This is a genomic window from Rhizobium sp. 01N424 (genome assembly GCF_056399485.1).
Map to the genome: position 1 here is coordinate 54943 of NZ_JBFTRK010000011.1, position 115343 is coordinate 170285.

The following is a 115343-nucleotide window of genomic DNA, read 5'->3' on the forward strand; positions in this document are numbered from 1 at the left end:
CCGTCGCAAATGAATGAACGCCAGAAAGTCAGCATTCAAGACGTCGGCATTGATGGTGAGCATGCCGTGCGAAAAACCCGGATAGGTCTTGATGATGCCATTCCTCAGCGGCTTGAATGACTTGCGCGCAGCATCGGCGATTGAGACTACCTTATCCTCGTCACCCTGCAGTACCAGGGTCGGGACCGATATCGACTTGAGATCTTCGGTCTGGTCCGTTTCAGAAAAGGCCTTGATGCCGTCATAGTGTGTGTAATCGCGGCGCCCACCATGCCCTGCCGCCACCAGTTCTGGATGACCCCCTCTTGCACTGTCGCGCCTTCACGGTTGAACCCACAATCGGGGCGGCCGGAAGACCACGGAAGAACTACGCTGGCAGCGAATGCGGATCGCAGACCATCGAACAATGTCGTCGACCGTGCATCTGTAACGACGCAGCCGCAAGCATTGCTCATGACAAATCAAACGAAAAGTGCTGTCTGCGCCGACATTTTCTCGGGTATGTTCTGTGGATATCCATGATGTGTTCACGTTAATTCTCAGCGCCAATTAATAACTGGACAAAGTCGTATTCCTGTTCTGTTCATGCTTACTAAGGATTTGCTATCGGCTTCCGTAAATGTCCGCTATCGTGCGTTTCAGGCGATAGGCATCAGTTCCCTTAACAGCTCTGTAGTACCTATCGAGATCGTGTCAACGACGTCGCCCAAGTTTGTGCGGTGGTTGAGTTAAGCGCTGCCGCTTGAGATCGTCCGCCGCCGTCCTGACGCAATCTAAGCTCAGCGGATGGTCCTTTCGGTCAACTGAACAAAACATTTTACCCGTATGTGATCTAACAAACAGATGAGGCGGCGCGGATGGGTATCTAACTAATCCTTCAGTTCTACCGGGTTCGCGCGCCCTCGCTGGATTGGATGAGCTTTGGTTAGGCGCATCAGCCAGTGCACGCCGGAAGGACACTTCTGGAGCGTGGCCGAGCAGTCATTGCGCGATGGACCAAATGTGAGCCAATGCGCCGCCGCCTTCATCCACAGCTCAATAGCGCAAATCAGCGGGATGCTCCAAGGACGCAGTCTCGCCTGGTTCCAAGCCGTCCGGGTTAGGCAACATCTTGAGATAGGTCGACGCAACATCTCCGCCTTGGTCGCCGCAAAACTCTTCGATCCTCTTGGGACGACAACGTGGTGAAGGGGCGGCGGATTACGTCAGTCCTTAATCTGGAAACCTCCAATGTTAGTCTCGTAGTCGCGCTCCGGACGACCATAGGTGTCGCCGGCCAGCGTCCTTAGCCCGGCTCGATTTCGAATGGTAATGAAAGCTCTTGAGGCAGAGATTAGGTGTTTGCCTTCCAGCACATGCAAGGTGGTCGTCACGCTTTGGCGGCGCACGGCCAGCATGACGCCGATGAATTCGTGCGTCAGCGCAATATCATCTGTTTCAGACCGGTCGTGACACATAAGCAACCATCGCGCCAAACGGGCTTCTATCTGCTGGGTGGCGTTTGAGAAGGCCGTATAGGCAACCTGCACGGAGGCGGAATGAAGATAGCGGGCCAATAGATTGCGCAATGGTACGCTTTCTGCCATCGCTGCCTGAAGGTACACGTTCGCGATGCGGTGTCCGGATCCCGACACTTGCATGAAGACGTGGTACGGACTGGACGGCACTCCCGAAACAGCCGAGGTCGGTATCAGCCCCTCCCGCCCAAAGAGACCAATTTCTGCTCTCGGTTCGGACGTCGACGCAACAACGACGGAGCCGATTCCGTTTTCGAGAAAATAGGTGAAGTCTACAGCCATCCCGGGTTCAGCAAGGCTCAAGCCTCGGGGCAACGTTACGAATTCCAAGTGCAACGCCATCCGCCCACGGTCGTGGGGGCTCATGCGGAGCAGGAGGTTGTTTCTGAATTGGGATTGGGATGCAGTTTCCAATTTCGCTCTTCCGATTGAGGCAAGAGCAAAGACGGATCTCCCAGCCGGTCGCGCCAGACGTCAGCAACCGATTGTTGAGCCTGCGCGCCAAAGATGTCTTCTTTACGTTCTTCCACACACGTGGCGCTTCGTAGGCGAACATCATTGCAAATCGGCGCGATTTGAAGCCGAGAGCAAGCTACCCGGTGGAATCTCGGCTATGCGTGCAAACGGATCACCACTGTAGCGAAGGCCGTGGCATTCCACCAATCATCTGGAAGACCCCTGCCAAAGGCGGAAAGGTTGATTAGTTGTCTGGTCACGCAGCTGTCGCAGTGATTGCTTCCCGGCGTCGGTTGCCGAAGCTCGATAATGGCCAGCGATCACGCGATAGCGTGAAAACGTGCCGGAAATTTTATCCATTAGAGGAAGCCGAAATATAAGTGACAAACATAGAAATGTCCGGTACCGTGCACTTCTAGTGAAAGGAGCCCGATAGGGTTTCATCGCTTGATTGCGATTGCATTTCCCGCAAAAAAGGGCTCGGCCCCGCTAAGGTAACCTTTGTCAGTCAACCAGCTCCATGCGACGCCGAACGACGATGCAAGGCAAAATCTCTGGCGCGCTTGTCGAAGCGGCAGCAGCGCGCGGAACGCGCAAATTCGGCCAGGTATTTCGGCAATAAAACCTACAACGCACTGGATATTCCGACATTGCTCCTGGCACCCTAAGCAATCTACTGGGACACAGTCCGTCGGCGACTCACACTTTCGCGAGCGGCCAGCGATGTTCCTCTTTGCGCGCATGCGGAAGCACGATCAACAAAGACCGTATGCCCGGCGCGCAGGTGTAGCGTGGCCATCGTCACACCTGATCCCGGTCTGCACCATCGCAGCAACTCTACTTCGAAGGCGAGTAGGCGTTGATAGATAACAAAAAACTCGTGATGGCAAGAATTCGAGCTGAGATGGCGAAGGGAACGTCAACATCAGATGTTGTAGAGATTGTCGCTGAAATATTCGCCCGGCAAACGGCAGCAGACGAAACGCAAGCGATACGAAACGCCCCAAGGTCTAAAAAGACCTGAATTGCAATAAAGCTAGGCTGTCGGGTCCAGACCGCCGATATTTGCAAAGTATTCTCGTTCCGGCACCCCATAGGCGTCGCCCGCCACCGCGAGGAGCCCCGCTCGGTCCCGTATGGTTACATAAGTTCTCGACGCTGCGATGAGGTGCTTTCCCTCAAGAATATGCAGCATTTCTGTAACGCTTTGGCGGCGAACCGCCAGCATGATGCTGATAAGTTTGTGGGTGAGATGGATCTGGTCCCCGTTGGAACGATCGTGACACATCAGGAGCCAGCGCGCTAAACGTGCTTCGAGCTGATGAGCTGCATTTGTGTACGCTGTATAAGCAATTTGGACCGACGCTGCCTGAAGGTATCTTGTCAGAAAATTCCGAAGGGAGACGCTCTCGGCCATCGCTGCCTGGAGATGAACATTCGGAATTCGGAAGCCCCAACCGTCAACTTGCATAAAGACATGATATGGTAAAGACGAAGTCCCCGCGATTCCGGAGGTGGGCGCCAAGCCTTCTCGTCCGAACAGCGCGATTTCCGATTTGCGCCCAGTTGGAGAACCCACAACGATTGAGCCTATACCCGTTTCTGGAAAATAGGTGTAGTCGCTGATAGTACCAGGCTCGGCTAGACTTGTATTGCGCGGGAGATCAACCTTCTCCAAGAATGGGCGTACTCGCTCGAGATCGCTCTTCGCCAACTTGGCTAATAGATTGTTTTTGAAAAATAATTTTGAAATCGCCGACATTGCTCGTCCTCGTGAGGCAAGAGCAATCGGGTCTCAAAGTCGGTGCGTCCACATTGCAGCCGATGATCAGAGCCTAGTCTCCGACAACTCGTTTATGTCGGTTTATCTCGACCGACAATTGGCCGGCAGCAATGTGCACTTTATCGGACGTTGGAAACTTTGCGTGTAGGCCTGACACTGCGCAAAAATGCTCGATAGTCTGTCCGGTATCGTCCATTCCTATTGGGCCATAGCGCAGCTACCCGCATTCAGAATGCATTGAAATAAGAGGTTTAGAGCCAACAGAAGAACGAAACGCGAGAGCTACGGTCGTTCGAGGCCGAAGTGAATCGAGAAACCACGGTCTGTCAGTTGCCGGATTGATCTGAGGAGTCCAACGGACTCTCGCCGCCCTTCCACCTTCAATTCAAGCTCGCGAGCAAGATCGATTGGGTCGGCCATACCTCCCTGGACGAGTCTGATCAGCAATCTTGCAGCGACATTGGGAGGCGCATTGCCCATACATTTGTGCTGTGGCCGGCATCCCCCAGAAGTTCTGCGATCAAGCTCAACAACTGTTCGGTGGTGACGTAGCGCACGTTTCCGGAATACATGACAGCACACACTCACCGTGACGTCAGCACATCTCGCTCTGCGCTCAACTTTCGATAGAGGGCATTAAGCTCCGCATGTCTCGATTCCTTGATATTGGGAGACGCCATCTCGGCATCCAGTTTTTTCAGCTCTACTGCGATTTCCATTGATCTCGCTTCATTGCCGTCTGACGATCTGAACCTGATCATGATGTTCTCCGTGAAAGGGCTGCTGTTAAAATTCTGCGAATACCGGCGGTTGCGCTATCAGGCAGTTCAAGCCATATCCCGGAGACTTAGTGTCAGGTTATTACTTCGGCGTCGCTCATAGAGCTTTGCTGCTGCCTCCAGCACGGATGCCCGCTCGCTGTCGAATGCGCTGAGGCACCGCGCCGCCGTCGTCTGCTTCAACGCTGACGCCTCAACTAGGAATTTGACTTCAAACATGCCGTCATATCCGGTGAAGCGGACGCCGTTCTTAATTTCGTCGAAACTTCGGCTTCGGTTGGGAAACACTAGCGACATCTTGGTACGACCTTTAACTTTCGCAGGTTTATGGCGCAAACCAACGACGCCTATCACGCGATCGACTGACTTCCGCAGTTTGCTGGCGCGCGGCGTTGTGACGTGGCAGCCGTGTCGCGGTGCGGTAAGCCTCGGATTGCGAACGGATGTAGCGCTTTACTCGATACCCGGGTTTTCGTTTCGTAACGACCAAAGTGATTTTCGAGCTCGGTTTGCAGAGCCACCGGATGTTCCATCCCAGCCTGAAACGATTTGATCAGTAGTTTCGCTGCAGGTGTTACGCGCGTGCCTGTCAGCTCGTGGCTTGAGTAGCCCGCATCTTTCAGGACATTTTGAAGAAAGTTGATATCGGCGACTGTTAGAAGGTGAGGCGAAAGTGCGGAAGACATTGTGTCCTCCTTTCAGTCGGGGCTAGGGCGTGATGACCCTAAAGCAGCAGCGCCCTGAACATGGCTTACTGAAGGAAGAACCCTGCGCTTCCAGCGCGAAGAAAGCAAACGAATACGAGCCTTCGTCGACACCGGAGGAATAAACGCTGTCCGTAAAGCGAAGTTGATGGTCGTGGAGCTCATCCTGCAGCCCTAACGAACAGGCCCTGGACAGAACCGGTGGCGGAAACACAGAAGCACCATCCGGCGTTTCGCGGGCGATGACGAGGAGTGATATCGAACGATCGTGTATTGTGACTTGTCCTGGCGCTCAATGCGGAAGGAACGCATCCCTCCAGGAGCGAGAGGGCAGCTGGCAGATTTCGCTTCGACCAAGAGCAAAAGAAAACCGCAACACGCCGCATATTGACCCGCGCTATCTCACCGCCCTTGCCGGCCTCATTCCGGCAGGCCGCGTTGGTCAACCCGAAGAGATCGCCAAGGCCGTGCTGCGGGACGCTTGCGCTGGGTGTCGGGGGTGCCGGATGAACCGCCTGCCTATGCGGGCACCGACTTCATCGTCGTCAGAGATGGGCGGATCGCCGCCGTTTACCTGTTCTTTGATGGTGCGCCTGATCCGACCAGTCCGGCTGTGAACGATGATCAATGACCGGCGGATCTCCAAGACAAGTTCTCGCCTAGTAAACGGGCCTGATACGCCTGCCGTCCGTCACTTCTTGATAATCAAAAAACAGGTCGCGGCGTAATCGATATGCGACGGTCGGGGATCGGGCAGAAGAGCTCGACCGTCGTATGGCCCACGATCTGTGGCCAACACGTTGGCTCCTTGACGCGTCGCCTCCGGCGACGCGATCAACCCTTGGTCTTGCTTGTTTTCGTTGAAGCCGGAAAACCTCCCGTCTGCTTCAAGAACACAATGGTTTCAGCGCAGACCTCGCGCCTGCGAGCTTCTCGAAGCGCCAACAGCCGCCTCTTGTCACCAGGCGTCACATCTGGGCCGCCGGCCCGGGATGCGAGCTCATCGGTTTCAACAAGATCGATCAGGAGGTTGCGCATGACGCCATTCATTTCGTGGAGATTGCGCATTTCCAACATCGCCGGTGAAGTCCGCATTCTTCGCGAAATCGCATCGTCGATAGACTTTTCCGTCAGTTTCGTTGCGACGACGAGGTAGCGAGCGGCCAGCACACCGAGTACTGTAAAAATAAAGATAGAGACGGTGACAAGCATGACGACGGGCTCCTAGTGTCGAATAAATCGTGCTCGGCAACGGGTTGGTCAATGCCCTCCCGCAGAAAGTCGCAAACAGAGTGCCATATGACCTTCAGTGTGTCTCAGGCTGGAGGCAAACACGGGCGCAGTGGTCCGGCCGCTTGTGCGCATCTCCCCTTTGAGCTTTGTGCCGCAACGATCGCGGCGCACGATGGGCAGACTGGAGACGATTCGATTTTGGATCTCTGCCGCTAAGCTCCTTGAGTAACGAGGTGATCATCGCAGCAATTTTCGAGACTTCACAGGGCCTGCTGGCAATGGGAGCGATCCTTGGGGCAGGTTGCGTCACACTTGGGGCGCAGAATCCCGCTTTTACGTCCGTCCTTTCCCGCCGGAGGTCAGCCTCTGATGAGCGAAGCGCGGCATGCAGGCGGTTCTGGCTTTGGACGACTTCGTGGGGTCGAGCTATGCAGCCGTTCACGACACCCCGGAATTCAATCCGATGAACGAGGGCGAGTTCGTCTTCCAAACTCCTGATCCGGTCCTGGCGTTGGCGTCGCCGGATCGCTTGGAGCTACTTGATGAGGATATTGCCGAAGAACTCATGTGGCTTGGCAATCGCGTCCTTAACCTGGGAACTGCCCTTGATGCGCTCGATCTTTCGGCTCGAAATTTCGATGGCTTCTTCGAGCGCAGGCGGGAAGGCTACGCAGTGCTTGCGGCGCAAGCAATGGACCTGATCGACCGTCTGGTCAGCGAGTACGCGCTTCGTATGCCCGACAAGCCTGATTATTATCTGCAGAGGGAGGGCTTTGTCCGCGTCCTGCGAAGCTCGGGGGAAGGCCGGCAAAGCACACGGACGGCGCGTCAGGTCAACAAGACCCCGGTTCCAACGTGACGCAGCTGTTTCCGAAGGCAACCGACGACGCTAACTGACGGCCCCCAAAATAGACCCGGCGACCTTTTGGCACCTCGCGGCCGAGGCAACGGCATCGTATCTATTCCTGCTATCGCTGCCCTCAGGAGCCGACTTTGCTGAAAATCTATCGCGACATTGACGGAGCCGTCAGAGCAGGCGCAGCCGATGACTCGTTGCCTGGTCACGTCATCTGGATGGACCTCCTCGATCCCGACGAAGAGGAGATCGCATTCGTCGAGCGGCGTGCAAGAGTAAGAGTTCCAACACGAGAAGCCCTAAGCGAAATCGAGGTGTCGAGCAGGCTTTCCAAAGAGGGAGACCGGCTTTACCTCAGCGCACCAGTCGTTGGTCATGCCAAAACCGAGCACGCCGAGCTCTCGCAGGCAGGCTTTATCGTCGGCCCTGACTTTCTGGTGACGATCCGCTTCGACGACTTGCCGGCTTTCGATGCTGTTGCGGAACGGATAAAACACGATGAAACGCTTGCCAGCGGCATGGGTGTTTTCGTGGCGCTGCTGGAGGCCATCGTCGACCGTGGTGCTGATGTTCTTGAGCATCTGGCCGCCGCAGTAGATCAGGTTTCCCGGACGGTCTTCAAAGGAAACCTCAAAGGTTCGGCCTCTCCCCGCAGTGCCAACTTTACGCTGCGACGCGCGCTTTCTAAAGTCGGCGCGCTCGGCGATCGATCCTCGAAGGCCCGCGATGTTCTCCTCGGCGTTGGCAGTATGGCCTCATTTACCTTGGATGTGTGTCACGAGATGCTGTCGGACGAATTCCGTGACCAGCTCCACGCGGTGACCAAGGACGTCTCCTCGTTGAGCGACTACGAAACGCATCTTTCGGACAAGACCCAATTTCTCCTGGACGCAGTTCTCGGCTTCATCACCATCGAGCAGAACGACATCTTCAAAGTGCTAACGATCGCCTCGGTGGTCGGCGTGCCGCCGACTTTGATGGCGGGCATATGGGGCATGAATTTCAAATTCATGCCGGAGTTGGGCTGGGAGTGGGGTTACCCGTTTGCCTGGACGGCCATCATCCTGAGCGCCATCGCGCCTCTGGTCTGGTTCTGGCGGCGGGGATGGTTTTGAGAATCCCCAGTTTGCGGAATCGGAGGCTGTGAATTGTCGACCGGGATGCTCGGCTCTGCCGGCGGCCGCGGGTGAGACTTTAGAAAGCGGGTGCCAGCGAGACGAGCTCGTGTCCTGCTTCCAACAACAGACCTCGTGACCGCTCAACGTCGTACTGCTTCAGCAATAGGTAGTCGCCATTGAAGGTGGATACCAAGAATATACCGACACCATTTTCCGAAAGTGGACGTATGACCGACAGGACGATGCCCGTCTCCCCGAACGCGAACGGGCCAATGAACTTGAAAGCCGTCCACCCGCCGTCTTTGGAAACGCCACCAGGCACACGGTCAGCCAGGCATACGATCGATAGTTCGTCGTCCCCGCGGCTTACAGATCCAAAGCCTGGTCCGGACCACCATCCGGGCAACTCTGCGGTGGCGTCCAATTGAACTATCGCGTATTCGCCATCGAGTTCAGCAATCTTGATTGTAGGCATGCAGGTTTTCCGGGGAGATCTGTTTTCACACGTCAATGTCGTCGGCCTTAGCACACGCATAAGCCAATTCGGCAACCATTTTTCGACGCCCTTTGCCATCAGCGGTGTCCGCTTCTGCATTGGAGACTCGACTGGCAACCATGAATGTGTCCTTCTAGAAGTGAGGAAAGACTGGGGCGAAGCGCAAGCCAAGACAGTGCTCGTCTGCGCCACCAGAGAGTTGAGGCAACGGACACGGAGGAGCCCCCCCCATCAGTTCATAGGCGCTGGTTCCGTCATTAGCGTTTTTCAGAAGGCTTTCGCAAACCGTGTCACAGACATTCTAAACCTGGCCGTCATCAACGCGCCGGAGAGGAAGCAAGGCGGGCGCCGGGCCGCCATCGTGTCAGTCATGGCTCGGGCATCGTCTTGAGTGATCTTTAGTCCAACTCGCGACGTCGCCGTCTTCGTCGCGCATGGACTCGAGATCCGAAGTCGGGACGGCAACGGGCTTGGCGCCGATACCGAGAAAACCGCTGACGTCGATAACCGCTGTGCCGCCAGCATTGCAGCCGTGAATGTGGTCAATCTTGCCAACCTTATAGCCGTCAGCACCATAGATCGTGGCGCCTGGAGCGCCGCCGTCGTCAGTTCAGACGATGGCAGACGAATGTGGTCTATGGACAGTTCCTCCGTTGTTGGAGGATGGAATAATCTGCAGGTCCGCCAACTGTTCTGAAACTGACAACCGCATTGCAGCACTTACTGTCGGTCTCGATCGTCAACGATTATCCCTCCCGATAGTGAACGATTTTCAGTGTCTCGCGTTCTCTGATCCGACAAGTTTATTTTGCCTCGGGGACGTCATGAAGACCATCGCATTGTTGGGTTCTGGAATCACCTGCGCAGTCGGCTCCTGCATTGCGGCAGCTTCGATCGCGTCCATCATTTTGGCAGCGCCCGAACGCCATACATTCGCAAGCGAAACCGCATCGGACCTGTGGACTACAGCGCCAGTCAGGATTGATCGGTCGGCTCAGTCGTTCGAAAGGGTTCCGGCTCAGTTTTCGACATACGCCCTCGCGCAACCATCTGCGAAGACGGGTCTTGCCAAAGGCCCGGCCACAGTCGCCGCACCAGTCTTGAACACGGCAATGTCGAGCGAGCATTTGAGCTGGTGCATTGACCGCTATCGCTCCTTCGATGCGAAGACCAATACTTACCGCTCGTTCAGCGGCCAGACTCGTACCTGCTACTCGCCTTATGAAAGCGGTCCTTCGACCACCGTTACGGCTGCTGAAAGTGTCCAGCCTACGTCCGTGACGGCCGCGGCCGCCTCATGGTGCTCTGCCCGTTACCAGTCATACCGTGTCGAGGACAACACCTACCAGCCCTATGACGGCCCGCGAAGGGCTTGCGAGGGTCCGCGTGCGTCTAGCGAGGTGGCATCAAGATAGCCCGAGCACACCGGATACCTTGCGAAACGTTAGCGGCTGACCGCGAATGAAACGGCATGGTCCGATTGGCTTTTCTCCGAGGCACGTACGCGTTCTTATTCACATCTCGTGAGATACCGCCGTCCAAGCAAAGGCACTATTTGCCTGGCAACATTGTCTGAAGAACCCCGTCGCGGCGAACCAAACCGTGAAACAGTGCGGCCGCGAGATGCATCACGACGAGTGCGAAAAACGCGAAGGCCAGATAGAAATGTGCGCTCCAGAGCATAGCGTGCAAGCTCGCGCTCTGCGGCAGGATCGGGGGAAGACGGACACCGCCATAGAGCACAATCGGATAGGCCGCTGCCGACATCATCGCCCAACCAATGAGCGGCATGGCGACCATCAGCAGGTATAATGCAAGATGCGACAGATGGGCAGCGAGTTTCATCGGCAGCGGTAGATCTGGTGGCAGAGCCGGGGCACCCGATATGAAACGGACCACAAGACGAACCAGGGCGAGAACGAGGATGAGGATTCCCAGAGTCTTGTGTGTCACCAGCAGCGCAACGTACCGCTGACCGATCGTCGAGACCATCCCGACGCCGATGAATAGCATGGCCAGAATTCCGACAGCCATCAGCCAGTGCAACAGACGCTGGGTGGCAGAGAAACGTGTTGTGATGCCGGTCATGGTTTCGCGCTCGCTGCTGTTCGGGGATACTGGCTCGCTTCACTGGTTCGAAGATCATAGGATCTGGCATAGGCAGCCGATCGTGCTGCAGGAAATGGATCATCGGAAACTTCGATGCCGTCCGGCAGAACTGTCGGGTCGAAATTGATATCCCGGCACGGGCCGTCCGCCTCTTGCTCGATTTTTTCCACCACAAGCGTTCCAGCTTCCACCGTCCTTCGTTCAGGCGGCCAGGCCTTTGTCGGATCGGATGTTGGATCTGAAGGGTCGGCGACTGTCAGAACAAGGGTCCAGCGCTGGGGCGACTTGGATACACGGTCGATGATGTCCTCTTCAAGATGATTGGGGCCCAACTTTGCGAAATCCTCAACTGCGATCGTCACAGGCTGAGTTTCGGGCCGCAGTGACCAACGCACCGCGTTCTTGGCCCCGTCACCATTCGTAAAGATGAATGCATTCAGGCTATTGAAGGTCACCTCGGCATAGCTGGCTGTCCAAGGGGCCTTGCTTGCCCACTCGCCGAATGCGGCAAATTCTGGATGTGCTGCCACAAAGCCCTTCATGGCATCAGGGTTCTTGCTCTTTGAAGCCTCGAGCAGGTCATAAAATCCCTGCGGCGTCGAAACCGCGAAGACGGGCGGGTCAATCAGCGCCATGCGCCAGACGTTACCGTCCGGAGCTGAAATTTGCACACCGATGCCGCGCACGCGCACGGTAGGATCTGCTGCGTTGGGATCAGGCGTTGCGAGGTTGAAACGTCCGAGAACCGGATATCGTCCCGCGATGAACAACGGTGCCTTCGAAAGCGCGACAGCGTTGCCATTGGCTTCGAAGTTGCCCGTGAAGCACACCCCCTTTGCATGATTTCTCCGATGCCCCAGCGCGGGTCCGCCAGGAGGCGCCAGAGCGGCGACAAGCTCCATGGGTGTTAGGCGTCCGGGTGTGAGCCATCCGGCAGTGTATGCAAAGGCGCCGACGCTGAAGCCCACGACGGCACTGATCAGCACGAGGGATCCGAGGGCGGAATGCTGCGAGCCCGGCATGAAAAACTCTCCGTCGTTTCAGTTTTTCTGTGATGCTGGAAATCGATTGCGATGCGACGACAAGTGGTGCTGGGGATGCTTCACCTGCTTTCAGGTTTTGAAGAATGGCATTGTTGTCCATCGCGGTCAAATCGGAGGTCGCGGTGGAGGCGGCCTCAATGCCCCGAATGCGGAACCTGAAAAAGATGACGGATTCTTGCTGTAATCGAGGTCGGGTGCTGATCTGCTGATTGCCTCAAGTCGTTTGAAAGGTGAATCTCGCTTTCGACGCGTCGCGTCAATAGCAGTCCGAGCTCTTCTGCAAGTCCAGGACGGTCTCGCATGACGCCAGCCAGGACCTCTTTAGAGATTTCGTAGACGACGACAAAAGTGAGCGCACGCATTCTGGCCGGTTCGACCGCACCCATGAGGACCCCACGTTCGCCAAACAGGTCGCCAGGCGCCAATCTCGTGATCTCGCTCATGACCCCTTCAATCTCACGCTCGACGACGACCACCCCGCTTCGCACGATCATCAGGGACGTCAAAGCAGCGTCCTGGGCAGCGATGACGACATCCTGTTTGAAGGTCAGCCGCTTCATCTCCTGCGCAAGGTTCTCCCTTTCGTCCTCTGTCAGAGTGGAGAACAACCCTATCGAGCTCAGGAGCCTCCAGGGAGTTCCCGGGTGTTTGGATGTCGCGTCCTGAACCTGAATTATGCCGGCCGATGCGTTGGCCGGTGGACCGAGCTGTATTCCAGCCGCTTTGGCATGCCTGTAGGCAAGGTCGTAGATCTCATTTCGTGCCGCTGCGATCTTCGAAATCCCCGACACGCGGAAGGAGAGCTCGACATCAACGCCTGATGCATCCATGCCGACAATCGAAACGGATGGAGGCGGAGATTTGAGAATGGAATTGGCGCTGAGCAAGACCGCCTGCATTGCCTGTTCAATCGTTGCCGGGCTGCGGGTTGGAAGCATTCGAACCGTCACGGTAGCGCCATGGACCTCGTCGGGAGCGGTGAGGTTCGTCAGACGAGCCTTCGCAAGCGCGCTGTTCGGCACGATGATCAGATCGTTGGTGCCGCTCAGCAGGTGAGTGGAGCGCCAGTTCGTCTCCACCACCCGGCCCTGAACATTGTCGTCAAGCACAATCCAATCGCCGACATTATAGGGCCGGCCGAGATTCAGTGCGATGCCGGAAAAAACGTCGTTGAGGGTACTTTGCAGTGCCAGACCAAGGACGATTGCGAAAACGCCGGATGTGGCGATCAGGGTGCCGACCGGCAGACTGAACACGAAGGCAATAATCGAGAGAGCCGCGCCGACGTAGATGATGCCCACAAGCAGATCCTGTATCAGCCGGCCCTCTCTCGGATTTCGCTCGAAAATCAGAAACAGCCGAACCGAAGCGACAAGGACCATTGCAGTGCCGATCCACCACGTCGTTTTCGCAAGGCCGAGAAACAAACGATGTGTCAGATCCTCGGCTGTCATATCGGTCGACCATGGCGCGACACCGTTGGCGATCAGCAAGACCGTCAGCATCACGAAAAACACGACGTGAGCGGAAAACCGCAGCGCGGGCCGTCCTCTTGCAAAGACTCTCGCTATCAGAATCAAGACCACAAGGGTCACGAACTGAGAGATCGGGTCTCCGAGAACACGGCCTATCAGCGTGTAGGATAGGTCTGACATGGTGTCTCCTGGATGATGTCCGAGCCAACCTTATCCCAGCGCCGCATGGTAGCAATCGACGGGCAACAGGAATCTTTTCACCAGTCTGCCCATTCTGAACGAGTCAGGACCCACCTTCGCGCAGCGATAGTTCTTACCGCGCCACCCGATCGGCCTTGCGGAGCAAGGCTCGGCGACCGATGTCGCGATATCTATGACGAGCGCAAAGTCGTGTTCGTCAATCGGGTCAGCCAGTGTCCTGCAGCGGTATGAGGTACCGTGCCTTACGGCGCGTCATGGCAAGGTCCTGATCAAGCGAAGCCTGTTGCCGGGTGCTATGGAGACGATGTGATCCTATTCGAATGTCATGACTACAGCGGCGATCTCGTCCTGCGTGTAGCCGGACTCGCTTAAGGTAATGCTGAGCTCTACCTCAAATCGCCCCATCCAACGCTCCGCCGCCCCTGATCCCTATCGAACCCAGACACCGACTATACCCTGCTGCGAACGAACCACGGCGCTATCGCGGCTTTACCTCACACGGTGAAGAATTCCATTCGACCGCCAGATGATCGGCCGGCACGGCTTGCGTGCTAATGATCGGCATAGCGCCGAAGGGAGATATGGGTTTCCCGGCACTTGCCAAGTCCGTAGATTTGTTACGCCGGCTGGCAGGCACCCGTGTTGCCACCAACTATACGGAATCTCGGCGATCTGCTAGTCGCTGACGTCTATCCTTGCCACACTCGGTTCGATGCCAGGCGTTGCAGGATAGCGCCGTCGATGTCTCTCCTTTGATGAAGCCTGCGAAATGACCGAAGTCCGAAAATCTGTCCTTGCTGTCCCCGGCATGCTGCCCTTGCTTGCCACCGTGGCTTTCACACTCGCGGGCTTCAGTCTTCTGCTTCCCGTTTCGCCATTCTGGGTGGTTTCAGGTGGCGCGAGTGAATTTGGCGCCGGAAGTGTGACGACCACGCTCATGCTGTTCACCATATTCGCGCAGCTCGGCGTAAACCGCGCGCTTAGGCGCTTCGGTTGGACGAGAATTATCGCTGTTGGGCTCGCATGCCTTGCGGTTCCCGCTCCTTTTCAAGCGATCGCACCTGACCTCGCGCTCGTCCTGATCTGCAACGCGTTCCGTGGCCTCGGGTTCGGGATATTGACGGTCTGCGGCGCGACTGCGCTCAACCTCCTTGTTCCCGCATCCGAACGTGGCCGATCGGTCGCAGCTTATGGTCTCGCATCATCACTTCCACAGTTGCTGTTTGGTTCGTCCGCACCGGTCTTTGCGGGATATTTTGGCAGTGAACTTGTCATTGCCGCCGGCGCGCTACCGATCGTCGCTATGTTGTGGGTCGCCCCCCTGGGGGCGCGCTTGAAAAGACTGGAGGAAGAGAACGACCAGGAGGAGGTCGTGCTTCCTGGCAGCCCGCGGCAGGTGTTCGGATTGATCTTTCCGGCACTCCTGGCCCTGCTCATCGTGACCAGCACGGGCGGCGCCCTGTTGACATTCGCAAATCAAATTGCGCCGGGCCCAAAAGCCGCAACAGCCGCGCTTCTTTCGCTCACCGGTGTCGCCGTGATCGCCAGGTGGATCGCGGGCACCATGAGCGACAGGCTTGGCACCAACAGGTTGATTCCTGCGCTTGTAGCCGCAACCGGGCTCGGAGCCTTGATATTAAGTTGTTCACTTTCCTTATCGCCTGCCATGAATGTGATACTGCTTGTCCTTGGTGCGGCAGTCCTCGGTGTCGCGTACGGCGGACTTCAAAGCGCAACTCTCGTTCGGGCCTTCGAGGACAGCGGCCGATCCAACGCCCCAACGGCTTCCGTCCTCTGGAACGTAACCTACGACTTCGGCACGGGCGCTGGCGCGCTGTTCTTCGGCGCGATCGCTCAACAAAGCAGCTTTATGGTCGCTCTCTCATGCATGGCTGGTCTGAGCATGGTTGGAGCGCTCGCTACAACGATCAAAGGCAAAACGTCTGGAGTCCGGCCTTAGCGACCATCGTTGGTGATCTGAACCCTTCAAACTGGACCGTTTTTGGTTAGAGTTTTCCGGTGCATTTTCCAAGCTGGGAAAGGAACGGAAGACGATGAAAGCATCGCAGTTTTCGGACGCACAGAAGGCGTTCATTTTGAAGCAGGGTGATGAAGGAGTGTCGGTGGCGGAGATCTGCCGCAAGGCGGGAATTAGCCAGGCGACCTATTTCAACTGGAAGAAAAAATACGCGGGCATGCTGCCGCCGGAGATGAAGAAGCTGAAGCAGCTCGAGGACGAGAATGCACGGTTGAAGAAGATCGTCGCGGACCTGACGCTGGACCGTGAGATGTTGCAGGACGTCATCCGGCGAAAGCTCTAAGGCCTGCTCGGAAACGCGAGATGGTGAAAGGCATGTGCCGGGATTGGATGATCTCGATCCGGCGTGCCTGTGGGGCACTGAACTTCGATCGGTCGACCCACCATTACACCTCTCGCCGTGCCGATCAGGCCGGTCTAGAACGTCGAATTCGTGAGATCTGCGAGAGCCGTGTGCGCTATGGTTATCGTCGTGTACATGTACTCCTGGAACGCGAGGGTTGGGGGACCAACATCAAGCGAACCTATCGCATTTACAGGGACTTGGGCCTGCAACTGCGCAACAAGACGCCGAAGCGACGGGTCAAAGCCAAGCTGCGGGAAGATCGGCAAATGGCCGTCGGACCGAACGATGTCTGGGCGATGGACTTCGTGCACGACCAACTCGCGACCGGCAAGAAGCTGCGGGTGCTCACGGTGGTCGACACCTTCTCGCGCTATGTGCCGGTGCTTGATCCACGTCACAGCTATCGAGGTGAAGATGTCGTGCAAACCTTGGAACGGGTATGCCGGAAAGTTGGCTATCCGAAGACGATCCGTGTCGATCAGGGGACTGAGTTCGTGTCTCGCGATCTTGACCTTTGGGCCTATGCCAAAGGCGTCACCTTGGACTTCTCACGCCCCGGCAAACCGACCGACAATGCGTTCATTGAAGCGTTCAATGGCCGCTTCCGCGCCGAATGTCTGAACCAGCACTGGTTCCTGACCCTTGCGGATGCCCGCGAAAAGATGGAGGATTGGCGTAGAGAGTATAATGAGTTTCGGCCACATGGTGCGATCGGCAATAAGGTGCCGATCTCGCTGATGAAATCAGGAGGCGCAACCAGCCCGCCTCCCTGAATGAAGCCGGAAAACTCTAGCCTCAGCTGGTCCAGAGTTTGGGGGCGGTTCATTGGTATAGCCCTTGGCGGGAGACAATGCTCAAGTAGAGGTGGCTATCGTTGATACCAGACCTGCAGGATTCCTGCCCCCCGCGCTGCAGTGCGTTAACGCCGTCACTTAGCAGGTCGTAATCAAAGGGAATGTCAACTTCGCAGAAGGCGGAGCCAAAGGCCTTGTCGTTGGAATTTCGAAGGATATGTTAGATCCTTCGCAAGAGCATCGATGACACGAGACCCGATATGCGATCACGCCCTGGTGCCTGCCTTTGACTGCTTCCGCCAAGGCACGCTTTGCGCAGCTCGTCTTACCACGAATTGACGAGGGTTTTCGTCTGGCACGCTGGCTGACGGGAAGTGCGACCGATGCTGAGGACGTGATGCAGGAGGCATGCCTGCGAGCTTACCGTTCGATAGAGAACTATGTCGATGGCAATACGCGTGCGTGGTTTCTGACAATAGTGCGCAACTCTGCCTATTCGTGGATTGAAAAGAACAAGCCAGATCGGCTAACCTCGATCGAGGACCTTACTGAAGAGGCGAGACAGGCAATTGACAACAGTCTGTCCGTTGTCGGAGCTATGTCTACACCGGAAGAGGCGCTGATCATCAAGATACAGGCCGTCCGGCTGCAACATGCCATCAACGCCCTGCCGGTACATCTTAAAGAGACCTTCGTGCTGAGAGAATATCATGGCCTGAGCTATCGCGAGATTGCCGAGGTCAGCAGTCTCCCGATCGGTACGGTAATGTCTCGTCTTTCCAAAGCGCGCCAGTCGCTGCTTTCCCAGATCGAGGAGGACAGCCGTTGACCATCGGCAACGACAGCTGGATCCTTCTAAATGCCTATCTTGACGGCGAACTCTCGCCTTTTGAAGCGCTTGCCATGGAAAAGCGGCTTCGGCAAGAGCCCGAGCTCGCTTCGTCCCTTGCAGTTCTGCGACGCCTCTCAACGGAGGCAAAAGGCAGCTTCCTGGAAGATGCGGCGCCTGACACACTGCGAGCATCCGTGCTCGCGGCGATTGGTGGTCCGGAGCTTGGGGAAAGCTCGCTAAACGCTCGCAGCACAACACGGAGCGCTGCGTGGCTCGCGATCGCCGCATCGCTGATTGCCGGCATCGTGGGAGGTACAGCCGGCGGATTTTTCGGGGCGACGTATATGACGCCGTCACAGACACCGTTCGCTGCCGATGGAGAAATATTGTCGGCACATCTTCGCGCTCTAGTCGCGCCGCAGCCCTTCGATATCGCCTCGTCCGACAGCCATCTGGTTAAGCCGTGGTTTAACGGAAAGACCACCATCGCGCCGATGACGCCGGATTTCGCCGCACAGGGATTCCCGTTGATTGGCGGGCGGATCGATATCATTGCCGGCAAGGCTGTCCCGGTGATGGTCTATAAGCGTAATCGGCACATCATCAGCGTCACAGCAACGGAGACCGGGCGGTCACCGCGGCCTGAGGCGCAAGTGATCGAAGGAACGAATATCCTAGCTTTTACGGGAGAGGGGCTTCGATACTGGGCCGCATCGGACCTTAATCTAACCGAACTCAGAATGTTTGCCGGGCTCTACGAACAGCAACTTGCCGCTGTAAAATAGATTTCCGAAAAATTCGCGCATTTCGAGAATAAAAGACCGTGTTCTCCGGTTACTTCATCAGTACTAACCGGTGAGGGAACGATGACTGTAGTTACAGCAGCTGTCATGGCGGGCGCGGCGGCGGGATTATCGATTGCGATACCGTTCGGTCCGACGAGTTTTTATCTCATAGAACGAACGCTCGCCGACGGCGTGCGAACTGGCATGGTGACTGGCCTCGGCGTTGCAACCGTCCATGTCGCCTACAGTGCCATTGCCTTGACATTTGGCCTCATCAGCTACGGCGGCGCCCATGGGACGGCGCTGATGACGGTGTTCTCTGGGCTGATTATGGCGTTCTTTGCCTTTCGTGTCTGGAAGCGACACCTCGTATCGACGGGAGTTCGATCGCGACTGCCCGGCTTGAAGCGGGCCTATTTCGATGCAGTCGCTTTTGGTTTGCTTAACCCGGTAACTCCCGCCTTATGTGCAGCCGCGGTCACCGCCATGGCGGGGGCAGCTTCGCCGGGCAGTCTCGTTGTTCTCGGTGTTTTCGTTGGCTCCCTGATGTGGTGGTCCGGACTGAGCCTAGCAGTATCCGCCATGCGCCAGAACATCAGCGCGCGCATCCTTCGGCACGCGAACAGGGCAGCAGGCATCCTTCTGGCCTTTCTAGCGATGTCCATGCTTTTTCGCGGGGCTCAAGAGCTCGCGACAGGCCTCCTTTAAGCCGGAGATCGGCCGACAGCTGTTGGAGCAAATTTATGAGTTTCGAGATCGTCGAAGAAATCCGGCTCGTGAGAAATCGCCTGGTGGATTTATCCCAACATGATCGTCGCACCCTTCTGCGAAAGATTGTCGAGGCACTTGACACCATTCAGGATCACTCCGCGGCGAGCAGTCTGATTAGCGATCCCATTGGCATCGATCGGGTGATCATCAGCACAAGCCAATCCATCAGCCAAATCGCGAGGCTGCCCGACCGCGAGTTCGAGATCGTTATCGAGGAGTTCAACACCCTGTTCGAAAAATTAGCACAGGCCGTGTTGGACGAGGCACCCCCTATCTCGGGCGAGTTCCACTAGACCTGAAGGCGCGCGCCGCGGCGAAGACCGGAGAGCATGGCGCCAGAGTAGCAGCGTCGGTGGCAGGGCCGATCATCAAGGCGAGTGTCGAACGCTCAGCCCCCCGTGCTCGGCGTCGCGCCTAAATTTGGAAGCCGGGAGCCGGAATCTCTTCTCGCGACCGTCTAGAAAACGGCCGGCAACAGGCTTCGTCTCATAGGCTCCTTCAACTGAAGGCGGTGTCTTCCCATGCCCGTCCTGGCGCAAGAGGCTGTCCGGCGCTGCCATCACATGAGAAAAATGGAACGCATCGCGTCATTCGATCATTCCAAGAGTGAATGGATTGGAACGGAGCTAGGCAGATGCAAATCCAAGGGGTCTACGCCGCACTCGCGACCACCGACATCAGGAAGTCGGAAGAATTCTACAGCTATCTTTTCGGCAAGGCGCCCGACGATCGCCCGATGGTGCGATTGATCCAATGGCGCGATGTTGCCGGCGCGAACATACAGATATTCGAGGACGCAGATACCGCCGGTTCGGGCCGATTGACGATAGTCGTCCCTGATATGGCCGATGCCAGAAATGCCCTTCGGAAGATCGGTGTGCAGCTTGTGGGTGAAGCCCAGGGTGACTATGGCCGGATTGCACAGATTTCCGATCCAGACGGCAACCGCATCACGCTTGCTGAACCGCCCTCAAGAGCGTTCACTCGTTAGGCTCGCGTCGCCGGCACGGCTTTCACACGGCCAACCGGATCAAGGTAATCCGGACAGCCAACAGCAATTGAGCGCCAACCGGGCAAGAGGTGCGGGAAACCTGGCGATCCATGTGCAGATCAACTGCGATGGTCGCGCACCCGTCGTTATGTAAGCCGTTTCATGCACGCCCTGACAGCCCCCTGGTGTTACGCCCCAAGGTTCTTGCAGGCAAAGTCGCCAGCACTATCTCTTATGTAACAAAGGTGCATGGCGGGATACTCATGGCGAACCCCTACGAAACACTGGGTGTGGCAAAAGGCGCATCGCAGAAGGAAATTCAGACCGCGTACCGCAAGCTTGCCAAGAAACTGCATCCAGACCTCAATCCTGGAGACGCTGCATCGGAGGAGAAATTCAAGGCAGCTTCAGCCGCCTACGCCATCCTGGGCGACGAAGACAAGCGCGCCAAATTTGACAGGGGTGAGATCGATGAGACGGGCGCTGAGCAGCAACAGCGGAGCTACTATCGTGACTACGCTGCGGATCAAGGCAGCGGCGCCCGTTATCATAATGCAGGCGGTTTTGCCGATTTCGGTGACAGAGACGACATCTTTTCCAGCTTCTTTTCCGGAGCAAGGAGCAGGGGCAATGCGTCTTACCAAGGTAGCGACCTGCAGTATCGACTGGAGGTCAGTCTTCGCGAGGCGGCGAACGGTGGCAAGAGGACGGTTTCGCTTCCCGAAGGCGGGACCCTGGAGCTCAAGATCCCGGCTGGGGTCCGGGACGGCCAGATCCTGCGCCTTCGTGGAAAAGGCGCACCTGGCCATAATGACGGATCGGCCGGCGACGCCCTCATCGAAATCCACGTTCTGCCTGACAGACAGTTCTCCCTTGAGGGCGATGACGTCAGGACCGAAGTCCCTATTTCAATCCGCGAGGCGGTTCTCGGCGCAAAGGTGGAGGTCCCGACCCTGTCGGGCGCGGTGTTCCTTTCGGTTCCACCAAATTCCAGCACCGGCAAGACGCTTCGTCTCAAGGGCAAGGGTTTTCCAAACAAGCATGGTGGCCATGGCGATCAATACGTCGTCCTGAAGATCGTGTTGCAGGGCACGCCGGACGCAGAGTTGAACGAATTCATGACCAACTGGGAAGCGGGCAAGTCACATGATCCGCGGCGTACATAGGAGGAGGCGATGGACGAGCTTGAATATTGCCGTACCCTGAGGATTGAAACGTCAACCCTTCAGATGTGGGTCGAGGAGCGATGGATCATCCCGGTTGGATCTCCCGACGCTTTTTCCTACGAGGATGCAGATGTGGCAAGGGGTCGTTTGATTCTGGACCTGATCGGAAGCATGGGGGTCAATGATGCAGGCATCGACGTGGTCATTGATCTTGTCGACCAGCTCCACAGTCTGCGCGAACGGATGCGTTTGTTGATGGATGCCATTGCGACGCAGGACATCGCGGTCCAGAATGCACTCGGCCGCGCACTCAATCGGGGCTGATGCCCGCAGAGAACGCCTGCCAGGTCATTCATTCTTGCTCATCGTGCTCTTGTATTCGAACTCGGCGTTGGCTGGGTGGTCGACATATTTGTGCTTGAAGACCTCCGCGTCGTCGGCCTTTTCGAAACCGACCGCCACCCAGCGAGACGCGGCCATATTTGAATCGGCCCAGATGACGAAAATCTCGGCTTCGGGAAATTCGCTTCCCCAGTCATTTGCCCGATCTTGGAACGCCTCGTCGGTTTCGAAGGAAAAGGTGAACAGTGCCTTCAGCCGTTCTTCATGGGCATGGAAGTAATCCAACACCGACTTCTCGTTGATAGGGAAGGGAGCGCTTTCGAAATTGTCGTCTGTGCCGAACTGCAGCGTCTCCAGATTCTTGCCGCCCTTGTTCCGGCGTAGCGAGAACTCGAAATTGTGGTGTTCCAGGCTGTAGGCAGTCGCTGTCTTCGGATGGCTCCATTCAACGCGGTTCAATTCCATCTGCAAACTCCGGTCTGGCATTTGGTGGCGCGAAAGTGGTCGTGCAATCAAGAACTAGGGCAGTCACAGATTTGGAGGAGGTCCCAACGCCGATGAGCCGTTGTCAAAGGTGTGATCTGCCGTCTGGTCCCTGCTCGTCCGCAAGTTCAGTGATACCTACCAGGATGAGATCGAGCCCGGTCAGGAAGTCTGCCCTGTCATCGTGTGCCGGCAGATGAGCGGCCATACTGCGGGTGAACGGAAACGCAGCGGCACCGAGGTTAGACCAGTCCTTTGCCATTGCCCGGAGGAATAATTCTCGATCGAGGCCGAGGTCGCGGGCCATCTCGGCATTGGCAGCATTCTGCCCCCCAACACCCAGAACATAGTTCAACAGGGTGGCCACGACCGACCACTCGACCGCCGGATCAATCCCCATCTTGCGGACCTGCTGCCCGAACCGTTCGAGGATCCGGATCGATGGCATCGACCCCGGTGCCTGGGCAAGAGCCGTAGCAATCCAGGGCCTTTTATCGACCGCCTCGAAGAGAGCGAGCGAAACTTCACGGATTTCCAAAAACGGCGATGCTCCCCAGGTCGGCGCCAGAACGGCTTCGACAGCTGCGTCGCAGGCCGCGATCAGGAGATCGGCCTTGTGGGCAACATGATAATATATCGCTCCGGCCCCGGTGTTGAGGTGTGCGGCCAGCGCCGGGAAGGTCAGGCCGCGTGTGCCGGCGATGTCGAGCAGCTCTACCGCCGCCTCGATAATGCGTTGCCTCGTCAGCGAATCGGACCGTCGTCTGGTGTCTTTTTTCATAGTTGATATTGACACGAATGGAATGGCATTCCAACTATGGAATGACATTCCATTCAAGGAGATTGTTCGTGAACGTTTCAATTATCGGCGCAGGGCTAGGCGGCCTCACGCTTGCCCGCGTCCTCCATATCCACGACATTGCCGCAACCGTCTATGAAGCGGATGCCGATCGCGATGCCCGGCCTCAGGGCGGGATGCTCGACATCCACGATTTCAACGGCCAGCTGGCGTTGCGCGACGCCGACCTCTATGAACAGTTTTTGGCCCTTGTGCATCCTGGAGGGCAGCAGTCGCGCGCGCTCGACATGCACGGCAACGTCCTGATGGACAATCCTGACGATGGCACTGGCGGCCGTCCTGAAGTTCAGCGTGGCGAACTGCGGCGGATCCTTCTGGATTCTCTTCCGCCCGGCACGGTATTATGGGGACATAAACTGAGGACCGCCGAACGTCTCGGGAGAGGAAGGCATTTTCTTTCGTTTGAGAACGGTTCGACTGCCGTGGCCGACCTGCTGGTTGGCGCCGACGGCGCGTGGTCGAAAGTTCGCTCCCTCGTCTCGGGCGCCAAGCCCGCGTATTCGGGAACGACGTTTGTTGAAACCTGGCTTCACGACGCAGACACTCGCCACCCCGCAACTGCAGCGGCCGTTGGCGGCGGCTCGATGTTTGGTCTCGCGCCCGGCAAGGGAATCATGGCACACCGGGAACCCAATGCCGTGCTCCATGCCTATGTCGCGTTAAATCGGCCGAAGCATTGGATCGATGCCATTGACTTCTCCGATCCCCCCAGCGCGAAGACCAGGATCGCAGCGGAGTTTGAAGGCTGGGCGCCAGAACTGACCGCCCTGATCACCGATTGCGAGCGTGACCTGGTCGCGCGCGTCCTTCATACGCTTCCGCAAGACCACCGATGGGAACGGGTTTCAGGCGTCACCTTGCTTGGTGATGCGGCCCATCTGATGATCCCGTCCGGTGAAGGGGCCAATCTCGCCATGCTCGATGGCGCCGAGCTTGGCAAAAGCATTGCAGCCAGCCCTGGCGATATCGAGACGGCACTTGCTTGCTACGAACAGCAACTCTTCCCGCGCAGCCATTCGGCTGCGATCGAAGCCGCAGAACTGGTCCAGCTGATGTTTGCCGAAGACGCGCCCTACGGCCTTGTTGAGGCATTTGGGCAGGATCTGCTCGGCAAGCCTAAGGCGGCAACCAAGGCCTGATCCGTGGGCCGGCTCCGGAAAAACCCTCGGCGGAGAGGATCGCCGGGACCTTGCAAGAGTGCCACGATGGGGTACCGTGACCTCTATACACCGGGAAAGTCGATGATCTCGATAGCCGACCGATCAGAGATTGCAATTGGCGTCGGGATCATCGCCCACCGAACGCCGTAAAATGCAGCAGACACCAATCCATCGGCTGCAAGGGTCATCGCCCCAAGAAGTGCTTGCGCTGACGCCCGCCCGCAAGGTAACCGGAGCAGGTCGGCTCCGGTGAAAAATTCTTGTCCATCCCAATCGAGCGCGACCTACCGCCAGAAAATCGCAATCAGGAGCCAGTCTTCATTGTCCGATATTTACGCAATCGGCGACATTCACGGACGCGCCGATCTTCTTGAGGCGCTCCTCGGCCATATCGCCGCCATTCAGCGTGCCGCTAGCTCGCAGCCCGTCATCATGTTCCTTGGCGATCTTATCGACAGGGGTCCGCGCAGCCCAGAGGTCCTTGATCTCGTTTCATCCGCTCTCGATCGCTATCCCGGTTCGCGGCTCGTATTGGGAAACCATGATCATTACCTGCGCTCGCTGCTGCGCGACGAGCTCGCTGAGGACGATGCAACCAATTGGATGGATTGGGGCGGCGTTGCGACCGTCAGCGCTTATTCAAGCCAGCCGGTGCCTAATTTTACCGGGATTGCAACCGAGATACGCCAACGCTTTCCGCATCATGTCGGCCTCCTGAACGGCGCGGTGACCCATGAGGTTGCCGGCAGATTCTGCTTTGTGCATGCAGGTGTGCGCCCTGGCGTCCCTCTCGCCGCACAGACCGATTACGACTTGCGATGGATCCGTGCGGGATTTCTCGATCACGTCGAGCAGTTCGACCATATCGTCGTGCATGGCCACACCATCACGAACTCTCTGTGGCCCGAAATCTACCAAAATCGCATTGCGCTCGACACCGCCGCCTACCGGACGGGCAGGCTCAGCGCCGCCGTCATTCGCCATGACAGGCTTTCTCATTTCCTCTGCACCGGCATTGCCGCTAATGGCGGGATCAGCGTGGAGGAATGGATGTCGTAAGCGGGGCCAGCGATACACTGCACTTGCCCGCCAAAGTGTCAGGTCCGAATTTCCCCGATGCCGGATTTCGCGTGCGACTGGGCCACGATTTTTACGGTAGAGCTGGCTCGGCAAGTCGCTCACCCGTTTTCGAGACGATGCTGTATTGGTAGGGCTCACGCGAAGTGATCATGATGGCATCGTCCGGCAGTGGGCGGGCGAGCACCTTTGCTTGGTCCCAGGGTGCCGTCATCCACAGTTCAGTTTCCTCGCGTGTGCGCAGGAGCACAGGCATCGCTTTCTCGTGCACGGGCCGGACGGCGTTATTGGGATCCGTGGTCAGGAAGCCAAAAAGATCATCAGTCGTCAGACCGTCTTTGACCTTTCTGACACTTTTCCATTGCGCCACCCACAGTCCAGCAAAAAACATCAGCGGCTTTTCGGGAGCGGCAGAAAACCATGCGTTGGGTGTCGCCTCTTTGCCAGTCTTGCTTTTTGGATCGGGTTCGGCAAATGACGTTACCGGCACCAGGCACCGGTGTTCGATACCCAACCATCGCTTCCAATGCGGCAGATTCAATTTGCGCACGTTTGGTGTCCCGCGGTCTGGCTCCATGCGGATCAACTCCTCCATGTCGACAGTTAGACCCTTTGCCCTGGCTTTTGCAGCACGCGCCTCCGCCGCTGCTTTTTGCACGTAGAAAGGCGCTGGAAGGCCCCAACGGCAATTTGCGACCTGCCTGCGACCGTCAGCCACGTTCCTGATGACTGGCGCAAGCTGGTCGGTATAGATCTGGTAGGCGGGCATCGGGTTAATCAGGCTCTCGGCGTCCTGAGCCCATTTCGTAACCCAGTCCTTGTCTTCCATGCGATAGAGCGTACACATCGATCCCCGCCTCCGATTTCCTCGACGGTAGCCGATGCGGCTGCACCTGCCAATAAAATCGTTACCTCAGTCAAGCACGGAACTCCTTTGAAGCAGCAAGTCCGCAAGGCCGCACCACCTGTCGCCGAATGAGACTTGTGGCTTACTATGCAAGGATCTACCAGGTCAGCGAGAGTTGTTCGGTGCACGGCTCCGTCCTAGGCTCCAGGGACGAGAGCGTCACGCCGAGAAGCCGGATGCCTTTTGACACCGGAAAGACGCCTTCGAGCAGAAGGCGGATGCCGTCTTCGATCGCGCCTTCCGAACTTAATCCTTTTGCCAGCGTTCGGGAGCGCGTGATCTGCGTGAAGTCGGAATATTTGACCTTGAGCGTTACGGTCTTTGCGGCAATGCTGTTTGCTTCGCAATAGCGCCAGACTTTGGCAATGAGCGGCATCATGCCATCCATTGCCGGGCCATAGGCATGAATGTCGGACGCGAACGTGTCCTCGGCGCCCACAGATTTGCGAACCCGATCAGGCTTGACCTGGCGGTCGTCGGTGCCGCGGGCAATCCCGTAGTAGTAGGGTCCTGATTTTCCGAAATGACTGACGAGAAACGCAAGATCCTTGCCTCTAAGATCTGCACCGGTCTCAATGCCGAGGCGCAGCATTTTCTCGGCTGTCGCCGGTCCGACGCCGTGGAACTTCTTCACTGGCAGCGCTGCCACAAAGCCCGGACCATTCTTCGGCGTGATAACTGCCTGTCCGTTTGGCTTGTTGAGGTCGCTCGCCATCTTAGCCAGGAATTTGTTGTAGGAAATGCCGGCTGACGCATTGAGCCCTGTCACCGCCTTGATCTTTTCACGGATTTCGAGCGCGATCTCGGTTGCGATTTCTATTCCCTTGAGATTTTCGGTGACGTCGAGATAAGCCTCATCCAGGGACAGTGGCTCGACCAGCGGCGTGTACTCGGAAAAGATCGCCCTGATATCGAGGGAGACCGACTTGTAGACGTCAAATCGCGGCTTGACGAAAACCAGATCCGGGCATTTTCGCTTGGCCGTCACGGATGGCATTGCCGAACGCACGCCGAACGCGCGTGCCTCATAGCTTGCGGCTGCGACGACGCCGCGGGCCTCAGCGCCACCAACGGCGATCGGCTTTCCACGAAGTTCGGGATTGTCGCGTTGTTCCACCGACGCATAGAAGGCATCCATGTCAACGTGAATGATCTTGCGCACTCGCTCTGCTGCGGGGTTGTCCGGTTCGGCACTCATCACTCATTCCACATCATGCGCCATCCACCAGCGGCTCGCATCAGGCCTCCCTGGTTTCCGGCTTCGCCGCCACATCGAGCTGGCACCTGTCTATCCCGTCGGCGGCATTCATTCTCTCGCATCCCAATGCCAGCCGGCGACGCAAGTTACGTATCGGGATTGCCGCGCCATGCCGCTGCACAACTGCCTTGCGATTCATCTCGTCACTGCGACCGCATGCCCGGCATGCGACAATGAGAACCTTGCATCGAACCTGACGGAGAATAATCCCATCTTTAAAGGAATTTTTTCTTATCTTTGTCATTTTGCCGATCTGTGGATGAGCTCTTTCTACCGCATTGATTTTGCTTCCTGATCGCGCGTCGAGCCGCTGTGGACGAATGTTGGACCACGAGTATCTGCCCAAACATGACGATTGACTCAAATGCCAATCAGGAACAAACAAGGAACATACTTGCTTTTGTGCAGAATGGAAACCCGCTTTTGACAGAGGTCAATTTTGGCGCACGGTGCCGCAAATCTCGTGATCTCCGAGCTTCGGGAACGCATTCAGCATCTCGAAGGTCCATCTTCGCGTCCGAAGCGGGTCCTACCCTTCGACATACCCGACATCGATGATCGCCTGCCAGGCGGAGGCTTGGCCTATGGCGCTCTGCATGAATTTGCCGGCGGCGGCGCGGGAACTGTCGACGGCGCGGCGGCGGCACTTTTCGTAGCTGGCATTGCTGCCCGCACCACGGGCCAGATTGTCTGGTGCCTTGCAAGACCGGACCTGTTTTTCCCTGCGCTGGCGCAGGCGGGCCTCCATCCGAAGCGGGTCGTTTTTGTCGAGTCCGCCAGCGAGGACGACGTCATCGCCAACATGGAGGAGGCCCTGGGCTATGGCGGTCTGGGTGCCGTGGTCGGCGAGCTGGTGCGGTTGCCGATGACCAAGTCGCGTCGCCTTCAGCTTGCCGCGGAGAAGTCTGGAACCATGGGGCTGATCGTCAGGCGCTGGCGACGACAGACAGAAGCCAGGGACTTCGGCCAGCCGACGGCTTCGGCCACGCGGTGGCGGGTGAGTGTCACTCCGAGCGAGGAGCTTCCTGTGCAAGGCGTCGGTCGAGCACAGTGGCGGTTAGAGCTTATAAGAGTGAAAGCGGGCGAGTGCGCTGAGTATTTCGTAGGAGCGTGTGATGCCAAGGGTCGTATCAATCTATCTTCCGGAGCTGGCGACGGACAGGATCAGGCGAGCCGATCCTTCTATTCCCGTTGAGCAGGCCATCGCCGTGATCGCCCGCAGTGGGTCGAAAAGGTGGGTATCGGGCGCCGATGCTGCAGCCAGGAAATCGGGCGTCCGTGTCGGTATGCCTGCTGCCAAGGCCCAGGCGATCTTTCATGGGTTGATGCTGGTCGACGCCGATCCGGTGGCCGACGCAGCGGCACTCAAACGGATCACCCTCTGGGCCTTGGGCCAGTATTCGCCGCTCGTCGCTGTCGATGCCCCTGACGGGATCATCATGGACACCGAGGGGGCCGATCATCTTCAGGGCGGGGAGCCGTTGATGGTCTCCGGGATCGCCAACCGTTTCCGCGCCAAAAAGCTGTCGGCCCGCGTTGCTATTGCCGACACGTGGGGGGCGGCACACGCCTGCGCCCGGGCAACTCGGCAGGAGAGCGTGATCGTACCAGTGGGCGAGACCGTACGTGCCGTCGAGAAGCTGCCGCTCTCAATGCTGCGGCTCTCGTCCAAGATCGTCGGCGACCTTCACACGCTTGGCTTCAAGACGATCGGAGAGCTGTCGGCAACACCTCGTGCGCCGCTCGCCCTTCGTTTCGGTCCTGAGATCGGCCGCCGGCTCGACCAGATGTTCGGACGCATCGCAGAGCCAATCGAGCCTATCCGAGCCGCTGAGCTGATCGAGGTCAGCCGTGTGTTTGCCGAGCCCATCGGGGCCGCCGAGACGATCGACAAATACGTCGGCTATTTGATCATCCGCCTGGTGGCTGAACTTCAGCGCCATGGCCTTGGTGTTCGCCGCGCCGATCTGATTATCGAAAAGGTCGACGGCACTCGCCAAGCCGTTCGTTCCGGAACGGCAAAGCCGTCGCGTGATGTCGTTTGGCTGAAGAAGCTCTTTCGCGACCGCACTGAGACAATCGAGCCGGGTTTCGGAATTGAGAAGCTGACCCTGGTGGCCGTCAGGGCAGAACCTTTCGAAGAGTTTCAAAAGGTCTCCGCACTGGTCGAGGAGGAGACGCCCGATATCACGCCGCTGATTGACATCTTCGGCAATCGCGGCCAGCGGGTCTATCGCGTCGCTCCTGTTGCCTCCGACGTTCCCGAGCGAAGTGTCGCGCGGATCGCGGCGGCAGCCGCAATCTCGGACGAGACCTGGGTGCATCACTGGCCTCGGCCGGTCCGACTGCTGGCACAACCCGACCGGATCGAAGCGATTGCGCTCATGCCGGACTATCCGCCTGCGAGCATCACATGGCGCGGACGAAAGATGAAGGTCATCCGCGCTGACGGTCCTGAACGGGTATTTGGAGAGTGGTGGCGGCGCGACGGTGAATTCGACGCCGTTCGGGATTACTTCGTCATCGAAGGCGAGGGCGGCGAGCGCCTATGGATTTTCCGGCGCGGCGACGGCGTTGACCCTGCCACCGGCTCGCGCGAGTGGTTCGTGCACGGGATATTCGCATGAGCTACGCCGAGCTTCAGGTGACGACCCACTTCAGTTTCTTACGGGGGGCATCCTCGGCAGACGAGCTGTTTGCCACCGCCAAGCAATTGGGCATCGAAGCCTTGGGCGTCGTGGACCGGAACTCACTTGCTGGCATCGTCCGCGCGCTTGAAGCGTCCCGTGCCACCGGCATCAGACTTGTCGTCGGTTGCCGCCTCGATCTTCACGACGGCATGTCGATGCTCGTCTACCCAATGGACAGAGCTGCGTACTCCCGCCTGACGAGGCTGATCACGCTTGGAAAGAGCCGGGGAGGGAAGGACAACTGCATTCTCCACCTCGATGACGTCGGGGCCTACGCAGAGGGTCTCATCGCGGTCCTCGTCCCCGATCTCCCGGATGAAACCTGTGCCGTCCAACTCCGGAAGATGGCCGAGATCTTCGGTAATCGTGCCTATGTCTCGCTCGCGCTGCGCCGGCGGCCGAACGACCAGCTGCGGCTACATGAGATTTCCAATCTGGCGGCCAGGCATCGTGTGCGCACTGTTGTCACCAACGACGTCCTCTTCCACGAACCGGGACGACGACAATTGCAGGATATCGTCACCTGCATTCGCAACAACACCACGATCGATGAGGTCGGCTTCGAGCGCGAACGGCATGCTGACCGCTACCTCAAGCCACCGCAAGAAATGGAGCGGCTGTTCCAGCGCTATCCAGATGCACTTGCACGCACGATGGATATCGTCGAGCGCTGCAAATTCTCGCTGGAGGAGCTGACATACCAGTATCCTGAGGAGGCGATTGTGCCCGGCATGGATGCCCAGCAATCCCTTGAGCATTACGTACGGGAATACATCCCGCAGCGATATCCCGAAGGCCTCCCACGGAAGGTTTTGCGTTCTATCCGGCACGAGCTCGATCTCATCAAGGAGATGCGCTACGCGCCGTACTTCCTGACCGTGTTCAGCATCGTCAAGTTCGCCAGAAGCCAAGGTATCCTGTGTCAGGGGCGCGGATCGGCGGCAAACTCGGCTATCTGCTATATCCTCGGGATCACCAGCATCGACCCGGAAACCAATGATCTCCTCTTTGAGCGCTTCGTTTCAAAGGAGCGCGACGAGCCGCCTGACATCGATGTCGACTTCGAGCACGAACGGCGCGAGCAGGTCATCCAGTGGATTTACAAAACCTACGGCAAGGAGAAGGCCGCCCTCTGCTCCACGGTCACCCGATACCGCGCCCGGGGCGCGATCCGGGATGTCGGCAAGGCTCTGGGTCTACCGGAGGACATCATCAAAGCCTTGTCGTCGGGGATGTGGCACTGGTCCGAGGAACTGATCAGCGATGACCGACTGAAGACACAAGGTTTGAACCCCGCAGACCGTCGTCTGGCACTGACGTTGAAGCTGGCCCAGCAGCTGATGGGAGCGCCGCGTCACCTCGGCCAGCACCCGGGCGGTTTCGTCCTGACACATGACCGCCTCGATGACCTCGTCCCCATCGAGCCCGCGAGCATGGCCGATCGCCAGATCATCGAGTGGGACAAGGATGACGTCGAAGCTCTCAAGTTCATGAAGGTGGACGTCTTGGCACTTGGCATGCTGACCTGCATGCAGAAGGCGTTCGATCTTATCCGCGACCACAAACATGAGCCGCTCGATCTTGCCTCGATACCGCAGGAAGACCCTGCGACCTACGCGATGATCCGCAAAGCCGACACACTTGGAACCTTCCAGGTCGAAAGCCGCGCACAAATGGCGATGTTGCCACGACTGAAGCCGCAGACATTCTACGACCTCGTCATCCAGGTGGCGATTGTCCGCCCGGGTCCCATTCAGGGGGATATGGTGCATCCTTATCTGCGCAGGCGAGAGGGGAAAGAGAAGATCGAGTATCCGACGCCGGAACTAGAGGCCGTCCTCGGCAAAACGCTTGGCGTCCCGCTGTTCCAGGAAAGCGCCATGAAAGTCGCCATGGTCTGCGCCGGCTTCAGTGGGGGTGAGGCGGATCAACTCCGCAAGTCGATGGCGACGTTCAAGTTCACAGGTGGCGTCTCCCGGTTCAAAGACAAGCTCGTGTCCGGTATGATCACAAACGGATATTCCGCTGAATTCGCTGAGAAAACATTCAGTCAGCTGGAGGGCTTCGGAAGTTACGGTTTCCCGGAAAGCCACGCCGCCTCTTTCGCCCTTATTGCCTACGCGTCCAACTACGTGAAGTGTCACTTCCCGGACGTCTTCTGCGCTGCGCTTTTGAACTCCCAGCCGATGGGTTTCTACGCGCCTGCCCAGATCGTCGGAGACGCCCGGAACCACTGCGTGGAAGTCCGGCCCGTCTGCATCAACCGATCCCGGTGGGACTGCACTCTCGAGGAGATCGGCGACACCGGGCGGCATGCCGTCCGGCTTGGGATGCGAATGGTGAAAGGGTTGGCCGTCGCCGACGCCGCGCGCATTATTGCGGCGCGCATGAACCGCGTGTTTGAAAGCATCGACGACGCCTGGCGGCGATCCAACGTCCCAACGGAGGCGCTCGTCCAGTTGGCCGAGGCCGACGCCTTCCTGCCCTCCCTTGAACTGGAGCGGCGTGACGCGCTGTGGGCAATCAAGGCGCTACGCGATGAACCCTTGCCGTTGTTTGCGGCGGCCGCTGAGCGCGAAGCTGCAGTCATCGCCGAGCAACAGGAGCCGGAGGTCCACCTACGGCAAATGACCGACGGCCACAACGTCATCCAGGACTACGGCCATGTCGGGCTGACACTCCGTGGCCACCCGATCAGCTTCCTGAGACACGACCTCGAAAAACGGAACATCGTGACTTGTTCGGATGCCATGAATGCCTGCCACGGTCGCTGGCTGATGACGGCAGGGCTTGTGCTCGTCCGGCAGAAGCCTGGGAGCGCCAAGGGCGTCATGTTCATCACGATCGAAGACGAGACCGGCCCAGCGAATGTGGTCGTCTGGCCGTCGCTATTTGAGAAGAGGCGTCAGGTGGTATTGGGGTCATCGATGATGGCGATCAACGGCAGGATACAGCGGGAAGGCGACGTGGTTCACCTAGTCGCCCAGCAGCTGTTTGACCTTTCCAGCGATCTAACGGGTTTGGCCGATCGCCATGTCGATTTCAAATTGCCGACGGGCAGGGGCGACGAGTTCGCTCATGGATCGCCTGGTAGTCCGGATTCACGCGATCGGGCGCCTATACCCAAAGTCAGGGATATCTACATTCCAGACTTGGATATCGACACGCTCAAAGTGAAAAGTCGGAACTTCCATTGACAAGGGCAGCCACGCATAGGAACTGACATTTTGGGGACTCAAATCTCCATTATCTGTTCCGTCACTGATCAACGCATGTGTTGTTCACGGCAACCCGAACAATCGCCGCAACATCCGCGTTTTCGGAAACAATGTCGCGCTGATCGACTGGGATGAAGCGCATGTCGATGCCGCAGATCTTGATCTGGCGCTACCCGAAAACGCCGCCGCCCTCGACGACGGCGCGTATGATATTGCGCTCAGGCAGCAGCTGCCTGGGAAGCCGCCGTCTGCTGGCGCGACGACTACGCAGTCAAGAGGCTTGCCGAAGTTCGAGAAACCTGATCGATCCAGAGCGCTGTGGATCGCGACGGACAGGACGCCGACCCGGATCGCCATGTCGAGGCACCCCACTCATCTGAAGGGGACCGCGATGGCGAGAAGCAAGCCGAAACGGCTGCCATTCTTTTCACCTTACTTTTCGGAAGCATGGCCCGTTCATGTCGCTGAATGGCTTCCGCGAAGAGCAGTAGAGCCTCTGGCCCAGAGAGTTTTTTCACCTGATCTGCATCGGCCGTCTTCAACGCGATCTTTTCGGCGAGCCCCAGTCCTTGCCCCATCGCCGCGTCGAGCAATGTTTCGGCGGGCACGACAATCATCGTTGCCTGTCCCTTCAGCTTCAATTGCCTTGAGGCGATACAACACATCACGCTACGTGTCGCTCAAGCATCGCTGCCACTTTCGCGGCCTGAAGGCGCGAAGATGTCTTGTAGGGATAATGTTTCCAGCACCACCATTCCTGGTTCTCACCTTTGCCGAAGGGAAAACCCGCCCAGTCGCCGCAATGGCAGCGTCGTGCCACAAGGACAGGCGCGCGCTGCAGGACCGGTCTATCGATATCGCTCACTTTAATTCCTCCAGGTTCCAGCCGCCCTTCGGAGCACTCCATCCTTTGCGGGTGGCGCGAAAATCAGCCTCTTCTCTGGCTTTCTGCTTTGGCCTCGGCAGGTCCGTCCGCCCAGACCGTGATACGAAACCGGCCCGCTTTGAAAGTATATCTCGAGAGATCACGGTTGCGGCCCGACGCATAGCCTGCGCGGAAGATCAACCTTGCACTGCTATAGTCGGTCCGCTCGCGAAACGCCGGAAGCTGGGCATCCCACCAGTCGCGAAACGCAGCGCGAAAAAGCGCCTTGCGCGGCGCTACCTTGTCGAGCATGTCAGGTGGTCCGCTCATATACGGGCGTCCATCCCCGGGCAAAGCCGACGCTCATCGAAGCTTCGGCATGCGCCAGTTGCTCCCTCAGATGACGGCAATCCTCAATCAGGGTAGCGATCGTTGCCAAGGCGTCACCGTCGTGCCATGAAAGCGCTGCGCGAACGTCTTCGCTTGCGGAGACGAGCAGGATAGGTGCAGCGGTCGCCTCCGGCATCAGAGCATCTCCTGATGGCGGTAATGCGCGATGATGCGATCGTAGACACCACCGACGGCATCATCGACCGTCCCGCTCCAGTCAAACCAGAGCGCTTTGACGATCCGATCGGGATTGCGTAGACGATGCAAGCCGCAAGCCTGTCCTTTGTCTTCGTCTATTGCAATTTCGATCTCGCCAAAGGGGCCGGCGTCGGGAACGCAAAAGGCGCAGGCCACAGCAAAGCGCACACTGCCGGCGACCCGCAGGCCGACCATCCGGATCAACTCAGGATGCATTTCGAGCCCAGAAGCCTCCTCAGCAGGCGTCATATACATTTCGAAGCCATCAGCGCTATTATTATCGTTGCTGCCACGGTTCATCCTTCGCGCAAACATCCTCGCTCTCCATTGCTCACTGTCGGATTGGCGGCCGCATTCGCCGTATATGTTCCTATTATGTTCTGTTTTTTTACGGAGTCAACATGACCAATCCGGACTATTGGGCGAGCCAAAGCAGGCGCCTCCCTCGTCACCCGTCATGATGGTCTGCTTAGGCACCTTTGCGCCAGTTGATTTCGAATTTGGCCCCTAGGCGCACTTTCACCTGATCTGCGCAAGGGAATCGACTAAAGCTGACTGACCGGAAATCAATCCGAGACGGGCACGTGACGCAGCAGTTCGATTTCTTTACAGATGATGATGAGGCTGAGGCACCGGCACTTGGCCCACGGCGACGGCGTAGCGTCAAGCAAGTGGTCACCGCTGATAGCGAAGGCGGCCTTGTTCGGCAGCTTGAGGCAACCGGCCGCTATCGCGTCCTCAAAAGGCTTGAGCCCAGGCCAATCGTGCCGTTTCCACGTCCCGGCTTTTTCCGGAGAGGCGTCCTCGTCGATGCAGAGACGACCGGATTGAACAATCGAGAAGACGAAATCATCGAGATCGGTATTGTCGCCTTTTCCTTTGACGAGCAGGGGGCGATTGGCGACGTGACTGGCGTCTACAGCGCGCTACACGAGCCGACCAGGCCGATTCCGGCGGAAATCACGCGGCTGACCGGGATTACTGACGAAATGGTGGCCAGCCATATGATCGACCCGCAGCAATTGCGATCGCTGGTCGAACCCGCGGATCTGGTCATCGCCCACTACGCCAGGTTCGACCGGCCGTTTTTCGAAGCATTTTCACCTGTGTTCGATCGCAAAGCCTGGGCCTGCTCGGTTTCGGAAATCGATTGGGCAGCACGCGGATTCGAAGGCAACAAGCTTGGATATCTGATCGGCCAGGCTGGCTACTTTCATGAGGCGCATCGCGCGGTCGATGACTGTTTCGCGCTACTGGAAATCCTCGATCGCGGTCATGGCGATGGCGCCAGCTCGCCGTTCTCGGAACTTTATCTGTCGAGCCAGCAGAACCGTGCGCGCATTTATGCCGAACACAGTCCCTTCGAGATGAAGGATCAATTGAAGATGCGCGGCTACCGGTGGTCAGATGGAAGCGACGGCGGGCCGAAATCCTGGTGGATCGAAATCGAGGAGCACAGGGTCCAGGATGAGATCAACTACCTACGCGCTGAAATCTATGGATGGGAAGAAGCCGACCCGCCAGTGAGATATATGACTGCTTTCGAACGGTTCAAAAGCTGACGCTTAGGAGACGATTGCGAAGAGGTAGGTGAGCTTACTGGCACCACATGATCGACGACCAGGAAGAGGTCGGCAGCGACCGGGCATCAGGGTGACCGGCATCACATGACCACAAGCTTCATTGCCCAGTTGGCAAAGGCAGCTAACGAGATCGAGAAACTGCGGCACCTAGAAGTCAGCAGCTCACTCGTGCAATTGTCGAAATTAGTGGCCTGCGCGGAGCGCTCGGAATTGCCGGCGCCGGCACACGAAACGATCAGATCATCGCGCTATTCAACGCATCAGCTAATGTGGATTATTCTCGTTTGCCTGGGTGGTCCACAGCGTTGTTGAGTGCAGCAGAAACGGTCAGAACCCTGAAAGTGCCTCGGGTGGAGAGACCAGAAAATTGATCCGTGCGCAGGATCCGATCGATTGAGGATCACACCCGGCCTGCAGACGCACCGATCTCCTCAGCTCGGACCCGTTGGTTAGGGCTCGCCAACAGCCGCAGATGCATCACAGAGTTTCGAACTGACATCCCGACCGCTGACGGTCCGGGGACCGCCTTGGTTTGGCCTCGTTGACCAGCGACGAAGCATCGGAAACACCTGAGTCAAATTCGCAGAAAGGACCTTCTATGATTAAACTAACGCTTGCCGCGGCAGGCTTCGCGCTTTGCCTATCACAGGCAGCATATGCGTCCAGCGATGCGGCCTGGAACGCGCTTTTTGCCAAGGTAAACGGGACATGTATTGGTCAGTCGGGCCTGAACACACCAGAGGCATCTGCCCCTGTAGTCTTCGATGATGCAGCTGGCAAGATTGCTCTGCTCATGCGAGGGCAGACAGCCAAGGGCAAGTCGAAGGTGAACGTCAGTCTCATCTGCCTTTACGACAAGAAGACCGGTAAAGCCTCGATCGCCGAGTACCACTGGCTCGGCAAATAGCAAACGCTGTATCGCGACATCTGAAAAATTCTAGCGGCGCTCAACACTCAGACACTTGGCCTTCTGAGAGCGCCGTCACGAGCGCGATGATCGATCCATGGGCCGTTTCATCGCGGATTTTCGCGAGAACCCTTTTCAGGTTCAGCCGGTCAGGACACCCGTCCGCCTGTTCGATGGCATTGACTTCAAACGATGGCGGCATCCTGGCCGCCGCATTGTCCGAAAAGGGCAGGGCGACGTTCTCAAAATCTGCGCGATTGCCCATACGCGACTTGACCTAACGCAATTTTGGCCTTCTCAAATTTTTGAATGTGTGGATGTGATCCCCAGCTGTGCTTCAAGAGTGTTCTTAGACACTCCGATGAGCTTGCGCCTTCCCTGATCCGCCGGCGAAGTTCGATGTCAACCTGCACGGAGCGCGCGCGGATTTTACAGTCATTATGCATACTTCTGAAGCTTCGCGGGGCCCGCGGTTCCAAGACATTGACAAGATTTCGTCGAGTTTGTCATGTCCAACCAAGGAGGCTATGCTCGGGGGGGCAGCACTGGAGCGGACAATTACGGTCAGAAATTAGACGGAACCTCGTCCGGCGACGTAATGTTGAGCACTTCAATCCTGATACCGGAGTTGAAGTTGTGTGCCTTTTCTCCGCCCTTCAAAAGGGGAGCTATTCGGCCGCATGTTGAAGTGGATAACCGTCCAACGGTTCGACAAGCGCGATGATCTCAAAGTCGCTTATCATGCAATGTTGGTCGGAACCCGGAACTGCGATGGTCCAATAATCCGGATCCCCGCCGAAGACCGAGGACACTTGAACGATGGTCGTCTTGCCATCGGTGTGCCTGTCGGAACGAGCCCAATAGAAAGCCTCAGGTACTAGACTCTTCATACCACCTACTCCCACAACTGCCCCGGATCATATCAGGATTTTCAAAAATGAGTATCCCTCGCTTAGCATCATCCCCAGGCGCATATTGCTGCTTTGCCGTTGTGCTTCTGGCTGGGATGCCACGACTGCTTGACATCGCAACTCGAAAGCGCTGTCCAATGGCTTCAGACACCCGATTGGCCGACTGGGATGACGTAAACATGGAAACCGTATGAGTTGCATTTTTGTCACCGGATCCACTGATGGGCTAGGGCGTGCCGCAGCTGAAACCTTGATGGACGCCGGGCACCGCGTAATCCTGCATGCCCGCTCGAAAGAACGCGCGGCCGTATTGGCCGCAATAACTGGAAACTTGGCGGACATCGTCATTGGTGACCTTTCGAGCGCTGGCCAGACCCGTTCAATCGCCGATCAGGTCAATGCTATCGGCGGTGCTGATGCGGTGATTCACAATGCGGGCGTCTATCACCAAGCGAGCCGCAATCCGACTTCCGAAGGCCACCCGACGATGCTCGCAGTCAACGTACTTGCGCCGTACATCCTGACAGCACTGATCGGCCGCCCTACGCGGCTGATCTACCTTAGCAGCGGCATGCACAGAAACGCCGGGACCTCGCTGGACGATATCGATTGGAAGAGGCGCGCATGGAGCCCAGTCACGGCTTACTCCGAGAGCAAGCTTCATGTTGCAACCCTCGCTGCAGCAGTCGCGAGATATCAGCCTGGCGTCGTCAGCAGCGCGGTTGATCCAGGCTGGGTTCCGACGAAGATGGGCGGAGCAGGCGCGCCTGGCGATCTCGAGGACGGCCATCGCACGCAGGTATGGCTGTCCGTCAGCGACGACGCAAGGGCCAAGGTGAGCGGTCAATATTGGTACCATCGCCAACTGCAACCGCCCTCGGCCGCCGTTGGCGACGTCGGTTATCAAGATCGCCTGATAATGAGGCTTGCCGAGATCACTGGTGTCAGTCTTGGCTGACGAGCGCTGACTACGCACGATATTTGCTTAGAGGCGAAGACGAATGGCCTCCACCGCGCGCGCAAAAGTAGCTTGATAGCGGGGCGGCCGGTTCGCCTCCCGTCAAGAGCGGTCCGCTCTTCTGAGCCTTTCTGTTTCGATGTTTCTTGCAACCCCTATCCTGTTACTGCCGATAGAACCCGGTCGAAGAAATGGGAGGGGTCCTCGCCGGCCAGGCTTGAGGCGTCGAATATCAGCCGCTCCTGTCGCCGAACCGCCCCGGCTTTCGTCGACGCGGCCACAAGCTTCGCCGACGTCTTCTCTGTCAAGGTCATTGCAAGCGCTTTTGGCCCGGCCTCAAGCTTGGCAACACCCAACCGTCCCGCGATAAGCTGCAGTCTTGCCGTCCTCAAGAGAAGCAGTACGTCGTGCGGCGGTTGGCCAAACCTATCTTCGAATTCGTCTGCGAGATCGTTCAATTCACTGACCGCGGATGCCCGCAGCAGTTTGGCGTAGAGGTTAAGTCTGACTGCTGGATCCGACACATAGTCCGACGGGATTGTCCCGACGTTTCCTAGGTTGACGATCGCGCGCTGTTGCACGCCTGACGGCTGCCAGCGAAATCTTGCGACGGCGTCTGCAAGCAGCTTTTGATAGAGCTCTATACCGATCGCTTTCATATGGCCCGCCTGATCTTCGCCAGCGATATCGCCGCCGCCGCGAAGATCGAGATCGCGGAGGCTGATTGCGACCCCAGCGCCCAATCGGTCGTTTTCGACCAAGGTCGAAAGCCGTAAGCGAGTTTCCTCAGCCAGCTCACCATCCTGTTGTGTAAAAAGAGTAACGATGCCCTGGACCGCTCCGCGCCCGACACGTCCGCGCAACTGATGGAGCTGAGCTAGGCCGAACCGATCGGCTTGCCAGATAAACATCGTGTTGGCGCGCGGGACATCGAGGCCATTTTCAATGATGTTTGTGGCGAGAAGGACGTCGCCATCGCCTTGCGCAAAACCGACTATTGCTTCATCCATAGCCGCTGCCGGCATCTTGCCGTGCGCGACCTTGACCGAAAGTCCCGGAACGATCTTCTGCAACAGTATTTCGACTTTTTCTATGTCCTCGATACGCGGCACTACGACAAAGCTCTGGCCGCGGCGCCGGTACTCCCTCATCAGGCCTGTCCGCAAGGACGCCGGGTCGAACGGCGCAATTGACGTGCGGACGGGCCTGCGCCTAGATGGTGGCGTGGTCAGCAGGCTGACTTCTTGAACGCCCACCATCGCCAATTGCAATGTCCGCGGGATCGGCGTGGCCGACATGGACAGAGTGTGAAGAGATGGTGCGAGGCTGTTCATCGCCCGCTTTTCTTTCAGGCCAAACCGGTGCTCCTCGTCCACGATCACCAGGGAAAGACGTGCGAAGCGAACCTTTTTCGAGAGGATCGCCTGGGTCGCGATGATGATGCGGATCTCGCCGTCGGCAAGTGCATCCTTCGTCTTTTTCGCCTCACTTGGCTTGAGCAGTCGAGACAGCATGCCGACTGCGATGCCGGTCCCCGCGAAACGATGTTTGAAGGTGGCAAAGTGTTGTCGAGCGAGCACTGTGGTCGGTGCAATGAGAGCCACCTGTCCACCGCAAAGCGCGACCGTTGCTGCTGCGCGTAACGCGACTTCGGTCTTGCCGAAGCCGACATCTCCGCAAACGAGACGGTTCATGGCTTGCCCGGAGCCAAGATCGGAGAGGACCGCTTGGATGGCTTCGGCCTGATCAGGAGTTTCGGAAAATGGAAAACGACGGGCGAAAGCAGAAAATTCGAGACGCGGTGGGTCGAATCTTTCTGCTTGCGAAGCCTGCCTCTGTTTTGCAACCTTCATAAAATGACGCGCGGTAGACTGAATGTCTGCCTGGATTTCGTCGCGTCGCTTCTGCCAGACGTCCGTGCGGAGTCGGTCGAGCGTAATTGCTTCGGGCTCGGCGCCGTAACGCCATAATTTTCCAAACTCCTCCATCGGCACAAGAAGAGAACCGCCATCGCGATATTCCAGGCGAGCGGCGTCCCGAGAGACGTCGTCCACGGTGATGTTTTCCAAATTTTTCAGGACGCCGATGCCATGGTCTTCGTGAACGACAACGTCGCCTATTCGAAGCTCTGCTGCCGCCAGAACGGCTCTCGAATTCGCAAACCTGCCCGGTCTATCGGTTGCGGCAATGACGACGACATTCTGTCCGACGTCGACAAACCCTTGCTCTAAATCGCAGGCCAAGCTTAAAAGGGTGCCAGGCTCTGCCTCCAAGACCGCCGCCCATGTGTCGACCGACCTTGGCACTTTCCCGGCTGATTTTGCCAAGCGCCGACCGATCGCTTCGGCCGTTTTGCCTTGCCCAGCAATCAAAACCTTCAACCCGTTGTGCAGATGACCTTGCGCAAATTCGACCAAGGCTTTGCGCTGGTCTGCGCGTGATATGTCTTTTGGAAGCTTATGTCCCTTTCCGAGATCAAGCACGTTTGTGAAAACGTTGCTGGAGAGCCGTTTCCACTCATCTCTATCCAGATAGAAAGAACGGGAGGAGGGGTACTCCTTATCGTCGAATGCCTTGCGGGACTGGCGAGCATCTTCGATAATCTCGAAGTGGCGTTCCACACGTTCGGTTGCGCCGGGAGCCAGAATGAAAGTGGCATCGCAGAGTACGTCAAACACTGTCGGCATGTCTTGATAGAGGCGCAGCAGCAGTTGTTCCATCGTCTCAAGAGCCGGAGCATGGTCTTCTGTAAAGCCGTCATAATAAATGGCTTCGGATGCCGGACCGAACGTCACTTGGTCGAGATAGCTCTCTGTCCGCTGCGTTAACCGGTCAAAACCTCTGAGTTCCTCGACCTTCTCATCCTCCGACAGGACGATCCGCATTGGACCGGGCGCGCCGGCAGGGTAGATGTCGATCACGCCTTCTCTAACCGCCAGCTCGCCGGGGTCGTCCGCGACACCTTCTTCCTGATAGTTGGCCCGCTGAATGAAGTCGGAAAACGCATCACGATCGAACGGCTTTCCCACTACAAGCTCGATATGGCTTTTCGAGATGACGGTCGCTGGCGGAATTCGTTGGAGGGTTGCGTCCAACGAGGTCAAAAACAGCCGCGGCCCGCCGCTCCGCGTGCTCCAGATCCGTAGGGCATCCATTCGCAGGCCCATACAATGTGCCGATGGTGGCACCCGATCATAAGGCAGGCAGTCCCAAGGCGGAAAAACGATCACCTCGATCTCAGGAACCAGCGCTCTGACTGCCTCAGCAATTCTGGCAGCCGCACCTTCGCTTAGTGCCACATAGCACAGGGGGAGTTCGAAGCTTTGTAAAGCTACAGCGAGCCTAGTCGCTACGACACCCGGGGGAGGGTTGTAGACTTGGGTGCGATCGGCCGGAGCAGGGAGTGGGGAGGCATCTTCATCTCTGGACTCAACGACGCTCACAGGAACCTGCCATTCTCTCGCTGGCGACTTTACCAGCTTGGAGAAACGGCTTCTCGATCAGGGTGTTCCATTAGAGCGGATCTCTTTGCTCATAACCTGAAGGCCGCAGGTTCAAATCCTGCCCGCCGCAACCATCTTTGCTTGCGACTTGCCCGCCCCTTCGGCGGCCTTTCGCGTTTTTACCGACAGCGTCAGGATGTTACTCGACAAGCGAACGGATTGCATTTGTCGCTTCAATACGCTTCTACTCGGAATCGTCCTGCAGCGTTTCGTAGAGTTGCTTAACTCGCTTACGATATTGCTGCGCCATTGCAGGATGCAGAAGAACCTTGCTTCTCGGCGTGAAGCCGGCACATGCGAAGCTGGTCGGCATGGAAGTATCGCGTTGATTGTCGAAGGAATTGCGGGCGTAAATGGCGACTTTCAATTGGGTCTCCGGTCTTCAGGAGCCGTCCAAACCCCGCACGTTCATCTGCGCCGCGAAATTCTGACGAGCCATCTGCGTGCCGAGCAACCGGGCGAGTTGCATGAGACGGGGGATCTGGATTGCCGCGCGGGATAAGTGTCAGTTCTGGCGCGTCCAGAAGCATCGCTGCTAGCAGCTCTTCGCTTTCCGATACCCCCACCTGACAAGGTTGCTTGTTAGCTCATGCCCCGCAGAATTCACGCTAAAACCATGATAAACAACTGAATTCAAAGGTGAGCAGGCGTGGATGGTCGGGGCGGATGCGCGCGTCAAGGAGCAGTCCAGCGGAGCATATCGTGTGCTGGCATAGTGAAATGACCTACGAAAACTCCGTGAAACCGATCCGTGGCGCATATAAACTCCTCGGTGACCATCCTCCCGCGCCAATTCCACAATGGCAAGGCAGGTCGTGAACGAGATTGATAGTGTCGTATTGCATTTGGCGCTACAAGTCGCTATTTTCCGCGTAAAGGAGATAAGTCATGGCCGCCACTGTCGAACGCAAGGAGTACCCGATCTCAATGCGCTTGCCTGAAGCAGACGTCGCAATGATCGATCGTGCGGCAAGCCTGCGCGGCCGCTCACGAACCGATTTCGTGCGGGAGGCCGCTGTGCGCGCCGCAGAAGAAGTCGTTATGGAGCAGGGGCTCATCCGCATGAGCCCGGAAGGCTTCGCTGATTTCATGGGTGTCTTGTCCCTACCGGCCGCTCCTGTTCCCGAGATGGTGGAACTGGCCAAGCGGCCCGCTCCGTGGGAAGCCGGTTACAAGCCGAAGCAATAAGTCGTGGCATTATCGGCTCCAGAACCGCTTACGGCGGCGCATAATGTTCACGAATTTTCCTGCGGCAAGCCGACGCTCGATCATTGGCTGAAGACACGCGCGCTTTCCAATCAGGAGAAAGGTTTCACGGCGGTTCTCGTCGTTCACGAGGCCTGGCGCGTCGTCGGGTATTACGGCTTGGGGCCGACCGCTGTCGTTCCCGCGATCCTGCCGCGCTCGATCCGCACCGGGCAGCCGCCCGATCCGGTTCCCTGTCTTCTTCTCGGCCAGCTTGCCACGGACACGGAATGGGCGGGAAGAGGCATCGGTACAGGTCTAGCGAAACATGCCCTTGAGCGATGTGTCCAGGCCGCTGCTCTGACCGGCGGGCGGGCGTTTATGGTCAACGCCGTCGATCACGAAGCGGCTCAGTTCTGGCAGCGCCGCGGTTTCGCGCCCTCGAAGGACGACCCGCTCGTCCTGTTTCGCTCGATCGCTGCGATCGCCGCATCGCTGGCGGAAGCATGGCAGCAAGAGCAAGGCGACTAACCTGAAATCTTCACAGTTCAAGCAACTGGGCAAAAAGCCAGAGAGAACGAATTCGACAATGGATCACGAAGACGACGTTCTCGTTTCAAAATATCCTGAATACCGGAAAGCTCTCCGAGACGCGAACCCTGCGAATTTAGCGGGTATATTTCGATTCCGGCTCGCTATGCCAGCATCGCCTCGATAGACGGCATGGCACTGGGCAATTCTCGAGCCGGTACATCTCGTTGAAATGCAGCATTTCGGCTTCGGCCGCTGCCTGTGTGCTCGTAGAGATTGAACATTCGCCGGTCTGGTCGTCTAGTGCAGTTTGAGCCTAGCACTGTTAGTGAACTGTTAGTGCAGCCCCACCGCCCGATCACTGTGGACCATTTATTTAGGTAAAGAAAAAGGCCGGAAAATCCGGCCTCGTTCTTGATCAAACGAGATTTACTGATTGTTCTCGCCGCAAGCTACACCTTGGGAAGTAGCATCGCTTTTGCCGGCCTGCGTTTGCAGAGCGCCCTTGGTGTTTGAGCCATCAATCGCGCCGCCACCGAAAGTGCCCCCGCTCGATAGTCCGCCGGACCTCGATCGAATTCCGGGCGAAGAACCGCTTCCGGATCCGGAACCGGACGAGTGCGGCGAGCCGATCTAGAAGTTCCTCTTGCTACCCGAAATGGGGGATGCCTTGCGCGGGCGTTCGACTGCAGCCCGAGGATTGCAAATGAGCGGCGACTGGAGAGACGGTCTACGTGACCAGCTCGAAGACTTGGTCGACTCTCTAGTCGTGAAGGGTGCCAAGCAGTACGACGTCTATGACGCGATCGTCGATGAAATCGGAAGCCTACAGAAGGCATACGACCGCGATCCAGACCCGGCCGAAGACAGGCCGGGTGCGGAGGCCGAGGAACCTTCGAACGAATGGCCCGGCGCGCTGCCTTAGGGGCAGGCGGCCCAGGCCACGCTGGGCGAACCCCGTCGGCCCACGACATGCCAAACCAGACTGCGGAATCCGGTCCCTTGCTCCATTCGAGCAACGCGTCGTGTGCTTTGACGGCCTCGCACGAAAGGCCGATCGCCACGATGTCGTCCATCGCTTCGTCGACGATGATTTCTATGTTGCGGAGCAGCCAAAAAGAACACGAGGTGCGTTGCGGCTAGTAACTAGACACGCCTGATGTAGCAACTGCACGAGGCGACGTCTGACGACCGGGTCGTTTTGCCTGTCGCATGGCGACGATGGTCGGCATCGAAAAGCTCCTAAAGGATCTCCTGTATCGAACACGATGCCATCGCGGCGTACGACTCGTGCGTCTCGGGCGGCGGCGGAATAACGACATCTTACCGATAATGGGGGACACGACGTCGCCCAAGGTCAGGGAGATGTACGTACGCGATCGTCACATCGATACCCTTAAAGTGAAGGCGCGGAATTTCCAATAGATGTCCCTTCTTGGACGCCGCCCGCGAAAGCACTAGATATCTCAGACCGAAAGACAGGACCATTCGCTGAATGTCGAGAACGAGCCGCCTCTTCGAAATGCTGGGCATGCTTCGCACACGACGAACGCCGGTAACCGCGCTGGAGCTGGCGCAGGAACTCGGGGTCTCCGAAAGGAGCGTTTATCGGGATATCGAAACGCTTCGTCTGCTCGGAGCACCTCTCGACGGGCAGGCGGGCGTCGGGTTTCTGCTGCGCGACGGTTTCTTCCTGCCGCAATTTGCATTTTCGGCCGAAGAGGTTGAAGCTCTAATCCTTGGGCTGACCTGGGTGCAGCAGAGAGCCGATCCGGCTCTTTCTCAGAGCAGCGACAGCGCTCTGGCGAAAATACTCTCAAGTCGGACCGACCGGCTCCACGACGAACACGCCCCGGCACTCGTTTCGGCAGCTTCCATCTCGCAGCGATCCGATCCGGCGCAGGTGGGAGTGATACGTGATGCGATCCGTCGCCTGCGAAAGGTCGCGATCGCATACGAGGATGCTGGCGGCGCTATGTCTGAACGTGTCGTCTGGCCGATCACGATCGTGTATTTCGACGACGTGCGTGTTCTCGCCGCGTGGTGCGAAGCCAAGTCGGCATTCCGTCACTTCCGCGTCGACCGTGTTCGGTCCGCGTCGATCCTCGACGACCGGTATCCGGAACGACGGTCTCTGCTCATGCGGCGCTGGCGCGAGCAGGATCGGGACTGGCGTTCGTTCCTGACAGTTTCTGACGGTGCAAGAGGTTAGACTTTCCGAAGCGTCCCCAAGGACGCTCTGAATGAAAGGATAGCTTATGGTCGCGTTTTCACCCGACGTCTTTGAAAAGTTCCTCTCTGAAGAAGACGACGCCCCTGTCGTGATGCTGAACCTTCTACGGTTCGTCCCCAAGGGCGGCCGGGAACGGCATCTGGAATACCTCAGAATGGCGGAACCCATTCTAGCCCGCTTTGGTGCACGGATATTGTTCCGTGGCGACGGCCTCGATGTCCTTACTACCGGGCCGGTGGAAGGCTGGGACGCAGTGCTGCTAGTGCAGTACCCGCGGCGGACGGCATTCAGAGAAATGGTGGAAGACGCCGAGTATCAGAAGGCGTTCGGAGTAGGAAAGTCGGCCCTTGCAGATATCGTCCTGCAACCTTTGCAGATCTCGAAAGGACTTTGAATAAACCACCATCGGCTGCCGCGCCGTAGTACCGCAGCAGCCCGCATTTGCTCCGCACGTTCACACCGGAGGGGAAGTGGGGTTCCCGTTCAAGCGGGGGGTGGGTTCTCGGTTCAAAATCCTCATCGTCCGTCTGGCGGCGAACTTGACTTTCCTCGGTGTCGATCCTGCGTCCCTTACGAAGATCATCTTCACCCACGCGTACCCGGGTCATTCGGGCGAAACGACGCTGCCGGACGGGGCTTTGCCGTTTCCAAACGCCGATATCAAATCAGCGAAGCCAAGTGGTCTTTCTGTACGGATCCGAACTACGAGACGTCCAGCCGGAGCCGCTTTACGCCTTCGCCCGTGGGGCACAGCGCGACCTCTTTGCCGTGAAGGATTGGCTGACGCACGTCGAGATAGGCGACGAAATCGTGTCAGGTTTGAACGTCGTAAGCACGCGAGGTCACACGCCAGAACACATCTCGCTGGTACAGGGCGGCGACGGCAACCTGCTGAAAGCGGGGCGACGTCATCCCAAACGACATCGTCTCCTTTGGCAATCCGAAATGGCATTTCGGCTTCACACCGAACAGAAAATCGCTCTCGCGAGCCGCGCTGCGCTACTGGACAAGGCCGTGAACGAGAAGCTCCGTATGTTCGGCTACCACTGGATCTACTCCGGCGTCGGTTTCGTGGAGCCCCGGCGCAGGATACATGTTCGTAGCGCGATGACCGAAAAATGGCTCCCGTGTTCAATTGGTCAAGCCCGAGCTCGACGAGATCGCGACGAAATAAAGGATGCGGTCATGACCTTTGCCTCCGAAGCAGCTTGGAAGCTCGTCGCCGTTCCCTGATCGACCCCACCTAAGTGTTATACTCCCGTTGGTTGTCAGCATGTTCGCAAGCGCGAGCTGCATACGCTCAAGCGGCCTGACCCTCATCAGGCGACGCTGGTCCAACTCATGTTCCGTTCGCACATATCCCTTTGGTTGGTACTTAACGCCTGCCTCCACGCGCGACGTATCGGATTAGGCCGGACAGGCTGTCGCTTGTTTCTGTGCCAACCACACCGAGATCTCGCACAGCATCCATATGGTTGCGATTGCGAATGACCCGTATCGAAACGGGGACACCCTGTTCCCGCAACACATTGGCGAAGGCCTCCAATTGCCCGTGGAACGGCCTTGTTTCATTCTCGCCTACCGCCAAGATCGCGCGGCAAGAGGGATCGTACGAATGGCCTAGTGGCGTGAAGGCCGCGACCTCGTCATCCGTAAGAGCAATCTCGGCCTTTAAAAAGGACTGCTGTAAGGGAAGGAGATCGTAGAGGCCGCCCAGCAACAAGGCGCCATTGACAGAGGAACCCGTGGTGCTGCTTTGAAAAAGGAATGTTGAAAGATGCGCTCCTGCAGAATGACCACTGATCGTGAGCAATGAAGGGTCGCCACCGTGCTCTGCTATGTGATGAATGATCCATTGCTTGGCACGAACGACCTGATCTACCAGGACCTTCATCCTCACACCCGGCATCAACGCGTAGTCTACAATCACCGCGATCGCGCCAGCGCGTGTGACTGTATTGGCAATGCAGGAGTATTCACGCTTTGACCACATGCGCCAGTATCCGCCGTGGATGAACATGTGAACCGGAAGATTTTGACGCGGCCCTTCTGGGAAAAAGATGTCCAGCGATTCACTCGGGCCATCGCCATAGGCGACGTCTGCTAGCATGGGTAACGTTTCCCGCGCCTTGGCACTGGCCGCGACGATCTCTTCGACGATGACATCGAAATCCGCGACATGGTCGCGGATCCGGAATGGGTCAGTCTCCAAAATCACTCCTCCAGGATCAGAAACTCGTGGCGATATATTTGGCTTCCATGAATTCAGCAATGCCATGGTGCTGGCCGCCTTCGCGCCCAAGACCGCTCTGCTTCACCCCGCCAAAGGGCGCGGCCGGATCGGAGACGAGCCCCCGATTGAGCGCGATCATACCTGCTTCGATGCCGGAAGAGACGCGTAGCCCACGCGCGATATCCCGCGTGTAGACATAAGCGGCAAGCCCGTATTCGGTGTCGTTTGCGCGTTCGATGGCCTCGTGTTCGGTTTCGAACCGGTACAGAGGCGCGACCGGTCCGAAAATTTCCTCTGCCTTCATCTCTGAATCGTCAGAAACGTCTGCAAGCACCGTCGGCGGATAAAAGAACCCATCACCTGTTGTCGCATCACCGCCGCACAAGACGCGCGCACCTTTCGCCTTGGAATCTTCGACCAGGCGGCTGATCTTTTCTACCGCCTTTCGGGTTATCATCGGGCCGCATTCAGTGTCAGCCTCAACGCCCGCCCCGACTTTGAGCGCAACCATACGCTTCGTGAGACCTTCAGCGAACTGGTCGTAGATCCCGGACTGCACGTAGAAGCGGTTTGCCGCCGTGCAGGCCTCTCCCGCATTGCGCATCTTGGCAATCATCGCGCCCTCGAGCGCCGCATCGAGATCCGCGTCATCGAAAACCAGGAACGGTGCATTGCCACCAAGCTCCATCGAGCAAGATATGACATGCTTGGCCGCTTCAGCGAGCAGCTGGCGGCCGACACCTGTTGACCCCGTGAAGGAAAGCTTCCGGACTCGCGGGTCGGCCAGAACCACCTCGGTCATCGGGCCAGGGGTCGTTGTCGTCAGTACGTTGACGACGCCCTTCGGTACGCCGGCTTCTTCATATATTGCGGCCAGAGCATAGGCTGTCAGCGGCGTCTCGCTTGCCGGTTTCAAGATTACCGTACAGCCAGCCGCTAGTGCCGGAGCTATTTTGCGGGTGGCCATCGCCGCCGGAAAATTCCACGGCGTGATCAGCAGGCAAATGCCAATTGGCTGATAGTCGACGATAATGCGGTTGGTGCCAGATGGTGCAATGCCGAATTCGCCGGTGATGCGAACGGCTTCCTCGGCATTCCAGCGAAAGAATTCGGCAGCGTAAGCGACCTCGCCCCGCGCGTCTCGCAACGCCTTGCCGTTCTCCATCGAGATCAACGACGCGAGCATCTCCGAGCGTTCAAGCATCAGTTCGAAACAGCGGCGCAAAATTTCGGAGCGCCTGCGGGGAGGCGTTGCGCGCCACGCAGGTGCCGCTGCCGCGGCGGCATCAATGCTCCTGCGTGCATCATCGATCGTCGCATCTGGCACGGATGTCAGAACTCTACCTGTAGAGGGATCGACGACATCGATCTGTTGTCCGGACCGAGACTGTCGCCATTCTCCGTCGATGTAGAGCCCGCGAGCGGCGGCTGCGATGTCCGGGGCTTGACGACTGGAGTTAGAGATCTGCTGGGCAATGGTCATGGGTGTTCCCTCGATAGCTAGATAGCGGATGCGGCCAGATCGCCGTCATAGGCCGCTTTGACGAGACGCTTCATCGCGTCGAGGTCGAAGGGCCGTGGATTGTTCTTGATGAGCCGGTCAATTCCGAAGGCCTGTTCGGCCGTCCAGTCGAGCTTGTCCTGGGCAAGACCGAGATCGGCGAGCGTGCGGGTGATACCGATCGCCGCAAACAGCCTGCGAATTTCCTCGATTGCGGCAGTCGCTAGCTGCTTTTCGTCGAGGTCGGATGTCGCCAGACCGAGCGCGGATCCGATCTCGCACATTTCGGAAACTGACGCAGACAGGTTGTAGGTCATGACGTAGGGCATCATGGTTGCAACACCGAGGCCATGGGCGGTATGCGTCAGAGCACCCGCGGGATATTGAATGGCATGAGCTGCGGCGGTACCGGCTGTCCCGAACGCGCAGCCTGCTGCAAGCGCCCCCATCATCACCTCTGCACGCGCATCTTCGTCGGAGCCATCCTTGCAGGCCTTCTCAAGGCTGCGGCCGAGAAGCTTGATAGCCAAAAGGGCGAAATGGTCCGTCAGCGCGCTTTTGCCGATAAAGACGTGGTTTTGCGCCAGTGCGTGATCCGTCCCGCGGCGAGCGGCGGTAAAAGCTTCGATCGCGTGGGTAAGGGCGTCGGCCCCTGCGACCGCCGTTAAACCCGGTGGGCAGGTCATCGTAAGTTCCGGGTCGCAGATCGCCGCCGTGGCAATCAAGTAGGGGCTCGATATCCCGACCTTCAAAGTGCGTTCGGCGTCCGAGATCACTGCCACGGGCGTTACCTCCGAGCCGGTACCTGCCGTCGTCGGAATAGCAATGACAGGGATCGTCGGGCCTGGAACTTTGTATTCGCCGTAGTAGTCCTTCAGTTTACCGCCGTGGGTCAGCAATAGGGCGGCGCACTTTGCCATATCCAGGCAGCTTCCCCCGCCAATGCCGATCACCATCTCAGGATCAAAATCCCGGGCATATTCGACGCAGACCGATACGCTATCAGCAGGGACGTCCGGTTGGACCCCATCATGGATCAGGAAATCGATGGATGCGGCTTCGAGGGCCTTCACCAACTCGGCAAACACGCCGGTGCCGGCGAGCCGCTCGTCGGTGCAGATCAAGGCACGCCGTCCAAGCCTAGCTGCGACGGTTGGCAAAGCGTGACGTTGCCCTTTGCCAAACAGAATTTGTTGGGGAAGCCGTAGAGCGGCGAAAAGGGTCATTGTCCATGTCCTTTGACAAGCGATTTGCTGGAGTGAGAGAGGGCGTTCAGTTCGTCCCAAAGCCTGGCCGAAATCTCGATACCATCGGAAAGTGCACCTTCGCGTCGAGCCGACGCGCCGTCGCCTGGAACGGTCACGCGCATGCCTGGATCCGACGGGCGGGAACTGCGTACGCTGTCGAGATAGGCGCTGAAGCAGGCTAGGAACTCGGGTTGTTCGCCGACATCAATGGCAATGAGCACATCGCCTTTGTTGCATATGGCGTCAGCGTCGAGCGTCCCTCGGACGTCTGGCGCGATTGCGGATCTTGCAATCGACGCCACCATCAGCTCCAGCGCCATGCCGAGGGCATAGCCCTTGGCTTCGCCAAAGGGTGCGATCGAGCCCGTCATGGCGGCCGCCGCATTAGTTGTCGGTCTCCCGTTGGCATCGCATGCCCAGCCATCAGGTATTGGCATACCGTTTGCAGCATGATGGTGTATCTTGCCCATTGAAACGATGGCGGTTGCGAGGTCGACCACTAGAGGCCTGCCTGCCGTCGGTACTGCAATTGCCAACGGGTTGGTTCCCAAGAGAGCCCGCGTCCCACGGTGGGGGTGCACGAGGGCCTCGCTGGAGGACATGGCAAGCCCGATCAAGCCTTTCTCGGCAAAGCGCTCGACGTAATAAGCGAGCATACCGAGATGGTTGGAGTTGCGGATGCCAGCAACGGCGATACCAGTCTTATGAGCTTGCTTTGCAATTCGTTCTAGCGCGGAGATAGCGACGACTGGGCCAAGTCCTTTCAACCCATCGACCTCTAAAAATGATGATGAGCGCCAATGCGCATTTCCCTCTGTGGCCGGGTCGATTAGGTCGCGCTCGATGCGGGTCAGAATACGAGGAAGGCGTTGCAGCCCGTGCGATGGATGACCTTTGAGCTCGCCCTCGATAAGCACGCGCGCCTGAAGATCAGCGCATTTCGAGGGTGCACCGCGCTCGACCAGGAGGTGCCCAGCAAGATCTAAAGCTTTCTCCGGATCAACCTTCACGTCAGCTCCAATTTAAAATCCTATAGGATATGGGATTGCATATAGTGGAGCATCGTGGTAGCGGTTGGTCATGTCAAGAGGCAAAAACATGCATCAAAGAAATCAGACTGCCGCACCCGAAGCGTTCGATACGAGTGGATTTATCCAGCGCGCAAACAGTCTTGCAGGGAGCGTCTATGAAGCGATTTTCGCGCAGTTGATGTCGTTAAAAATTGCACCCGGGGCCAGGATTACGGTCGATAACCTCGTTAAAGAGCTCAATGTCTCGCAGACGCCTATTCGCGAAGCGCTAGGACGACTGGAGGGCGAGGGTCTCGTCATCAAGACCCATCTCATCGGCTTCAGTGCCGCGCCGCAAATCACCCGACGCCGTTTCGATGAACTTTATCAGCTCCGACTGCTTCTTGAGCCCGATAGTGCGGCTAGGGCGGCCATTGCCATGGATGAGGGCAAGCTCGCATCGCTACGGGCGGCAGCTGGCCTCATGGGCCGTCGTGAAGGCGGTGATGAACGTCTGCGCTACTCGACCTTCGCTCGGCAAGACGCAACGTTCCACGACAAGATCTTGGAGATCGCCGGCAACGAGCTCATTCGCGAGACCCTCAATCATCAGCACACCCATTTCCACATCTTTCGTTTGATGTTCCATTCGCGGGTGACCGAGGAAGCGCTGGACGAACACGAGGCACTCCTTGGTGCACTGGAGGCGGGTGACGCGTTTGCAGCGGAGCGCGCGATGCGCGAGCATCTGGAGCATTCTCGCGACCGGCTCCTGCCGGCATTCGACTGAGGAGAGCCGAATGTCGAACGTCGTCAGCATCGAGAGACCGGGGAGGGAAGATGTGAGAGGGATCGGCGAAGCTGTCCGGCATCCGGTTCTGCGCGCGTCGGCTCTGTCGAAGCAGTACGGCCCGGTCACGGTCTTGTACGATATCACGTTGGATATTCTTCCTGGCGAAATCCATGCCATTATCGGCGAAAACGGCGCAGGAAAATCCACTTTCATGCGCTTGCTGTCAGGATACGCCGAGCCGACCGGTGGATCGCTATCGATTGGAAATGACGAAGTCAGGTTCGCCAAGCCTGAACAGGCCCAGGAAGCCGGTATTGTTCTTGTTCATCAAGAGATCCTGCTTGCCGATGCGCTGACGGTTGCCGAGAACGTGTTTCTCGGCAGGGAGATAATGCGAAATGGTGTTGTCGATGACAAAACCATGCGCCGCCTGACAGCAGAGAAGCTCGCCGAGCTTGGCTGCGTCGCGTCGCCCAACGCACTCGTTCGCGACATTTCGCTCGCGGACCGTCAGCTTGTGCAGATCGCCCGTGCCCTCCTTGACGATTACAAGCTGGTCATCTTCGATGAACCGACAGCTGTTCTCACCGGAGAGGAAGTAGACCGGCTTCTCGCCATCATCCTGCGCCTGAGGGCGCAAGGCGCTGCCATCCTTTATATCAGCCATAGGCTCGACGAAGTGCAGCGACTTGCTGACAAGGTCACGGTTCTGCGCGACGGCAAGATGGTAGGAACCTACCCCGGGCAGACGCTCAGCCAAATGGACATGGCGCGTTTGATGGTCGGCCGCGATCTCTCAGCCCTCTATCCCCCAAAGCGGCCACATGCCTTAACCGGGACGATCCTGGCGGTGCGCAATCTCACGGTCCCGGGATTTGCGAGGGACGTTTCATTTGACGTCCGCAAATCAGAAATCCTCGGCTTCGCCGGAATGATTGGCGCTGGTCGAACGGAGCTCTTCGAAGCAATTATGGGCCTGCGTCCAGCCTCTGGCTCGGTCGAATTTTTGGGCAAGTCAATTGATATTCATTCGCCGCGTGCCGCGCTCGACGCCGGCATCGGCTACCTGACCGAGGACCGCAAGGGCAAGGGGCTTCTTCTCCATGATCGACTGGCCCCGAACCTGACGCTCTCGGCGCTCAGCCGTTTCCATCCCGGCCTTCTCATGCGACGTCGCCGCGAACAGGAAGCCCTTGCAGAGGCGGTCAACCAATACGACATTCGCCTGAAGGACATCGGGGTAAATGCTGGCCAGCTGTCCGGCGGAAACCAGCAAAAGCTTCTTCTTGCAAAAGTCTTGCTCACGAACCCTTCGGTGGTCGTCATCGATGAACCGACCCGCGGAATCGATATCGCTAACAAGGCGCAAATCTATGCCTTCATCCAGCAGCTCGTGTCACAGGGGAAGACTTGCATCGTCATCTCGTCGGAGATGCAGGAACTCATCGGCATCTGTGATCGCATCGTGGTGATGAGGGAAGGGCGTATCGCAGGTGAAGTGTCCGGGGAGGCTATGACCGAGCACACTGTCGCGCTTCTGGCAACGAGCGATACTGCGGCAAGCAACGAGGGAGGTAGAAGATGACGGTTATTACGGGCACCACGGCGGTTAAGCCGGACCGGGAGTGGAATATCAGATGGGCTGATATCGGTCCGTTCCTGGCACTTGCGGCGCTGATGGTCATTGGGTTCGCAATCAATCAGGATTTCCTGTCGGCGACCAATCTTGCGAATGTGATCACGCGAAGCGCCTTCATAGCCATTATTGCCGTAGGTGCGACATTCGTTATTTCTTCTGGCGGCCTTGATCTTTCGGTCGGCTCGATGGCGGCGTTCATCACCGGGATCACCATCATGTTTATGAATCGGATGGCACCAGAGTGGGGCGTGTCTGCAATCCCCGCTGGGATGGTGGTGGCTGTCGGCGTTGGTCTGTTCTGCGGCTTGATGAACGGCCTCATCGTCACGATCGGGAAAATCGAACCCTTCATTGCAACGCTCGGCACGATGGGTATATTCAGGGCCCTGATCACCTACATGTCGGACGGCGGCACGATCCCAATCGATCGTAGCCTGCGCGACGCCTATCGCCCAGTGTATTTCGGCACGTTCGGGGGCATCCCGTATCCCATCCTGATATCGATCGCGGTTGCGGCGGTAGCGTCGTTCATTCTCTACAAAATGAAGTACGGCCGAAAATGTGCCGCCGTGGGAGCCAACGAAGACGTCGCTCGCTACTCTGGTATCTCCATCATCAAGACACGCACGATCGCCTATGCCATCCAGGGTGCGTGCGTCGCGATTGCTGCCATCTGCTACGTTCCACGGCTCGGTGCGGCGACGCCGACAACGGGTGTCCTCTGGGAACTGCAGGTCATCACCGCTGTAGTGATCGGCGGCACGGCGTTGCGCGGTGGCAAGGGACACGTCTGGGGAACAGTGGCAGGCGCGGTCATTCTCGAATTGATCGCCAATCTCATGGTGCTGTCCGACTTCGTCTCGGAGTACCTGGTGGCCGGCGTACAGGGCGTCATCATCATCATCGCCATGCTCATTCAACGGTTCTCGAAATAACCCGTGTCAGGACCACACGGGTTCACGATCTTAGGTCCAAATTCTGGGAGGAATGGAATGTCTACGAAGAAATGGATTGCGGCTGCGGCCGTTACGACGTTGCTCGCCGCAGGGCACGCGCTTGCCGCCGACAAGAAAGTCGTCGCAGTGTCGATACCGGCTGCAGACCACGGCTGGACGGCAGGGATCGTCTACCATGCGCAGGCGGCCGCGAAGGAAATCAACGCGGCATTTCCGAATGTCGAAGTCGTCGTCAAAACCTCGCCGTCAGCCACCGCTCAGGTGAGCGCACTTGAGGATCTCTCGGCGGGCCGTAAGCTCGACGCACTAGTCATTCTACCCTACACATCCGAGGAGCTGACCACTCCGGTCAAGGCAGTCAAGGACGCTGGCACGTTCATTACCGTTGTCGACCGCGGACTCAACGACCCGACGATACAGGACTTGTACCTGGCAGGAGATAACATTGCTGTCGGCCGCAATACGGCAAAATTCATGATCGACAAGCTCGGCGGCAAGGGCAATCTCGTCGTGCTGCGCGGTATCCCGACCGTGATCGACGACGAGCGCATTCAAGGCTTTCAGGATGCCATTAAAGGTACGGACTTGAAGGTCCTCGACATCCAGTACGCCAACTGGAACAGTGACGAAGCGTTTAAACTCATGCAGGATTACCTTGCGAAGTATCCGCAGATCGACGCTGTATGGGCAAACGACGACGATATGCTGCTCGGTGTTCTCGAAGCGGTCAAGGAATCCGGGCGCAAGGACATCAAGCTAGCACTTGGCGGCAATGGCATGAAAGACATCGTCAAGAAGGTCATCGACGGTGATGTGATGACCCCTGTCGAAACACCGTACCCGCCTGCGATGATCAAGACCGCAATATACATGACGGTCGCAAACCTGGTCGGCCAAGCGCCGGTTCGTGGGACGGTCAAGCTGGACGCACCGCTGATTACCCAGGAGAACGCCAAGGAATACTACTTCCCGGATTCTCCCTTCTGATTATCCACGTCAACCGGGGCGGCGAGCGCCGCCCCATCGCATGAGCAAGAGGAGTAAAATCATGCCAGGCAAGAAGATACTGATGCTGACGGGCGAGTTCACAGAGGAATACGAAATTTTCGTTTACCAGCAGGCAATGGAAGCCGTTGGCCACACGGTGCACGTCGTCTGCCCTGACAAGAAGGCCGGCGATCTGATCAAGACCTCTCTGCACGACTTCGAGGGCGATCAGACCTATACCGAAAAGCTCGGACACTTTTTTACGATCAACAAGACCTTCTCCGAGGCCGAGGCGCAGCTTGATCAGTATCACGCTGTCTACGCTGCCGGTGGTCGTGGTCCGGAATACATCCGTACCGACAAGCGCGTTCAGGCAATGGTTCGCCATTTCCACGAGAAGCAGAAGCCGATCTTCACAATCTGCCACGGCGTGCAGATCCTCGTGGCCGTCGATGGTGTGGTGCGGGGTAAGAAAGTTGGTGCACTGGGCGCCTGTGAACCGGAGGTTACCTTGGCGGGTGGAACGTATGTCGATCTCTCGCCGACCGAGGCGTATGTCGATGGTACAATGGTCTCCGCAAAAGGCTGGACAGCGCTTGCCGCTTTCATCCGCGAGTGCTTGAAGGTGCTTGGCACCGAGATCCATCACCGGGATGATGTGGCTCGGGCTGCTTAAACCAAACCTTGCACAAAATACTCGAACCCCTGTCCGCCTGCGGGCGGACAGGGAGTTCTTGCCTACGGCTGGAGCCGTCGCCAAAGAGTACCAACGATGTTTAAAACCGGAATGGCAGCCCGAATCTGCACGGCGTAGCGCTTACAGCTCGAGACATGTCGCCCCCTATCGACTGGAAGCGATTATTGATGCCCTGCGTTAGTTTATCGATGCGGCGCCGATGCAAATTAGAAAGGGAACGAGCGACATGCCAAAATCTCCAAAGTGAAGCCATTGAAATTACTGGCATGTCGCACTTGGAAATAGAATGTACCCCGCTACACATCAAAATCGCATAATCAACATTATGGAACACGCTGCAGCAGGAGCCGGCGGTGGCACTTCGGCAGATGACGGATGGCCATAACGTCATCTAGGATTGCAGCCATACCGGGCTGACCCTGCGGCAGCATCCGATTGCCTTCCTCATCACCTGCGCCGATGCGATGAGCGCGCGACGGTCGATGGGTCTATACGGCCGGCCTTGTCCTCGTGCGCCAAAAGCCGGGATCCAAAAGGCTTCATGTTCATCACCATCGAGGACCAAACCGGTCCCGCCAACCTTGTCGTCTGGCCGACGCTGTTCGAGAAGCGCCGGCAGGTCGTTCATCTCGTTGCCCATCAGCTGTTCGACCTGTCTGGCGATCTCGGCCTCGCCGATCGCGACGAGGCCTTCAGATTGCCGGCCGGCCGCGGCGACGAGTTTGCCCATGGCGGAGGGCCGGATCCGCGGGATACACCGAAGCCGGTCATCGCTCCGCGCGATATGTTCGTTCCGGACCTTCATATCGACACACTGAAGATCAAGGCGCGGAATTTTCACTGATAGCGGTGCGGTTGCGTGAATTGAGGGCCCCTGCTGATTTTCACGATTGCTGAACGTTGAAGTCGATGGTTCTGTTTCTTCGACGGCAACAGCAGCGCTGCCGTAACAGCCGATCAAAAGAATCATGGACGCAGTTCGATCGTCATTGTACGTATGTATGACGTACAATGATCCATCTGCTAACTTGACGTGTACGTCGTTTAGACGTACATAGATAATGACACTATTATCCTGACCAGGAGGCGATGATGGTTGCTTTCAAAGATATGACCGCAGAGCTCGATGAGCCAAGCGACGCACGTATGGGCTTTCGTACGAAGGCGCGGATCAAGACAGCAATCCAACGTGCTGCTGCGCTGTCCGGTGTGGACGATTCCGCTTTTACCATCAACGCGGCTTATCAAGCGGCTATGACCACGATTGCCGCTCATGAACGGACCCTTTTGCAGCCGGCCGATCATGCTGCCTTTTTTGCGGCGCTGGACAATCCGCCAGAGCCGACAGATAGCCTTAAGGCAGCTTTCAAGCGTCATAGCGCGACTGTCGTCTCAAAATAATGCCGCAGAGTGAGGCACCAAAGCCGATCATCGAGCCGTTCGATCCTTCAAAGCACGATCGGGCGGCTTTTTCTTGCGGGATTGAGCAGGTCGATAACTTTTTCCAGAAGACGGCAAACAAGCTTCAAAAGAGCGACAATCTTCGTGTTTTCGTGATGACTCGGGACGGAGGCTTAGTGATGGGCTTCTACGCCATCAACAACCATGCCGTGGACTATACCGAGCTTCCGAAGAAGTTTGCCCGTGACCGGCCCGGACACGGCTCAATTCCGGCAGCCTACATCTCGATGATCGGTCGCGACCTGAAATTCGCGGGCAGCGGATACGGCGGCGACTTGCTGATCGACTGTCTCATGAGAATAGCGCGGATCTCCGATGAGATCGGAACGGCTATCGTCATGCTCGATGTCCTTGATTGCGGTGATGCAGCGCGAACCGAGAGGCGGGTGAAGCTTTACAAGCAATACGGCTTTCAGCCCTTGGCCACCAACGCGATGCGGATGTTCATCGCCGTCGCAACGATCAAGAAGATGTTCGACTAACGCCCTGCCGCTCAGACGTCCTTCGACGATTTTCCCGTAAAGATTCAATGCCAGTTTATAATGTGAGGCAGGCCGCCCGAACCGCCGCGTCGTAAACCCGGAGCACCATGCCACGCTAGTGCTACCTGATTTCGTTGCGCTCATTCTCCATGCTGGCAAAAGCTGCTGTCGCCATAGCGTCGGCTGACCGAAAAGCTGGTTTGCACCGCTATCGATTGCCTGTGAGTGCCTCTACTTCCTGAAGGTATTCCTCAGCCTGTCTGGCCAGATCGGCAAAGAAATCCTTGGCGACGGCGGAAGCCGAATAAACGGCCGGTTCGGCGCCCACCCGGATAGGCGATCTCACGTTCGAACGTGAGGATCGTCTCGTCGCGCAGGTGGTGAAGAATGCCGAAGGTCTCGATATCGTTCCAAAGCGTCGAACACCAACAAACGCATCCGACGCTTTATGCCCGGGGACACGGATCTTGCCAATGTCATCCAGCAACGGTTGACCGACTTGGCGCGAACCCTTGCTGCCTATTTGCGGGAAAGTGGCTGATGCCCTACCCTCCAAGGCGGCCATAATGCGCTTGGGTTAGCTTCTCCAAAGAAACGCCTCATCGACCGGGATCTGCATCGCGGTCACAAGATGATTTGTTTGCCCTGCGAGCCCTATCACCGCCAGCAGTTCCGCATGCTGAGCTTCAGTCATGCCACGCGCCTTTGCTGCGGCCGTGTGCGAATGGACGCAATAGGAACAGCCATTTGCGGTAGAGACCGCTATGTAGATCATCTCGCGCGTCAGCGGATCGAGGACGCCTTCGACAGCCATGACGGCCTTGAGGCCTTCCCAAGTGCGCTTCAGCAAGGGCGGATCATTGGCGAGGCCACGCCAGAAGTTGTTGATGAAATCCGACTTCCGGGTCGCCCGGATATCGTCGAAAACGGCCTTCGCAGCCGGGATCACTTCGATTTCGGCATCGGTCAGGAGTTTCACGGTCGCCATTGTCGTTCCTTTCGCTCGTCAGTGGACGGCAGCGTACATGATCTTTGCCTCGGTGGAATCGCCTGGCGAAAATTCCTCGACGATCCGGCCCTGCCTGCAGACAAGGATGCGGTCCGACAGGTTCATGATCTCTGGCAGATAGGATGAAATCACCACGACCGCCAATCCGCGATCGGCGAGCTCATTGATGATCTGATGGATTTCAGCGATGGCGCCGACATCGACGCCGCGGGTCGGCTCGTCAAAGATCACCACCCGCGGCTCCTGAACGAGACCCTTGCCAATCACGACTTTCTGCTGGTTGCCGCCTGACAGTTCAACGACGCGCGCGTTGTCGTTGATCGCGCGGATGTTCAGCTTGCTCGTCCACTCGACGGCAAGCTTGTGCATCTCGCTCATGCTGATGATGCTGCTCTTCTCGCGGTCGGCGGACAGAAGACCGCCGAAGATATTCTCGGCAATCGACATCGTTTCGAAAAAACCCTCGCTCTTTCGATCCTCGGTGACGTAGACGATGCCGTCCTTCACCGCCTCGCGGGGAACGTAATAGCGGACGGGCTTGTCATCGAGCTCGACAGAGCCGCCGCGCTTGAAGTCGCGCTTGTAGATGCCGGAGACGACCTTGAAGGTTTCGGTCCGGCCCGATCCGATAAGCCCGAAGACTCCGGTGATCTGTCCTTCGAAAATCGAGAACGAGTTGTTGCGCACAACATTGCTCATCGACAGGTCCTGAACCGAGAGCACCTTCTTGCCGGGCTTGCGGATGGTCGATGAATCACGCTTGCGATAAAGCTCTCCGGTGAGCGTTCTGCCGACCATCGCCGCGATGATCTTTTCCCGGTCGAACTCCGACGTGTCTCCCGATGCGACGAGTTCACCATCACGAAGGATGGTGATGCGATCGGCGATCGCCAACGCTTCCTCGAGCGCATGGCTGATGAAGACGATCGACACTCCCCTCGCCTTCAACCGCCTCACGAGTGCAAAAAAGTGGCGCTTCTCTTCAGGGGTCAGCGTTGCAGTCGGCTCGTCGAAAATGATGATCTCGGCATTGTGGTGAACGGCGCGGGCAATCTCGACCATCTGCTTCTTGGCGGCACCCAGGGTTTCGACCATAGCCGTCGGATCGACAGGGAAGTTGAGTGACTGCAGAAACTGCTGAGCGGAGATGTAGATGCCGCGCAGGCGGTTCAGAAAGCCTTCCGTCCCCAGATAGAGATTTTGTGCCACCGTCATGGACGGTACGAGACTGGTCTCCTGGAAGACCATTGCGATGCCGGCGTCCAGCGCCTGGTACGGCGAGCCGTAGCTGACCTCCTTGCCATGGTGGGTCATGGTACCGGACGTCCGTTCGACGACACCGGCGATGATCTTCGTCAGCGTCGACTTGCCGGCGCCGTTTTCGCCAAGCAGAGCGTGAACTTCGCCCTTGCGCAAATCGAAGCTGACATTCTTGACCGCGGGAACGCCGCGATACTCCTTGGTGACGTTCTCCAGGTGGACGATGATCTCGTTTGCTGCCGCCATTTTATCTGACCTCCGCCACATCCGTGGATACGAGCATGCCGGCGCCTTTGCAGGTGATGAATAGCCTGCCCTCATGTTCGGCAACGCTGGTGGTGCCGTGCCTGATGCCATCGGCGCGGCTGTGCAGGCTCGATAGCGGTTGCAGCCGGGCATCAAGCTTGACGACCAAACCATAGGAGCGGCTCGGCGACCAAGGCTTGTGTATTCCCATGGTCTTGATGCCGCCGCACTGCAGCGGCTCGAGAAAGCTTGTTCCCGATGAGAGCGATGGCGCGATCCAGAATTCCGGCGGGACGCTTGCCATCATGTCTTCGCGATACCGCTGCTCCTGAAGAACAAATTCGATCAGGCGGTTACGCGGAGCAAAGATCGAGAGCCATGCACCACCATCGGCGGCACGAGAAAGCCGCGCCGGGTATCCGGGAAGATTGTCGGCGACCGTGCCGACGCGGCCGGATGCCGAGATACTGACGATCCGGTGATGCCAGGCTTCGCTAACGGCAACCCCATCGGAATTCGCCAGAAGTCCGTAGGGAAACGCCAGGCCGCCGGCGACCTTGCGCGGCGCCCGGCTGCCGGGTTCGATCTTCCAGACGCTTCCTGAGCGCCCTTTTGACATGAGATCCCGTGCCCATTGATCCGGCGCGATGCCATCTGCACCATTTGCCAGCCACAATGCCCCGTCGGGGGCGAAGGCAAGCGCGGTGATGCAGCTGATCTCACCGGGAAGCGGCAGCGCTTCGCGATCGAGAACGAGTGCGCCGGATACCAGCGCGATCGCCAGTGTTCCCGAAGCTGATGCCGCCATTGCGCAGATTTCCGCGTCGAACGTCTGCAGCAGCTGTTGCTGCCCGGTGGACGAGATGGAAAGCAGTTTGCGTCCAGACGAGACGACAATTTGGCCATCATGCACGACCGCGTTGTCGACGTCATGCAATGTCGCGATGAGCGGCGCGTCGTCGAGCGCCTGATTCGGACGGAATGCGCCGTCGAGCGGCGGGATGGTCACTGCCTTACCGCGAAACAGATCGAGGATCGGATCGAAGATCATCGGGCGCTCCCCCAATAAGAGGACGGCCCGGTCCATGTCTGACTGGCGGTCGGGAGCTTGTAGCGGCCGACGCGGTTGTTGAGGATGCCCCCGACATAGAGATAGCCCTTGTGCTCGCGCATCGATGTGACCATCGGGTGTGAGACGCCGGAAAGATCGGCCATGGCATCGCGGATGGTTCCGGTCTCATCGAATTTGACGATGCCGCCGGTGTTGATGTTCGGAAACAGCCAGTCATCCTGCGGAAGGCGCCGGGTCATGCGCTTGCGCATGCCTGGGTGGCGAAGCGACAGGTCGAAGCTTGGTGTTCGCATGCCGAGCCAGGCCATCCAATAGGTGCCGTCCGAGGCGCGATTGATATTGTCGGGATAGCCAGGCATATCGGCGATCACGCATTCGGCTGTGCCGGCCTTCGGTCCTTCCAGCCAGTAGCGGTGAACACGGCAGGCCCAGCTTTCGGCAAAGAAGATTGATTTGCCGTCATGGGCGACGCAAACGCCGTTGGTGTAGCGATACCCATCCAGCAGGGTCTTGGTCTTGCCAGTCTTTGGATCGTAGACCAGCAAGCGGCCCGTCGCGCGGTTTTCGATCGAGTCCAGCGCCCAGTCATGCGCGTCGTAGCGCTTCGTCGAGTCGGTGAAGTAGATCCGGCCGTCGGGCGCGATGTCGCAGTCGTTCGGGTCGCGCAGCCGCGCGTCATCGACGACGGAAGTCCAGGACCTCGATGTCTCGGCCGTCAGCTTGGTTGCCGTGCGGTCCGGCGCGATCGAATAGAGACCCATCGCACCGACACAGCTGATCAGGTTGCGGCCCTTGTCGAAGGCGAGGCCCAGCGGGAAGCCGCCGACATGGGCAAAGACTTCCGAGCGCTGGTAATCAGGGGCGAAGAAGCGGACGATCTCGCCGTGACGCGTGCCGCAATAGAGATTGTCGTCATCATCAAGGATGACATCCTCGGGACCTTCGAGCTCGCCAAGGCCGATATATTGCGTCTGCGACAACCGGTCGTCCAGCGCATAGGGCGTGCCCGAACCGGGGACGGCGGATTGCGCTTCCCCCATCCGCAGGTAGACGGGAGCGACATAGACTTCGTTCAAGACCTTGTGACGGTTCTTCAGCCATCTGATATCGATCGTGACGGCGACTGCCAGCATCAGGCCGAGTACCATCTGGTTGGTGCCGGTTCCGTAACCCAGCCGGATAAGACCGTTGGTCATGACGAGGACGATGATTGCGCCCATCAGGCCCTTGATGACCGACCCTCTTCCGCCGCCAAGGCTATTGCCGCCGACGACCGCCGCCGTAAGCGCCAGAATCTCGAGGTTGAGGCCCGTGCCGGGCCCTGCCCCGCTCAGCCGGCAGGCAATCAGGAAGCCTGCGATCGAGGAGCAAAGCCCAGAGAATACATAGGTCAGGAACACGGTCCGCTTGACCTTGATGCCGGCATTATGCGCCGAGCGGCGCGAGCCGCCGACGGCGAGAATATGCCAGCCTGGGCGCGACCGCGTCAGGGCAATATGCGTCAGGACGATGAAGACGATCGCCGTCAGGACGGACACAGATATGCCGAGCACCGTGCCATCGCCGACGAAATCCCAGACGTCGGACATGGCCGAGGACATCTGGATCTGGGCGGCGAAATTGACGACGAGGATGTCGTAGACCGCTCTGCCGATGATGAAGGTCACCAGCGTCGTCAGAAATGCCCGGAGCCTGAGAAAACCGACCAGATAGCCGTTGATCGCACCGAAAGCGACACCGGTCGCGATCGAGGCCAGCAGGGCGACCCAGACGGGCTGCTCGAAGATGAAGAAGGTGGAGACAGCCGCAAAGCAGGACAGCGCAAAAATCGAACCGACCGAAAGATCGATCCCGCCCCCCAGCATGACGACGGTCAGCCCGGTGACGACGATCGAGAACTCGCCGAGCTGACGGGTCGAATCCTGGAGCGAATTGATCTTGAAGAAACCCGGGATTGCCGAGCCAAATCCGGCGACGACGATCACCAGGGCAAGGAATGGTATTGCATTGTCGGTCCAGCGCTTGGTCAGGATCTCGCCGGCGAGGTGATCCGGGATCAAATTGTATCGCCACGCCTGCAAGCGTTCTCTGAATGTCATGTGTATGGACCGGATGAGATGGGAAAGAAGTGCGAAGCCCCTCGGCCGAGGGGCTCCATTTGCAGACGGGAGCCTACTTCGCGGCCGTCTTCAGTGCCTTGAGGTCCCAGCAGCTGTCAGGCTTCAGGTCTGCCTTGGTCGTCGCCTTTTCCAGCGTGTAGATATAGGCCTTGGAGGTGCCGGCAGGCTGGCCGCTCTGCAGCAGGAACTTGATGATGGCGTTGATGTCGCGCGATTGGTGATGAAGTTCGGTCATCACGACTGCGCCGTAGGTGCCGTTTTCTAGATTATCGCAGTCGGCAGCCTTTTCACCGCCGCCGGTGGTGACGAGGAACACCTTGTCCTGCAGCTTGGCGTCGCGAATGGCTGCAGCTGCACCCGAGGCGTCGCCATCCCAGAAATCGATGATGCCACAAATATCGGGGTGCTGCTGAAGCATCGTCGTGGTGACGTTGCGGGAGGTCGTCGCATCCCAGTTGGAATCGGGTTTCGCAACCACCTGGAAATCCGGGTTCTTCGCCAGAACCTTGGTGATGCCGGCATATTGGTAGAGGCTGGAGGCATTGACCTGGTCGCCTTGAACGAGGCCAATCTTCTTCGAGGAATTGGGCCCGCAGCCCTTGATCACCGCTTCGGCTTCCAGCTGGCCAAGGCGGTCCCAATCACTTCCGACGAAAGCGTCAGCGGCGAAGTTTGCAGGATTGTCGATCAGGATGACGTATGTACCGGCGGCTTGCGCCTTCTTGAGCAGACGCGCGTAGGAGTTCAGGTCCGGCGAATGGACGATGAGGACATCAGGCCGGGTGTCCGAGGAGATCGCCTCGGTGATCGCCTGAGCGCCGGCCTCGACGCTCCAGTTGGGATCGCGTGTCTCGAAGGTCCCACCGAAGGCTTCAACTTCAGTCTGGATATAATGCGCCCAGCCCTGGGCGAGGTCGAAGCCCATGGCCATCGGCACAAGCATTACCCGCTTGCCTTTGAGGGCTTGGGAATAGGCCGCCGGACCCGGATCTTCCTGCGCTGGAGCGGCGGTTACGAAAACCGACAGCGACAAAGTCGCTGCGGCAAAGAGTGCCTTCACGTATTTCATGGGGTCCCCCGATGAGTTGACGGATGAATTCGTTCGTCCCGCGACACGTTCAGATGTCCCCCTGCTGGGCCGTCTGCTCGTCACGCGGATTGAGAAGCCCGTCGATTACGATGGCGACGAGCAGGATCGTGGATTTGATCAGGTTCTGGTAGATCAGCGGGATGTCGATGATGGTCATCGCGTTCAGCATGATGCCGATCAGCGCGGACCCGAACAGCACGTTGCGAACGCTCCCCTTTCCCCCCGAAAGGCCAATCCCGCCAATCACCGCGACCAGCACGATGTCATAGAGGAGCGTCGAGTTGACCACGCGTGTATTGATCGAGTGAAGGCTGGCGGCCGTCAGCAGGCCGGCAAGAAACGCGACGAGCGCGGAGAGGACGTAACGAAAGACCAGCATCGGCCTGACGGGCATGCCCGCGTTGCGGGCGGCGACCGGATTGTCCCCGGCATAATACACGTAACGTCCCCATTTGGTGTAGCGAAGGAACAGGAAGATAACGAACGCGAGAGCGGCGAAAATGAAGACCTCGATCGGGATGTCGAGAAAGCGCAGACCACCGAACAGCTGCAGCCAATTGTCAGGCGGAACCGGCACGGCATCCTGGGCGATCAGCTGCGAGCGGACGAAGCCGAAGACGAACGACCCGCTGGCAAGGGTGACGAAGATCGCCGGCACATCGGCATAAGCGACCAGAAAGCCGTTGAGGAGGCCGATACCGATGACCCCTGCGAGCACAAGGGCGAGCGCTTGCCAGCCGGAGCTTCCGTCGTTGAGCAGCTGGAGATACCACGCGACAGACATCGCCATGACGGCGACGGCCGACAGATCGATGCCACGCCCGATGATGACGACGGCCATGCCGAGCGCCAGGATGCCGAGCACGGATACCGAGCGGATGATCGAGACGACATTTTCGGCCGTGAAGAAACCAGGCAGAGCAGCCGACGCCACGATAAAGATGATGACGGCGATCGCGGCCACGATCGTCTCCTGGCTCAACGCCGTCAGATGCAGTCCGCTACGTTTCATTCCACGTCCCCAAATCACGCGAAGCCTGCCGGTGCGCGGGAAGATCGTCAAAGTTTGAGGCCCCTAAATACAGCCGGAGTTGGAGAAGGAATTTCAACGCAAAGAGGCTTTCGCGCGAAATCAAATTCTCGGCGCTCCTCCACGCCAATGCGCGGAGCGGTGCATGCTGTACGGTGCTATTCGACTTGTTCCCACGCAGTCTGTTGCTGCGTTGCGAGAACGTTAGGCCTCTGCCCGCCGCGATGTCAATATCATTTCATGATGCGATGAAGCGCAAAAGCTTGAAATGAGATCGACAAGAAACGGGGACGGCGCCGCAGAAAGGACGATCTGAAAAATTCCTTTCATATTTTGCCATTTTATTGTATTTCGCAGATTGAAATTCAGAGGGAGCAGCCGTGACGGACGTCAGGACATTGCTGTTAGATCAAAAGCTGGTGCTGACGCCTTCGGAAGAACGGATCGTGCAGATTCTTCTGGCCGACTATCCGGCATCCGGCCTCGGTACGGCTGGAAATCTCGCCAAAAAGGCAGGCGTCAGCGATGCGACTGTCGTTCGTCTTGCGGTCAAGCTCGGCTTTGAGGGTTTTCCCGATTTGCAGAAGCGGTTGCTGTCGGAAGTCGAGGCCCGTCTCCATTCTCCGTTGCTGATGATGGAGGCAAAGAGGCAGGATGGCGCGGTCCAAGGCATTGCAGAGGCCTATCTTCACGCTGTCTCCGAGACCATCGACAAGACGATCGGCGCGACGCCCAGCAATACCTATGATAAGGTCGCCAAGATCATCATGAAGACCAAGGGACGCGTCGGCCTGGTCGGCGGCCGCTTCAGCCGCCACATCGCCGGAATGCTCTCCGGATATCTGTCGCAGTTCCGGCCGAACGTGCAGGATATCGGCACGCTTTCCGCACAGTCGTTCGACATTCTGGTCGACTATGGCAAGCGAGATGTGCTGATCGCCTTTGACTACAGGCGATATCAGAACGACGTCATCGCCTTTGCCTCGCAGGCCGCCGATCGCGGAACATCCGTCATCCTGTTCACCGATCAGTGGCTCTCGCCGATCGCGGAACATGCCGAAGTCACGATCATCTGTCCTCTCGACGTGCCCTCGCCCTACGACACGCTGGCACCGGCCGTGGCCCAGATCGAGGCGCTGGTAGCACAAATTCTCGCCTCGCTCGACGAAGCGACGCGCAGGCGCGTTGAAAGCCTCGAAGCTGTGCGTGCCCACAATGACGTCACGCTCGATGGCGCCGACAATGTCAGCTCCACCCAACCCGGCCCCAAGCGCACGAAAGGTACCACAAGCGATGCCTAGCCCACTTCTGAGGCGGGATGCCCCTTACGTCCCAGGCGAAACGGCGATCTTGCTCGTCGACATGCAGCGCATCTGGCTGGAACCGGGGCTCGATCCCGATCATCCGGAGCGTGGTCCCGATCACTATTTCTACCGCCAGACGGCATCGGTCACCATTCCGAACAACGAGCGCCTGCTTGCAGCGGCAAGAGCGAACGGCATCGAGGTGTTGCACACGATCATCCAGAGCCTGACGGAGGATGGCCGTGACAGATCACTCGATCACAAGCTGACGCCAATCCATATCCCGCCAAGCAGCCCTGAGGGCTTTCCTCCTGAAAATCTCGGCCCGAGGAATGACGAGATCCTCATCCCGAAGACGTCGTCCGGCGTCTTCAACTCGACCAACATCGACTACGTTCTCAAGAATCTCGGCATCCGCTACCTGATCATCTCTGGCATCATGACCGACCAATGCGTTGACATGGCCGTCAGAGACGCGGCAGATCGCGGTTACTACGTTACCTGCGTATCCGACGCCTGCGCCGCCGCGTCCCAGGAACGCCATGACATCGCCTTGAAGGCATTCGGTGGCTATTGCTGGCTCACCGACACCGATACGGTCGTCAACCGCCTGGCTGCGAGGTCGGCTGCATGACCGGCGCCGGGGCTCTGACCGGGATCGTCACGACCGACATTGCTGCGGTGACCCGGGGCCGCTTTGTCGCCAGCAGCGCGTTTGAAAAGATGCTTACGGGCGGCGTCGGCTGGCTGCAGGCGAACCTTTCGCTGACGCCGTTCAACGTCATTGCGCATCCCAATCCGTGGGGCTCTTCGGGCGATCTGCGATTGCTGCCGGACGCGACAGCCCGATTCCGCACCGCAAAGACCGGCGCGGACACGCCATTCGATATGGTGCCGGGCAACCTTGTGGAACTGGACGGCCAGCCCTGGGCATGCTGCACCAGAACCATCCTGGCCAATGCTCTCGATGACCTGAAGGCACAGACCGGACTGACGATCGTTGCCGCTTTCGAACACGAGTTCAAACTGCTGGACGCCGGCCTGCCACGCGAACATGTGATGTCCTTTGCCGGCTTGCGGCGCGTGGATGGCTTCGCCTCGCAGGTGATGGAGGCGCTCGACGAAGCCGGTCTCAAACCTGAAGTCATCATCTCGGAATATGGGGAAGACCAGTTCGAGGTGACGAATGCACCTTCAAACGGACTTGCAGCCGCCGACCGTGCCGTCGCTCTGCGAGAGATCATCCGCGAAATCGCCCGTAACCGCGGCTGGAAGGCGTCATTTGCCCCGAAGACATCGCCGTCATCGGTCGGAAACGGTGTCCATATTCATTTCAGTCTCGTCGGGGCCGACGGACAACCGGCCTCCTATGACGCTTCAGGGCCATCGGGACTGTCGGAAGCGGCTGGCACCTTCTGCGCCGGCATCCTCAAGCATCTTCCAGCGATCACCGCATTAACGGCGTCGAGCGTCTCCTCCTACTATCGTCTGAAGCCGCACAACTGGAGCTCTTCCTACACTTGGCTCGGCGACAAGGACCGGGAAGCGACCCTCAGGATATGCCCGACGGTGACGATCGGCGGCAACGATCCGGCGAAAAGCTTCAACGTCGAATATCGTGCTGCCGACGCGACGGCAAATCCCTATCTGGCGCTGGCGGCCATTGTTCGCGCCGGTCTGGAAGGCCTGAAGGCGCGGCTGCCCTGTCCGCCCGTTCACTCCGGCGACCCCGACGAACTGACGGAAGCAGACCGCGCAGAGCTGGGTCTTCGACGGCTCCCGGAAACGCTTGAGGACGCCCTCAATGCACTGCAAGGCGATCCGGTCGTCGCATCATGGTTCCCGAAGGTATTCCTGGACACCTTCACCGGAATGAAGGCGTTCGAAATCAAGTCGCTTGAAGGCCTCGACGAGGAGGCAACCTGCGCCAGCTACAGGGCGGTATATTGAGCAGCCGGACATCAGATTTTCACGCATGGCCAGATCCCGTCGAGCTGCTCAACGCGGAAGGCCGGTCGGAGATCGTGCTGATCTGCGAGCACGCCTCGAATTACATTCCAGAGACGTTTGGCGGCCTCGGGTTATCGCCCGAAGACCTGGTTCGCCATATCGCCTGGGATATCGGAGCGGACGCTGTCAGCCGCGCGCTCTCGCAACATCTCGACGCCCCGTGTTTCCTCGGCAAATACTCGCGGCTTCTCATCGATCTCAACAGGCCACCCGGAAGTCCGACGAGCATTCCCGAACGGTCCGAAGCAACAGATATCCCCGGCAATGTCCAGCTTGGGGCCGAAGACAGGCAACTCAGAACAGACAGAATATTCACGCCGTTCCAGGCTGCAATCTCGCAGCATCTCGACCTGCGTCAGCAGCAAGGACGGCCAACCAAAATCATTGCGATCCATTCGTTCACACCGGTGTTCCTGGGAGAGCAGCGCCCCTGGCATGCAGGCATCCTGTTCAACAAGTCGTTCGGATTGGGCAGGCAGATGATCGAGCGTCTGACGGAGAACACCAAGTTGAATATCGGCGCGAACGTGCCCTATGTCATCGAACGGATCAGCGACTACGCCATCCCTGTCCATGGCGAAGACCGAGGGCTGGATGCCGTGCTGGTCGAGATCCGCCAAGACCTGATCGGATCCGCCGATGGTCAGTTGCGCTGGGCGCGTTATCTTGCCGAGGCCTTCAGCTGAAGCCCGCATGTTCGCGATGTCTTCCTGCGCGCCGGCGGGAAATGCGCATCTTTATTGCCGCGTTGATTGATCGCATTTTGTGCTAATAAGTGGTAGATGACAGCCGACTGCACATGAGCCGTTGAGCATCATTCTCGAAACTGCGAAACGTGGACCGGTACTGGAGAACTTTTTGGGTTGGAAAACACCGAAGTTTGAATATGTGAACGGCTATAAGATCGTTGAATTTGATGGGCCTGCCTTCAAGGTCTATGACGGTGACCGTCAACTCGGGGAAGATTTCCCCTATCCCGGCGAGGCTGCGGCCTATGCAACCTCTCTGCCAAAGCGGGAACAGCCACGCCGTTAGGCGCCAACCCGCAAAACAGCATTGAGACCCGTTATGACAACTTATCCGGATGCGGTGCAGGATTGACCCGCTTACCCATTTCTTCACCGCTCGAACTGCTTGGGTGGTCTGAATTCTTCGCGAAACAGGTCCAGCCCAGCGAGGTGGACTTGATCCCCAGACGGATCGCTTCAGTTCACCGGGCACGCCTTGAGGCAATCGATGTCACTGGACCGGTCGGAATTGAACTTCCGGCCCACGCCAACACTGCTGAATATGCGGTGGGCGACTGGATTCTTGCCGATCCCCTAACCGGTATGTTTGTCCGCCGTCTCGATCGGAAGAGTGTCTTTCAACGACGCCCGGAAGGTGGACGTGGCCAGCAACTTGTTGCCGCCAACATCGACACGCTGTTCATCGTCACCTCATGCAATGCGGATTTCAATCTTGCCCGGCTGGAACGCTACCTGATCATGGCGATCCAGGCCGGCAGTAGCCCGGTGATTGTGCTGACAAAGGCCGACGTCACCGAAGATGCCGGCCGGTTCATGACGGAAGCCGGGGCGCTACAACGGGATGTGCCTGTCGTCGCCCTAAACGGGCGCTCTGCCGATGCCGTGTCGCAGTTGAGACCTTGGTGCGGCGCAGGTCAGACGGTCGCGCTGGTGGGATCCTCCGGTGTCGGAAAATCGACGCTTGTGAACACAATGACGGCGTCGGGATCTGACGCAAAGCAAAAGACGGGCGCGATCCGGGAATATGATTCACAGGGCCGGCACACGACCACGGCTCGATCCCTGCACGCAATTTCAGGCGGCGGCTGGGTCATTGATACGCCAGGAATAAGAACACTTTACGTGAGCGATGTTGCCGACGGCATAGATACACTCTTTGCTGAAATCACCGAGCTGGCGCCGCTTTGCCGCTTTCGCGACTGCACCCATGCCCATGAACCCGGATGCGCCGTCCAGGCAGCTGTTGCAAGTGGCGCCCTGTCCACCGATCGCTTGGAACGCTGGCGCAGCCTGCTTGTGGAAAACCGTGAGCGAACACCTGTCGTGAGCGGACCACGCGGCAACAAGATCGTTCGCAAGAAGAAATATTGAGCGCCTGTGGCGGGCGCCGCGTTAGCGGCGTTGCCAGGACCCGGCCTTGATTCGTATCTTGGCTAATCCCGGGGCAGAAGTTTATCAGCGTAACTTTCCCACCGCCATGCCCCGCCGGCACGGTTTATTTCTCGGCAGGGCCACGCAAGATCGGCAGCAGCAGATAATCGTTCCGGTTGGGATCGAAGGCAACGATCTCCAGACCGCACGAAAATGCCTCCTGCAGACCCCCGCGTAGCGAAAGGAGATCGGAATCGTCAAACGTGCTGTTAACGGCAGGTGGCACGCGAACTCGCGTGCATTGGTCCCATGGCTGTCCCGCGGCGCGACCCTGCATCGCTGAAATTCCTGGTGTTGAAGTCGATGCAGCATTTCCGCGCCGCCCTTCGAGCCACTCGCCGGCCAGGTCGTCGTCTGCGACAGTGGCGCTCTGGCCACGCCGCGCGCGGAGTTGCGGCCCTACGTCCATGTAAAGCGGCCGATCTGGCCGCTGGATCGCACCTGAAGCCTCATCGCTCTCGAAGCAATGCGAAGCCATAGCGCGACAATTGCTGCAGTTTCCTCTACGTTCCCGCCGAAGATGAAGCGGGCAGAGAGTTGAGATGGGCCGATTTGAAGATACCGAAGCCGCAATAACCGAACGGCTCCGTGCGATGAAAGGAAATCCGGATGTGACGATCAACCTTTTCGAACTCGGGGTTCCCTTGAATGCAGCGGGGTTTACGCAGGATGAGATCACGGCGGTGCTCGAAGCCCTGGAGCAGGACCGTATCGTCGAGTTTGCACCTGGCAACAGGCTTCGGCTGATTAAGCCGCTGCCCTGACATCGTGCTGGTGCGTCCGAACCGACGACAATCTTGCTCTGGCCCTCTTTCCTCTGCAATCGGTCATTTGGCGTATGTTCTCGCGCAAGCCCGTCTTGCCTCCAGCCGCTGAAGCTGTGTTCCCGGTGCAATCGGATGGAGCATTGCTATCGGATGTCACGCGACAAATGCCGGTCTGATCAACTCAATCCGCGAATACTTCCATCATCGCTTTCAAAACCAGAACCGCAGAAGCCGCGCCCGGGTCGACATGGCCGAGGGATCGCTCGCCAAGCCGCGCCGCTCGTCCGCGCACCGCCACCATTGAACGTGTGGCCTCCGCCCCACCCTCGCCTGCCACCACCACGTCACGCCACAGTTCCCTTACCCCGCTTTTGCGCACGAGTGCTGCACGAGCCGCCTCGGCGGCCGGAATCCAGGCGTCAAGCATCGTCTTGTCGCCACGCTGGCCCTTCCCGCGTTCCTGTATGCCAAGCGTTATCGCCTCCAACATGGCGACTTGGCCCGCAGCGTCCAGAGACTGCCGGCCTTCCAGTGCCTTTGCGACACGTAAAAACGCTGTCGCATAAAGAGGACCTGTAGAGGCGCCGACGGCGTTGAGAAACACCGAAGCTGCGGTTGTCATCACAACCGACGGCGGCATCTCGTCGAGATCGGACCGTGCCAATTCACCAGCGACGGCGCCAAAGCCAAGAGACATCGTTATCCCATGGTCGGCATCACCAACCGCGCCGTCAAGCTCGGTCAGGTAGTCTTTTTCTGCCGCGATCAAGCTGGATATCCGATTGAACATCCGGTTGAGCTTGCGCGCATCATTCTCTGCCATTGCTTCCCCTCCCATGTGCACAAGACGCCCGATGATGAGGCCGGTGCATGCCGATCTTACATTATCTTCAGCACCGCGGTGTCGCAGGGATGGTGCAAGAGTTCCGTCAGTTCCTGATCCAGCTCCATGATCGAGATGGACGCCCCGACCATGTCGAGCGACGTACAGTAGTGCCCGACCCAATTGGCTTCGATAGCAATGCCCTTGGCACTCAACCGCTGCTCGACACGTCTGAACAGGATATAGAGCTCCATCATCGGCGTCCCGCCGAACGAGTTGATTAGCACGGCGACGCGGCTGCCTTTGGCCGCCCTCATCTCCAGGAATATCCGATCCATCACCCTGTCGACGATCTCATCGGCGCTGATCATCTTTTCGCGAATGACGCCCGGTTCACCATGGATGCCCATGCCGAACTCGATATCTTCGGCGCCGATCTCGAAATTGGGCCGTTGCGTCTGCGGCATGGAGCATGGCTCAAGCGCCACGCCGACCGTGTAGGTCTGTAAATTCGCCTTGCGGGTCACGGCTTCGCAGGCATTGAGCGGCAGACCGCGATCGCAGGCCGCACCAGCTATCTTGAAGGTGAAAAAATTGCCCGCCACGCCGCGCCGCCCATCCCGGTCTTCGATCGGCGAAGAGGTGATGTCGTCGGTGGTAAGAACCGTTCGCACGGGAATTCCCGCAGCCTCTGCCATCTCCGCCGCCATTTCGAAATTCATCACGTCGCCGGCGTAGTTGCCATAAACGAAGAGAACGCCGGCGCCGCCGGATGCGGCTTTCGCGCACTGCAGGATGGGTATGGGAGGCGGTGACGAGAAGATGTTGCCGATCGCGACGGCATCCGCCAAACCTTTGCCGATATAACCCAGGAATCCCGGCTCATGTCCGGATCCACCACCGATGACCAGCCCTACTTTGCCCGGTCTTGGTCCGTCTCGCGCAACCAGCGCGCGGTGTGATTTTTCGATCGGCGAAAGATACTTGCGATGGGCGCGCACCACGCCATCCAGCATCTCTTCGACAACGTTGTCCGGATCGTTGAGGAATTTTTTCACGCGCGTTCGTGCCGCGGGCGGTAGCGGCGTCTGGCTGTCCGGCCGCAGGCGCTGCGGCGATCGCTGATCGATATCGGTCACGCCATCGGCGTTGAGAATGCCGCGGCCGGTCGCAGCGTCGGTGATCAGCACGTTGACATAGCCGCCGCGCAACGCCGCAAGGATGGACGGCACCTTGTCGAAGCCGCCGGCGGCGGCAATGCGCAGATCGATATTCTTCAGCATCTCAAGGGAAATGCCGATCGTTCTGTCGTCGAGCGGCCCTGCGATCGCGCGGCCCTGCCCATCGATGAAACGTCCGGCCAGCACGCCGACGGCGCCCTTGGCTAGATAATCCTGCAGTGGAACAGATTCGAAGAAGCCGCTGGTATGAATGGTGGAATTGGGGCGCAGCGACGAAATGCCAAAGAGCGCCTTGTTGGCACCAGCAAGAGCACCGAATTGGCTCTCGATCAACGGCTCTAGCATAAACGACTCACGCACGGCGTTCGCCGAGACGATGGCGGGTGCGGAGATGTTGATCAGCTTGCCGTTGACGGCGTTGGCCAGGGCCGCGGCGCAGAGTTCAGGCGTATAGGCGAAGCTTGCCCGCGTGCCGCCCGTTGCCTGCACAACGGTGACATCCTGCAATCCTGGAACCTCGGCGCGTTCGCTGATCGCCAGCACCGTGCGGCCCCACGACACTGCGACGGTATCGCCCGATTTGATCAATCGATGCAGCGCTTGGCCGCCGGCAACGCCGATCCTGTCAATCAGCGGCCTGGCGGTGTCCTCGCTCGGAACGACGAGGCAGTCGGCAAGGCCAAAATGCCGCTTGAGCGCTTGCGCAACGGTGAGCGATGCAAGCCGTGCCGGTTCGATAGCAATGTTGACGATGCCGCGATCACGTGCGTCGGCGAGATAGCTGTTCACCGTTGCGCGGGATATGCCCATCACCTCGGCGATATCGCCTTGAGTTAATCCGTCTTCGTAGTAGAGCCAGCATGCCCAGACATAGGGGTCGTCGCCGTAGCGCAACGGCATGGCGTCCGGCGCCTGTGCGAAGTCGTTCTTGCCTGCGCCTGCTTTTCGCGCCTGCTGGGTCTTAACCGCTGCCACTCTGGAATGAACTCCCGCTTAGATCTGCCGGGAAGATGCCGCCAATACCAACGCATTGCAACCGCGCGGCGCGCGGCCCGCCGCCAAGGGGCGAGGCCGCGCTGTCTTGGGAGACAAACCGTCTGATCAGCCGCCCTCGAGCCGGCTAGCAACACCGATTGAAATTTCACTGAGAATGAGGGCACAGGAGGTCGCGCCCGCATCCAGAACACCGCGAGAGCGTTCGCCCAGGCGGCTGGCGCGGCCGATCTTGGCGACCAGATCGATCGTCGAATCGCGCCCCTTTTCGGCTGCTCCCGCCAAAGCCGCGAGCGCATCGGCAAAAGACTTTCCGGATGCTGTCGCCTCGTCGAAAGCATTGACCGCCGGGACAAAGGCATCAATCAGCGTCTTGTCCCCGACTTTGGCCGAGCCGATCGACTGAATGCCATCCAGGCCAGCATGCAACATCTGGCTGAACAGCTTGGCATCGACGGCATTCCTGCCCTCGATTGTCTCACCGAATTCGGTGAACATGACGCCATAGAGCGGGCCCATTGAGCCGCCGATCTCGGTCATCAGCAACGTGCCCAGCGTCTCGAACGCGCCGCTGAGCGATGAGTCCTGGCCTTTCAGACGCTCCGCCGCCATGCCGAACCCCTTGGCCATGTTAACCCCATGGTCGCCGTCGCCAATCTTGCCATCGATCTCGCTGAGATAGGCCCGGTTTTCAACGATACGGTCGGCCACCGAAAGAACGATGGCGCCCGCCGAGGCATTCTTGAAACTTTGCATGTCAGCGTTCCCTAGAGCAAGATTGTGCAGGACGTTTCGAGGTCGAGCAGCGGCTTCGTCTCTTCATCGAGAGCAAAGACCGTCAGCGTCGCGCCGACCATCTCAAGCGACGTGAAGTAATTGCCGACATAGGTTTTGTAGACAACGAGACCTCGGCCGCTGATCTCGCTCTCGATCGTGTCGTTGAGAATGTAGAGTTCATTGAGCGGCGTGGCGCCCAGGCCAGAGACAAGAACAGCAACCTCGGTGCCTTCCGGAAGATTGTGATCGTCGAGCACGATCTTGCACATGTCCTTGGCCACCTCGACCGCAGTCTTGAGCGGCTCGACGCGCACGCCAGGCTCGCCGTGGTGGCCGATGCCGACTTCCATCGTACCCGGCTCGATCTGGAAATTCGGATGACCGACGGCCGGCAGGGTGCAAGGACCGAGACCGACGCCGATCGAGCGGCAATTGTCGATCGCCTTCTGCGCCGCGGCGCGAACCTCTTCGAGACTGCCGCCCTTGGTCGCCTTGGCACTGCCGATCTTCCACATGAAGATCTCGCCCGCAACGCCCCGGCGCTTTTCGCGTTCCGACAGCGGTGCCGAGCAGACGTCGTCATTGGCAACGACGGTCGCGACCTCGATGCCGTCCTTGGCGGCAAGTTTGGTCGCCATCTTCACGTTCATATTGTCGCCAGCATAGTTTCCATAGAGGCAGACGACGCCCGCGCCGCCATTGGCTTCGCGAATTGCATCGTGGAAGCTCTTGGCGGTCGGCGACGAGAACAGCTCGCCCACGGCGACGGCGTCCAGCATGTTCTTGCCAGTGTAGCCCATGAAACCGGGCTCGTGGCCAGAACCGCCACCCGTGATCACGCCAACCTTGCCTTTCACAGGCGCGTTCTTGGCGACGACAACACGCGGGTTTTCGGCAAGCCGCACGATATCGGAGTGGGCCTTGATGAAGCCCTTGACTGTATCCTCGACGACGAGATCGGGATTGTTGACGAACCGCTGCATGGGATCTCCTTAAAAATGTCCTGGCGCTCCGGCTCAGAGAATGGTGTAGCCGCCGTCGATCAGAAGATCGGCGCCGTTGATCATGTTCGCGCCGTCCGAAACCAGAAAGACGGCAGCGGCAGCGATTTCCTCGGGATAAGCGAAGCGGCCGGTGGGGATCCGCTTCTTGGCGGCCTCCCCCTTTTCGCCCGCCCAGGCCTTCTTGCCGAGTTCGGTCAGGACCACAGTTGGCGAGATAGTGTTGACGGTTATGCCGTACTTGCCCCATTCGGCGGCAAAGGTCTTCGACATACCGATGACGCCGAATTTCGAGGCGCAATAAGCCACGTGCTCTTCAATGGCCACGGTGCCAGCCTGCGACGCAAGATTGATGATCTTGCCGCCTTTACCGGCGGCGATCATGGCGCGGCCGGCAGCCTGCGTGACAAGAAAGCTGCCCTTGAGATTGATGTTGATCGTCTTGTCCCAATAGTCGAGCGACAGGTCTTCAGCAGGCGCCAGGAACACGACGCCGGCGCTGTTGACGGCAATGTCTATCTGGCCGAAAGCGGCGACCACGTCGGATATGGCGCGATTGACGGAATCAGGCTGCGAGACGTCACAGACGAAGAATTTAGCCCCATGACCAAGCGAAGCCGCCTTGGCGCTTGCGATATCGGCATTGATATCCAGGACAGCGACCGTGGCGCCCTTTGCAGTCAATGCATCGGATATCGCCGAGCCGATCCCGGACGCGGCACCCGTGACGACAGCGATCTTGCCGGTCAGGGGGAAATTGAGGTCAATCTGGGGAGAAGTGTCTGTCATCTCTTCAAGCCTTTGCGATGTGGATGCCGGGGCGGCGCGACGCCGCCCCGGCGGTGCATTTTTTACTTGCGGGATTCGAGCAGTTTGTCGGCATTTTCCTTGGTGACCGGCGTCCACGGGACGAGGTAGTCCTTGGATGCGCCCTCTTCCCACTTCATGTCAGGATACTGGGTCCAGATCGCCGATTCCGGCTTGGCGTCCTTGTTCGCAGCCTTGATGGCCACGTCGAGAGCACCCTGTGCCTGTGCGTTGGCGTCCTGCAGGATCGATGCCATCTCGCCACGCTTGACGGCATTGATCGCATCGGTAACGCCATCGACGCCAGCGATCGCGAAGTCTTCGACCTTCAGGTTGGCGGCCTTGATCGCTTCAATAGCGCCGAGCGCCATTTCGTCGTTCTGGCCGATGACGCCGTTGATCTGGCCGGGATGCGATGTCAGCCAGTTCTCCATCAGGGTCTGGGCTTCCGCACGCGACCAATTGGCTGTCTGCTTTTCGAGAACCTTGACGTCAGGGCACGCCTTCAGCGCCTTCTCGTTGCCTTCGAGGCGCTGGATCTGACCGGACTGGCCGATCGGGCCCTCGAGGATGACGAGGTTACCCTTGCAACCCATCTTGTCGAGAACGGCCTTGGCTTCCAGTTCACCGGCCTCGACGTCGTTCGATCCGACGTAGGAGGTCAGGAGATCGGAGTTGACGCGGGCGTTGGACCCGACGACCGGGATGCCGGCATCATGGGCGGCCTGAACAGCTGCGGCACCCGCCTCGACGTCCATCGGCACAAAGATGATCGCGTCGAACTTCTGAGTGATCATGGTGTTGAACTGTTCCTGCTGGACCAGCGCATCATAGCGGCCGTCGAATACTGTCAGCTCCACCTGGCCGCTCTTGACCGCCGGATGCTGCTTCAGCGCGGCCGACCAGATCTGCATGAATTCGGCATTGAGGCCGTAGGTCGTTGCACCGATCTTCAGCTTCTTGTCCTGCGCCATCGCCGGCGCGGCAAGGATCGCAGCGCTGGCGACGAGGGCGAGCATCAGTTTCTTCATGTTTTTCTCCTCCATAGAGATATCCGGTCGCCGTTATGACGCGCGGTTGGTCGACGGACCGCGGATGCGATCCGAATGATGAGGTCAGAGACCTTGATTTCGCTTCTGATCCAGCATGACGGCGCCGACGATAAGCGCGCCCTTGAGCACCTGCTGGTAGTAGGATTGGATACCGAGCAGATCGAGACCGTTGTTCATGACGCCGATGATCAGCGCCCCGATCAGCGTTCCCGTCACCCGGCCAACACCGCCCGAGAGGCTGGTGCCGCCAATGACGACGGCCGCGATGGCATCGAGCTCGTAGGCGATACCGGCTTGCGGCAGCGCAGATCCCGTGCGGGCCGAGAGCATCATTCCGGCGAGACCGGCGAGCGAGCCCGAGATGCAGTAGACCATGAAACGGATGCGGGTGACGTTGATGCCGGAGGTAATCGCCGCATGCGGATTGCCGCCGACCGCATAGATGTAGCGGCCAAAGCGGGTGCGAGTCAGAACCCACCAGGACACGATGAAGACGACGGCCAGGATCACCACCGGCATCGGCACGCCGAGAATGTTTCCGGTACCTATCCAGCGGAACTCGGGGATCAGCGCCGGGACAGGCTTGCCGCCACCATAGATCAGCGTCATGCCGCGTGCTGCCGACAACATGCCGAGCGTAGCGACGAAGGCCGGGACGGCAAAGCGCGAGACGATGAAGCCGACGACAGCGCCACAGGCCAGACCGACCGCGATACCGGCAATCAATGCGACGATGGCAGGGTACGGGGCACCCGCAATGCCGGCCGTTGCCGACGTCGTGACGAAGCTGGCGCTGATGATGCCGGCAAGCGCCACCACCGAACCGACCGACAGATCGATACCACGCGTCAGGATGACGAAGGTCATGCCGATCGCCAGCACGCCGTTGATGGATGTCTGCAGCAGCACGTTCGAGATGTTGCCGGCCGTCAGGAAGTACTCGTTCGACACCGACAGGATCACGGACAAGAGCAGGAAGGCGAGGAAGATGCCATATTCCTGGATGAGCAGCCTGCGGCGATCCGAGTTGAACCAGCCCGTCGTTGGTTTGTTATCTGTAAGGGACACTGTGTCTAACCTCTTCCCATGCCGATCCGTATTGAGAAATTCGCGGCGCACCTGTTACGTCGACAGATGCACCAGCGCTTGCGCGTCGGTTTCCACCCTCGGGTAGACGCCCGCCGAGCGGCCGTTGCGCATCACGAGAATGCGGTCGGACATGCCGAGCACCTCGTCTATCTCCGATGAAATCATCACCACCGTGCCTCCCGTGGCTGCGAACTCGCAGATGATCCGGTAGATTTCGCGCTTGGCGCCGACATCGACGCCGCGCGTCGGTTCGTCGAGCAGAAGCACCTTCGGGTTGCGCAGGAACCACTTGCCCAGCACGACCTTCTGCTGGTTGCCGCCTGATAGTCCCGAGACCGCCATGGTGTCGCGTGCGGTCTTGATGCCGAAACGCTCGATCATCTGCTGGCTGGCCGCCTGCTCGCGGCCGCGGCGCATGACGAAAGCCGGGCTGAACTCCGGCAGGCTGGCAAGCGCGATGTTGCCCCTGACGCTATCGACGAGATTGAGCCCTGTCAGCTTGCGATCCTCGGTGACGAGGGCAAGCCCTTGCTCTATGGCCTCGACAGGCTTGCTGACGGTGATCGCCTTGCCATCGAGCCTGATCTCGCCCCTATCCATCCGGTCGAGACCGAAGAGGCAGTTGAAGATCTCCGAACGGCCCGATCCCATCAGCCCGTAAATGCCGAAGATCTCGCCCTTCTTCACGGAGAACGATACGTCCTCGACCTTGCCGCTCGCCGTCAGCCCTAAAACCTCGAACCCCGTGACATCGGTGGGCGTGTTGGTCTTGATATATTCCTCGCCGAGTTCACGGCCGACGATCATCCGGATCAGTCCCGCGCGATCGATATCGGCAAGGTCACCCGCACCGATATACGAACCGTCACGGAACACGGTGTAGGCGTCGGCGATCTGGAAAATCTCCGACAGACGGTGAGAGACGTAGACCACGCCCTTGCCCGCGGCCTTCAACCGTTCGATCGTCTTGAAGAGTTGCTGTGCTTCCTTTTCGCCGATCGCTGAGGTCGGCTCATCCATGAAGATGACTTCCGCGTCATGGCTCAACGCCTTGGCGATTTCGACCAGCTGCATCTGCGCGACAGACAAATTCATCATGAACTGCGTTGGGCGGATGTTGAACTCGAGTTGCTCCAGCAGCCGCTGCGCATTCTGGTTCATGGTCTTGAAGTCGATGCCGCCGAAACGTCCTGACGGTTCACGGCCGAGATAGATGTTTTCCGCGACCGTCATGTGCGGCACCGGGCTGAGCTCCTGCTCAATGATCGCAATGCCGGATGCCAAAGCCGCCGCCGGACCGGAGAATTCCACGTCCACACCCCGTCGCCGGATAGACCCGGCGTCGCGCTTGTGGATACCCATTAAAATCTTGAGGAAGGTGGACTTTCCGGCGCCATTGCCACCGCATAGCGCATGCACGGATCCAGCCTTGAGCTGAAACCGGCCGTCGCGGAGCGCAGCGACGCCATTGAAGGACTTTGCCAGCCCTTCGACTTCAAGAAGATGTTCCACCCAAATTCCTCCCGCGATCGGGCCATCTCACGATGGACCGCATCACGCTCCATCTCCAATGGGGCGATTTTTACAAGTGTCAAATACATTTCGACAAATGTCAATCGAGCAATTTCACCTTGTGCATATCGCTTGAAGACGAGCGGAGCCGGCGTCCTCCCCTTTCAGATAAGTCCGGTTGAGAGAAACGCATTTGCTGACGAGTTGCCGCCGTTTCACGGCTACGGATTACATGACGAGCGCAATCACATCCTCTTGCGGCGAAGCCAGCGTCGTACACCTGAGATCAAACATTGATCGGTGAATACCAAGATCAGAACAGCCGCCTTCGAGCTTTCCCAGGTGGTTCGCTTTTCCAAACTGCGCGCAATCTGCGGCGTCGTGGAACGCGCCTTCACCTCGAAGAATCCCCGCTTGAGGAAATGCGGCGCCAGTTCGACGTCAATGTCTTCGGCGCTGTCGCAATCGCGAAGGCTTTCTTGCCAAGGTTCCGGCAACGGCGGCGCGGCTTCATCGTCAACGTCACCTCGATGGGCGGCATCATCACCATGCCCGGTATCGCCTACTATTGCGGCAGCAAATTCGCCTTGCAGGGAATATCGGAAGTGATGCGCTCGGAAATGGCACCATTCGGTGTGCATGTAACAGCGCTTTGCCCCGGTTCATTCCGTACCGACTGGGCGGGGCGGTCGATGGTCCGCTCTGCCCGATCGATTGGCGATTATGATGCTCTGTTTGATCCGATGCGAGAGAACCGGCAGGCAAAGAGTGGCAAGCAAACCGGCGATCCTGACAGGCTCGCGCGCGCCGTTCTTCAGTTGATCGAAAGCGATACGCCACCGCCGCAACTCTTGCTTGGAAGTGACGCTCTTCGCCTTGTTTCGGAAAGGCTGCGCACAATGGCGAAGGAGATCGAAGACTGGAGCGCCCTCAGCCGGTCAACTGACGGATAAACACCTCCTATAGCGGCGGGGCCACTGGCTGCCGGCCGCCATCAGCTTGACTGATGAGCCGACCTTCATTAGATCCCGTGTTGCACCGATCAAATCGATCCTGCCGTAGGCGTTACCGTCATCCAACGCGTCCTTTGTCGAGAAGGTCCCAGCAGGGAGAACTCGAACAACGAGGCGCGTGGTATCTATCTCTCCAGACACCGCAGCCATTTTCGACGAACAGCCAGGATGCTGGGCGCCGGTCTATGGCTTTGGACGCGAGGAAACGCCGCAGCCTTTCCGTTCAAATGCTTGGAAAGGGTCCAGCTATGAGAATTACTGACAATACGATACTGATTACCGGTGGCACCAGCGGTATCGGCCGTGGACTGGCGGAGGCTCTTCACGATCGGGGCAACTGCGTGATTGTCGCCGGCAGACGCAGGGACTTGATTGCCGATATCGTGTCCGCCCGACCTGATATCACCGCAGTACATCTTGACCTCAACGACCCACGATCGTTGCAAGACGCAGTGCGTGTTCTCGGTGAACGCTTCCCCACGCTCAATGTGGTGATTGCCAATGCCGGAATCTCGCGGACCGAAGACATGACGTCTGACACATGGGATATCTCATCGTCGGTGGACGTGATCCAGACTAACATTGTCGGCGTGATACGCACTGTCGCGGCTTTCCTGCCTGTTCTGAAGGCCCAACCGAATGCCACCATCATGGCAACAAGCTCTGCTCTCGCCTTTCTGCCGCGGGCAGAGTTTGCCACCTACTGCGCCAGCAAGGCCTTCCTGCATTCGTGGCTGACGTCGTTGCGTCATCAGCTGCGGAGGTTGCCGATCGAGGTTCTCGAACTTTCCCCGCCCTATGTGCAGACGGAGTTGACCGGCCTTGCTCAAGCAGCCGATCCGCGCGCCATGCCACTCGCCTCTTACATCTGCGAGGTCATGTCCATGCTTGAAAACGGACAGCACCCGCGTGGCGAGCTGCTCCTGGAGCGGGATCAAGCCCGCCGCTGGGCCGAGCGTGACGGGACGTTCGACAGCATCTTCGCGGCCATGAATCCCGCCTGAGCTTATCCGGGCGCGGCATATCCAAATGTAACAAGGCGCACAGTCACAACGCGCGTCTTGTGCACGCCATCGCAGGCTGTACGCGGGCAAGTTATAATGTTCCTGCCAAATCATTATAACCCCCCCGTTGACTTCTCGTATCGGCGCTATAATGTTTTTGTCAGAAAATTATAACTCCGGTTCGGTGCTGAGAAGGCTACAAGCAGGAACGGCCATGTCGAAAATCAAACAAGTCGATATTAGCTACCGGACAATGTTCGCAGAGCTCGTCGAGCGCTCGCTCGATGCCCAATTCCAGGCAGACTTTCCCTTGGAGGGCCGGTTCGTGACCGTACCGGTCAAGGATCGCAATTACTGGTACTTCGACCTGCCCACTCCTGGCGGCAAAGACAAGCGAAGCTATGTCGGCCCGCACCACGATGAAGCGATCACCGCCCGAGTGAATGCCCACATGGAACTAAAGGATTCGATTCGTGACCGGAGGCGAATGGTAAGCACATTGCGCCGCGCTGGTCTTCCAGGCCCCGATCCGTTTGCCGGAGACGTCACGCAGGCGCTTGCAAATGCAGGGTTATTCCGCCTGCGCGCAGTTCTGATAGGGTCCGTCGCTTTCAGCGCCTATGCAGGCATTCTCGGCGTTCGCTTACCATCCTCGGCCATGCAGACCGGCGATGCTGACTTTGCACAGGACTTCGCGATTTCGGCGGAGGTAGGCGACAGCCTGCCTCCCGTCCTGGAAATCCTCCGGTCAATCGATAGCGGCTTTCGCCCGGTTCCCCACCAGGGGGACAAGGCCAAGGTTGTCGCCTTCCAGAATGCGAGGGGATACCGGGTGGAATTTCTCACCGGCAATCGCGGATCAGCCGAACACACGGGCAAGCCCTCGCCGATGCCCGCTCTTGGCGGCGCTTCCGCAGAAAATCTAAGGTTTCTCGACTACCTCATCTACGAACCCGTGCGCACCGTTCTCCTGCATCGAGAGGGGGTGAATGTGCTGGTTCCTGCTCCGGAGCGTTTTGCTGTCCATAAGCTCATCGTCGCTTCGCGGAGGCTCGGAGATGCGCTCGGGCGCGCAAAGGCCGACAAGGAACTTTCTCAGGCGGCCCTGCTGTTTGAGGCACTCGTTGAAACGCGACAGGGCGACGTTGTTGCAGATGCCTGGCAAGAGGCGTGGGATCGCGGCGCAGCCTGGAAAGAAGGCATCTCCAAGGGCTTTCTCAGGCTAGCTGAAAACGGCGTCGCCGCTTTAAGAGCCGCGCTCGGCCCGCAGCAGCTCAAAGGCGTCATGAGTGGTGATAGTTCCTACCCGTGACATACGGTCGCATCGAAGGCCCGGTCGAACGCACTCATGTCGCTGTTGGTCGACAATGGCTGCGCGAGCCCAAACTCCGCTGATACCTCTCGCTGGATTGTGGAACCAAGCCCTATCCGGTCCGTTCTCTCACCTCAAGGAGAGGACACAACCATGCCGGAAACCAATCGCCCAATACCGCCGCAACCTGAGCAGCAGCAACCGCCGCCTGGGCTGACAAGATTGATGAAGCCCGCGCCTGATCACGGCGAGGAGAGCTACAAAGGCAACGGCAGGCTCAAGGGAAAGGTAGCGCTGATTACGGGCGCAGATTCCGGCATCGGTCGTGCCGTGGCGATCGCCTTTGCGCGTGAAGGCGCCGATGTCCTGATCTCATATCTCAGCGAAGACGAAGATGCCGTGGAAACGGCGAGATGGGTCGAAGAAGCTGGTAGCCGTGCCTTGGCCGTTGCCGGCGACATCACCTCAGAAAGTCACTGCATTGCTCTCGTCGAACGAACCGTCAGGGAGTTCGGAGGCATCGATATTCTTGTCAACAACGCAGCCTTCCAGCGCACCTACGCTGCAATCGGCGACATCACCGAGGAGGAATGGGACGAGACGTTTCGCACGAACATATATGCCCCTTTCTTCCTCGCAAAGGCTGCCGTGCCTCACATGAAACCTGGCGCCAGCATCATCAACACCACGTCCATCCAATCGCGCCAACCCTCCTCCCATCTTCTGGCCTATGCCTCCACCAAAGGCGCGGTTTCGAACTTCACCGCGGGCCTTGCCGAAATGTTGGCGGAAAAGGGCATACGCGTGAACGCGGTCGCACCCGGCCCGATCTGGACCCCACTTATCCCTTCGACCATGCCGCCAGATAAGACTCAGGATTTCGGCAAAAAGACGCTGATTGGCCGCGCTGGCCAACCGGCCGAACTCGCCGGGGCATATGTGTTGCTGGCCTCGGCTGAGGGTAGCTATATGACCGGCGCCATTATTCCGGTCACGGGCGGCGAGATCATGATTTGAGCGCGGCACCGTCGTCAGAAAAGCTCAGGGGCAAAACCCAGCCGAAATTCGACAGTCTAGAGTTCGCCGCTGGAATAGCGCGCGGTTTTGCAGGCGCACTGCTTTTTGCCCTGCCGATGTTGATGACTATGGAGATGTGGGAACTCGGGTTCTACATGGACCGCACGAGACTGCTGCTTCTCCTCGTCATCAATATCCCGCTGCTCATCTTTCTGTCTGACCGCATTGGCTTCGAGACAACGTCTACCTGGAGCGAAGCGGTCCGAGACGCGAGCATCGCCTACGGCCTTGGCATCGTCTGCAGTGCTCTTATCTTGTCCGCAATGGGCATCCTCCGGAATGACCAGTCTGCGCACGAGGTCATCGGCATGATTGCCATCCAGGCAGTGCCGTCGAGCATCGGAGCAATGCTGGGGCGCAGCCAGCTTGGCGGGCAGTCCGATGAGATTGATGATCACGGTGACGGAGATGACCCGGTGGATAGCCGGGAGACGAGCTATGCAGGCGAACTGTTCTTGATGGCTGTCGGCGCCCTTTTCCTCGCGCTTAACGTGGCGCCGACCGAGGAAATGATCCTCCTCTCCTACAAAATGTCGCCCTGGCACGCATTGGCTATCATCGTGGCGTCTCTGGCGATAATGCATGGCTTCGTCTACACCCTGTCGTTCCACGGAAGCCATGACCTTGCCGAGGGGACGCCTGGGTGGCACGCCTTTGTCCGCTTCACCCTGCCAGGCTATGTCATCGCTCTCGCTATCAGCGGCTTTTGTCTGTGGACGTTTCACCGGATCGACGACACTTCTACGACACAGGCGTTGATGACAACTGTGATCTTGAGTTTCCCGGGCGCTATTGGCGCGGCTGCTGCGCGGCTGATTTTATGAGGCAGGCATGACCAAGATATCGAGATCTTCAAACATCGAAAATGCCGAACCGCATTGGATTGAATGGTTGACCGGCCTCGTCTCGGCAGCCCTCGTGATCGTGCTGATTACCTGGATCGGCAAGGACGCGCTGATGGATAAAGACAGCTCTCCTGACCTTGAGGCGGCTGTCGTCCGGACGGAACAACGCAGCACCGGCTATCAGGTTTTGTTCGAAATGAGCAACAAGGCCAGCGCCACGGCCGCCGACGTGACGGTGCGAGGTGAACTACAGGACGGAAAAGCCATCATCGAGAGTGTCGAAACCGTGCTTGCCTATGTTCCAGGCCAGTCCAAAACGAGGGGCGGTTTGATCTTCGAGAATAACCCTGCCGGAAAGACGGTGGTTGTCAAAGCCTCGGCCTACAACGAGCCGTGAAGCTGGTCACGCGGCAAGTTCGATTGCTTTCAGCTCAGTTCCAGGGCTGAACGCGGGATGATCTTTGCGGGGTTCGGGGCATTGGTGCGTGCGATAATCGAGCCGATCGATATCTCTCACGGATGCCGGCATCAGCTGGTCGGGTCGACGCCTTTACGAATCAATGTTGCTTTCTTGGGAGCGTTTTGTCAGCGCTACGGCGTTGCGCCAACCACCAGCGGTGGGTGATCCAAAAGGATAGCGCCCCCGCACGACCAGGTCGATTAACGCTCTTAAGACGTGGCCCGTAGGAAGGCAGGGATCGATTGCCCCCGATCTGGGCGTTCCCTGCGCAGCCGGTCGATGCGATTATCAAGCAGCCGGGTCATGGGCGCAACGGGCGTCGAGCTGTTACAACGATGCGACCCGGCGGGAACGGTAGCCTTACACGCCAGTTATCCTTACAATTCTGGAATAGAGATCCATAAATGCAAGGTTGATTAAACGTAGAATTGCAAGCAGACTCCTGAATGCCCTTGACGAAAGTCCTGCTGTTGCCCTGCTCGGGCCTCGTCAGGTCGGCAAGACAACGTTGGCCATCGATATTGGCAAAACCCGACCCTCCATCTATCTCGACCTTGAGACGGAGGCAGACCGGGCCAAACTGTCGGAACCCGAGCTCTATCTTAAAAATCATGCCGATAAGCTGGCCATCCTAGATGAAGTTCATCGTCTACCGGGTGTGTTCCAGATCCTGCGCGGCTTAATCGACCGCAACCGCCGGGCGGGACGGCGCGCCGACCAGTTCATGCTGCTTGGCTCAGCCTCCGTCGATCTTCTCAAACAGTCTGGCGAAACACTGGCCGGCCGCATCGCTTGTCTCGAAATGCAGCCTGTCGACGGAACGGAAGTTCCGGCAGATGCGCTTGATACGCTTTGGCTGCGGGGTGGTTTCCTTGATAGTCTCCTTGCCTCCAGCGATGGTGCGAGCATGCGCTGGAGACGGGATTTCATTCGCACTACCTTGAACGAGATATCCGCTTCTCGGACGGCGCATACCCGCCGAAACGCTGAGACTGTTCTGGACCATGCTCGCACACCAAAGGCCGGGCTCCTCAATGCAGCCGAACTCGTCTGCGCTCTGGGGGTCGATGGCAAAACCATCGCTTCCTATCTGGATCTGCTCGTCGAGCTGCTTCTCGTGCGCCGCCTCGAACCGTGGCATAGCCCAACATTAAAAGCGACCCTCTATGCGGGTCGCCGAACCGCCGCCGCGCCACCGCGCCTGCGGATCGTTCGAAACTTCCGAACAGCAGAATTTCTTTTTGCCGACTAATCCGAACGTGCGTCCTGCAGTAAACCATTGTCATCGACCCCGACATCGAGGCCGTCTTTCAACAACGCAAAAGGAAATCGTCATGTCCAGACTTGCTAACAAGACCGCCCTCATCACCGGGGGCACCAGTGGTATCGGCTTCGAAACAGCCCGCCAATTCGTGGCCGAAGGCGCGCGCGTCGCCGTGACCGGCAGCAGCGCCGCCGGTGTCGAGAAAGCCCGCAGGGAGCTTGGCGGCGACGTCATCGTCATCCAGTCTGACGCGGGCGACGTCTCTGGTCAAAAGGAGGTTGTCGATCAGGTCACGACAGCCTTCGGTCATCTCGACATCCTGTTCGTCAACGCGGGCGTCGCACAGTTCGGTCCGGTCGAAAGCTGGTCGGAAGCGGACTTCGACAACTCGTTCGCAACGAACGTCAAGGGTCCCTACTTCCTGATCCAGGCGCTTCTGCCGATCTTCTCGAAAGGCGCCTCGGTTGTGTTAAACACGTCAATCAACGCCCATATCGGCATGCCGAACTCGAGCGTCTACTCGCTAACCAAGGGCGCGCTTCTGACACTGGCAAAGACGCTGTCGGGCGAGCTGGTGGGCCGCGGCATTCGGGTCAACGCCGTCAGCCCCGGCCCTATCGCGACACCGCTTTACGGAAAGCTCGGCATGTCGGAAGCGGAAATGAAGACAATGGCCGAAGGCGTGCAGAAGCAGATCCCGGTCGGTCGTTTCGGAGACGTGTTGGAGGTTGCAAAGACCGTGGTCTTCTTCGCATCTGACGAAGCCTCCTATATCGTCGGCAGCGAGCTCGTCATCGACGGCGGCATGAGCAATCTTTAACCGGCACCCAACTTCACAGGAGCAGAACATGCAAATCGATCTCAAAGGCAAGACCGCCCTGGTGACGGGGTCCACGGAGGGCATAGGCTACGCCATCGCCCGTCAGCTCGCCAGAGCCGGCGCGGACGTCGTTGTCAACGGCAGGTCCGAAGACAAGACCGAGAAAGCAGCAGGACGGCTGAGAAGCGAAGGCGCCAAGGGCATTGTGACGGGGGTGGCGGCCGATCTCGCCACCGCCGAAGGGTGCGCAAAACTCGTGGCAAAGGTGCCGCTGGTCGACATCCTCATCAACAATGCCGGCATCTTCCAGCCAAGCGATTTCTTTGACACCACGGACGAGGTCTGGGACCGTCACTGGCAGGTGAACGTGATGTCTGCAGTCCGGCTGTCCCGCGCCTATCTCCCAGGCATGCAAGAAGCAAACTGGGGCCGCGTCATCTTCATCGCATCGGAATCCGGCTTCAACATTCCGGTGGAAATGATCCACTACGGCGTCAGCAAGACGGCCGACATCGCTGTCGCGCGCGGGCTTGCCAAACGAATGGCAGGCACTGGAGTTACCGTAAACTCGGTTCTCCCTGGTCCCACCCTTTCAGAAGGCGTCGAAGCAATGCTTGCCGCCGAGCGAGAAAAGACCGGAAAGTCGATTGAGGAGGTCGCTGCCGACTTCGTCAAGCAGCACCGGAGCAGCTCCCTCATTCAGCGCGCGGCCAGCGTCGAGGAGATCGCGAATATCGTCACCTATCTGTCCTCGCCATTGGCATCAGCCACGACTGGGGCTTCGATGCGAGTGGACGGCGGCCTTATCGACACGCTCTGAAGATCAGACACGCCGAAGTGAACCAGGGCCTCTGCGAACAGCAGAGGCTTCCTCTCGTCACGAAATCGCGAGGTCCCTACCGTGGAACTCGTCGCGAAATTCCTGTGCTCGCTTTTTGTCGGGCGCAGTAACGATGACGAACCGGCGGCCGGCCTCCGGCGTCTCCTGGTGGGCAAGATCGATCATCCAGATCGTGTTCGCCGACCTTTGGGTCATTTCGATGAGTTTCTCCATGACGGGATCGTCTTCGTCCTCGACACCGAATGTTGTCTCATACGCGAAGGTTTCTTGCGCGGGAGAACCCCTAATCTGCTCCCGCAGCCAGTCCCAAAGGTTTTCGAAGTCAACCGGGAACGGAGAGAACTCGACGTTCACCTGGACGACGTCTCTAGCAAAGACGACCTCGCCATCGTAGAAGGCATGCATTGCCAGGAAATATTCGGAAAGCTCCATATGATCTGAAAGGGCCTCGCGCAGCGTCTTGAGGTTAGAGGTTGTCTGGAACATTCAGGTCTCCGTGTAGACGTTTTAAGATAGGTCGATGCTGAAACGCGACCGGTTTCCGAACATCTATCCTCGCGTGATGTCATGCGGCTTCGGATAGGAAGCTTCGTGGCGGGATGGCAGCACGTTGGCGGCGAGGACGGCCAACGTAAGCACGACGATCGAAGTGGCGATCAAAACAATCTTCATCCGGAATCTCCTATCCTCCCGATAGAACCATTGCGAGGCTGGCTGGTTCCGTCACCGGCTGCGCCATGTCGCGCTCGCTCGTCCGAAAGATGAACTTGGTCTGGCCGCCGGAGTTCTCCCCTCAGAATTCGGAAGGAGACCTGCAATGACCACGAAATCGAGCCCCAATTCCGACAAGCTTCCCCCGAGGACCTTGAACAAAGACACGCAGCACTAAGCAATTCCTCACTCCAGCATAGACGACCGCCGGGCTCCGCCCGTGAACATGGGCACCAGCCGCGTAGCCGGAGACGTCTTGACCGAGGCCGATTCGAAGACTGGTCGTGCAGATCCCAACAGTCGTATCCCCGCCCCGCAGACGGCCAACCGGGAGTGAAACAGTTGCTTGAACACCGACGAGCTGCAATCCGACGACGAGACGGTGGGAAGCGCGGTCGAGACAAGAAGCAAGAGCGGAAGTACGACCCGTGCGACCGGCGACATCCAAATAGAAGGAAGCTTTAACGGTAGCGCAACACCGGCCAAAAGATTTTCGCTCTCCAGGGCGGCCAAGGCCTTCCTGACCGTTCCGCTTCACCTGTAGTGGTGACGGAAGAGTAGGCCCTACGAATTCTGCGCGGACCTGGAACAGGGCGACGGCGACCAGGAACGCAAGGACGACGCCGATTTCTCGTGAGGCGGCTCGCGCAGCCAAAACACGGTTAAACCTGATGCCCTGTACATTCTCCTCGTCAGCGTATTCGCCTTCGAACTCGCTCAGCGCGGTTGCCGTGCAAACGAGGAAATGATCCACGAAGCGGGCAAGAACAGCTTTCCGAAGCGCAGGGAAGGAGCGCGCTAAGAGCGTTAAAGACCGGCAGTTCAACCGTTGGGCCGAATGACAACCTTAACGCAGCCGTCTTCTTTATCACGAAAGGTTTTGTAGGCATCCGGCCCCTCTTCGAGACCGATGCGATGCGTAATCAGGAAGGACGGGTCAATTTTTTCGTCGATGATCAGCTTCATTAGGGGTTCGAGATAGCGTTGCACATGGGTCTGGCCAGTCTTCAACGTCAGGCCCTTAGCAACGAGTGCGCCGAGCGGTGCGGGCACGGCAGGTCCTACGAAGACACCCGGGAGCGACACGGTGCCGCCTGGACGGCACGCGAGGATCGCTTGGCTCAGGGCGTAAGGCCGCTCCGTTGACGTCAGTTTGGTCTGCAGGCTCTCCATCATCCCACCGGCGCCGTGGCTTTCCAACCCGACTGCCTCGATCACGGCGTCCGGCCCCTGCCCACCCGTCATCTCGACGATTTTTTGCTGAAGGTCGTCGTCCGTGTAATCGAGCGTTTCGGCACCCGCCTGACGCGCCAGCGCCAGACGCTCGAGCACGGTGTCGACCGCAATGACGCGTTCGGCGCCCAGGAGGAACGCCGATTTGATTGCAAAGAGGCCGACGGGACCGCATCCGAAAACGGCGACCGTCTGCCCCGGTTGAATGTCGCAATTTTCCGCCGCCATGTAGCCGGTCGGGAAGATATCGGAGAGGAAGAGAACCTGCTCATCACTTAAACCGTCGGGCACCTTGATAGGGCCGACATCGGCAAAGGGCACGCGCAGATACTGCGCCTGCCCGCCGGGGAACCGGCCGTACATGTCGGAATAGCCGAAAAGCCCTGCAGTCGGATAACCGATCTGCTCGGCCTGTTTAGCGCCGGACGGATTCGACCGCTGGCACAACGAAAACAGGCTGCGTTGGCACATCGAGCACTCGCCGCAGGAAATCGTGAAGGGAACGACGACGCGGTCGCCGACCTTAAGTTTGGAATTGCCGCGGCCGACCTCGACGACCTCGCCCATCGTCTCGTGGCCCATGACATCGCCAGCATGCATGCCCGGAACGAAACCGCCGTAAAGGTGCAGGTCGGAACCGCATATGGCACAGCTCGTCACCTTGATGATCGCATCGCGCTCGTTCTGGATAATCGGATCGTCGACTTCTTCGCAACGAATGTCTCCGCTACCGTGCCAGGTCAAAGCCTTCATGTCGTTCTCCTCGGCGCGTTTTTCTAGGATCATCGTTTAGGTTTTAGGGCTGGCCGCCACCGCCGGCCGCGCCATACACCTGCCCTGTTGCGTAACTGGCCGAGGGATCGGCAAGCTGAACGTAAATCGAAGCGAGTTCGGCCGGCTGGCCTGGACGACCCATCGGCGTCTTGCCGCCGAACTGTTCCAGTTTTTCCATCGTCGCGCCGCCGGCCGCTTGCAGCGGTGTCCAGATCGGTCCCGGCGCTACGCCGTTGACCCGGATGCCCTTCGGCCCGAGCTGCTTGGCCATCGACTTTGTGAAGTTCATGCCGGCAGCCTTGGTCATCGCGTAGTCGACCAAGTCCTCGGAGGGGTCGTATGCCTGCTCAGACGTCGTGATAATGATGGCCGAACCAGGCTGCAAATGTTTGAGCGCGGCCTTCGTCAGCCAGAACATCGCGTAGATGTTGGTCTTGATCGTCGCGTCGAAGGCATCGGAAGTGATCTCCGACAACATTCCCGCCTGCTGCTGGCGTCCCGCGTTGCTGACGAAGATATCAAGGCCGCCCAGCCCCTTCACCGCATCCTCGATAAGCTTCTCGCAGAAAGCCTGATCGCGAAGGTCGCCGGGCAATGCCACGCCTTTTCGTCCTTCTTTTTCAATGAGCGCGATAACTTCCTTGGCGTCGAACTCTTCGTCAGGAAGATAGTTGATGGCAACATCCGCGCCTTCGCGGGCATAAGCAATCGCAGCCGCCCGGCCCATTCCGGAATCGCCGCCGGTGATCAACGCCTTGCGCCCGGCGAGCCTACCCGAGCCTTTATAACTTGTCTCGCCGTGATCCGGTTTTGGGTCCATCTTGCCGGCAAGGCCCGGAAAAGGCTGCGACTGGCGCTGGAAAGGCGGCTTCGGATATTTCGTGGTCGGGTCTTCCATGGCTTCTGGTCCTTTCGATGGGCTTTGCGAGAACGTTGGCCACGCTGTGGCGGCAAGGGTTGCTGTCGTCACCGCGAGAACTGACCGGCGTGTCAATTGGAGAGCTCTGTCCATGGGTATCTCCGAGAGGCTCTCAGGCGACGCATTGCCGCTCGACATCCGGATTCGTCAGTGAGCGGCCACGAGTTTCATGACATGCATCTTGTGCATCTCGAGCTTAGGCAGCGTCTCTGCCGCAAATTGCTTGACGGCAGCATCGTCCCCGCCCTTCGCGTAGGTCGCGAACAGTGTCACCGCCTCCATGTGCGCGGACGCCTGCATCTCTATGTAAAGCGCCTGGAAATCCTCGCCCGAGGCACCCCTTAGGGTGTCAAGCATGGCCTGGTGTTTCGGCGCGAGCACCGGCGGCTCGTCACCGAGCTTGGCCGCTTTCTTCAGACCTTCGGCCGCTTTTGTATGATCTGCGATCATCTGCTTGGCGAAGTCTTTGACGTCCCCATCCCTCGCCTTTTCCTCGGCGAGCTTGCTGGATTCGATCTCGAAGGCATTGGCACTCGTGACGACCTTCACGAAGGAGCCCTTGTCGACGTTCATCGGAGCAGCGACGGTGTCGGCGCTTTTTGGCATGGCAGCGAAACTCGCGGTGGAGATCAGCAGGGAAAACGAAACGAGCGAGGCAGAAATCATCTTTTTCATGTCGGCTTTCCTTACTTGGCCCTTTCAAATGCGGCGGTCAGATCGGCAACGGCCATGTCCATGGCCTGCTTTGCCTGCGGCACCACCTTGGCCATGCCGAAGAACTCGTGGGTGACGCCATCGAACGTCTTGATGTCGACCGAGACGCCAGCGTCCTTGAGCTTTGCGGCATAGGTTTCGCCGTCGGACCGCAGCGGATCGATCTGCGCCAGGATGACGGTCGCCGGCGCGACGCCGACAAGGTCCGAGCGCCCGTTGAGATTGATGCGGGGATCCCTGGCGTCGTCCATCGACGTGACGGTGTTCTTGACGAACCACTCCATGTCGGCCTTGCCGAGCGGCTTGGCGTTGGCGTTTTCCTTGTAGGAGGGCGTGTCCATGTCGTTGCCCGCCACCGGATAGACCAGGAGTTGGTGGACCGGCTTCTTGGTCTTCATCTCCTTCGCCATCAGCGCAACGTTGGCGGCAAGATTGCCGCCAGCGCTTTCGCCAGCGACTGCGATCTTGTCGGCGTTGCCATTCAGTTCATGAATGTTCTCGACAACCCATTTGTAAGCGGTCCAAGCGTCTTGATGGGCTGCCGGAAACTTGTATTCCGGTGCATGGCGATATTCGACCGATACGACGATCGCGCGGGCGCCGAGCGAAAGCGCACGCGGCGCGCCGTCATAGACATTGACGTCGGCGACGACCCAGCCGCCCCCGTGATAGTAAACCACCACCGGAAACGGCCCTTCCCCGCCTGGAATATAGACGCGCGCGGCCAAGCCGCCTTGCTTCGACGGTATCGCGATATCCTTGGTGGTGACCTGCGCTTCGGGATTGGATGATACGCGCTTGTCCCACTGGACGGCGTGCGCGGCGTCGGCCGGGCTCGCCTGCATACGAGCTTCCGGCACGGTCAGCGTCGAAAACGGCTTTGAGCCGAGGGCAGCCAGCTTATCGAGCACGGCCTGCATCTCCGGCGCAGGCTTCGGAGCATCCTGCGCAAATACGGGGACGGCGGTTGCCAGCAGCGTGCCAAAAAGCAGCGCCGTCTTGAGGGCAGTACGAGGGGTCATTGATTGCTTTCCGATTAAAAGACGTCACCCAACCTCGGCGAAAGCCCATTGTTCCCTTCAGCCTGGATAAAGGATCGGGTGGTCCATGATGAACCGGGTCCGTCCACCTTTATACGCCCGCGATCTATCCTGAAGACCGGAAGACCATGCCAGCTCGCCGCGGAGTTCGGGAGACGTTCGCCGTCCGTCTTCCTCGACCGTCAAAGCTCTGCTTCTCCAGCTTTTTCGTCACCTGCCGAAGGGGACGTATTCGGAAAGAGCGCGCTATCGAGCGGACGACGTTTCTCAAAGGATGACAGGCATTGGTGGAACATCTCGCCGTTCCCGAACTTTAGCAGTCTCGCGCGCCCGCAAGGAGTTTCCCATGCCTTTCAACCCGCCAATCCTTTATACCCCAGAGGTCGAAAGCTTCGAAGAAGACGAGCAGCAGACCGTCACTGAACTAAACGGAGCGTTCGATGTCATTCTGAACAAGACAGCCGCAGATTACGGACATGCCGTGCGCTCGGTGCATGCGAAGGCTCATGGCATCCTTTAAGGCAAAATGACGGTTAAGGACGGACTGCCGCCGGAGCTGGCGCAGGGCCTGTTTGCGAACCCTGGCACCTACAAGACCTACATGCGCATCTCAACGAATGCCGGCGACATTCTCCCGGATGACATCTCGCTGCCGCGCGGGCTTGCGCTGAAGGTCGTCGAGGTTCCCGGCGCACGACTGCCAGATGCCGAGGGAGCGACCCAGGACTTCGTCATGGTCAACGGGCCGGTCTTCCAGGCAAACAACGCAAAGAAGTTCCTCGGCAGCCTAAAAATACTCGCCAAGACGACGGACCGCATGGAAGGCACGAAGGAGGTCCTGTCCAACGTATTGCAAGGCGTGAATGCGACTTTGCAGGCCATCGGCCTGTCGAGCCCGGCAGTGCAATCGATGGGCGGGGCGCCCGACGTCGATCCTCTTGGCGAGACCTACTATAGCGTGACGCCGTTCCGCTATGGCGACTATATCGCCAAGTTCAGTATTCGCCCGGTCTCGAAGGACCTGACCGGATTGACCGGCAGGGAGATCGACACAAAAGGTCAGCCGGATGCTATTCGCGAGACGGTACAAGCAGAGATGCGACATTTGAACGGCGAATGGGAGTTTTGTGTCCAGCTCTGTCGCGATCTTGAAAAACAACCCGTCGAGGATCCGACAGTTCAGTGGGACGAGGACGAAGCCCCATTCGTAGCGGTAGCGACCATACATGCAGTGCCGCAGGACAGCTGGTCTGAGACAAATGTGCAGAAGGTCGACGAAGAGATGAGGTTCAGTGTCTGGACGGGCCTTGCTGCACACGAGCCGCTTGGAAACATCAACCGGGCCCGCAAGGCGACCTACGAGCATTCGGCGAAGTTCCGCGCGGGTTTCAACGGGTGTCCGATCCACGAACCTGCCTCTTGATCATGGGATCCCGTCGTCTGCCGGCGCCGCTTTCAGGCGGCGCCTTTTCTCATTGAGACGCTCGAAGGATAAGGTTCATGGCCGACAACATTTCAAACCCCAACTCCGAAGGTCCGTCCGGTGGCTGGGGCTCGCTGAAAGGTATAGAAAGCATCTATGGGGAAAGCTGGCCGACGCCTGCGGCGCTTGAGACGCTCGCGCGCCAGAACAAGCCGGGCGGTTTCATGTGCGTCTCCTGCGCCTGGCCGAAGCCCGTCAACTATCATCCCTTCGAGTTTTGCGAAAACGGAGCGAAGGCGACACTATGGGAGCTGACGTCGCATCGCTGCTCGCCCGATTTCTGGGACGATCACACGGTTGGCGAGCTTCGGCAGTGGAAAGATCACGATCTGGAGATGACGGGTCGCTTGACGCATCCCCTTCGCTACGATGCCGGCACCGACCGCTATGTGGAAGTGACATGGGATGAAGCCTTCGTAGGCATCGCGACCATTCTAAACCGGCTGGAGAAGGAGAGTGTTGTGTTCTACTCGTCCGGCCATGCCGGGCTGGAGGCTTCTTATCTCTACGCGCTGCTCGCCCGTTTATATGGCAACAACAATCTGCCGCAGAGCTCGAACATGTGCCATGAGACGACATCCGTCGGCCTGAACAAGGTTATCGGATCTCCTGTGGGTACCGTCGTCTGGGAAGATCTCGAGAAGGCCGATGCGTTTTTCTTCTTCGGGCAGAATCCAGGATCAAACAGTCCGCGCTTCCTGCATCCGCTCCAGGACGCAAAACGGCGAGGCGCCCGGATCGTCACGTTCAATCCGGTTCTGGAACAGGGCCTGATCTCCTTCGTCAACCCGCAGAACCCGATTGACATGCTGACAGGCCACGAGACGCAGATCTCCGATCAATATCATCAGGTCAAGGCGGGCGGCGACATCGCCGCCATCCTCGGCATTTGCAAGCATGTTGTCGAAGCCGATGACCTCGCGGTCGCGGACCACAAGCCGCGCATTGTCGACTTCGAATTCATTGACGAGCACACGACAGGCTTCGATCAGTTCGTTGAAATGGTGCGGGAAACACCGTGGCCAGACATCGAACGTGAGAGCGGGCTTACCGAGGTCGCGCTGCGCGATGCCGGCGACGTCTATATCGGCGCTGAAAGCGTAATTGGCGTCTACGGGATGGGTCTTACCCAGCATGCGCAGGGCGCCTTGAACGTTGCGATGGTCGTGAACCTTCTACTGCTTCGCGGAAACATAGGCCGTGAAGGCGCCGGCTGTTGTCCGGTGCGCGGCCATTCGAACGTCCAGGGCCAGCGCACTGTCGGCATCGCCGAAAAAACCAAGCTGATCCCGATGGACAAGCTGAAGGAGCTGTTCGATTTCGATCCCCCGATGAAGGACGGAATGACGATCGTCGACGCAGTGAAGGGCCTCATGGGTGGCACCGTCAAGGCCTTCGTCAGCCTTGGGGGAAACCTCGTTCGCGCCGTTCCCGACCAGTTGGAGATGGAACGGGTATGGGCCGCTCAGGAACTGACGGTCATGGTTTCCACGAAGCTCAATCGCAGCCATCTCTTCCCGGCGAAGACAGCCTATATTCTCCCCTGCCTGTCTCGTACCGAAATCGACAGGCAAGTATCGGGAAACCAATCTGTCACCACCGAGGACAGCTTTTCCCATATTAGCGGCAGTACGGGCAAGCGCACGCCGGCGTCAAAATGCCTGCGAAGCGAGCTTGCCATTGTCGCCGGCATCGCCAAGGCGACGCTCGAACACAGTGCAAGGCTGCGCTGGGACGACTGGATAGCGGACTACAGCCTCGTTCGTGACCTTATCGAGAAGACCTATCCAGAAGACTTCAGGGACTATAATGCCCGCCTGTTTCAGGCGGGCGGCTTCTATCGTGGAAACGACGCCCACGAACGAGTTTGGAACACACCGGAGAAAAAGGCCGTCTTCACGAAACCGGATCGATTGAACGCGCTGTCATTCGCGCCCGCCGAAGGTCGCTTCCGGCTCGTAACGCTCCGGTCAAACGACCAGTTTAACACGACGATCTACGGTTACTCTGATCGGTTCCGCGGCATCGAGGGCACCCGCGATGTCGTCCTCATGTGCAAGGCAGACATAGCGTCGGCAGGCCTCTTCGAAGGGCAGCGGGTCACGCTGGTGAGCGATTTTTCAGACGGCAAACATCGGGAGTTGGCCGGCCTCGAAGTGCGGGCGCATGCCCGACCGAACGGAACGATCGCCTCATATTACCCCGAGAGCAACGTGCTCAACGCGATCGATCACCATGACGAACTGTCCAAGACCCCAGCATCGAAAGCTATTCCCGTCCGGATCGTGTCGGGGCACGGTAACGCTTGGTCTCGGGAAATCGAGACTGCGATGGAGCGGCCAGTATTTGAGTCTGGTGAACGGGAGCTCGAGAGGGAAGCTTTTCAACGAGAGGGAAGCGTTGATTGAATGCTTATGTCGTCACTCTCCTGATTTTCGGCGCCGTCGTTCTCTTAACCGTCTGGCTACCAATGGCCTTGCGCCGGCTGCCGTTGTCGCTGCCGATCTGCTGCCTCGCCATCGGCATGCTGCTGGCCTGGTCGCCCTTTACGCCACTTCCCGCGATCAACCCTCTCGAAAATATAAAGTGGGCCGAGCATCTCACGGAATTCGTGCTGATCGTCGCTCTGATGGGTGCCGGCCTCAAGATCGATCGACCGCTGGGCCTGCTTCAGTGGTCGGCGACGTGGCGGCTTCTCGGTATCGCGATGCCGCTCTCGATCGGAGCGATCGCTCTTGTCGGCTGGAGCGTTCTTGGTCTGGGTTTGGCTTCCTCCATTCTTCTCGGTGCCGCCCTCGCCCCGACCGATCCGGTTCTCGCCTCCGACGTACAGGTGGGGCCGCCGCAGACCGGCGAGGAGGATTCCATCCGCTTCTCGCTAACATCTGAGGCCGGTCTTAACGACGGCCTTAGCTTTCCGTTCGTCATGGCCGCAATCGCCATCGCCAGTGAGCAGCCGGGCGGCGGGTTCGGGTGGCTCCCGCACTGGTTTGTCTTTGATGTCGCCTGGAAACTAGCCGCCGGTGTGGCAATGGGATGGGTGGTCGGGAGGCCTCTCGGTTATCTGACCTTCAGGATGCCGGAGGCTGGCCGCATTGCAAGCACGGGTGATGGGCTGGCGGCATTGGGCTTCACCTGTATCGCCTATGGCGCGACGGAGATCGTACATGGTTATGGGTTCGTCGCCGTCTTTGTCGCCGCCCTGACCCTTCGCGGCGTCGAGCGCAAGAGCAAGTATCACGGGCATCTGCACGATTTCGGCGAGCAGATCGAGCGATTGCTGATGATGGGGCTGCTGGTGTGCTTCGGCTCGATCCTCGCTGAGGGTTCGCTTCTGTCGCATACCAACTGGCGAATTGTCGTGGTCGCAGTTCTCGTGCTCGCCGTCGTCAGACCCGTCGCTGCATGGGTGAGCTTGATCGGCTGCCGGCTGCCATGGGCGGACAAGTTGATCGTTTCGGTCTTCGGCATCCGCGGCCTTGGTTCGATCTATTATCTCGCCTACGCGTCCGGCAAAGCGAAGTTCGAAAATGTGGAGACGGTCTGGGCGACGGTGTTCGTCATCATCCTGCTGTCGGTCGTCATGCATGGCGCGACGGTAACTCCGGTCATGCGCTGGATTGATCGCCGCCGCGGCCTAGATCCTTCGAAATCGACAGCGATCTCCAGTTAGCATCAGGAGCGAAGCAATGCCGCACGTCCGAACGCAAGATCTCGATATCGACGGTAGGCCAGGAAAACTTCGCGAGCGGCTGACGGCGATTGGTTCCGTGCGACACATCTGATCCCGGCATCCTCAATAAGCGACATCAATCTCTCTCGGGCAGCCTTACCGAGTCGATCGGGGACTACACCATCTGTAGGCCGAGGTCCGCCAATGGACTCGCAATTGTTCCCGTCCCCGCACGGGGCCGCCGAGTCAGACCGTACCACCGTCTCCCTTATTGTGGATAGAAGCGTTGGACCGCGCCTTGCTTCCCGCAGTCGGGATCATTTGTTTTCGGACGCGAGCTCGCCCGGCATGAAAGTGCCCAGTTGATTGGAAGGAATCGTATCGTCGTCTTCGGTGTAACGGCCAGCTCGCCTCCAGAACGCATGTTGAAAGCTCTTACAGTGGGCGATCACGGCCACACACTGCGCAAAAAGACTTTCTCAAATTTGGCGACTGCTCAAAGCCGCTTTTTCTTTGTCCGATATTGGACGGGGAACAAACCAACTGCGCGGAGGTTAGCTTGGCGTCTCTCACCTAGGATCACGACGCAAACTCGATCGGCTGGGAGCGAGTAAAACAACGGAGAATATCATGGCAACGACCAAGACACTCGACGACCTATTTCTCGACACGCTGAAGGATATCTATTTTGCAGAAAAGCAGGTCTTGAAGGCTCTGCCGAAGATGGCCCGCGCCGCGCAATCGGAAGAAGGCAAGGCTGGATTTCTGCAGCATCGTGAGGAGACACAGGGCCAGATCGAGCGGCTCGAGCAAGTATTCGAAATTCTCGGCAAGCCGGCCCGCGGCAAGACCTGCGAAGCGATCCAAGGCATTCTTGCTGAGGGTGAGGAGATCATGGAGGAGTTCAAGGGCTCTCCTGCTCTCGACGCCGGACTTATCTCGTCGGCGCAGGCGGTCGAGCATTATGAGATCGCGCGTTACGGCACGCTCATTGCCTGGGCTAAGCAGCTGGGCTTGACGGACGCCGTTCCACTCCTGGAGGCCACGCTTTCCGAGGAAGAAGCCACCGACCAGAAGCTGACACAGCTAGCCGAAAAGCAGGCCAACGCGGTCGGCAAAACCAAGGCCGCATAAGATTGCGACCTGTCAAGCAAAAGGCCGCCCGGAGGGCGGCCTTTTCGCAGTTATCCGAATTAAGATCAAGGGGACACTAACATGGCCAAACGCCCAGCGAAACCCACATCCCGTCCTTCGTCTGACGAAGCCGTGAATATCCATGACCAGCAACTTCACCGAGGCACTGGAGGCGAACTTCACCAGTTTGCCGAGGATGGCCAGGACATTTTGACCACGTCGCAGGGCGCGCCCGTCGCCGACGATCAGAATTCACTGCGCGTCGGTCCACGCGGGCCGCTTCTCGTTGACGACTTCCATTTCCGCGAGAAGATTTTCCACTTTGACCACGAGCGGATTCCCGAGCGTGTTGTGCACGCTCGGGGCTACGGCGCCCACGGCTTCTTCGAGACGTACGAATCCTTGGCGGACGTCACACGCGCGGATGTATTCCAGCGTGCTGGCGAAAAGACGCCCGTCTTCGTGCGATTTTCAACAGTTGCCGGCAACAAAGGATCTGCTGATCTCGCGCGCGACGTCCGGGGCTTTGCGGTGAAGATGTATACGAAGGAGGGCAATTGGGACCTGGTCGGCAATAACATCCCGGTCTTCTTCATCCAGGATGCGATCAAGTTCCCAGACCTCATCCATGCTGCCAAGCAGGAGCCGGACCGCGCTTTTCCCCAGGCCCAAACCGCGCACGACAATTTTTGGGATTTCATCAGTTTGACGCCCGAGAGTATGAACATGGTCATGTGGATCATGTCGGACCGAACCATCCCACGGTCGCTCCGCTTCATGGAGGGTTTCGGCGTCCATACCTTCAGGTTCGTCAACGCCGAGGACAAGTCGACCTTCGTCAAGTTTCACTGGAAGCCGAAGCTCGGCCTTCAGTCCGTTGCGTGGAACGAGGCCGTCAAGATCAACGGCGCCGACCCGGACTTCCATCGACGCGATCTTTGGAATGCAATCCAGTCCGGCAATTTCCCAGAATGGGAACTCGCGGTGCAGCTCTTCGATCAGGACTTTGCGGATAACTTCGATTTCGATGTGCTTGACCCGACGAAGATCATTCCTGAGGAAATTCTGCCAGTTCGGCCGATCGGGCGGCTGGTTCTTGACCGAATGCCGAACAACTTTTTCGCCGAGACCGAGCAGGTCGCGTTCATGACGCAGAACGTGCCACCGGGCATCGACTTCAGCAACGACCCGCTGCTGCAAGGCCGGAACTTCTCCTACCTCGACACTCAGTTGAAGCGTCTGGGCGGTCCAAACTTTACACATCTGCCAATTAATGCGCCGAAATGTCCCATGCACAACTTTCAGCAGGACGGCCACATGGCGATGCGCAATCCCGTCGGCAGGACGAACTACCAACCAAACTCGCATGGGGAAGGCCCCCGTGAATCGCCGTCCCGCGGCTATCGGCACTTTCCTGCTGACGAACAGGGTCAGAAGGTGCGGCTACGTCCTGAGAGCTTTGCGGACCACTATAGCCAGGCCCGGCAGTTCTTCATCAGCCAGACCGGGGCGGAACAGCGCCATATTGCGTCAGCGTTGACATTCGAATTGAGCAAGGTCGAATCGTTGGCGATCCGTGAGAGGATGGTATCGCACCTTTTGAACATCGACGAGACACTGGCGACGACGGTCGCGCAGAAGCTTGGCTTTCAATCGATGCCGAAACCGGCAGATGCCGCCATGCCGACAAGGCAGGATCTTGAAGCTTCTCCTGCGCTGAGCATCGTCGAACGCGGACCGATGCGGTTCGAAGGGCGCAAACTCGGAATTATGATTGCCGACGGCGTCGATGCGAAGCTGCTGAAAGCGTTGACGAAGGCAGTCGCAGCCCAAAAAGCCGTCATCGAGTTGATCGCTCCAAAGGTGGGCGGCGTCACGGCCGACGACGGAAGCTCCATAGAGGCGAACCATATGATCGACGGGGGGCCGTCGGTGCTTTTCGATGCAGTCGTGCTTTTAACGTCGCATCAGGCAATCGACGACCTTGTCAAAGAAGCGGCCGCCCGCGACTTCGTCGCAGATGCCTTCCAGCACTGCAAGTATATCGGCTACGACCAATCTGCCATGCCGCTCCTGGAAAAAGCTGGAATTTCCGGTCAGCTGGACGAGGGAACGATACCGTTGTCAGACAGCAAGGACATAGAAGCCTTCGTTGAGAAACTCGGCAAGCTGCGTGTTTGGGGCCGCGAGCCGTCAGTGAAGCTCGGCAAGGCATCGCCGCCAATCGCCTGATTCAGTTCGGGCGCGGAGTGTTCCGCGCCCGTCAATCTTCTCGGACAATGGGTCTAATGTCACTTCGAGTTCTTGTGGCTCTGGGAGCCGGCTTTCACATGCTGCTCATGCGAGCCGCCCTGTTTGCCAGACGAGCTTGCGTTTTTTGTGGTTGATGATGCGCTCTTACCTGAGCTCGATTTGGACCCGCTCTTGGAATGCGAGGTGTCGGTGCCAGTGGATGCCATTATCATTTCCTCCTTGAGAGATCCTCATGATCTCGAAAGCTTAACTTCCACTTTCCGATCGTGTTCCGAATGATTTTCAAAAAGCGTGATTTCCTTGGGATCAACGAACTCGGACCTTGTGGTCGGGCGGAGCAGGTGGATCGAATAATGCGCCTTTTACTTTCCAGCCGGCGTTGCGACCTGCGCCGGACCGCTGCCGGACAGGTAGGAGATAGGTCGAATATCAGGCGGACGGCTGCAGCCTCGGCTTGCGCTTTTGTCAAAGGTGTCCTGCCCGGATGGTTCAGCACTGATAGAACCTGTCATCATCGCAGCCGCAGTAGACAACGTTGGAGACGAGCTTTCCAAAGTTCCTGTGGCGCTTTGAGTGACCACAGGCGGCCAGTTGGAAAGCGCGCGGCTCTCAGAATGTTGCAGACGGTCGTCAAATGTACGGCATCGCACGCAACATGCCGCACGAGTGACAACTCGGCGGCTTTCGGGTAGCGATTGAGACTACCCAAGAGGGAAAACCATGGCCACAATAATGCTGCTCGAGGACCAGGCCTTCATCGCGCTCGACATTGAAATGCTGCTTGGCGAGTATGGCCACCAATACGTGACCTTTTCCACATGTGCAGATGCGAAGAAATGGCTGGACGACAACACTCCCTCCACAGCAATCATTGATCCACGGCTGTCGGACGGGCTGTGCGCAGAGGTTGTCAGAATCCTTGTTGAGAGAGGCACGCCGTTCATCGTCTATTCTGGCGAGGCGGCGTCCCTACCGGAGATCGAACCGGCCTTCGCCGAGGGGGAACAACTTTCGAAACCGTGCGAACCCGATATCCTTTTGGCTGCGGTTGCCCGCGCCTTGAAAGATCGGCCTTGCCAAGTCTAAACGCCGTTACACCGTCAAAAGATGTCGTCGCGATACCGGCGGCAAGCCTGTTCAAAAGAGCTACTCGGATGTTGATGCGGATGCATGCGAGGGGAGAGCAATAGTTAGCTATCGGCTTGGCAACTTCATGATTCCCTTAAAAATGCCCTCGGTTCGAAAGAAAGGAACCGAGGGCTGAGTCTCGACAGGCGATCGTGAGGGGCTTCGATCGTGCCCCGATCTGGAAAGAGGTTTCCGTGTCGCTGTAAAAACCTTGATCAAAGAGTTGGTTCCGCACACGTTTTGCGAAACCGCCAATCGTCGTGAGACGGTACCGGGCGAACGAAGTGGTGCGAAGTCTGTAGCTCGCCGGAGGGGACGTGGTCAGCATAGAACTGGACGCTCGAATGCATGATCGCTGACCGTCTCCTGAAAACCGCCGACTTCTAATATTGTTAAAAAGGGCCGAACACCGGCTTGGCTTCACCGTATCAAGGCCACAAGTTGCTGTTATCTTTGGAACGAATGCGGTTTCTGTTGGTTCTACGCAAATGCGCTACTACTTCCATATCCACGAAGATGCAGTCTATATCGAAGACGTGGAAGGCATCGACTTACCGAGCGGTGGCGAAGCCCGCAATGAGGCCGTCAAGGCTGCAAGAGAGATGGTTGCCGAGCTTGTTTTAAGCGGCGAACCTATCGACGGAAAGACATTTGAGGTCCGCGACGAAGGCGGCACCCTCATCGCGACAGTTCCTTTTTTGTCGGTCATAAAGTGAGAACCTGAAACTCAGCTTCGATGGGATGGGCTTCCGCAGATCGACAATCGCTCCGCCGCCGCCGCAGGGGTCGCGCGCCGGCCGCCAAGCACTCGCGAACCCAGTCCCGGCTGCCCCAAGGTCCGTGGCTCCACCCATATCATGCGCCAGTCATTCAACAGAATCCGTCGTTGATGCAGGGTGCCCGCGCAGATGCAATCCCTGATCCGCCTGCGCGCTGTTGCTGAGGTGATCGCGCTGTGCCGACCCTGTAATTTTCCACGGTGCATGGAGCATTGACCTGGCAGTTCGATCCTTCGCGATGACCCCCGCGACACAATTGTGGCTTTGGCAGGTTGAGCGACACTGGCCTCGTTGACGAAGAGCGCGCGGCAACCCATTTCATCACCATGCGGAAAGAACAGAAGAATGATGTCGAACTCTTAAAGACATGGCGACTCTTGCCGGCAGCGACGTTGGGATCGGCGGTTCGTGCGAAAGGCATTCTCATGGAGCTTCGCGCCAGGGTGCCGGCGGCGGCGAAGAAATCGCTCGACCTTGATGGAGGCGAAATTACTCTGGCGATGCCTGCCAGCCACAAGACCGAGTTTCATGCGATATCGGCGATCGTCGCCAATCTGCTCGACGGCATTGAGCGATTGCCGGTGATCCCGCGCGAGATCCAGGACATCTTGACGATCACAACCAGCGAACGCCATCGTTGGCTGGCGGACGGCCGCCTGCCGAGCGCAGGGACGCGAACCGTTCGACTGAACGGCCGGGCCCGCCGGATCACCTTCCACGTGTTCGATCCGAAGATGGTCGAGGACATTCTCGACCGGGGTGTGGTGGACGAATGGCGCGATGAAGACGCGATTGCCAAAGCCGAAAATCGGCGGCGCGCTGCATATCAGGCGAAGCTGACCCGATCGCTCAAAAAGAGCAAGCCCGCTAAGGTCCGGACCATGGCTGACGCCGACGCCTCTAAATTGGATGGCTGGGACGAGTTCGGACGCGACGGTTTCTTGAAATAGGTTTGGCTATACGCCAGCTTCTAGGAAAAATAGGCCCGGGCAAAAAACAGCGCCGTTGTTGCCACCGCGAGCGCAATCGTGAGGGCACGGACCGCGGAAGCTGGCAATTTCAAGCCAACATGCGCACCTGCCCAGCCGCCGAGAAGCGCCCCCGTCAACATGGGAAGGCATTGAAACCAGGCAATCGCCCCGGCGGCCACGAAAACAATGACAGCCACTGCGTTTGCAGCAGTCACCATCAACATCCGCATCGGGTTTAGTTCCTTGATCTCGCCTCCGCCGAAAATACTCCAGGTGGCCAGCATCATCAGGCCGAGCGCTCCACCAAAATAGCCGCCATAGACGCCGAGAAGGAATTGGACTGGGACGATGGTCGCGGTTCGGGCTGAAGCGCGTCTCCGGAAGGCCGCACTGATGTGCCGACCGAAGACAAGCATGCCCGTAGCAATCAGAAGCAGCCATGGCAGTATGGCGTCGAAGACACGGGAAGGCGTCAATAGCAGCAGCATGCTGCCGCAGAATCCGCCAAGGACGGTTGCAATCGCAATCGGCAAAACCGGCACGCCGCAGACTTTGCCGAACCCCTCGCGATACACCCAAGAGCTCGCCATCCCACCCGGGAAAAGAGAAAATGTGCTCGTCGCGTTGGCCGCGACAGACGGCACGCCGACGGAGATCAGCGCCGGCAGGGACACGAAGGTTCCCACCACCTGCCAAGGCGTTCATGCTGCCTGCCAGCATCCCTGCGAGCAACAGGAGAAACATATCATTCATTTGGACTGCCGGGATTCGCATGTGACCGCATCACTAACGATCTAACATTGTCAGCGCGTCGAAGCGAGGCTGCGTGGGTGTCATTCTGTCCCTGGCTGGCTGGAGAGCCACTAGCCGACGCTATATCCGCCGTCCACAGGCAGCGTCACGCCCGTGACAAAGGCGCCGCCGGCGAGCACAAAAACAAGATTGGACTAACCAGATCGTCGGCTGTGCCCCAGCGCTTGATAGCTGAGCGGCTGGTAATCGCGGCATGCGCTCAACGGGTTGCCCCTGGCTACCACCAAACCGAAATGACGAGACCGCTTTGGTCCCTTACGGACAGCGAGGAGACGTCCCGGCCCCATTTGAGCGCCAGCGCTTTCGTGAGCCAGAGACGATGCCGTCCTTGCCGCGTGTGACGACGCCCTCGCGGGCAATGTAGCTACACCGTGTATCGCTGCCGGCTGAGCCAAAAATGGTTGAACGCGAACAAACGGAGATTTCCCTATTCGGCTACTCTCAATGCTTCGCCAAACTTCGCAGCGAGACGGCGGCAGTCCTCGCAATTGAGTACGATGCCTGCCAGATCGACCGAGGCCTTGTGCTCGTCGCATGTCAAAGTTTCGAGGCCAGCGAGATGATGGATAGCATTGCCGAGGAGCATATTACAGGGTGCGCCTTCAACGCCTGATCCCGTGGCTTTATGTGTGACGACGCCGCTGACAGTAGCAAGCCAGTCGCGCCGCGAAAATATGAGTTCATCATCCATCTCAGTCTCCGAAACTGATGAAGCACACCGTGCCTCTATCCAGAAAACGCGGCGGATCGCCCGGCAGTTCCAGGGGCTGCACATGTTCCTAGTCCAACCATTGCGTTCGCAAACGGCCCCCAGGAACGTGGATGAAGACTGAGCCCTCCGCATCGGTCGACAGATCCGCAGGCAAGAAAACACGTGACGGACAAAATGAACTCGCTGGGAGCAGGCCTCTTCCTTATGACAGCGTTCCCGCTGGGATCAATTTGAAGGCCCTGCCCGCCGATTGGCGACAGGAAGGTTGCAGACCGGCTGGCAGCTGCTTAAGGTCGGCACCGGTATTTGAGGCCGCAATTCTCACGAGGATAAACATGGCAACTGGCACAGTGAAATTCTTCAATCAGGACAAAGGTTTCGGCTTCATCACCCCCGATGCAGGCGGACCTGATGTCTTCGTTCATGTCAGCGCGCTCGGTGGTCAGGGATCACTGCGCGACGGCGACAAGGTCAGCTATGACGTTGGCCAGGATCGCAAGACTGGAAAATCCAAGGCTGAGAATGTCAGAACTGCCTGAGCTTTTGCGCCCCGGCCTCTGTGGCCGGGGTGTTTGGGCTGCTGCGGGCACCAAATCGCTGGAACAAGCGATGATAATCTCCCCCTCCAGACTGCCGATCATCCATCGCCCTGTGAAACCGCGCATCAGCGCGGAACCGTAAGGACCTCCCGTCGTTACGACTGACACACCAACACGATGGAGATCATTAATGTCGAATGTATCGAGCGCAGGCGGAGAAGATCCCAACAATGCGACCAGTCAGGTCCGCTTCGGAAGGTCTGTCGAGAGCAAAGCTCAGATTGATGATGCGGCTGCGGCCGGTGCCGACTTTGGTGGCGAAACCCTGAATCTCTACAGGCTGGAGCCAATCGCGGCGCCGACCGATCCCAGATGGGTCAATTCGCCTGGCCATGGGACTGTTGTTGTTGCCGCGCGCAGCTCTGGAGACGCCCGTATCGTTGCGGCCAGCCGCGAGCTCGACTTCATGGAGATCGACTCAGCTCCGGCCGAGGGCGTGACCACGACGAATGCGAGCTCATTTCGCGACGACAAGCTTTATTCGGTGACCCAGATCGACCACGGACGCACTGATCTTGAGCGTGGCTTGGTCGATGGCAAGATTTCGGTCGATACGATACGGCCAACGCAGGACGACTGAGGCCGAACGGCTAAAACCGCCGTAGCCGCCTTCACCGGAGAAGTCCCTGACCTCCGTCGATAAATAGCGGCGAGCCGGTTATGTGCCTCGCGCTGGCGCTCAGCAGAAAATGGATAGCGTCAGCTGCATCGGCAGCTTTGCCTGGCTCGCCTTTCGTGAGAGGAACGCTACCTTCCGGCCACACGACGGGGATCTCCACATCTTCGCGGTGCCTGATATGCGTCGAGGCTGATATTTCGGTAGCGACCGCGCCCGGACAAAGAACGTTGATGCGGATTGAATGACGGCCGAGCTCGAGTGCCAGCTGCTGAGCCATCGCGACCTGGGCGGCTTTTGTCGCGCTGTAGGCAATCGCACCGGGTGAGGTAAAGGTGCGAACGCCGTTAATGGAGGAAACAATGACGATCGCACCTCCTCCCGCCATCTTCAGCAGTGGAACAAACACATGCAGCGTGAGGTAGGTGCCGCGCAGGTTGACGCGAACGGTCCTGTCCCACTCGTCCGGCATCAGATCGTCAATTGGAGCCCACACCCCATTAATGCCGGCGTTGGCGACAATGGCATCCAGGCGGCCGAATTTGGCCAAAAGGGCCGCGCGAGCAGCTTCAATCTCTTCGTCCGACGAGATATCCGCACAGAAAGTGAGGCAACGGTCACTGGAAAATTTCGAGCGGACCGCTTCAAGGCGCTGACTATCAGAATCGACCAGTGCGAGATCGAAGTCGGTCGCCAGCCTCAACGCCGTCGCCAATCCTATTCCCGATGCGGCGCCGGTAACCAAAGCGACGGGCCTGGCCATGATCTTCAGACCCCACCTGTGTTGGTATCATCGTAAGTGTGGAACCTTTTTTTCGAAAAGCCCCGGTCCACGTTAAACGCATTGAGTTGAACCAGCGGTTCCTTTGCGCGCTCGATGGAACGAATGTCGTCCAATCTCACATAGGCCTTCATGATCATGCAAATCTCCTTGCCGCCGTTCCTCGAAACACGATAGTTACGGAGACCTGTGTGCGATGGCGACCTTAGTTTCGACGATCTGCCTTTCGTAAGCCTCGTCGAACGACAATGCGCCTCTAACGATCCTTGTTCCCGTACACCTTGCGACGTCTCCCGAGATAACATCTTCGCTCACTGTGCAAACCTGTAAGGCCCGCCCTTTTCGAGAGCCCGGATATAGGCCGGGCGAGCATGAATTCGTTTGAGCCACTCGGTGATTGCAGGCCGGGAACCGCTCAGGCGGGCATTCACGGCTGCAGCCTCAAGAGGAAAGCTCATCATGACGTCGGCGGCCGAAATGCTCTCGCCAGCGAACCAGGGCCGCGTCGAGAGCTCAGTTTCGATATAGTCGAGGTGCACGTCGAGCATAGGGCGAAGCCTTTTGGCGGCGACCTTTCCTAGAAGCGGTACGCGGGACACTGCAAGGAGCGCAAACAGCACCGGCATGACAGAACCCTCGGCATAGTGGAGAAACATGCGGTAGCGAAGCAGGCCGGTGGGGCCTGAAGGCGGGCCCATCTGGCCGTCAGCTTTTGCGACCAGGTATTCACAGATCGCCGCGGTCTCGGTCAGTACGGGTTGTGTGTCCCCGTGGCCGGCATCTTCGATCACGGGCGACTTTCCGAGGGGATGAACGCGCTTCAGTTCATCCGGAGCACTCATGTCGGCGTTGCGCCTGTAGTGACGGACGTCGTATTCGAGGCCGAGCTCCTCCAACAGCCAGATCACACGTTGGGAGCGGCTGTTATTGAGATGGTGTAAAATGATCATTGAACCTCCGGCGTGCCGCGTCCATATGCGGTTGCGCACTGTTACGAACAGTACAGGTGTACGGATCAGGACAAGACCGATTAGCTTAGCAGCATGGCGCCATCGCCGCCCGCGTTGTCGTTGAACGGCAAGCCGCGAATACGCCACGCTTGGCGCAAAATGTCCTCCAGCTCCTCGACGGAAAACTCATCGAATTTTGCCCAGAGCTGAACAGCAAGCGACTTAAGATCGACGGTCGTTTCAGGCTCGGCTTCCGCGGCCACGGCGAGAGCTTCCACCTCGAGATGAAGGTCTTCATTCTCGGTCATAGTGCAACGCCGGTAACCGGATCAATGATTGGACGTTCGCTCTCGTCCTTGCTGCCTGCAGGCTGCACCGTGGCAGGCGCAAGTGATTCCCTATCGGCATTGTGGGGCTTTTTGGGAACCGGCTTTACGTCGCGCGGGCGTCGTTGCTCGGGTGTAGCATTGGTGTCATTCGTCGCCATCATATCCTCCTGAAAAGGGCCGTTATGCCCGCTTCACCTGCCAGATTTATTCTCTTGATCACCTTCAGGGGCGGCTTCACCGCTCTTCTGAAACTTTGCCAATCCGATCTCCAGCACCTTGCGGCAGATAAACCAGCTAGGCTTTCAGGACTGCCTATCCGCGGCCACCGGATCGTGAGTGCTGCAAAAGTGTGGACACGATCATCGTGAGCGCAAATACCGAAATCGTTTTCACCACGGGATAGGAGGCCATCGGGCCGCTTGCGCTTCTGCTTTTTCCCGTGCTCTGGCCTTGGATGATCGCCAAACGTGAGCGAAGGTTCCTCGCTTCACTTTTCAGCCACGCAATTTCTTTTTCCGCTGCAGTTGTGGCTTCCGCACTGCGCTCCGTGCCCGACATTTCAGATTCTGCGCGAGCTTCCTCCATTTCGAGCGCGTAGCGATCGAGCTCTGACTTGACGACGCGCGCATTCGTCCGTGTATGTGTTCCTGCCATAGGATCCTCCTGTCGTTCCAATAAGAACGCACAGGATCTCCAAAAGATGCCTTCTTACGGAGGTCTTCTTCTGCAATGACGGGCCAAAGCATTTCGATCGGCGATGGGCACTTCGCCGCCTAGGAAACATTCGTTCATAGGAGCTTGTCTAAAGTGATCGGCAGGTCACGGATTCTCTTGCCCGTCGCGTTATAGACAGCATTGGCGATGGCCGCCCCTACCCCAGTTATTCCTATCTCGCCAATACCGCGCGCTCCCATTGGCGCTTGAGGGTCGGCCTCGTCGAGGTAAATGACGTCGATCTGAGGAACGTCCATTTGCACCGGAACATGGTATTCAGCCAGCGAAGCATTGACAATGCGACCTGTACGCTCGTCAAAATTAGTCTCCTCCGTCAGCGCAAGCCCTATTCCCATGATGATGCCGCCCTTGAACTGGCTGGTCRCCATCTTGCCATTGAGTATATGGCCAGCGTCGAACGAGCCCAGAAAGCGCCGGACCCTGGTCTCGCCGGTAATCTGATTGACACCGACCTCACAGAATTGCGCCCCATATGAATGCATGGAAAAGGCTTCCATTTCGGCAGGCGGCGGTGCTTCGGCCTGACAGACAACCTCTGTGCGTCCCGCCCGGAGCAGGATCGACTGATAGGTTTCGAAGCGGCTCTGATCCTGCACGTGACCAAGGCCGGAATTGCGTGCTTCCACGTCTGCAAACGACAGGCCTGCAAGAGGAGAGTCGTTGCCGGCGAGTTTTAGCAGCTCTTCGATGAACACTTCGGAGGCGGCAATGATCGCGCCTCCGATCGATGCCGTCTGCGTTGAGCCTCCGGCGATGACGCCGCGCGGAAGATGGCTGTCTCCGTATTCGAAGGTCACCTTGTCGAGTGGCACGCCCAGACGCGCCGATATGTGTTGAGCCTGAGCGGTCGCGGTGCCCATGCCCATGTCGTGAACGGCTGTCGAGACTGCAACGGAACCGTCTTCTATCAGTTTGATGCGCGCTGCCCCTCCTGGGAAGCGGTGATACGGGTAGGTCGCAGTCGCGCATCCCAAGCCGATTAGCCACTCGCCATCGCGCACCTGTCCCGGTTTCCGGTTACGCTGGCCCCAGCCGAACCTCTCGGCGCCCCGCTCGTAAGCTTCGACCAACAGGCGCGAGGAGAACGGTTTCCCGCTCGTCGGGTCAGTTTCCGGCTCAATCCTCCGCCGCAACTCGATTGGGTCGATCCCCAATTTCTCGGCGAGCTCATCCAGTGCACATTCGAGGGCGAAGGTTCCAACGGATTCGCCGGGCGCACGCATGAACGTATTGGCGAGCATGTCCATATCCGCCACCTCCTGGGCAAGCCGGAAGCTTCC

General features: G+C 58.4%; 114 protein-coding genes and 7 pseudogenes (1 of these 121 running past the window's edge). 63 read left to right on the plus strand and 58 right to left on the minus strand.

The genetic code is table 11. The features are described from left to right. Nucleotides 1-12: 12 nt before the first annotated feature. From AC1DNK_RS23680 to AC1DNK_RS23710, 7 genes and pseudogenes are all read right to left on the minus strand, one after another. Nucleotides 13-407, minus strand: a pseudogene (locus tag AC1DNK_RS23680) (alpha/beta fold hydrolase); the annotation flags it as partial. A gap of 798 nt (nt 408-1205) precedes the next feature. Then, nucleotides 1206-1799 carry a Crp/Fnr family transcriptional regulator gene (locus tag AC1DNK_RS23685; protein ID WP_477943630.1) on the minus strand — a complete coding sequence of 198 codons (594 nt, stop codon included), beginning with the start codon at nt 1797-1799 and terminating at the stop codon, nt 1206-1208. Nucleotides 1800-3009: 1210 nt separating this feature from the next. Further along, nucleotides 3010-3735 (minus strand): Crp/Fnr family transcriptional regulator, encoded by a 726-nt coding sequence (locus AC1DNK_RS23690; RefSeq protein ID WP_477943631.1) that lies wholly within the window; start codon nt 3733-3735, stop codon nt 3010-3012. A gap of 605 nt (nt 3736-4340) precedes the next feature. Next, a complete protein-coding gene (locus AC1DNK_RS23695; RefSeq protein WP_477943632.1) occupies nt 4341-4517 on the minus strand; it encodes a hypothetical protein in 177 nt (58 codons plus the stop codon). Nucleotides 4518-4583: 66 nt separating this feature from the next. Then, nucleotides 4584-4832, minus strand: a complete 249-nt coding sequence (locus AC1DNK_RS23700; RefSeq protein WP_477943749.1) for a DUF1488 family protein — start codon at nt 4830-4832, stop codon at nt 4584-4586. Nucleotides 4833-4885: 53 nt separating this feature from the next. Further along, the gene (locus AC1DNK_RS23705) at nt 4886-5221 is read right to left on the minus strand and encodes a hypothetical protein (protein ID WP_477943633.1); all 336 of its coding nucleotides are present in this window, start codon (nt 5219-5221) and stop codon (nt 4886-4888) included. 852 nt (nt 5222-6073) lie between these two features. Next, entirely contained in the window at nt 6074-6451 is a 378-nt protein-coding gene (locus AC1DNK_RS23710; protein WP_477943634.1) for a hypothetical protein, read from the minus strand. 406 nt (nt 6452-6857) lie between these two features. Here AC1DNK_RS23710 and AC1DNK_RS23715 point away from each other — a divergent pair, with 406 nt between their 5' ends. Together AC1DNK_RS23715 and AC1DNK_RS23720 are read left to right on the plus strand one after the other, a co-directional pair. Next, on the plus strand, nt 6858-7331 hold the full coding sequence (locus AC1DNK_RS23715) for a hypothetical protein (RefSeq protein ID WP_477943635.1): 474 nt from the start codon (nt 6858-6860) through the stop codon (nt 7329-7331). A gap of 134 nt (nt 7332-7465) precedes the next feature. Beyond that, entirely contained in the window at nt 7466-8443 is a 978-nt protein-coding gene (locus tag AC1DNK_RS23720; RefSeq protein WP_477943636.1) for a magnesium transporter CorA family protein, read from the plus strand. Nucleotides 8444-8522: 79 nt separating this feature from the next. Here the strand turns inward: AC1DNK_RS23720 and AC1DNK_RS23725 are convergent, their stop codons facing one another. Then, on the minus strand, nt 8523-8921 hold the full coding sequence (locus AC1DNK_RS23725) for an ACT domain-containing protein (RefSeq protein WP_162702758.1): 399 nt from the start codon (nt 8919-8921) through the stop codon (nt 8523-8525). Nucleotides 8922-9306: 385 nt separating this feature from the next. Further along, nucleotides 9307-9587, minus strand: a pseudogene (locus tag AC1DNK_RS23730) (PRC-barrel domain containing protein). Nucleotides 9588-10054: 467 nt separating this feature from the next. Here AC1DNK_RS23730 and AC1DNK_RS23735 point away from each other — a divergent pair. Further along, a complete protein-coding gene (locus AC1DNK_RS23735) occupies nt 10055-10357 on the plus strand; it encodes a BA14K family protein (RefSeq protein WP_477943750.1) in 303 nt (100 codons plus the stop codon). A gap of 136 nt (nt 10358-10493) precedes the next feature. Here the strand turns inward: AC1DNK_RS23735 and AC1DNK_RS23740 are convergent, their stop codons facing one another. The 3 genes from AC1DNK_RS23740 to AC1DNK_RS23750 form a co-directional block, all read right to left on the minus strand. Then, nucleotides 10494-11030, minus strand: a complete 537-nt coding sequence (locus AC1DNK_RS23740; RefSeq protein ID WP_477943637.1) for a cytochrome b — start codon at nt 11028-11030, stop codon at nt 10494-10496. After that, on the minus strand, nt 11027-12073 hold the full coding sequence (locus tag AC1DNK_RS23745; RefSeq protein WP_310295857.1) for a catalase family peroxidase: 1047 nt from the start codon (nt 12071-12073) through the stop codon (nt 11027-11029). The genes AC1DNK_RS23740 and AC1DNK_RS23745 overlap by 4 nt, the downstream gene beginning before the upstream one ends. Nucleotides 12074-12228: 155 nt before the next feature. Beyond that, a complete protein-coding gene (locus tag AC1DNK_RS23750; protein WP_477943638.1) occupies nt 12229-13749 on the minus strand; it encodes a mechanosensitive ion channel domain-containing protein in 1521 nt (506 codons plus the stop codon). 790 nt (nt 13750-14539) lie between these two features. On the opposite strand from AC1DNK_RS23750, the gene AC1DNK_RS23755 reads away from it, so the two are divergent. The 9 genes from AC1DNK_RS23755 (at nt 14540) to AC1DNK_RS23795 (ending at nt 21817) form a co-directional block, all read left to right on the plus strand. Then, nucleotides 14540-15730 (plus strand): MFS transporter, encoded by a 1191-nt coding sequence (locus AC1DNK_RS23755; protein ID WP_112517569.1) that lies wholly within the window; start codon nt 14540-14542, stop codon nt 15728-15730. A gap of 94 nt (nt 15731-15824) precedes the next feature. Further along, a protein-coding gene (locus tag AC1DNK_RS23760; RefSeq protein WP_183736784.1) for an IS3 family transposase occupies nt 15825-16927 on the plus strand; the annotation gives its coding sequence in 2 pieces (ribosomal slippage) (nt 15825-16086 and nt 16086-16927; 1104 coding nt in all). Nucleotides 16928-17234: 307 nt separating this feature from the next. Next, on the plus strand, nt 17235-17777 hold the full coding sequence (locus tag AC1DNK_RS23765; RefSeq protein WP_477943639.1) for a sigma-70 family RNA polymerase sigma factor: 543 nt from the start codon (nt 17235-17237) through the stop codon (nt 17775-17777). Further along, nucleotides 17774-18565, plus strand: coding sequence for an anti-sigma factor family protein (locus AC1DNK_RS23770; protein ID WP_477943640.1), 792 nt, complete (start codon nt 17774-17776; stop codon nt 18563-18565). Before AC1DNK_RS23765 ends, AC1DNK_RS23770 begins: the two co-directional genes overlap by 4 nt. Nucleotides 18566-18646: 81 nt before the next feature. Next, a complete protein-coding gene (locus AC1DNK_RS23775) occupies nt 18647-19273 on the plus strand; it encodes a LysE family transporter (protein ID WP_477943641.1) in 627 nt (208 codons plus the stop codon). Between the two features lie 35 nt (nt 19274-19308). Continuing rightward, nucleotides 19309-19629 (plus strand): hypothetical protein, encoded by a 321-nt coding sequence (locus tag AC1DNK_RS23780; protein WP_477943642.1) that lies wholly within the window; start codon nt 19309-19311, stop codon nt 19627-19629. A gap of 317 nt (nt 19630-19946) precedes the next feature. After that, nucleotides 19947-20327 carry a VOC family protein gene (locus tag AC1DNK_RS23785; protein ID WP_477943643.1) on the plus strand — a complete coding sequence of 127 codons (381 nt, stop codon included), beginning with the start codon at nt 19947-19949 and terminating at the stop codon, nt 20325-20327. A 263-nt stretch (nt 20328-20590) separates the two neighbouring features. Then, nucleotides 20591-21493, plus strand: coding sequence for a DnaJ C-terminal domain-containing protein (locus tag AC1DNK_RS23790; RefSeq protein WP_477943644.1), 903 nt, complete (start codon nt 20591-20593; stop codon nt 21491-21493). 9 nt (nt 21494-21502) lie between these two features. Then, nucleotides 21503-21817, plus strand: coding sequence for a chaperone modulator CbpM (locus AC1DNK_RS23795; RefSeq protein WP_112386557.1), 315 nt, complete (start codon nt 21503-21505; stop codon nt 21815-21817). A gap of 24 nt (nt 21818-21841) precedes the next feature. Here AC1DNK_RS23795 and AC1DNK_RS23800 read toward each other — a convergent pair whose 3' ends face one another. Further along, nucleotides 21842-22300 carry a hypothetical protein gene (locus tag AC1DNK_RS23800; RefSeq protein ID WP_477943645.1) on the minus strand — a complete coding sequence of 153 codons (459 nt, stop codon included), beginning with the start codon at nt 22298-22300 and terminating at the stop codon, nt 21842-21844. Between the two features lie 103 nt (nt 22301-22403). Beyond that, entirely contained in the window at nt 22404-23099 is a 696-nt protein-coding gene (locus tag AC1DNK_RS23805) for a TetR/AcrR family transcriptional regulator (RefSeq protein WP_477943646.1), read from the minus strand. Nucleotides 23100-23167: 68 nt separating this feature from the next. On the opposite strand from AC1DNK_RS23805, the gene AC1DNK_RS23810 reads away from it, so the two are divergent. Together AC1DNK_RS23810 and AC1DNK_RS23815 are read left to right on the plus strand one after the other, a co-directional pair. Further along, nucleotides 23168-24316, plus strand: coding sequence for an FAD-dependent oxidoreductase (locus AC1DNK_RS23810; RefSeq protein ID WP_477943751.1), 1149 nt, complete (start codon nt 23168-23170; stop codon nt 24314-24316). Nucleotides 24317-24658: 342 nt separating this feature from the next. Next, on the plus strand, nt 24659-25396 hold the full coding sequence (locus tag AC1DNK_RS23815) for a metallophosphoesterase (RefSeq protein ID WP_477943647.1): 738 nt from the start codon (nt 24659-24661) through the stop codon (nt 25394-25396). Nucleotides 25397-25487: 91 nt separating this feature from the next. Here AC1DNK_RS23815 and AC1DNK_RS23820 read toward each other — a convergent pair whose 3' ends face one another. Both AC1DNK_RS23820 and dinB read right to left on the minus strand, forming a co-directional pair. Then, complete coding sequence (locus AC1DNK_RS23820) at nt 25488-26261, minus strand: SOS response-associated peptidase family protein (RefSeq protein WP_477943648.1); 774 nt, start codon at nt 26259-26261, stop codon at nt 25488-25490. Between the two features lie 157 nt (nt 26262-26418). Continuing rightward, entirely contained in the window at nt 26419-27519 is a 1101-nt protein-coding gene (gene dinB, locus AC1DNK_RS23825) for a DNA polymerase IV (protein ID WP_477943649.1), read from the minus strand. A 169-nt stretch (nt 27520-27688) separates the two neighbouring features. On the opposite strand from dinB, the gene AC1DNK_RS23830 reads away from it, so the two are divergent. The 5 genes and pseudogenes from AC1DNK_RS23830 to AC1DNK_RS23850 form a co-directional block, all read left to right on the plus strand. Next, a complete protein-coding gene (locus tag AC1DNK_RS23830; RefSeq protein WP_477943650.1) occupies nt 27689-27874 on the plus strand; it encodes a hypothetical protein in 186 nt (61 codons plus the stop codon). Nucleotides 27875-28018: 144 nt separating this feature from the next. Then, the gene (locus AC1DNK_RS23835) at nt 28019-28774 is read left to right on the plus strand and encodes an ImuA family protein (RefSeq protein ID WP_477943651.1); all 756 of its coding nucleotides are present in this window, start codon (nt 28019-28021) and stop codon (nt 28772-28774) included. Continuing rightward, nucleotides 28695-30206 (plus strand): Y-family DNA polymerase, encoded by a 1512-nt coding sequence (locus tag AC1DNK_RS23840; protein WP_477943652.1) that lies wholly within the window; start codon nt 28695-28697, stop codon nt 30204-30206. The genes AC1DNK_RS23835 and AC1DNK_RS23840 overlap by 80 nt, the downstream gene beginning before the upstream one ends. Next, on the plus strand, nt 30203-33466 hold the full coding sequence (locus AC1DNK_RS23845; protein ID WP_477943653.1) for an error-prone DNA polymerase: 3264 nt from the start codon (nt 30203-30205) through the stop codon (nt 33464-33466). Before AC1DNK_RS23840 ends, AC1DNK_RS23845 begins: the two co-directional genes overlap by 4 nt. Nucleotides 33467-33542: 76 nt before the next feature. Next, nucleotides 33543-33790, plus strand: a pseudogene (locus AC1DNK_RS23850) (aminoglycoside phosphotransferase); the annotation flags it as partial. A 361-nt stretch (nt 33791-34151) separates the two neighbouring features. Here the strand turns inward: AC1DNK_RS23850 and AC1DNK_RS23855 are convergent. From AC1DNK_RS23855 to AC1DNK_RS23870, 4 genes are all read right to left on the minus strand, one after another. Next, the gene (locus AC1DNK_RS23855; RefSeq protein WP_477943654.1) at nt 34152-34352 is read right to left on the minus strand and encodes a hypothetical protein; all 201 of its coding nucleotides are present in this window, start codon (nt 34350-34352) and stop codon (nt 34152-34154) included. Between the two features lie 63 nt (nt 34353-34415). Further along, nucleotides 34416-34664 (minus strand): hypothetical protein, encoded by a 249-nt coding sequence (locus AC1DNK_RS23860; RefSeq protein ID WP_477943655.1) that lies wholly within the window; start codon nt 34662-34664, stop codon nt 34416-34418. 1 nt (nt 34665) lies between these two features. Then, nucleotides 34666-34878, minus strand: a complete 213-nt coding sequence (locus tag AC1DNK_RS23865) for a hypothetical protein (RefSeq protein WP_477943656.1) — start codon at nt 34876-34878, stop codon at nt 34666-34668. After that, a complete protein-coding gene (locus tag AC1DNK_RS23870) occupies nt 34878-35240 on the minus strand; it encodes a hypothetical protein (protein ID WP_477943657.1) in 363 nt (120 codons plus the stop codon). The genes AC1DNK_RS23865 and AC1DNK_RS23870 overlap by 1 nt, the downstream gene beginning before the upstream one ends. 284 nt (nt 35241-35524) lie before the next feature. Between AC1DNK_RS23870 and AC1DNK_RS23875 the strand changes: the two genes are divergently transcribed. Both AC1DNK_RS23875 and AC1DNK_RS23880 read left to right on the plus strand, forming a co-directional pair. After that, nucleotides 35525-36502, plus strand: a complete 978-nt coding sequence (locus AC1DNK_RS23875) for a 3'-5' exonuclease (protein ID WP_477943658.1) — start codon at nt 35525-35527, stop codon at nt 36500-36502. 619 nt (nt 36503-37121) lie between these two features. Further along, on the plus strand, nt 37122-37430 hold the full coding sequence (locus tag AC1DNK_RS23880) for a hypothetical protein (protein WP_477943752.1): 309 nt from the start codon (nt 37122-37124) through the stop codon (nt 37428-37430). Between the two features lie 40 nt (nt 37431-37470). On the opposite strand, the gene AC1DNK_RS23885 is transcribed toward AC1DNK_RS23880, so the two are convergent. Both AC1DNK_RS23885 and AC1DNK_RS23890 read right to left on the minus strand, forming a co-directional pair. Beyond that, nucleotides 37471-37695, minus strand: coding sequence for a hypothetical protein (locus AC1DNK_RS23885; RefSeq protein WP_477943659.1), 225 nt, complete (start codon nt 37693-37695; stop codon nt 37471-37473). A 403-nt stretch (nt 37696-38098) separates the two neighbouring features. Beyond that, entirely contained in the window at nt 38099-38320 is a 222-nt protein-coding gene (locus tag AC1DNK_RS23890; RefSeq protein ID WP_477943660.1) for a hypothetical protein, read from the minus strand. 211 nt (nt 38321-38531) lie between these two features. Between AC1DNK_RS23890 and AC1DNK_RS23895 the strand changes: the two genes are divergently transcribed. Continuing rightward, nucleotides 38532-39299 carry an SDR family NAD(P)-dependent oxidoreductase gene (locus tag AC1DNK_RS23895; RefSeq protein WP_477943661.1) on the plus strand — a complete coding sequence of 256 codons (768 nt, stop codon included), beginning with the start codon at nt 38532-38534 and terminating at the stop codon, nt 39297-39299. 155 nt (nt 39300-39454) lie between these two features. On the opposite strand, the gene AC1DNK_RS23900 is transcribed toward AC1DNK_RS23895, so the two are convergent. Next, a complete protein-coding gene (locus tag AC1DNK_RS23900; protein ID WP_477943662.1) occupies nt 39455-42328 on the minus strand; it encodes a DEAD/DEAH box helicase in 2874 nt (957 codons plus the stop codon). Nucleotides 42329-42986: 658 nt separating this feature from the next. Further along, nucleotides 42987-43169, minus strand: coding sequence for a hypothetical protein (locus tag AC1DNK_RS23905; protein ID WP_477943663.1), 183 nt, complete (start codon nt 43167-43169; stop codon nt 42987-42989). A 521-nt stretch (nt 43170-43690) separates the two neighbouring features. Between AC1DNK_RS23905 and AC1DNK_RS23910 the strand changes: the two genes are divergently transcribed. From AC1DNK_RS23910 to AC1DNK_RS23935, 6 genes are all read left to right on the plus strand, one after another. Then, entirely contained in the window at nt 43691-43990 is a 300-nt protein-coding gene (locus tag AC1DNK_RS23910; RefSeq protein WP_477943664.1) for a type II toxin-antitoxin system TacA family antitoxin, read from the plus strand. Between the two features lie 3 nt (nt 43991-43993). Then, nucleotides 43994-44518: a GNAT family N-acetyltransferase gene (locus AC1DNK_RS23915; RefSeq protein ID WP_477943665.1), complete on the plus strand. Its 525-nt coding sequence runs from the start codon at nt 43994-43996 to the stop codon at nt 44516-44518. Nucleotides 44519-45224: 706 nt separating this feature from the next. Further along, a complete protein-coding gene (locus AC1DNK_RS23920) occupies nt 45225-45443 on the plus strand; it encodes a hypothetical protein (protein WP_477943666.1) in 219 nt (72 codons plus the stop codon). 597 nt (nt 45444-46040) lie between these two features. Then, the gene (locus tag AC1DNK_RS23925; RefSeq protein ID WP_477943667.1) at nt 46041-46730 is read left to right on the plus strand and encodes a helix-turn-helix transcriptional regulator; all 690 of its coding nucleotides are present in this window, start codon (nt 46041-46043) and stop codon (nt 46728-46730) included. A 46-nt stretch (nt 46731-46776) separates the two neighbouring features. After that, the gene (locus tag AC1DNK_RS23930) at nt 46777-47145 is read left to right on the plus strand and encodes a DUF1330 domain-containing protein (protein ID WP_477943668.1); all 369 of its coding nucleotides are present in this window, start codon (nt 46777-46779) and stop codon (nt 47143-47145) included. Between the two features lie 284 nt (nt 47146-47429). Then, nucleotides 47430-47984: an MBL fold metallo-hydrolase gene (locus tag AC1DNK_RS23935; protein WP_477943669.1), complete on the plus strand. Its 555-nt coding sequence runs from the start codon at nt 47430-47432 to the stop codon at nt 47982-47984. 142 nt (nt 47985-48126) lie between these two features. Here the strand turns inward: AC1DNK_RS23935 and AC1DNK_RS23940 are convergent, their stop codons facing one another. From AC1DNK_RS23940 to AC1DNK_RS23955, 4 genes are read right to left on the minus strand one after another with little or no spacing between them, the layout of a single operon-like run. Beyond that, entirely contained in the window at nt 48127-48963 is an 837-nt protein-coding gene (locus AC1DNK_RS23940; protein WP_477943753.1) for an alpha/beta hydrolase, read from the minus strand. Between the two features lie 16 nt (nt 48964-48979). Beyond that, nucleotides 48980-50467, minus strand: a complete 1488-nt coding sequence (locus tag AC1DNK_RS23945; protein ID WP_477943670.1) for an NAD-dependent succinate-semialdehyde dehydrogenase — start codon at nt 50465-50467, stop codon at nt 48980-48982. 17 nt (nt 50468-50484) lie between these two features. After that, nucleotides 50485-51711, minus strand: a complete 1227-nt coding sequence (locus AC1DNK_RS23950; protein ID WP_477943671.1) for an iron-containing alcohol dehydrogenase — start codon at nt 51709-51711, stop codon at nt 50485-50487. Beyond that, nucleotides 51708-52742: an Ldh family oxidoreductase gene (locus tag AC1DNK_RS23955; protein ID WP_477943672.1), complete on the minus strand. Its 1035-nt coding sequence runs from the start codon at nt 52740-52742 to the stop codon at nt 51708-51710. Before AC1DNK_RS23955 ends, AC1DNK_RS23950 begins: the two co-directional genes overlap by 4 nt. Nucleotides 52743-52830: 88 nt before the next feature. Here AC1DNK_RS23955 and AC1DNK_RS23960 point away from each other — a divergent pair, with 88 nt between their 5' ends. The 8 genes and pseudogenes from AC1DNK_RS23960 to AC1DNK_RS23995 all read left to right on the plus strand — a co-directional run bounded on the left by AC1DNK_RS23960 (nt 52831) and on the right by AC1DNK_RS23995 (nt 59757). Then, nucleotides 52831-53532, plus strand: a complete 702-nt coding sequence (locus AC1DNK_RS23960) for a GntR family transcriptional regulator (protein ID WP_477943673.1) — start codon at nt 52831-52833, stop codon at nt 53530-53532. Between the two features lie 10 nt (nt 53533-53542). Then, nucleotides 53543-55120 carry a sugar ABC transporter ATP-binding protein gene (locus AC1DNK_RS23965; protein WP_477943674.1) on the plus strand — a complete coding sequence of 526 codons (1578 nt, stop codon included), beginning with the start codon at nt 53543-53545 and terminating at the stop codon, nt 55118-55120. After that, entirely contained in the window at nt 55117-56109 is a 993-nt protein-coding gene (locus tag AC1DNK_RS23970; protein ID WP_477943675.1) for an ABC transporter permease, read from the plus strand. Before AC1DNK_RS23965 ends, AC1DNK_RS23970 begins: the two co-directional genes overlap by 4 nt. Nucleotides 56110-56166: 57 nt before the next feature. Then, entirely contained in the window at nt 56167-57117 is a 951-nt protein-coding gene (locus AC1DNK_RS23975; protein WP_477943676.1) for a substrate-binding domain-containing protein, read from the plus strand. Between the two features lie 61 nt (nt 57118-57178). Then, nucleotides 57179-57793, plus strand: coding sequence for a DJ-1/PfpI family protein (locus AC1DNK_RS23980; RefSeq protein ID WP_112517597.1), 615 nt, complete (start codon nt 57179-57181; stop codon nt 57791-57793). 359 nt (nt 57794-58152) lie between these two features. Further along, nucleotides 58153-58658 (plus strand): annotated as a pseudogene (dnaE2, locus tag AC1DNK_RS23985) (error-prone DNA polymerase); the annotation flags it as partial. A gap of 248 nt (nt 58659-58906) precedes the next feature. After that, entirely contained in the window at nt 58907-59215 is a 309-nt protein-coding gene (locus tag AC1DNK_RS23990) for a type II toxin-antitoxin system TacA family antitoxin (RefSeq protein WP_477943754.1), read from the plus strand. Continuing rightward, nucleotides 59215-59757 carry an N-acetyltransferase gene (locus AC1DNK_RS23995; protein ID WP_310300336.1) on the plus strand — a complete coding sequence of 181 codons (543 nt, stop codon included), beginning with the start codon at nt 59215-59217 and terminating at the stop codon, nt 59755-59757. The genes AC1DNK_RS23990 and AC1DNK_RS23995 overlap by 1 nt, the downstream gene beginning before the upstream one ends. 577 nt (nt 59758-60334) lie before the next feature. Here AC1DNK_RS23995 and AC1DNK_RS24000 read toward each other — a convergent pair. The 6 genes from AC1DNK_RS24000 to AC1DNK_RS24025 form a co-directional block, all read right to left on the minus strand. Then, nucleotides 60335-60745: a carboxymuconolactone decarboxylase family protein gene (locus AC1DNK_RS24000; protein WP_477943677.1), complete on the minus strand. Its 411-nt coding sequence runs from the start codon at nt 60743-60745 to the stop codon at nt 60335-60337. Between the two features lie 18 nt (nt 60746-60763). Continuing rightward, nucleotides 60764-62272: a sugar ABC transporter ATP-binding protein gene (locus tag AC1DNK_RS24005; RefSeq protein WP_112540883.1), complete on the minus strand. Its 1509-nt coding sequence runs from the start codon at nt 62270-62272 to the stop codon at nt 60764-60766. A gap of 1 nt (nt 62273) precedes the next feature. Then, nucleotides 62274-63323, minus strand: a complete 1050-nt coding sequence (locus AC1DNK_RS24010) for an NHL repeat-containing protein (RefSeq protein ID WP_477943678.1) — start codon at nt 63321-63323, stop codon at nt 62274-62276. Next, nucleotides 63320-65443, minus strand: a complete 2124-nt coding sequence (locus AC1DNK_RS24015; RefSeq protein WP_477943679.1) for an ABC transporter permease — start codon at nt 65441-65443, stop codon at nt 63320-63322. The genes AC1DNK_RS24010 and AC1DNK_RS24015 overlap by 4 nt, the downstream gene beginning before the upstream one ends. 73 nt (nt 65444-65516) lie before the next feature. Next, nucleotides 65517-66533 (minus strand): sugar ABC transporter substrate-binding protein, encoded by a 1017-nt coding sequence (locus AC1DNK_RS24020; protein WP_477943680.1) that lies wholly within the window; start codon nt 66531-66533, stop codon nt 65517-65519. 49 nt (nt 66534-66582) lie between these two features. Then, nucleotides 66583-67566, minus strand: a complete 984-nt coding sequence (locus AC1DNK_RS24025) for an ABC transporter permease (protein WP_477943681.1) — start codon at nt 67564-67566, stop codon at nt 66583-66585. A 416-nt stretch (nt 67567-67982) separates the two neighbouring features. On the opposite strand from AC1DNK_RS24025, the gene AC1DNK_RS24030 reads away from it, so the two are divergent. The 7 genes from AC1DNK_RS24030 (at nt 67983) to AC1DNK_RS24060 (ending at nt 73842) form a co-directional block, all read left to right on the plus strand. Further along, entirely contained in the window at nt 67983-68885 is a 903-nt protein-coding gene (locus tag AC1DNK_RS24030; RefSeq protein WP_477943682.1) for a MurR/RpiR family transcriptional regulator, read from the plus strand. After that, nucleotides 68878-69522 (plus strand): cysteine hydrolase family protein, encoded by a 645-nt coding sequence (locus tag AC1DNK_RS24035; protein ID WP_477943683.1) that lies wholly within the window; start codon nt 68878-68880, stop codon nt 69520-69522. The genes AC1DNK_RS24030 and AC1DNK_RS24035 overlap by 8 nt, the downstream gene beginning before the upstream one ends. Beyond that, nucleotides 69519-70838: a glutamine synthetase family protein gene (locus AC1DNK_RS24040; protein ID WP_477943684.1), complete on the plus strand. Its 1320-nt coding sequence runs from the start codon at nt 69519-69521 to the stop codon at nt 70836-70838. Before AC1DNK_RS24035 ends, AC1DNK_RS24040 begins: the two co-directional genes overlap by 4 nt. Next, nucleotides 70835-71584 (plus strand): N-formylglutamate amidohydrolase, encoded by a 750-nt coding sequence (locus AC1DNK_RS24045; protein WP_477943685.1) that lies wholly within the window; start codon nt 70835-70837, stop codon nt 71582-71584. Before AC1DNK_RS24040 ends, AC1DNK_RS24045 begins: the two co-directional genes overlap by 4 nt. Before the next feature lie 121 nt (nt 71585-71705). Continuing rightward, the gene (locus AC1DNK_RS24050) at nt 71706-71933 is read left to right on the plus strand and encodes a hypothetical protein (RefSeq protein ID WP_477943760.1); all 228 of its coding nucleotides are present in this window, start codon (nt 71706-71708) and stop codon (nt 71931-71933) included. A gap of 62 nt (nt 71934-71995) precedes the next feature. Further along, complete coding sequence (rsgA, locus tag AC1DNK_RS24055; protein WP_477943686.1) at nt 71996-73018, plus strand: ribosome small subunit-dependent GTPase A; 1023 nt, start codon at nt 71996-71998, stop codon at nt 73016-73018. A 602-nt stretch (nt 73019-73620) separates the two neighbouring features. After that, complete coding sequence (locus AC1DNK_RS24060; protein WP_112540874.1) at nt 73621-73842, plus strand: hypothetical protein; 222 nt, start codon at nt 73621-73623, stop codon at nt 73840-73842. Between the two features lie 184 nt (nt 73843-74026). On the opposite strand, the gene dhaL (AC1DNK_RS24065) is transcribed toward AC1DNK_RS24060, so the two are convergent. The 9 genes from dhaL (AC1DNK_RS24065) to AC1DNK_RS24105 form a co-directional block, all read right to left on the minus strand. Next, nucleotides 74027-74668, minus strand: a complete 642-nt coding sequence (dhaL, locus tag AC1DNK_RS24065) for a dihydroxyacetone kinase subunit DhaL (RefSeq protein WP_477943687.1) — start codon at nt 74666-74668, stop codon at nt 74027-74029. A gap of 56 nt (nt 74669-74724) precedes the next feature. After that, nucleotides 74725-76749, minus strand: a complete 2025-nt coding sequence (locus tag AC1DNK_RS24070; RefSeq protein WP_477943755.1) for a bifunctional sugar-binding transcriptional regulator/dihydroxyacetone kinase subunit DhaK — start codon at nt 76747-76749, stop codon at nt 74725-74727. A 201-nt stretch (nt 76750-76950) separates the two neighbouring features. Further along, nucleotides 76951-77598, minus strand: a complete 648-nt coding sequence (gene dhaL, locus AC1DNK_RS24075; protein WP_477943688.1) for a dihydroxyacetone kinase subunit DhaL — start codon at nt 77596-77598, stop codon at nt 76951-76953. Nucleotides 77599-77609: 11 nt separating this feature from the next. Beyond that, complete coding sequence (locus AC1DNK_RS24080) at nt 77610-78602, minus strand: dihydroxyacetone kinase subunit DhaK (RefSeq protein WP_477943689.1); 993 nt, start codon at nt 78600-78602, stop codon at nt 77610-77612. A gap of 33 nt (nt 78603-78635) precedes the next feature. Then, nucleotides 78636-79409, minus strand: coding sequence for an SDR family oxidoreductase (locus AC1DNK_RS24085; RefSeq protein WP_112517603.1), 774 nt, complete (start codon nt 79407-79409; stop codon nt 78636-78638). Between the two features lie 62 nt (nt 79410-79471). Next, a complete protein-coding gene (locus AC1DNK_RS24090) occupies nt 79472-80458 on the minus strand; it encodes a substrate-binding domain-containing protein (RefSeq protein ID WP_112386871.1) in 987 nt (328 codons plus the stop codon). A gap of 84 nt (nt 80459-80542) precedes the next feature. Beyond that, complete coding sequence (locus AC1DNK_RS24095; RefSeq protein WP_477943690.1) at nt 80543-81547, minus strand: ABC transporter permease; 1005 nt, start codon at nt 81545-81547, stop codon at nt 80543-80545. Nucleotides 81548-81601: 54 nt separating this feature from the next. Further along, nucleotides 81602-83080, minus strand: a complete 1479-nt coding sequence (locus tag AC1DNK_RS24100) for a sugar ABC transporter ATP-binding protein (protein ID WP_477943691.1) — start codon at nt 83078-83080, stop codon at nt 81602-81604. A gap of 245 nt (nt 83081-83325) precedes the next feature. Beyond that, the gene (locus tag AC1DNK_RS24105) at nt 83326-83577 is read right to left on the minus strand and encodes a hypothetical protein (protein WP_477943761.1); all 252 of its coding nucleotides are present in this window, start codon (nt 83575-83577) and stop codon (nt 83326-83328) included. On the opposite strand from AC1DNK_RS24105, the pseudogene AC1DNK_RS24110 reads away from it, so the two are divergent. The 9 genes and pseudogenes from AC1DNK_RS24110 to AC1DNK_RS24150 form a co-directional block, all read left to right on the plus strand. After that, nucleotides 83479-84033: pseudogene (locus AC1DNK_RS24110) on the plus strand (oxidoreductase); the annotation flags it as partial. The gene AC1DNK_RS24105 and the pseudogene AC1DNK_RS24110 overlap by 99 nt on opposite strands. 308 nt (nt 84034-84341) lie before the next feature. Next, entirely contained in the window at nt 84342-85097 is a 756-nt protein-coding gene (locus AC1DNK_RS24115) for an SDR family oxidoreductase (protein ID WP_477943692.1), read from the plus strand. Nucleotides 85098-85311: 214 nt separating this feature from the next. Beyond that, nucleotides 85312-86409, plus strand: coding sequence for a nucleotidyltransferase family protein (locus AC1DNK_RS24120; protein WP_477943756.1), 1098 nt, complete (start codon nt 85312-85314; stop codon nt 86407-86409). A gap of 153 nt (nt 86410-86562) precedes the next feature. Next, nucleotides 86563-87426 (plus strand): SDR family oxidoreductase, encoded by an 864-nt coding sequence (locus AC1DNK_RS24125; RefSeq protein WP_477943693.1) that lies wholly within the window; start codon nt 86563-86565, stop codon nt 87424-87426. Continuing rightward, the gene (locus AC1DNK_RS24130; RefSeq protein ID WP_112386863.1) at nt 87423-88310 is read left to right on the plus strand and encodes a TIGR02587 family membrane protein; all 888 of its coding nucleotides are present in this window, start codon (nt 87423-87425) and stop codon (nt 88308-88310) included. Before AC1DNK_RS24125 ends, AC1DNK_RS24130 begins: the two co-directional genes overlap by 4 nt. A 67-nt stretch (nt 88311-88377) precedes the next feature. Then, nucleotides 88378-88728 carry a hypothetical protein gene (locus tag AC1DNK_RS24135; RefSeq protein ID WP_477943694.1) on the plus strand — a complete coding sequence of 117 codons (351 nt, stop codon included), beginning with the start codon at nt 88378-88380 and terminating at the stop codon, nt 88726-88728. Between the two features lie 475 nt (nt 88729-89203). After that, on the plus strand, nt 89204-90043 hold the full coding sequence (locus tag AC1DNK_RS24140) for an ATP-binding protein (protein ID WP_477943695.1): 840 nt from the start codon (nt 89204-89206) through the stop codon (nt 90041-90043). Between the two features lie 82 nt (nt 90044-90125). Then, a complete protein-coding gene (locus tag AC1DNK_RS24145) occupies nt 90126-90875 on the plus strand; it encodes an SDR family oxidoreductase (RefSeq protein ID WP_477943696.1) in 750 nt (249 codons plus the stop codon). A 28-nt stretch (nt 90876-90903) separates the two neighbouring features. Continuing rightward, nucleotides 90904-91695: an SDR family NAD(P)-dependent oxidoreductase gene (locus AC1DNK_RS24150; protein ID WP_477943697.1), complete on the plus strand. Its 792-nt coding sequence runs from the start codon at nt 90904-90906 to the stop codon at nt 91693-91695. 57 nt (nt 91696-91752) lie between these two features. On the opposite strand, the gene AC1DNK_RS24155 is transcribed toward AC1DNK_RS24150, so the two are convergent. Beyond that, the gene (locus AC1DNK_RS24155) at nt 91753-92202 is read right to left on the minus strand and encodes a hypothetical protein (RefSeq protein WP_477943698.1); all 450 of its coding nucleotides are present in this window, start codon (nt 92200-92202) and stop codon (nt 91753-91755) included. 63 nt (nt 92203-92265) lie between these two features. Then, on the minus strand, nt 92266-92388 hold the full coding sequence (locus AC1DNK_RS24160) for a hypothetical protein (RefSeq protein ID WP_477943699.1): 123 nt from the start codon (nt 92386-92388) through the stop codon (nt 92266-92268). Nucleotides 92389-92773: 385 nt separating this feature from the next. Between AC1DNK_RS24160 and AC1DNK_RS24165 the strand changes: the two genes are divergently transcribed. Then, on the plus strand, nt 92774-92971 hold the full coding sequence (locus AC1DNK_RS24165; protein ID WP_477943700.1) for a hypothetical protein: 198 nt from the start codon (nt 92774-92776) through the stop codon (nt 92969-92971). A gap of 278 nt (nt 92972-93249) precedes the next feature. Here AC1DNK_RS24165 and AC1DNK_RS24170 read toward each other — a convergent pair whose 3' ends face one another. The 4 genes from AC1DNK_RS24170 to AC1DNK_RS24185 form a co-directional block, all read right to left on the minus strand. Then, nucleotides 93250-94413, minus strand: coding sequence for a zinc-dependent alcohol dehydrogenase (locus AC1DNK_RS24170; RefSeq protein ID WP_477943701.1), 1164 nt, complete (start codon nt 94411-94413; stop codon nt 93250-93252). Between the two features lie 43 nt (nt 94414-94456). Further along, on the minus strand, nt 94457-95332 hold the full coding sequence (locus AC1DNK_RS24175) for an SDR family oxidoreductase (protein WP_477943702.1): 876 nt from the start codon (nt 95330-95332) through the stop codon (nt 94457-94459). A gap of 168 nt (nt 95333-95500) precedes the next feature. Next, nucleotides 95501-96028: a DUF4142 domain-containing protein gene (locus AC1DNK_RS24180; RefSeq protein ID WP_477943703.1), complete on the minus strand. Its 528-nt coding sequence runs from the start codon at nt 96026-96028 to the stop codon at nt 95501-95503. 11 nt (nt 96029-96039) lie between these two features. Continuing rightward, entirely contained in the window at nt 96040-97089 is a 1050-nt protein-coding gene (locus AC1DNK_RS24185) for an alpha/beta hydrolase (protein WP_477943704.1), read from the minus strand. Nucleotides 97090-97453: 364 nt separating this feature from the next. Here AC1DNK_RS24185 and AC1DNK_RS24190 point away from each other — a divergent pair. The 8 genes and pseudogenes from AC1DNK_RS24190 to AC1DNK_RS24225 all read left to right on the plus strand — a co-directional run bounded on the left by AC1DNK_RS24190 (nt 97454) and on the right by AC1DNK_RS24225 (nt 108507). After that, nucleotides 97454-98530, plus strand: a pseudogene (locus tag AC1DNK_RS24190) (catalase family protein). 77 nt (nt 98531-98607) lie between these two features. Beyond that, entirely contained in the window at nt 98608-100998 is a 2391-nt protein-coding gene (locus AC1DNK_RS24195; RefSeq protein ID WP_477943705.1) for an FdhF/YdeP family oxidoreductase, read from the plus strand. Beyond that, on the plus strand, nt 100995-102263 hold the full coding sequence (locus AC1DNK_RS24200) for a cation:proton antiporter (protein WP_477943706.1): 1269 nt from the start codon (nt 100995-100997) through the stop codon (nt 102261-102263). The genes AC1DNK_RS24195 and AC1DNK_RS24200 overlap by 4 nt, the downstream gene beginning before the upstream one ends. Before the next feature lie 630 nt (nt 102264-102893). Next, nucleotides 102894-103397, plus strand: a complete 504-nt coding sequence (locus tag AC1DNK_RS24205; RefSeq protein WP_477943707.1) for a YciE/YciF ferroxidase family protein — start codon at nt 102894-102896, stop codon at nt 103395-103397. A gap of 81 nt (nt 103398-103478) precedes the next feature. Further along, nucleotides 103479-105629: a catalase gene (gene katE, locus AC1DNK_RS24210; RefSeq protein ID WP_477943708.1), complete on the plus strand. Its 2151-nt coding sequence runs from the start codon at nt 103479-103481 to the stop codon at nt 105627-105629. 741 nt (nt 105630-106370) lie between these two features. Next, nucleotides 106371-106736, plus strand: a complete 366-nt coding sequence (locus tag AC1DNK_RS24215) for a response regulator (RefSeq protein WP_477943709.1) — start codon at nt 106371-106373, stop codon at nt 106734-106736. Between the two features lie 530 nt (nt 106737-107266). Beyond that, nucleotides 107267-107494, plus strand: coding sequence for a DUF6894 family protein (locus AC1DNK_RS24220; RefSeq protein ID WP_477943710.1), 228 nt, complete (start codon nt 107267-107269; stop codon nt 107492-107494). Nucleotides 107495-107883: 389 nt separating this feature from the next. Then, nucleotides 107884-108507 (plus strand): hypothetical protein, encoded by a 624-nt coding sequence (locus AC1DNK_RS24225; protein WP_477943757.1) that lies wholly within the window; start codon nt 107884-107886, stop codon nt 108505-108507. Between the two features lie 20 nt (nt 108508-108527). On the opposite strand, the pseudogene AC1DNK_RS24230 reads toward AC1DNK_RS24225, so the two are convergent. After that, nucleotides 108528-109281 (minus strand): annotated as a pseudogene (locus tag AC1DNK_RS24230) (sulfite exporter TauE/SafE family protein). A gap of 487 nt (nt 109282-109768) precedes the next feature. Then, a complete protein-coding gene (locus AC1DNK_RS24235; protein WP_477943711.1) occupies nt 109769-110032 on the minus strand; it encodes a hypothetical protein in 264 nt (87 codons plus the stop codon). 356 nt (nt 110033-110388) lie between these two features. Here AC1DNK_RS24235 and AC1DNK_RS24240 point away from each other — a divergent pair, with 356 nt between their 5' ends. After that, nucleotides 110389-110592, plus strand: coding sequence for a cold-shock protein (locus AC1DNK_RS24240; protein WP_477943712.1), 204 nt, complete (start codon nt 110389-110391; stop codon nt 110590-110592). 190 nt (nt 110593-110782) lie between these two features. After that, nucleotides 110783-111232 (plus strand): hypothetical protein, encoded by a 450-nt coding sequence (locus AC1DNK_RS24245; protein WP_477943713.1) that lies wholly within the window; start codon nt 110783-110785, stop codon nt 111230-111232. Between the two features lie 31 nt (nt 111233-111263). Here the strand turns inward: AC1DNK_RS24245 and AC1DNK_RS24250 are convergent, their stop codons facing one another. The 7 genes from AC1DNK_RS24250 to AC1DNK_RS24280 form a co-directional block, all read right to left on the minus strand. Continuing rightward, entirely contained in the window at nt 111264-112031 is a 768-nt protein-coding gene (locus AC1DNK_RS24250; RefSeq protein ID WP_477943714.1) for an SDR family oxidoreductase, read from the minus strand. Nucleotides 112032-112036: 5 nt separating this feature from the next. Continuing rightward, nucleotides 112037-112189 carry a hypothetical protein gene (locus AC1DNK_RS24255; protein WP_477943715.1) on the minus strand — a complete coding sequence of 51 codons (153 nt, stop codon included), beginning with the start codon at nt 112187-112189 and terminating at the stop codon, nt 112037-112039. A gap of 171 nt (nt 112190-112360) precedes the next feature. Continuing rightward, nucleotides 112361-112999, minus strand: coding sequence for a glutathione S-transferase family protein (locus AC1DNK_RS24260; RefSeq protein ID WP_477943716.1), 639 nt, complete (start codon nt 112997-112999; stop codon nt 112361-112363). 80 nt (nt 113000-113079) lie between these two features. After that, a complete protein-coding gene (locus AC1DNK_RS24265; RefSeq protein WP_477943717.1) occupies nt 113080-113307 on the minus strand; it encodes a hypothetical protein in 228 nt (75 codons plus the stop codon). Further along, on the minus strand, nt 113304-113486 hold the full coding sequence (locus AC1DNK_RS24270) for a hypothetical protein (protein ID WP_477943758.1): 183 nt from the start codon (nt 113484-113486) through the stop codon (nt 113304-113306). Before AC1DNK_RS24270 ends, AC1DNK_RS24265 begins: the two co-directional genes overlap by 4 nt. A 154-nt stretch (nt 113487-113640) precedes the next feature. Continuing rightward, on the minus strand, nt 113641-113982 hold the full coding sequence (locus AC1DNK_RS24275; protein WP_477943718.1) for a hypothetical protein: 342 nt from the start codon (nt 113980-113982) through the stop codon (nt 113641-113643). Nucleotides 113983-114116: 134 nt separating this feature from the next. After that, nucleotides 114117-115343: the 3' portion of a xanthine dehydrogenase family protein molybdopterin-binding subunit gene (locus AC1DNK_RS24280; protein WP_477943719.1), read on the minus strand. 1059 nt of this gene lie beyond the right edge of the window; the window shows 1227 of its 2286 coding nt (coding positions 1060-2286); its start codon lies off the right edge, out of view; the stop codon is at nt 114117-114119.

Coding starts and splice junctions, on each gene's coding strand:
- AC1DNK_RS23685 (WP_477943630.1), bottom strand. CDS start 1,799: ATGGCTGTAGACTTCACCTATTTTCTCGAAAACGGAATCGGCTCCGTC.
- AC1DNK_RS23690 (WP_477943631.1), bottom strand. CDS start 3,735: ATGTCGGCGATTTCAAAATTATTTTTCAAAAACAATCTATTAGCCAAG.
- AC1DNK_RS23695 (WP_477943632.1), bottom strand. CDS start 4,517: ATGATCAGGTTCAGATCGTCAGACGGCAATGAAGCGAGATCAATGGAA.
- AC1DNK_RS23700 (WP_477943749.1), bottom strand. CDS start 4,832: ATGTCGCTAGTGTTTCCCAACCGAAGCCGAAGTTTCGACGAAATTAAG.
- AC1DNK_RS23705 (WP_477943633.1), bottom strand. CDS start 5,221: ATGTCTTCCGCACTTTCGCCTCACCTTCTAACAGTCGCCGATATCAAC.
- AC1DNK_RS23710 (WP_477943634.1), bottom strand. CDS start 6,451: ATGCTTGTCACCGTCTCTATCTTTATTTTTACAGTACTCGGTGTGCTG.
- AC1DNK_RS23715 (WP_477943635.1), top strand. CDS start 6,858: ATGCAGGCGGTTCTGGCTTTGGACGACTTCGTGGGGTCGAGCTATGCA.
- AC1DNK_RS23725 (WP_162702758.1), bottom strand. CDS start 8,921: ATGCCTACAATCAAGATTGCTGAACTCGATGGCGAATACGCGATAGTT.
- AC1DNK_RS23735 (WP_477943750.1), top strand. CDS start 10,055: ATGTCGAGCGAGCATTTGAGCTGGTGCATTGACCGCTATCGCTCCTTC.
- AC1DNK_RS23740 (WP_477943637.1), bottom strand. CDS start 11,030: ATGACCGGCATCACAACACGTTTCTCTGCCACCCAGCGTCTGTTGCAC.
- AC1DNK_RS23745 (WP_310295857.1), bottom strand. CDS start 12,073: ATGCCGGGCTCGCAGCATTCCGCCCTCGGATCCCTCGTGCTGATCAGT.
- AC1DNK_RS23750 (WP_477943638.1), bottom strand. CDS start 13,749: ATGTCAGACCTATCCTACACGCTGATAGGCCGTGTTCTCGGAGACCCG.
- AC1DNK_RS23755 (WP_112517569.1), top strand. CDS start 14,540: ATGACCGAAGTCCGAAAATCTGTCCTTGCTGTCCCCGGCATGCTGCCC.
- AC1DNK_RS23775 (WP_477943641.1), top strand. CDS start 18,647: ATGACTGTAGTTACAGCAGCTGTCATGGCGGGCGCGGCGGCGGGATTA.
- AC1DNK_RS23780 (WP_477943642.1), top strand. CDS start 19,309: ATGAGTTTCGAGATCGTCGAAGAAATCCGGCTCGTGAGAAATCGCCTG.
- AC1DNK_RS23785 (WP_477943643.1), top strand. CDS start 19,947: ATGGATTGGAACGGAGCTAGGCAGATGCAAATCCAAGGGGTCTACGCC.
- AC1DNK_RS23790 (WP_477943644.1), top strand. CDS start 20,591: ATGGCGAACCCCTACGAAACACTGGGTGTGGCAAAAGGCGCATCGCAG.
- AC1DNK_RS23795 (WP_112386557.1), top strand. CDS start 21,503: ATGGACGAGCTTGAATATTGCCGTACCCTGAGGATTGAAACGTCAACC.
- AC1DNK_RS23800 (WP_477943645.1), bottom strand. CDS start 22,300: ATGGAATTGAACCGCGTTGAATGGAGCCATCCGAAGACAGCGACTGCC.
- AC1DNK_RS23805 (WP_477943646.1), bottom strand. CDS start 23,099: ATGAAAAAAGACACCAGACGACGGTCCGATTCGCTGACGAGGCAACGC.
- AC1DNK_RS23820 (WP_477943648.1), bottom strand. CDS start 26,261: ATGTGTACGCTCTATCGCATGGAAGACAAGGACTGGGTTACGAAATGG.
- dinB (WP_477943649.1), bottom strand. CDS start 27,519: ATGAGTGCCGAACCGGACAACCCCGCAGCAGAGCGAGTGCGCAAGATC.
- AC1DNK_RS23830 (WP_477943650.1), top strand. CDS start 27,689: ATGCCGCTGCACAACTGCCTTGCGATTCATCTCGTCACTGCGACCGCA.
- AC1DNK_RS23840 (WP_477943652.1), top strand. CDS start 28,695: ATGCCAAGGGTCGTATCAATCTATCTTCCGGAGCTGGCGACGGACAGG.
- AC1DNK_RS23845 (WP_477943653.1), top strand. CDS start 30,203: ATGAGCTACGCCGAGCTTCAGGTGACGACCCACTTCAGTTTCTTACGG.
- AC1DNK_RS23860 (WP_477943655.1), bottom strand. CDS start 34,664: ATGCTCGACAAGGTAGCGCCGCGCAAGGCGCTTTTTCGCGCTGCGTTT.
- AC1DNK_RS23865 (WP_477943656.1), bottom strand. CDS start 34,878: ATGCCGGAGGCGACCGCTGCACCTATCCTGCTCGTCTCCGCAAGCGAA.
- AC1DNK_RS23870 (WP_477943657.1), bottom strand. CDS start 35,240: ATGAACCGTGGCAGCAACGATAATAATAGCGCTGATGGCTTCGAAATG.
- AC1DNK_RS23880 (WP_477943752.1), top strand. CDS start 37,122: ATGATTAAACTAACGCTTGCCGCGGCAGGCTTCGCGCTTTGCCTATCA.
- AC1DNK_RS23885 (WP_477943659.1), bottom strand. CDS start 37,695: ATGGGCAATCGCGCAGATTTTGAGAACGTCGCCCTGCCCTTTTCGGAC.
- AC1DNK_RS23890 (WP_477943660.1), bottom strand. CDS start 38,320: ATGAAGAGTCTAGTACCTGAGGCTTTCTATTGGGCTCGTTCCGACAGG.
- AC1DNK_RS23895 (WP_477943661.1), top strand. CDS start 38,532: ATGAGTTGCATTTTTGTCACCGGATCCACTGATGGGCTAGGGCGTGCC.
- AC1DNK_RS23910 (WP_477943664.1), top strand. CDS start 43,691: ATGGCCGCCACTGTCGAACGCAAGGAGTACCCGATCTCAATGCGCTTG.
- AC1DNK_RS23920 (WP_477943666.1), top strand. CDS start 45,225: ATGAGCGGCGACTGGAGAGACGGTCTACGTGACCAGCTCGAAGACTTG.
- AC1DNK_RS23925 (WP_477943667.1), top strand. CDS start 46,041: ATGCTGGGCATGCTTCGCACACGACGAACGCCGGTAACCGCGCTGGAG.
- AC1DNK_RS23930 (WP_477943668.1), top strand. CDS start 46,777: ATGGTCGCGTTTTCACCCGACGTCTTTGAAAAGTTCCTCTCTGAAGAA.
- AC1DNK_RS23945 (WP_477943670.1), bottom strand. CDS start 50,467: ATGACCATTGCCCAGCAGATCTCTAACTCCAGTCGTCAAGCCCCGGAC.
- AC1DNK_RS23950 (WP_477943671.1), bottom strand. CDS start 51,711: ATGACCCTTTTCGCCGCTCTACGGCTTCCCCAACAAATTCTGTTTGGC.
- AC1DNK_RS23960 (WP_477943673.1), top strand. CDS start 52,831: ATGCATCAAAGAAATCAGACTGCCGCACCCGAAGCGTTCGATACGAGT.
- AC1DNK_RS23965 (WP_477943674.1), top strand. CDS start 53,543: ATGTCGAACGTCGTCAGCATCGAGAGACCGGGGAGGGAAGATGTGAGA.
- AC1DNK_RS23970 (WP_477943675.1), top strand. CDS start 55,117: ATGACGGTTATTACGGGCACCACGGCGGTTAAGCCGGACCGGGAGTGG.
- AC1DNK_RS23975 (WP_477943676.1), top strand. CDS start 56,167: ATGTCTACGAAGAAATGGATTGCGGCTGCGGCCGTTACGACGTTGCTC.
- AC1DNK_RS23980 (WP_112517597.1), top strand. CDS start 57,179: ATGCCAGGCAAGAAGATACTGATGCTGACGGGCGAGTTCACAGAGGAA.
- AC1DNK_RS23990 (WP_477943754.1), top strand. CDS start 58,907: ATGGTTGCTTTCAAAGATATGACCGCAGAGCTCGATGAGCCAAGCGAC.
- AC1DNK_RS23995 (WP_310300336.1), top strand. CDS start 59,215: ATGCCGCAGAGTGAGGCACCAAAGCCGATCATCGAGCCGTTCGATCCT.
- AC1DNK_RS24000 (WP_477943677.1), bottom strand. CDS start 60,745: ATGGCGACCGTGAAACTCCTGACCGATGCCGAAATCGAAGTGATCCCG.
- AC1DNK_RS24005 (WP_112540883.1), bottom strand. CDS start 62,272: ATGGCGGCAGCAAACGAGATCATCGTCCACCTGGAGAACGTCACCAAG.
- AC1DNK_RS24010 (WP_477943678.1), bottom strand. CDS start 63,323: ATGATCTTCGATCCGATCCTCGATCTGTTTCGCGGTAAGGCAGTGACC.
- AC1DNK_RS24015 (WP_477943679.1), bottom strand. CDS start 65,443: ATGACATTCAGAGAACGCTTGCAGGCGTGGCGATACAATTTGATCCCG.
- AC1DNK_RS24020 (WP_477943680.1), bottom strand. CDS start 66,533: ATGAAATACGTGAAGGCACTCTTTGCCGCAGCGACTTTGTCGCTGTCG.
- AC1DNK_RS24025 (WP_477943681.1), bottom strand. CDS start 67,566: ATGAAACGTAGCGGACTGCATCTGACGGCGTTGAGCCAGGAGACGATC.
- AC1DNK_RS24035 (WP_477943683.1), top strand. CDS start 68,878: ATGCCTAGCCCACTTCTGAGGCGGGATGCCCCTTACGTCCCAGGCGAA.
- AC1DNK_RS24040 (WP_477943684.1), top strand. CDS start 69,519: ATGACCGGCGCCGGGGCTCTGACCGGGATCGTCACGACCGACATTGCT.
- AC1DNK_RS24060 (WP_112540874.1), top strand. CDS start 73,621: ATGGGCCGATTTGAAGATACCGAAGCCGCAATAACCGAACGGCTCCGT.
- dhaL (WP_477943687.1), bottom strand. CDS start 74,668: ATGGCAGAGAATGATGCGCGCAAGCTCAACCGGATGTTCAATCGGATA.
- AC1DNK_RS24070 (WP_477943755.1), bottom strand. CDS start 76,749: ATGCCGTTGCGCTACGGCGACGACCCCTATGTCTGGGCATGCTGGCTC.
- dhaL (WP_477943688.1), bottom strand. CDS start 77,598: ATGCAAAGTTTCAAGAATGCCTCGGCGGGCGCCATCGTTCTTTCGGTG.
- AC1DNK_RS24080 (WP_477943689.1), bottom strand. CDS start 78,602: ATGCAGCGGTTCGTCAACAATCCCGATCTCGTCGTCGAGGATACAGTC.
- AC1DNK_RS24085 (WP_112517603.1), bottom strand. CDS start 79,409: ATGACAGACACTTCTCCCCAGATTGACCTCAATTTCCCCCTGACCGGC.
- AC1DNK_RS24090 (WP_112386871.1), bottom strand. CDS start 80,458: ATGAAGAAACTGATGCTCGCCCTCGTCGCCAGCGCTGCGATCCTTGCC.
- AC1DNK_RS24115 (WP_477943692.1), top strand. CDS start 84,342: ATGAGAATTACTGACAATACGATACTGATTACCGGTGGCACCAGCGGT.
- AC1DNK_RS24120 (WP_477943756.1), top strand. CDS start 85,312: ATGTCGAAAATCAAACAAGTCGATATTAGCTACCGGACAATGTTCGCA.
- AC1DNK_RS24125 (WP_477943693.1), top strand. CDS start 86,563: ATGCCGGAAACCAATCGCCCAATACCGCCGCAACCTGAGCAGCAGCAA.
- AC1DNK_RS24145 (WP_477943696.1), top strand. CDS start 90,126: ATGTCCAGACTTGCTAACAAGACCGCCCTCATCACCGGGGGCACCAGT.
- AC1DNK_RS24150 (WP_477943697.1), top strand. CDS start 90,904: ATGCAAATCGATCTCAAAGGCAAGACCGCCCTGGTGACGGGGTCCACG.
- AC1DNK_RS24155 (WP_477943698.1), bottom strand. CDS start 92,202: ATGTTCCAGACAACCTCTAACCTCAAGACGCTGCGCGAGGCCCTTTCA.
- AC1DNK_RS24160 (WP_477943699.1), bottom strand. CDS start 92,388: ATGAAGATTGTTTTGATCGCCACTTCGATCGTCGTGCTTACGTTGGCC.
- AC1DNK_RS24170 (WP_477943701.1), bottom strand. CDS start 94,413: ATGAAGGCTTTGACCTGGCACGGTAGCGGAGACATTCGTTGCGAAGAA.
- AC1DNK_RS24175 (WP_477943702.1), bottom strand. CDS start 95,332: ATGGAAGACCCGACCACGAAATATCCGAAGCCGCCTTTCCAGCGCCAG.
- AC1DNK_RS24180 (WP_477943703.1), bottom strand. CDS start 96,028: ATGAAAAAGATGATTTCTGCCTCGCTCGTTTCGTTTTCCCTGCTGATC.
- AC1DNK_RS24185 (WP_477943704.1), bottom strand. CDS start 97,089: ATGACCCCTCGTACTGCCCTCAAGACGGCGCTGCTTTTTGGCACGCTG.
- AC1DNK_RS24195 (WP_477943705.1), top strand. CDS start 98,608: ATGGCCGACAACATTTCAAACCCCAACTCCGAAGGTCCGTCCGGTGGC.
- AC1DNK_RS24205 (WP_477943707.1), top strand. CDS start 102,894: ATGGCAACGACCAAGACACTCGACGACCTATTTCTCGACACGCTGAAG.
- katE (WP_477943708.1), top strand. CDS start 103,479: ATGGCCAAACGCCCAGCGAAACCCACATCCCGTCCTTCGTCTGACGAA.
- AC1DNK_RS24215 (WP_477943709.1), top strand. CDS start 106,371: ATGGCCACAATAATGCTGCTCGAGGACCAGGCCTTCATCGCGCTCGAC.
- AC1DNK_RS24220 (WP_477943710.1), top strand. CDS start 107,267: ATGCGCTACTACTTCCATATCCACGAAGATGCAGTCTATATCGAAGAC.
- AC1DNK_RS24225 (WP_477943757.1), top strand. CDS start 107,884: ATGCGGAAAGAACAGAAGAATGATGTCGAACTCTTAAAGACATGGCGA.
- AC1DNK_RS24235 (WP_477943711.1), bottom strand. CDS start 110,032: ATGGATGATGAACTCATATTTTCGCGGCGCGACTGGCTTGCTACTGTC.
- AC1DNK_RS24240 (WP_477943712.1), top strand. CDS start 110,389: ATGGCAACTGGCACAGTGAAATTCTTCAATCAGGACAAAGGTTTCGGC.
- AC1DNK_RS24245 (WP_477943713.1), top strand. CDS start 110,783: ATGTCGAATGTATCGAGCGCAGGCGGAGAAGATCCCAACAATGCGACC.
- AC1DNK_RS24250 (WP_477943714.1), bottom strand. CDS start 112,031: ATGGCCAGGCCCGTCGCTTTGGTTACCGGCGCCGCATCGGGAATAGGA.
- AC1DNK_RS24255 (WP_477943715.1), bottom strand. CDS start 112,189: ATGATCATGAAGGCCTATGTGAGATTGGACGACATTCGTTCCATCGAG.
- AC1DNK_RS24260 (WP_477943716.1), bottom strand. CDS start 112,999: ATGATCATTTTACACCATCTCAATAACAGCCGCTCCCAACGTGTGATC.
- AC1DNK_RS24265 (WP_477943717.1), bottom strand. CDS start 113,307: ATGACCGAGAATGAAGACCTTCATCTCGAGGTGGAAGCTCTCGCCGTG.
- AC1DNK_RS24270 (WP_477943758.1), bottom strand. CDS start 113,486: ATGGCGACGAATGACACCAATGCTACACCCGAGCAACGACGCCCGCGC.
- AC1DNK_RS24275 (WP_477943718.1), bottom strand. CDS start 113,982: ATGGCAGGAACACATACACGGACGAATGCGCGCGTCGTCAAGTCAGAG.